This is a genomic window from uncultured Phocaeicola sp. (assembly GCF_948499155.1).
Classification (GTDB): domain Bacteria; phylum Bacteroidota; class Bacteroidia; order Bacteroidales; family Bacteroidaceae; genus Phocaeicola; species Phocaeicola faecalis.
Window position 1 is genome coordinate 25,725 of the sequence record NZ_CAOOSE010000011.1, and the last position, 104,806, is coordinate 130,530.

The 104,806-nt window shown below is 41.4% G+C and carries 95 protein-coding genes and 1 pseudogene; 58 read left to right on the plus strand and 38 right to left on the minus strand.

Annotated elements, in window-relative coordinates; translation table 11 throughout:
* Positions 1 to 316: 316 nt before the first annotated feature.
* Positions 317 to 2,812, minus strand: coding sequence for a DUF3987 domain-containing protein (locus tag QYT14_RS09830; protein ID WP_288325316.1), 2,496 nt, complete (start codon positions 2,810 to 2,812; stop codon positions 317 to 319).
* A gap of 721 nt (positions 2,813 to 3,533) precedes the next feature.
* Positions 3,534 to 3,713: a hypothetical protein gene (locus QYT14_RS09835; protein WP_288325317.1), complete on the minus strand. Its 180-nt coding sequence runs from the start codon at positions 3,711 to 3,713 to the stop codon at positions 3,534 to 3,536.
* Between the two features lie 237 nt (positions 3,714 to 3,950).
* Here QYT14_RS09835 and QYT14_RS09840 point away from each other — a divergent pair, with 237 nt between their 5' ends.
* The 25 genes from QYT14_RS09840 to QYT14_RS09945 all read left to right on the plus strand — a co-directional run bounded on the left by QYT14_RS09840 (position 3,951) and on the right by QYT14_RS09945 (position 29,050).
* The gene (locus QYT14_RS09840) at positions 3,951 to 4,451 is read left to right on the plus strand and encodes a UpxY family transcription antiterminator (RefSeq protein WP_288325318.1); all 501 of its coding nucleotides are present in this window, start codon (positions 3,951 to 3,953) and stop codon (positions 4,449 to 4,451) included.
* Between the two features lie 74 nt (positions 4,452 to 4,525).
* Positions 4,526 to 4,819, plus strand: a complete 294-nt coding sequence (locus QYT14_RS09845; RefSeq protein ID WP_288325319.1) for a nucleotidyltransferase domain-containing protein — start codon at positions 4,526 to 4,528, stop codon at positions 4,817 to 4,819.
* Positions 4,803 to 5,204 carry a HepT-like ribonuclease domain-containing protein gene (locus QYT14_RS09850; protein WP_288325320.1) on the plus strand — a complete coding sequence of 134 codons (402 nt, stop codon included), beginning with the start codon at positions 4,803 to 4,805 and terminating at the stop codon, positions 5,202 to 5,204. Before QYT14_RS09845 ends, QYT14_RS09850 begins: the two co-directional genes overlap by 17 nt.
* Before the next feature lie 49 nt (positions 5,205 to 5,253).
* A complete protein-coding gene (locus tag QYT14_RS09855; RefSeq protein WP_288325321.1) occupies positions 5,254 to 6,897 on the plus strand; it encodes an AAA family ATPase in 1,644 nt (547 codons plus the stop codon).
* A complete protein-coding gene (locus tag QYT14_RS09860) occupies positions 6,894 to 7,376 on the plus strand; it encodes a hypothetical protein (protein ID WP_288325322.1) in 483 nt (160 codons plus the stop codon). The genes QYT14_RS09855 and QYT14_RS09860 overlap by 4 nt, the downstream gene beginning before the upstream one ends.
* Positions 7,377 to 9,008: 1,632 nt before the next feature.
* Positions 9,009 to 9,749: a GDSL-type esterase/lipase family protein gene (locus QYT14_RS09865; protein ID WP_288325323.1), complete on the plus strand. Its 741-nt coding sequence runs from the start codon at positions 9,009 to 9,011 to the stop codon at positions 9,747 to 9,749.
* Positions 9,750 to 9,751: 2 nt separating this feature from the next.
* Entirely contained in the window at positions 9,752 to 11,095 is a 1,344-nt protein-coding gene (locus QYT14_RS09870) for an oligosaccharide flippase family protein (RefSeq protein WP_288325324.1), read from the plus strand.
* A 6-nt stretch (positions 11,096 to 11,101) separates the two neighbouring features.
* Positions 11,102 to 11,941, plus strand: coding sequence for a CatB-related O-acetyltransferase (locus QYT14_RS09875; RefSeq protein WP_288325325.1), 840 nt, complete (start codon positions 11,102 to 11,104; stop codon positions 11,939 to 11,941).
* A 2-nt stretch (positions 11,942 to 11,943) separates the two neighbouring features.
* Positions 11,944 to 12,618, plus strand: a complete 675-nt coding sequence (locus tag QYT14_RS09880; RefSeq protein ID WP_288325326.1) for a hypothetical protein — start codon at positions 11,944 to 11,946, stop codon at positions 12,616 to 12,618.
* Positions 12,619 to 12,949: 331 nt separating this feature from the next.
* Positions 12,950 to 13,252, plus strand: coding sequence for a DapH/DapD/GlmU-related protein (locus QYT14_RS18860; RefSeq protein ID WP_289307798.1), 303 nt, complete (start codon positions 12,950 to 12,952; stop codon positions 13,250 to 13,252).
* A gap of 14 nt (positions 13,253 to 13,266) precedes the next feature.
* On the plus strand, positions 13,267 to 14,610 hold the full coding sequence (locus QYT14_RS09885) for a hypothetical protein (RefSeq protein WP_288325327.1): 1,344 nt from the start codon (positions 13,267 to 13,269) through the stop codon (positions 14,608 to 14,610).
* Positions 14,576 to 15,622 carry an alpha-1,2-fucosyltransferase gene (locus QYT14_RS09890; protein WP_288325328.1) on the plus strand — a complete coding sequence of 349 codons (1,047 nt, stop codon included), beginning with the start codon at positions 14,576 to 14,578 and terminating at the stop codon, positions 15,620 to 15,622. Before QYT14_RS09885 ends, QYT14_RS09890 begins: the two co-directional genes overlap by 35 nt.
* A gap of 872 nt (positions 15,623 to 16,494) precedes the next feature.
* The gene (locus QYT14_RS18865) at positions 16,495 to 16,785 is read left to right on the plus strand and encodes a DapH/DapD/GlmU-related protein (RefSeq protein WP_353886555.1); all 291 of its coding nucleotides are present in this window, start codon (positions 16,495 to 16,497) and stop codon (positions 16,783 to 16,785) included.
* 264 nt (positions 16,786 to 17,049) lie between these two features.
* Positions 17,050 to 17,727, plus strand: a complete 678-nt coding sequence (locus tag QYT14_RS18870) for an acyltransferase family protein (protein WP_353886554.1) — start codon at positions 17,050 to 17,052, stop codon at positions 17,725 to 17,727.
* A gap of 217 nt (positions 17,728 to 17,944) precedes the next feature.
* Positions 17,945 to 18,862, plus strand: coding sequence for a hypothetical protein (locus QYT14_RS09895; protein WP_288325329.1), 918 nt, complete (start codon positions 17,945 to 17,947; stop codon positions 18,860 to 18,862).
* Positions 18,862 to 19,470: an acyltransferase family protein gene (locus QYT14_RS09900; protein WP_288325330.1), complete on the plus strand. Its 609-nt coding sequence runs from the start codon at positions 18,862 to 18,864 to the stop codon at positions 19,468 to 19,470. Before QYT14_RS09895 ends, QYT14_RS09900 begins: the two co-directional genes overlap by 1 nt.
* Before the next feature lie 310 nt (positions 19,471 to 19,780).
* Positions 19,781 to 20,788 (plus strand): glycosyltransferase family A protein, encoded by a 1,008-nt coding sequence (locus QYT14_RS09905; RefSeq protein ID WP_288325331.1) that lies wholly within the window; start codon positions 19,781 to 19,783, stop codon positions 20,786 to 20,788.
* Positions 20,782 to 21,504, plus strand: a complete 723-nt coding sequence (locus tag QYT14_RS09910) for a glycosyltransferase (protein ID WP_288325332.1) — start codon at positions 20,782 to 20,784, stop codon at positions 21,502 to 21,504. The genes QYT14_RS09905 and QYT14_RS09910 overlap by 7 nt, the downstream gene beginning before the upstream one ends.
* Positions 21,505 to 21,788: 284 nt before the next feature.
* Entirely contained in the window at positions 21,789 to 22,934 is a 1,146-nt protein-coding gene (locus tag QYT14_RS09915) for a glycosyltransferase family 4 protein (protein ID WP_288325333.1), read from the plus strand.
* Positions 22,935 to 23,092: 158 nt separating this feature from the next.
* Positions 23,093 to 24,292, plus strand: coding sequence for a Coenzyme F420 hydrogenase/dehydrogenase, beta subunit C-terminal domain (locus QYT14_RS09920; RefSeq protein WP_288325334.1), 1,200 nt, complete (start codon positions 23,093 to 23,095; stop codon positions 24,290 to 24,292).
* Positions 24,293 to 24,304: 12 nt separating this feature from the next.
* Entirely contained in the window at positions 24,305 to 25,414 is a 1,110-nt protein-coding gene (locus QYT14_RS09925; protein ID WP_288325335.1) for a polysaccharide pyruvyl transferase family protein, read from the plus strand.
* A 115-nt stretch (positions 25,415 to 25,529) separates the two neighbouring features.
* Positions 25,530 to 26,744 (plus strand): transposase, encoded by a 1,215-nt coding sequence (locus QYT14_RS09930; protein ID WP_288325336.1) that lies wholly within the window; start codon positions 25,530 to 25,532, stop codon positions 26,742 to 26,744.
* Positions 26,745 to 26,774: 30 nt separating this feature from the next.
* Entirely contained in the window at positions 26,775 to 27,500 is a 726-nt protein-coding gene (locus QYT14_RS09935; protein ID WP_288325380.1) for an AAA family ATPase, read from the plus strand.
* 193 nt (positions 27,501 to 27,693) lie between these two features.
* Entirely contained in the window at positions 27,694 to 28,722 is a 1,029-nt protein-coding gene (locus QYT14_RS09940) for a glycosyltransferase (protein ID WP_288325337.1), read from the plus strand.
* 13 nt (positions 28,723 to 28,735) lie between these two features.
* Positions 28,736 to 29,050 carry an acyltransferase family protein gene (locus tag QYT14_RS09945; RefSeq protein ID WP_288325338.1) on the plus strand — a complete coding sequence of 105 codons (315 nt, stop codon included), beginning with the start codon at positions 28,736 to 28,738 and terminating at the stop codon, positions 29,048 to 29,050.
* A 228-nt stretch (positions 29,051 to 29,278) separates the two neighbouring features.
* Here the strand turns inward: QYT14_RS09945 and QYT14_RS09950 are convergent, their stop codons facing one another.
* Positions 29,279 to 29,734, minus strand: a complete 456-nt coding sequence (locus QYT14_RS09950; protein WP_288325339.1) for a transposase — start codon at positions 29,732 to 29,734, stop codon at positions 29,279 to 29,281.
* Between the two features lie 139 nt (positions 29,735 to 29,873).
* Positions 29,874 to 30,266 (minus strand): helix-turn-helix domain-containing protein, encoded by a 393-nt coding sequence (locus QYT14_RS09955; RefSeq protein WP_288325340.1) that lies wholly within the window; start codon positions 30,264 to 30,266, stop codon positions 29,874 to 29,876.
* A gap of 132 nt (positions 30,267 to 30,398) precedes the next feature.
* On the opposite strand from QYT14_RS09955, the gene QYT14_RS09960 reads away from it, so the two are divergent.
* The 13 genes from QYT14_RS09960 (at position 30,399) to QYT14_RS10020 (ending at position 40,680) form a co-directional block, all read left to right on the plus strand.
* Positions 30,399 to 30,788, plus strand: a complete 390-nt coding sequence (locus tag QYT14_RS09960; RefSeq protein WP_288325341.1) for a hypothetical protein — start codon at positions 30,399 to 30,401, stop codon at positions 30,786 to 30,788.
* Positions 30,789 to 30,804: 16 nt separating this feature from the next.
* Complete coding sequence (locus QYT14_RS09965; protein WP_288325342.1) at positions 30,805 to 31,989, plus strand: glycosyltransferase; 1,185 nt, start codon at positions 30,805 to 30,807, stop codon at positions 31,987 to 31,989.
* Between the two features lie 13 nt (positions 31,990 to 32,002).
* The gene (locus QYT14_RS09970) at positions 32,003 to 33,193 is read left to right on the plus strand and encodes a radical SAM protein (RefSeq protein WP_288325343.1); all 1,191 of its coding nucleotides are present in this window, start codon (positions 32,003 to 32,005) and stop codon (positions 33,191 to 33,193) included.
* Positions 33,194 to 33,372: 179 nt separating this feature from the next.
* Positions 33,373 to 34,344: an acyltransferase family protein gene (locus QYT14_RS09975; RefSeq protein ID WP_288325344.1), complete on the plus strand. Its 972-nt coding sequence runs from the start codon at positions 33,373 to 33,375 to the stop codon at positions 34,342 to 34,344.
* 13 nt (positions 34,345 to 34,357) lie between these two features.
* A complete protein-coding gene (locus tag QYT14_RS09980) occupies positions 34,358 to 35,446 on the plus strand; it encodes a glycosyltransferase family 4 protein (protein WP_288325345.1) in 1,089 nt (362 codons plus the stop codon).
* A gap of 220 nt (positions 35,447 to 35,666) precedes the next feature.
* Entirely contained in the window at positions 35,667 to 36,365 is a 699-nt protein-coding gene (locus QYT14_RS09985) for an Rpn family recombination-promoting nuclease/putative transposase (RefSeq protein ID WP_288325346.1), read from the plus strand.
* A 32-nt stretch (positions 36,366 to 36,397) separates the two neighbouring features.
* Complete coding sequence (locus QYT14_RS09990; RefSeq protein WP_288325347.1) at positions 36,398 to 36,529, plus strand: hypothetical protein; 132 nt, start codon at positions 36,398 to 36,400, stop codon at positions 36,527 to 36,529.
* 17 nt (positions 36,530 to 36,546) lie between these two features.
* Positions 36,547 to 36,762 (plus strand): hypothetical protein, encoded by a 216-nt coding sequence (locus QYT14_RS09995; RefSeq protein WP_288325348.1) that lies wholly within the window; start codon positions 36,547 to 36,549, stop codon positions 36,760 to 36,762.
* A 30-nt stretch (positions 36,763 to 36,792) separates the two neighbouring features.
* Positions 36,793 to 38,295: a capsule assembly Wzi family protein gene (locus tag QYT14_RS10000; RefSeq protein WP_289826333.1), complete on the plus strand. Its 1,503-nt coding sequence runs from the start codon at positions 36,793 to 36,795 to the stop codon at positions 38,293 to 38,295.
* Positions 38,292 to 38,750, plus strand: a complete 459-nt coding sequence (locus QYT14_RS10005; RefSeq protein WP_289307602.1) for a lipocalin-like domain-containing protein — start codon at positions 38,292 to 38,294, stop codon at positions 38,748 to 38,750. The genes QYT14_RS10000 and QYT14_RS10005 overlap by 4 nt, the downstream gene beginning before the upstream one ends.
* A 92-nt stretch (positions 38,751 to 38,842) precedes the next feature.
* The gene (locus QYT14_RS10010; protein ID WP_288325351.1) at positions 38,843 to 39,607 is read left to right on the plus strand and encodes a TIGR04255 family protein; all 765 of its coding nucleotides are present in this window, start codon (positions 38,843 to 38,845) and stop codon (positions 39,605 to 39,607) included.
* A gap of 2 nt (positions 39,608 to 39,609) precedes the next feature.
* Positions 39,610 to 40,206, plus strand: coding sequence for a hypothetical protein (locus QYT14_RS10015; protein WP_288325352.1), 597 nt, complete (start codon positions 39,610 to 39,612; stop codon positions 40,204 to 40,206).
* A 6-nt stretch (positions 40,207 to 40,212) separates the two neighbouring features.
* Complete coding sequence (locus tag QYT14_RS10020; RefSeq protein WP_288325353.1) at positions 40,213 to 40,680, plus strand: hypothetical protein; 468 nt, start codon at positions 40,213 to 40,215, stop codon at positions 40,678 to 40,680.
* Between the two features lie 71 nt (positions 40,681 to 40,751).
* Here the strand turns inward: QYT14_RS10020 and QYT14_RS10025 are convergent, their stop codons facing one another.
* The 9 genes from QYT14_RS10025 to trxA form a co-directional block, all read right to left on the minus strand.
* On the minus strand, positions 40,752 to 43,088 hold the full coding sequence (locus QYT14_RS10025) for a TonB-dependent receptor (RefSeq protein ID WP_288325354.1): 2,337 nt from the start codon (positions 43,086 to 43,088) through the stop codon (positions 40,752 to 40,754).
* Positions 43,089 to 43,313: 225 nt separating this feature from the next.
* On the minus strand, positions 43,314 to 43,673 hold the full coding sequence (locus tag QYT14_RS10030) for a GntR family transcriptional regulator (protein WP_237040524.1): 360 nt from the start codon (positions 43,671 to 43,673) through the stop codon (positions 43,314 to 43,316).
* 4 nt (positions 43,674 to 43,677) lie between these two features.
* Positions 43,678 to 44,436: a hypothetical protein gene (locus QYT14_RS10035; protein ID WP_288325355.1), complete on the minus strand. Its 759-nt coding sequence runs from the start codon at positions 44,434 to 44,436 to the stop codon at positions 43,678 to 43,680.
* On the minus strand, positions 44,429 to 45,289 hold the full coding sequence (locus tag QYT14_RS10040) for an ABC transporter ATP-binding protein (protein WP_288325356.1): 861 nt from the start codon (positions 45,287 to 45,289) through the stop codon (positions 44,429 to 44,431). The genes QYT14_RS10035 and QYT14_RS10040 overlap by 8 nt, the downstream gene beginning before the upstream one ends.
* 106 nt (positions 45,290 to 45,395) lie before the next feature.
* A complete protein-coding gene (locus QYT14_RS10045; RefSeq protein WP_237040521.1) occupies positions 45,396 to 46,751 on the minus strand; it encodes an FAD-dependent oxidoreductase in 1,356 nt (451 codons plus the stop codon).
* Positions 46,752 to 46,777: 26 nt separating this feature from the next.
* Complete coding sequence (locus QYT14_RS10050) at positions 46,778 to 47,371, minus strand: DUF417 family protein (protein WP_237040520.1); 594 nt, start codon at positions 47,369 to 47,371, stop codon at positions 46,778 to 46,780.
* A gap of 80 nt (positions 47,372 to 47,451) precedes the next feature.
* Entirely contained in the window at positions 47,452 to 48,300 is an 849-nt protein-coding gene (locus tag QYT14_RS10055; RefSeq protein ID WP_237040519.1) for a helix-turn-helix domain-containing protein, read from the minus strand.
* Positions 48,301 to 48,337: 37 nt separating this feature from the next.
* Positions 48,338 to 48,550: a hypothetical protein gene (locus QYT14_RS10060; RefSeq protein WP_288325357.1), complete on the minus strand. Its 213-nt coding sequence runs from the start codon at positions 48,548 to 48,550 to the stop codon at positions 48,338 to 48,340.
* Between the two features lie 209 nt (positions 48,551 to 48,759).
* A complete protein-coding gene (gene trxA, locus QYT14_RS10065; RefSeq protein WP_288325358.1) occupies positions 48,760 to 49,230 on the minus strand; it encodes a thioredoxin in 471 nt (156 codons plus the stop codon).
* Positions 49,231 to 49,488: 258 nt separating this feature from the next.
* Between trxA and QYT14_RS10070 the strand changes: the two genes are divergently transcribed.
* The gene (locus tag QYT14_RS10070) at positions 49,489 to 52,620 is read left to right on the plus strand and encodes an ATP-binding protein (protein WP_288325359.1); all 3,132 of its coding nucleotides are present in this window, start codon (positions 49,489 to 49,491) and stop codon (positions 52,618 to 52,620) included.
* Between the two features lie 295 nt (positions 52,621 to 52,915).
* Here the strand turns inward: QYT14_RS10070 and QYT14_RS10075 are convergent, their stop codons facing one another.
* The 4 genes from QYT14_RS10075 to QYT14_RS10090 form a co-directional block, all read right to left on the minus strand.
* Positions 52,916 to 55,255 carry a TonB-dependent receptor gene (locus QYT14_RS10075; RefSeq protein ID WP_288325360.1) on the minus strand — a complete coding sequence of 780 codons (2,340 nt, stop codon included), beginning with the start codon at positions 55,253 to 55,255 and terminating at the stop codon, positions 52,916 to 52,918.
* 147 nt (positions 55,256 to 55,402) lie between these two features.
* A complete protein-coding gene (locus QYT14_RS10080) occupies positions 55,403 to 55,669 on the minus strand; it encodes a hypothetical protein (protein WP_237040514.1) in 267 nt (88 codons plus the stop codon).
* A gap of 130 nt (positions 55,670 to 55,799) precedes the next feature.
* Positions 55,800 to 57,539, minus strand: a complete 1,740-nt coding sequence (locus QYT14_RS10085; protein ID WP_288325362.1) for a bifunctional metallophosphatase/5'-nucleotidase — start codon at positions 57,537 to 57,539, stop codon at positions 55,800 to 55,802.
* A gap of 10 nt (positions 57,540 to 57,549) precedes the next feature.
* Positions 57,550 to 59,475: an ATP-binding protein gene (locus QYT14_RS10090; protein ID WP_288325363.1), complete on the minus strand. Its 1,926-nt coding sequence runs from the start codon at positions 59,473 to 59,475 to the stop codon at positions 57,550 to 57,552.
* 118 nt (positions 59,476 to 59,593) lie between these two features.
* On the opposite strand from QYT14_RS10090, the gene QYT14_RS10095 reads away from it, so the two are divergent.
* From QYT14_RS10095 to QYT14_RS10140, 10 genes are all read left to right on the plus strand, one after another.
* Positions 59,594 to 60,559 carry a DnaJ C-terminal domain-containing protein gene (locus QYT14_RS10095; protein ID WP_288325364.1) on the plus strand — a complete coding sequence of 322 codons (966 nt, stop codon included), beginning with the start codon at positions 59,594 to 59,596 and terminating at the stop codon, positions 60,557 to 60,559.
* 14 nt (positions 60,560 to 60,573) lie between these two features.
* Complete coding sequence (locus QYT14_RS10100; RefSeq protein ID WP_237040509.1) at positions 60,574 to 60,861, plus strand: chaperone modulator CbpM; 288 nt, start codon at positions 60,574 to 60,576, stop codon at positions 60,859 to 60,861.
* A 376-nt stretch (positions 60,862 to 61,237) separates the two neighbouring features.
* The gene (locus QYT14_RS10105) at positions 61,238 to 61,969 is read left to right on the plus strand and encodes an NUDIX domain-containing protein (RefSeq protein WP_288325365.1); all 732 of its coding nucleotides are present in this window, start codon (positions 61,238 to 61,240) and stop codon (positions 61,967 to 61,969) included.
* Positions 61,970 to 61,992: 23 nt separating this feature from the next.
* On the plus strand, positions 61,993 to 63,480 hold the full coding sequence (locus QYT14_RS10110) for an FGGY family carbohydrate kinase (protein ID WP_288325366.1): 1,488 nt from the start codon (positions 61,993 to 61,995) through the stop codon (positions 63,478 to 63,480).
* Positions 63,481 to 63,511: 31 nt separating this feature from the next.
* Positions 63,512 to 64,828: a xylose isomerase gene (gene xylA, locus QYT14_RS10115; RefSeq protein ID WP_288325367.1), complete on the plus strand. Its 1,317-nt coding sequence runs from the start codon at positions 63,512 to 63,514 to the stop codon at positions 64,826 to 64,828.
* Positions 64,829 to 64,858: 30 nt separating this feature from the next.
* Positions 64,859 to 66,349: a D-xylose transporter XylE gene (gene xylE / locus QYT14_RS10120; protein ID WP_288325368.1), complete on the plus strand. Its 1,491-nt coding sequence runs from the start codon at positions 64,859 to 64,861 to the stop codon at positions 66,347 to 66,349.
* Positions 66,350 to 66,510: 161 nt separating this feature from the next.
* Positions 66,511 to 68,634, plus strand: coding sequence for a Tex family protein (locus QYT14_RS10125; RefSeq protein WP_237040508.1), 2,124 nt, complete (start codon positions 66,511 to 66,513; stop codon positions 68,632 to 68,634).
* Positions 68,635 to 68,649: 15 nt separating this feature from the next.
* On the plus strand, positions 68,650 to 69,450 hold the full coding sequence (gene nudC, locus QYT14_RS10130; RefSeq protein WP_237040507.1) for an NAD(+) diphosphatase: 801 nt from the start codon (positions 68,650 to 68,652) through the stop codon (positions 69,448 to 69,450).
* Positions 69,451 to 69,479: 29 nt separating this feature from the next.
* A complete protein-coding gene (locus QYT14_RS10135) occupies positions 69,480 to 71,141 on the plus strand; it encodes a putative transporter (protein WP_237040506.1) in 1,662 nt (553 codons plus the stop codon).
* A 9-nt stretch (positions 71,142 to 71,150) separates the two neighbouring features.
* Complete coding sequence (locus QYT14_RS10140; protein WP_237040505.1) at positions 71,151 to 73,148, plus strand: fructose-1,6-bisphosphatase; 1,998 nt, start codon at positions 71,151 to 71,153, stop codon at positions 73,146 to 73,148.
* A 97-nt stretch (positions 73,149 to 73,245) separates the two neighbouring features.
* Here QYT14_RS10140 and panD read toward each other — a convergent pair whose 3' ends face one another.
* Both panD and panC read right to left on the minus strand, forming a co-directional pair.
* Positions 73,246 to 73,599, minus strand: a complete 354-nt coding sequence (gene panD, locus QYT14_RS10145) for an aspartate 1-decarboxylase (RefSeq protein ID WP_237040504.1) — start codon at positions 73,597 to 73,599, stop codon at positions 73,246 to 73,248.
* Positions 73,596 to 74,447, minus strand: a complete 852-nt coding sequence (gene panC / locus QYT14_RS10150; protein WP_237040503.1) for a pantoate--beta-alanine ligase — start codon at positions 74,445 to 74,447, stop codon at positions 73,596 to 73,598. Before panC ends, panD begins: the two co-directional genes overlap by 4 nt.
* A gap of 272 nt (positions 74,448 to 74,719) precedes the next feature.
* On the opposite strand from panC, the gene QYT14_RS10155 reads away from it, so the two are divergent.
* Together QYT14_RS10155 and QYT14_RS10160 are read left to right on the plus strand one after the other, a co-directional pair.
* Complete coding sequence (locus QYT14_RS10155; RefSeq protein ID WP_237040502.1) at positions 74,720 to 75,544, plus strand: glycogen/starch synthase; 825 nt, start codon at positions 74,720 to 74,722, stop codon at positions 75,542 to 75,544.
* Between the two features lie 19 nt (positions 75,545 to 75,563).
* The gene (locus QYT14_RS10160; RefSeq protein WP_288325369.1) at positions 75,564 to 76,949 is read left to right on the plus strand and encodes a DUF4270 domain-containing protein; all 1,386 of its coding nucleotides are present in this window, start codon (positions 75,564 to 75,566) and stop codon (positions 76,947 to 76,949) included.
* 300 nt (positions 76,950 to 77,249) lie between these two features.
* On the opposite strand, the gene QYT14_RS10165 is transcribed toward QYT14_RS10160, so the two are convergent.
* The 3 genes from QYT14_RS10165 to QYT14_RS10175 all read right to left on the minus strand — a co-directional run bounded on the left by QYT14_RS10165 (position 77,250) and on the right by QYT14_RS10175 (position 82,544).
* Positions 77,250 to 78,995, minus strand: coding sequence for a phospho-sugar mutase (locus tag QYT14_RS10165; protein WP_237040500.1), 1,746 nt, complete (start codon positions 78,993 to 78,995; stop codon positions 77,250 to 77,252).
* 194 nt (positions 78,996 to 79,189) lie between these two features.
* Positions 79,190 to 80,836, minus strand: a complete 1,647-nt coding sequence (locus tag QYT14_RS10170) for a C69 family dipeptidase (RefSeq protein ID WP_288325370.1) — start codon at positions 80,834 to 80,836, stop codon at positions 79,190 to 79,192.
* Positions 80,837 to 80,876: 40 nt separating this feature from the next.
* Positions 80,877 to 82,544, minus strand: coding sequence for a M23 family metallopeptidase (locus QYT14_RS10175; protein ID WP_288325371.1), 1,668 nt, complete (start codon positions 82,542 to 82,544; stop codon positions 80,877 to 80,879).
* A 196-nt stretch (positions 82,545 to 82,740) separates the two neighbouring features.
* On the opposite strand from QYT14_RS10175, the gene ald reads away from it, so the two are divergent.
* Positions 82,741 to 83,832 (plus strand): alanine dehydrogenase, encoded by a 1,092-nt coding sequence (gene ald / locus QYT14_RS10180; RefSeq protein ID WP_288325372.1) that lies wholly within the window; start codon positions 82,741 to 82,743, stop codon positions 83,830 to 83,832.
* 80 nt (positions 83,833 to 83,912) lie between these two features.
* On the opposite strand, the gene tatC is transcribed toward ald, so the two are convergent.
* A complete protein-coding gene (tatC, locus tag QYT14_RS10185) occupies positions 83,913 to 84,722 on the minus strand; it encodes a twin-arginine translocase subunit TatC (protein WP_237040528.1) in 810 nt (269 codons plus the stop codon).
* 35 nt (positions 84,723 to 84,757) lie between these two features.
* Entirely contained in the window at positions 84,758 to 84,967 is a 210-nt protein-coding gene (tatA, locus tag QYT14_RS10190) for a twin-arginine translocase TatA/TatE family subunit (protein ID WP_237040496.1), read from the minus strand.
* A gap of 130 nt (positions 84,968 to 85,097) precedes the next feature.
* Between tatA and QYT14_RS10195 the strand changes: the two genes are divergently transcribed.
* Positions 85,098 to 85,583, plus strand: coding sequence for a hypothetical protein (locus tag QYT14_RS10195; protein WP_288325373.1), 486 nt, complete (start codon positions 85,098 to 85,100; stop codon positions 85,581 to 85,583).
* 252 nt (positions 85,584 to 85,835) lie between these two features.
* On the opposite strand, the gene QYT14_RS10200 is transcribed toward QYT14_RS10195, so the two are convergent.
* From QYT14_RS10200 to QYT14_RS10210, 3 genes are all read right to left on the minus strand, one after another.
* Positions 85,836 to 86,822: a putative sulfate exporter family transporter gene (locus QYT14_RS10200; protein ID WP_288325374.1), complete on the minus strand. Its 987-nt coding sequence runs from the start codon at positions 86,820 to 86,822 to the stop codon at positions 85,836 to 85,838.
* 90 nt (positions 86,823 to 86,912) lie between these two features.
* Positions 86,913 to 87,809 (minus strand): LysR substrate-binding domain-containing protein, encoded by an 897-nt coding sequence (locus tag QYT14_RS10205; RefSeq protein WP_288325381.1) that lies wholly within the window; start codon positions 87,807 to 87,809, stop codon positions 86,913 to 86,915.
* 16 nt (positions 87,810 to 87,825) lie between these two features.
* The gene (locus QYT14_RS10210) at positions 87,826 to 88,407 is read right to left on the minus strand and encodes a DUF6621 family protein (protein WP_288325375.1); all 582 of its coding nucleotides are present in this window, start codon (positions 88,405 to 88,407) and stop codon (positions 87,826 to 87,828) included.
* A gap of 298 nt (positions 88,408 to 88,705) precedes the next feature.
* On the opposite strand from QYT14_RS10210, the gene clpB reads away from it, so the two are divergent.
* Entirely contained in the window at positions 88,706 to 91,294 is a 2,589-nt protein-coding gene (gene clpB / locus QYT14_RS10215; protein WP_237040492.1) for an ATP-dependent chaperone ClpB, read from the plus strand.
* Positions 91,295 to 91,497: 203 nt separating this feature from the next.
* Here the strand turns inward: clpB and QYT14_RS10220 are convergent, their stop codons facing one another.
* The 5 genes from QYT14_RS10220 to nusB all read right to left on the minus strand — a co-directional run bounded on the left by QYT14_RS10220 (position 91,498) and on the right by nusB (position 94,918).
* The gene (locus tag QYT14_RS10220; protein ID WP_288325376.1) at positions 91,498 to 91,938 is read right to left on the minus strand and encodes a DUF5606 domain-containing protein; all 441 of its coding nucleotides are present in this window, start codon (positions 91,936 to 91,938) and stop codon (positions 91,498 to 91,500) included.
* Positions 91,939 to 92,006: 68 nt separating this feature from the next.
* The gene (gene coaE, locus QYT14_RS10225; RefSeq protein WP_288325377.1) at positions 92,007 to 92,603 is read right to left on the minus strand and encodes a dephospho-CoA kinase; all 597 of its coding nucleotides are present in this window, start codon (positions 92,601 to 92,603) and stop codon (positions 92,007 to 92,009) included.
* The gene (locus QYT14_RS10230; RefSeq protein ID WP_237040489.1) at positions 92,596 to 93,609 is read right to left on the minus strand and encodes a YbbR-like domain-containing protein; all 1,014 of its coding nucleotides are present in this window, start codon (positions 93,607 to 93,609) and stop codon (positions 92,596 to 92,598) included. The genes coaE and QYT14_RS10230 overlap by 8 nt, the downstream gene beginning before the upstream one ends.
* Before the next feature lie 14 nt (positions 93,610 to 93,623).
* On the minus strand, positions 93,624 to 93,935 hold the full coding sequence (gene yajC, locus QYT14_RS10235) for a preprotein translocase subunit YajC (RefSeq protein ID WP_237040488.1): 312 nt from the start codon (positions 93,933 to 93,935) through the stop codon (positions 93,624 to 93,626).
* A 56-nt stretch (positions 93,936 to 93,991) separates the two neighbouring features.
* A complete protein-coding gene (gene nusB, locus QYT14_RS10240; protein WP_237040487.1) occupies positions 93,992 to 94,918 on the minus strand; it encodes a transcription antitermination factor NusB in 927 nt (308 codons plus the stop codon).
* A 193-nt stretch (positions 94,919 to 95,111) separates the two neighbouring features.
* Between nusB and QYT14_RS10245 the strand changes: the two genes are divergently transcribed.
* From QYT14_RS10245 to QYT14_RS10260, 4 genes are all read left to right on the plus strand, one after another.
* Positions 95,112 to 95,492: a PUR family DNA/RNA-binding protein gene (locus QYT14_RS10245; RefSeq protein WP_237040486.1), complete on the plus strand. Its 381-nt coding sequence runs from the start codon at positions 95,112 to 95,114 to the stop codon at positions 95,490 to 95,492.
* 178 nt (positions 95,493 to 95,670) lie between these two features.
* Complete coding sequence (locus QYT14_RS10250) at positions 95,671 to 96,267, plus strand: 50S ribosomal protein L25/general stress protein Ctc (RefSeq protein WP_237040485.1); 597 nt, start codon at positions 95,671 to 95,673, stop codon at positions 96,265 to 96,267.
* Between the two features lie 24 nt (positions 96,268 to 96,291).
* Entirely contained in the window at positions 96,292 to 96,855 is a 564-nt protein-coding gene (gene pth / locus QYT14_RS10255) for an aminoacyl-tRNA hydrolase (RefSeq protein ID WP_237040484.1), read from the plus strand.
* Positions 96,855 to 97,283: an RNA-binding S4 domain-containing protein gene (locus QYT14_RS10260; protein ID WP_237040483.1), complete on the plus strand. Its 429-nt coding sequence runs from the start codon at positions 96,855 to 96,857 to the stop codon at positions 97,281 to 97,283. Before pth ends, QYT14_RS10260 begins: the two co-directional genes overlap by 1 nt.
* Positions 97,284 to 97,375: 92 nt before the next feature.
* Here the strand turns inward: QYT14_RS10260 and QYT14_RS10265 are convergent, their stop codons facing one another.
* The 6 genes and pseudogenes from QYT14_RS10265 to QYT14_RS10290 form a co-directional block, all read right to left on the minus strand.
* On the minus strand, positions 97,376 to 99,643 hold the full coding sequence (locus QYT14_RS10265; RefSeq protein WP_237040482.1) for a cation:proton antiporter: 2,268 nt from the start codon (positions 99,641 to 99,643) through the stop codon (positions 97,376 to 97,378).
* A gap of 174 nt (positions 99,644 to 99,817) precedes the next feature.
* A complete protein-coding gene (gene gcvT, locus QYT14_RS10270) occupies positions 99,818 to 100,903 on the minus strand; it encodes a glycine cleavage system aminomethyltransferase GcvT (RefSeq protein ID WP_237040481.1) in 1,086 nt (361 codons plus the stop codon).
* 39 nt (positions 100,904 to 100,942) lie between these two features.
* Positions 100,943 to 102,163, minus strand: a complete 1,221-nt coding sequence (gene pepT, locus QYT14_RS10275; RefSeq protein WP_237040480.1) for a peptidase T — start codon at positions 102,161 to 102,163, stop codon at positions 100,943 to 100,945.
* A gap of 106 nt (positions 102,164 to 102,269) precedes the next feature.
* The gene (locus QYT14_RS10280; protein WP_237040479.1) at positions 102,270 to 103,676 is read right to left on the minus strand and encodes an amidophosphoribosyltransferase; all 1,407 of its coding nucleotides are present in this window, start codon (positions 103,674 to 103,676) and stop codon (positions 102,270 to 102,272) included.
* 159 nt (positions 103,677 to 103,835) lie between these two features.
* Complete coding sequence (locus tag QYT14_RS10285) at positions 103,836 to 104,141, minus strand: hypothetical protein (RefSeq protein WP_288325378.1); 306 nt, start codon at positions 104,139 to 104,141, stop codon at positions 103,836 to 103,838.
* Positions 104,142 to 104,180: 39 nt separating this feature from the next.
* A pseudogene (locus QYT14_RS10290) lies at positions 104,181 to 104,806 on the minus strand (hypothetical protein); the annotation flags it as partial.

The following is a 104,806-nucleotide window of genomic DNA, read 5'->3' on the forward strand; positions in this document are numbered from 1 at the left end:
ATGCTATCGGGACAAATGATGCTATCGGGACAAATGATGCTATCGGGACAAATGATGCTATCGGGCGGACACATGGGTCCGCCCCTACAAGTATCCACACCCGTCGTAGGGGCAGACCCATGTGTCTGCCCTGAATCCCACACACATACACCATAGAAATCCACCCACTCAAACCAACAAAAGAACGGTGCAGCGGAGGCTTTCACAGCTACCCTTCAGGTGGTTGCGGCGTGTTCTAATATGGTCCCATAACCAATATACTGATTATCAACACAATGACTTCTAATTTTGGGACCACTAGGACCAGGGCTCACCTTTATGAGTTTCCGGGCCAAGATTTACAGAGTTTATGATACATTCGACCCTCTTTTTCAATGATTCGCATCTCTATCAAACGAACAAGGTATCTTTTAAGCGAACTAACAGGTATTCCATGTTCCTTGGCGACCTCACTCAACTGCGTATAAGTGAAGTATTCGGGAAGTTGTGCCAATACCGAACGTATGCGATAAAACTTCTTCATCGGCTTGACTTCCTTGCCCGACTCCACGGCAGACACGGTGGTAGACAACAGTAAGCTATGCTCCAACAGTACTTTCACAATATCCATTGCCACATGAAAATCCTCATCCGTACACCGGCACTGCTGCACATTCCACATCGGCTCACACTTGCGCAACGCTGTCAGCACCATGGCTATGCGGGTCGCTATCAGTCCGTGACGAAGCACAATCGCTCCATGCGAATCATCATCTTCACTCACCACTTCCTGAAGAACGTTGCTGAAACGCTGCGTATGCTCCTCCCACTGTTCGGGAGTGAAACACACCTCGGTGGGCGAATCAGACAGGAAGATAAACATACGAAGCACCTCTTCACTCAATTTCCTGAACAGCTTCACATGGTCGGTGCCACCCTCCATGGGAGCTGCCGAAATCCATTCCCACTGCCCCTCACCGATATAAAAAGCCATGCGACTGTACATACCGTTCTCCAACGACGAAATGAAACGGTGAAGCTGAGAAGGAGTCCCCGTAAGACACAGTGCCAGATGAGGAGCATGCGCCACCACCATGCGCTTATCCGTTTTATAATAAGACGACGTCTCCTCGTGGTGAAAAGCAGCACGAAGCACATCATCATGCTTTCCACAGTCCTGCTTCATGGCATTGGTGAGCATATCCAGCTCCGACGCATTAATCACCACCCCTTGCGTACCGGCCTCCTCGAGAGCCATAATCAACTGACTCTTCGATATATTGGGCGAAATCTTGAGCATGCGCTTCACCGGAGGCTCGGGACGCTTGTCGATGTCGGGCACACGCTTCTCCTGAATGGCCAAACGTTCTTCCAGCGCCCACGCCAACTGCTTCTTGTCATACTCCGACTGCAGCGTCTTGTTCTTGTCTTCCAGATAACGCTGGACAGCATCGGGCAGAATAGAGCCGAGCGTCACAATCCCCTTGCCGCGTCCCGCACCGGCAAGGCTCATCGCATAAAAATGAGGAGTGTAGCACATGTCGGCATAATTCATCCACACACCGGGAAGACAACCGCTCAGATTGGCAAGCATCCCCAGCAGCAGACGGTCTTTTTCACGGCTGTTTCGAGCTGCTTTCAAGCCACTGACAAGAAGGTCGGGAAGAGCGTCGTACACCGACTTCGGAAAGCAGGGAGCGTCCCTGTGGAGCTTGTCCGCTTCAAGCCTCTCCTCCTCAGCCTTTTCATCCTCTCCCATGGGACCAGAAAAGCATAAAGATGAGCCCTGGTCCTTGTGGCCCCAATTATTTGTATTATCACACTGATAATCAGATAATTTCATTTGGTCCACATAGCGATATCCGGCATCCATTTTCGGGATGATATCTTCGGGTGGACATCCGGCATCGCTCAGGCGCTCCACAGCCAACTCTTCCAGTTGTCGCAACTCACTCTCGGACACTCCTTTATATCGGGCTATACGGCCCAATTTGAGCAAGAAATCATTCTTTGCCCCAGGGATGAAAGCGTTGTGGGCCAGGAAGTCGTTGAAAAAAGTGCGCAGAATGCCTGACGGGGGTTCTGAGGCAGGTTGCGATGCGGTTTCCGGTGCGATTCCTGGTGCGGTTTCCGGTGCGATTCCTGTTGCGGGTTCCAAAGCGGTTCCTGTTGCGGGTTCCAAAGCGGTTCCTGTTGCGGGTCCCGGTGCGACAGGTCTCACCTTCAGTTCCTCCATAATCTGCGCCACTTTATCAGGATGCTCCTTCAAGAATTCCCGCCAGGGGAACAGTTCGAAACGGGGCTTGCAGAAGGCTTCTTCGTCATACGACGCATAGCACGGACGAGTGGGATTCTTGCAACTCATATCGCAAGGAAAATCAATCACGCGACCGATATGCCACGCCACCACCGCATATGCCTGCACATACTCTTCGGCCGTAACAGCCTCGATGCGCACCACCACTTTCAGGCCATCGTACGATACACTTCGCCAACCTGCCCCAATCCACGGCACCGCCTTCAGCTTCTGCAGGAATTCCAGTGTACGTCCCTGCGTATGGTCGACATCAAACATGGCATTTCCACTCCACGTGCGGCGGTTCTTCAATGCATGGCTTCCCTCGCAATACCCCGCCACCACCAGGCCGGGTAATTTGTTCTTCAACTCTTTGGCTTTACTCTTATCGCCCTCAGCCATTAGGCGCTGATACATCTCGACCGACGATTTCCACCGTCCGCTGCAGATGTGATGTACAAACTCTTCCAGTGACATTTTAACGCAACGCTGTTCGCGCACATTAAAGTAGAAAGAGCATAAATCATTAAAATCCATTTTTAATGGGGTTTTAATTTAAGATAGGGAAAAAACGTTGCCCTTCGCCTGCAATCCGAGATTGCAATATGCGAAAGTACGACATATAAAACTGACGAAATATTACACTTTACGCCAAATCAACCACCGTTTACCGACTGTTTATCAGCATTCTAACAAACAGCCGGCAGAACTAAAGTGTACAATTAGCATTCTTCTTTTTATTTATTCTTTTTAACAGTAAGGACAATACTCCCCAGAGAACCCTTCCAAATTGTTCCCAATCTGTATTCTTTTAAACCCATAGTGCTTCGTTTTTTATACCCTAACGGTATAAGAAGCCCCAGAAGGACAGCCATACAGACTCACGGAGACGCTTACATACATCCTCCGTTATCACTTCTCCCCTTCCTTCTTTTAGGTCAATCTGAAAGCCCTGTGAGTGATAAGCATGAATTCTGAGTTACAATGCTGACGTCCAATCAGGTATTCGTCTGATGTACTTGATTTATAATACTTTGGAAGGACGTATGTTTTTAGCATTGCAAACTTTAAATGTTTCTCAAATATTATACCCACATACTTTTTGACTTGACCCCTTCTTTTCTTGTCGGTCAATCTCCCCCTTTCTTTTTCTTTTGCCGGTTAATCTTCCCCTGGCTCTTTTTCTTTGCCAGTCAATCTTCCCCTTTCTTCTTTTCCTTTGTCAGTTAATCTCCCCCTACCTCTTTTCCTTTGCCGGTTAATCTTCCCCTTGCTTCTTCTTTTCTTGTTGATTGGAGAATATTTTATAGCCCCTCCTACACATCCGCTTCAGTTCCGCCAGTTGCCGGTACGACAAACTCTCAATGTCTCGCTCCAGCTTTTCCAACTCTTTTTCTACACTTCTCACCCTATTCCATCTGTCACAATTTGTTTCCAAATCTTCTTTTTATTCATATTCTTAAAATATTTAAAAAATAAAAAGGCGCAAAAATATAAAAATCTGCACTTACAATGTTAAATATTTGAGTTTTTATGAACAAAATATTGTAGTTCGTAAATTTATGTCTAATTTTGCAGAGAGTTATGAGGAGGGTTCGGCAGTGAATATTACACTGACGACCGCGTAGCGTACCTTACCTCCTCCTTTCCCCCTCTCCCCCTTGGTTAATATAGAATGAAAAAATGGTATGTAGCCTACGTGCTTTCACGTCACGAGAAAAAGACTGCTGAGCGCCTCACGAAAATGGGAATCGAGAACTTCCTGCCCGTGCAGGAGGAGATTCGCCAATGGACGCACCGCCGTCAGAAGGTGACACGCGTAGTGATTCCGATGATGATTTTCGTACACGCCACACCGCAGGAACGTGCGGAGGTGCTGACACTCTCGTCGGTGAGCCGCTACATGGTGCTGAGGGGCGAGCACACCCCTGCCGTGATTCCCGACCTGCAGATGGAGCGTTTCAAGTTCATGCTGGACTATAGCGAAGAGGCAGTGGAAATGTGCAGCACACCACTGGCTCCCGGCGAAATGGTGAAGGTGATTAAAGGCCCCCTGGCAGGAATGGAAGGCGAGCTGGTGAACGTGGACGGACGCAGCAAGGTGGTGGTACGACTGGAGATGCTGGGATGCGCCGGGGTGGATATGCCGGTGGGATTTGTGGAAGCGATGAAATAAACAGGGGTTTTGTTTGGAAAATAAAGGCTATTTTCCTTTCTTTGCAAAAGAGGAACCAACTGATTCGTAAGAAGATGAAGAGTACAGCAGAAATCATCTCTATCCTAAAGAAATTCAAACAAGAGTCCGCTCACAAGTATGGCATCAAATCTTTAGGCATTTTCGGCTCATTTGCCCGCAACCAACAAGACGAGGCAAGTGATTTGGACATCTTCGTCACTCTTCAAGAGTCTGATTTCTTCACATTGGAAAAAATAAAGGAAGAGTTGGAACAACTTGTTCATTTCAAAATTGATATCGTCAATTTCAGAGATTCCCTTCGGAATTCCTTCAAACAAAACATTTTGAAAGATGCGATTTACATCTAAAGATATAGTAATAGAATATCTGGAACTGATGGTTGAGAAATCACAGTTGGTGATAGAACGTAATATTTCCATCATCAACGTACACGACTTTCTATCCTCTCCCGAAAAAATGGAAAAATTTGATGCAGCCTGTATGCTGATACAAGTCATAGGAGAAACTGCAAAAAAAATAGATGATTGGACTTCAGCAAAACTATTTCCCAATTATCCGCAAGTTTATTGGAGAGGTGTATTTGGATGCAGAAACATCATCTCTCATGAATATGGAAATGTTGACCCTCAACAAATTTTCAGTATCATCAAGAAATATTTGCCCGAATTAATTGTTTGCGTGACGAAGATTATTGAAGATTTAAAGGATGGTAAACACGATGCATTGTTCTAAATAGAATTAATGTAAAGCTTAATATCTTTAAGGATATTATGACTATACCATGAAAACGATATCATTTTCAAATTACAAAGCTTTCAACAAAGGAGAAATTGAGATTAAACCTTTGACTATTATACTTGGAGCAAACAGTTCCGGGAAAAGTAGTCTTCTCCAATTGTTCCTGATGCTTGAACAGACCATAAACAATCAAGGCGATTCACATCAATTGAAACTAAATGGTCGTTATGTGAATTTGGGAGAAGACGAAAATATATTCAAGGACAAGGATTCCAACAAAGTCTTCAGCCTTGAATTTACAATTGATTCTATTCCGTTTTTTCAAGAAATAAAAGGAGTACAAAACCGTTTACAATATGAGCTGACCGATTTTGTATTATCTGCTTACCCATATCTCAATAAAGACATTGACTTAAAAAGGCATCTAAAGGAAATTTTTCCTAATAAATCCAAGTACCAAAAGATTCTAGAATTCACAAGTCACAAAGACGAATTTATTATAAATTCATCTTCGCAGTTATCAAAGAAGAAAATAGAATTCTACAATCAAATCATACAAGAACAATTAAGAGCACGCTTTTGGGGTGACTCCCAGAAAGATAATTTACAGAAAGACTTAAATGTTCTGCTATCACAATATATCACATCAACCAAATTATACAAAGAGCTTTATCAAATAAAAGCTGCAGCAAAGCCTTTAAAAGTCAGCTATCAATTCATGCTTGACAAAACAAGCCGAAAGCTTACTTTGGTCAATCATTCCATCTTTGTTGACGACAAGATATTGGTCAGTTATGCTCCTCAAAAGAACCCCAGTATAGGCAGTGAAATATTCAATGTCTCTACTTTAAAAGGATTATTGGCCACTATAAAAACCAATTATTCATATCACGGCATTACCATTTGTCCCTCTCACGAAACAGAACGAAATAGCAAAATTGATATCATATATAATTTGCTTTCGACGGGTTGCACACAAATTGAAAATTTCTTTATGAGCCCTCGCATTAATTACGTTGGCCCATTGAGAGCATATCCGCAAAGATATTATTTCCTTGACGGTTCTGACGAATATAGTATAAAATCAGGTGAGGGACTGGCAAACATATTAAAGAATTATGAAAATGTTCGGACAGAAGTAAATAAATGGCTCAATAAATTTGGGTTATCCGTTAAAGTCAACGAATTCAAAGATATTATTCATAATATCAAAGTTCATCAAAACAATCTTTTGCTTGACCTGACAGATGTTGGATTTGGTATATCTCAAGTATTACCCATTTTGGTGCAGGGATTTTTATCACAACCAAATTCAACAACGATCATTGAGCAACCCGAAATTCATTTACACCCTAAGATGCAGGCTGAACTAGCCGATTTGTTTATTGACATTGTCAATGCATCAAAAGACGAAAAGAAACGGATAAAAAAAAGGCTTATTATTGAGACGCATAGTGAATATTTCCTTAAAAGGCTTCGGAGACGTATAGCTGAAGGTGATATCAGTAGTAAAGAAGTAGCAATCTACTTTATAGAACCACGAACATCAGACAGCGATCACGCTGAAATAAAGAAAGTGAAAGTGGATGCAGACGGTACCATTGATTGGCCAACTGATTTCTACATAACAGAATTGGAAGACGATATGGCTTTCTTTAAGAGTAAGATAAAGAATAAAAAAAAATGAACCGATTTACTGTCAGTAATGATTTCTTAACCACTTATGGTAACGACTGCGACGTTCTAGTAAATATCCTCATGACTTTTATTCAAGATAACCCATATAAAATCTGTGTGGATGATAAAGGAAAAGCTCTTGATTGTTACCAAAAATTAGCCATGCAAAATGAATATATCAGGACTTGGATTAATTTTATGGGGAAATTAGGATTTAAATGTGCAGAACGTATCTGCATCAGCAACAATAATATTGCAAACGAGAAAGATTTATTTCTTGCAATTGCATCTGAAGTTTATCCAAACAAAAGGCTATTAGTCGGTTCTAAACAGGCCTACTATCGTGAAAGAGAACAGATTATTTCGACTAATGGTATTCATTTATTAGATGCAAGTGAAACCAAAGCATTGTTGTCCTCACCGAATATTACCCAAATTTCATACGGCAACGGTTCGCCGAATATTTATGGGAACAATAATAATTTATAATATATGATTAATCAAACTTCGTCAGGGAATGGGTCGCCTAATATCATTGGCGACCGTAATAAGGTAAACAGTAAAATTAACCTCACTCAAAAAATAGTTTATGGTGGAGGCGGATTCATTATGGGAGTTATTACTTCCCTTGTTGGCTCTTGGCTTTATAAATTACTTGTAGAGTGATAAAGCGGTAGCCGTAACTTCTAGAGATTAATATTTATAAGTTATTCGCTTACTAAAATGACGGTTTTTACTCAATCGATAATTCCATTGTCGAACGTTGTTATTCGCCTCTGACCAGTGAGCGGAAAAATTCGTTATTCTTCGAAAGTGATAAGATAGCCTGCGTCTCAACAATATATCTACCATCATCTCAACATGCAGGATGCAGGGGGCTGTGCTAGATTATTTCAAGAGATTTTTCAGCGAAATTGTTAAAGGACGTAGGGATTATGAGCATTTATTGTTCTTAACTATCGAATTGAATTCTAACAACAAATCTTAAAAATCTGTATCCTTTTTGACACTATTTATTAGGAAACCGACTTGTGGAGGATTTCCTTGAGGTATACGTCAAAATTGGACACTAACCAAAATTCGGCTTAGGGCACTGAAAAGTGCCCCTTACAAAGGAGAATGCCCTAAATTGAGTATTTACATTATTTATAATGGATAAGCATAAAAAGACAATGAACTCTCCTTTAATAATAAATAGAAATTGGATAAGCAACAATAGAACCCACCTTATGGGGATAGGAATCTTACTTGTTGTTTTGTTCCATACTTATTGTACATTCGGGCGTGTATTTATGCCATTCTGCTATGGATATACAGGTGTGGATATTTTTATGCTGGTTTCAGGATTTGGCTTATGTCGTTCTTATGAATCTAATAAACTTCATACATTTTATTCTCATCGAATAAAGCGTGTTATGCCTTTATTCATCGTATATGCTCTATTGAGAAGTCTACTTTATGTTTTAGACGGTACTGAAGTAACTTTTGTGACTTAATTTTAAACTTGTCAACGTTGAGCTATTATGGAATAGGAGGACAATTTATGGATTGGTACTTATGTAGTAGTCTACTTTTATATTTGTTATTTCCGCTTTTTTATAAGATAATAAGACGAGTTGGTATGTTTGCAGTATTCTGTTCCATAGTTGCATGTTGTTTGATGTATTATTTATATCCAGATATTTAGTGGCAATTTAGATGTCTAATTAGTCGAATCCCTGTCTTTTTATTGGGCATAGCTATATACCTCCCCCATTTTGAAATCGAATGGCAAAAAGGGAGATATGACTTATGCATTTACATTTTCTTATTAATATGCGCAATATATTTACATCAAAATAATTTTTTAATCGGAGCATTACTGATTTACCCTATATTATTGATAGCATCAATATATGATAAACAGTTATGCCTTTTTAAAACTAAGTCCTATGCACAATCCGTAATCATATATATGGGAAAGCATAGCCTTCAGATTTATATAGCCAATTGCTTAATGATGTATTCGATAACAATCGACTATTATAGTAAATTTTGGAATCTTATTATTTATAGCATTGAGCATTTCATATTGATATTAATTCTAAACGCCATTACTAATAAACTCCAAAAGCATTGTTAATGAAAAAATCCCCCCATAAACATATATTGTTTATAATTGTCCTTTTAGTCACTATTGGCTTTATATCAAGTGCTTTTAGTTTTTGGGCATGGCACCAAGAAGGCATTGCCTTTAATTTTAAGAAATTGATAGGTATAATTAAAAAAGACTCAATACCACTAGAGGCTGACTATTGGGCAGTAGAAGGATGGAATCGTACAATGAGAAAATGTGATTATCATCCTGATATTATATTCTTTGGGAATAGCATAACCTACTACGGACATTGGGAAGACGAGTTCGGTTCAGATTCATGTCAGGTTATCACATTAGGATACCCAGGTGATAACTTAAAAGGAATGATGAAGCGTGTGGATTGCTTGAAAAATTTGCAGCCTAAGAAATTGTTTTTAATGGCTGGTATAAATGGATTAAAATCTATGACATTAAGTGAGTTTACTAGAGCGTATGCAAATCTTGTAGACTCAATTGGTAAAGCAACACCTTCAACTATTATCTATTTGGAGAGTATTCTACCTGTTTGTAACTCTAATAGATATGCAGACAATAATAAAATAATTGAAGCAAATAGAATAATAAAGGACTATGCTACAAACAAAGAATATATTTATTTAGATATACACAACTTATATTATACGAATGGAGGCTTGGACAAATCTTTATCTGAAGATGGAATACATCTAAAAAGAGAAGCTTATAAGCCGTGGTATCAATATTTAAAACGATTTATTAATAAATAGGTATGATAAGTTCTTTTTTTAAGGGAAATGAACGTAGTGTTACAGTAAAAAAAAATATTCTAGGTTCTTTGGCAGTAAAAGGATTCAGTATTTTAATATCCTTAATGCTTGTGCCAATGACTTTAGGGTATGTAAATTCAGAACTATATGGCATTTGGTTAATGCTTTCTTCGATTATGGTTTGGCTTAGTTTTTTTGACATTGGCTTTACTCTTGGGTTAAAAAACAAATTGGCTGAATCGATAGCTTTAGGTGATTGGAATAGAGGAAAGTCATTAGTCAGTACAACATATTTCATAATGGTTTTGATTTTCGTTCCATTATGTATTATCATTGAATTAGTTGTCCCATTTATAAATTGGAGTACTTTTCTAAACATTAATATTCAGTATAATGATGAAGTTACAAGGACTGTTCATGTTTTAGTCTTATTTTTCTGTTTGCAGATGATTGTTAACGTACTTACTTCTGTAATATCTGCGTTCCAAAAAGTTGCATTAGCTGCAATCTTTCCAGTAATTGGTAACTTTGTATCTCTTCTTGTGATTTGGCTCTTGACCAAGTTTTGTGCTCCATCATTGATAGCTTTGGCTTTTGCTATATCAGCAATGCCTATAATTGTCCTTATATTTGCTACATTTATACTTTTTAATAGTACTTTTTCACAGGTTCGTCCTAGTTTTAAACATATCAAAAAATGCTATATTAATGATGTCTTCTCTTTAGGAGCACGTTTTTTTCTGATACAAATTCAAGTGTTGATTTTGTATCAGAGTACTAATATTTTAATTAGCAATGTTAGTGGTCCAGAAGATGTTACGGCATATAATATAGCATACAAATATATGAGTGTAGCTATGATGATTTTTACAATCATATTATCTCCCTTATGGCCTGCTTTTACAGATGCTTATACAAAAAAAGATTTTTACTGGATGAGGTCAGTGTATAAAAAAATATCCCAAATATTTTTCATATCTTGTATAGGACTAGCGATAATGGTATGTATTTCTCCTTTTGCATATTCAATTTGGATTGGTGATAAGGCAAATATACCAATAGCTATGACAATTGCAGTCTGTATATATATGGTGATTTATAATTGGGATAGTTTGCAAGTCAATTTAATAAATGGAGTTGGATCTATTAAGTTACAAACCTATGTTACATTAATAGGAATTGTACTACATATTCCTTTGTCTCTATTTTTAGGTGTTGTATGTAGATTGGGCACAATAGGTGTTATTATCTCCATGATTGTTATTAACACTATCTATGCTTCTTTCTTCACTATACAAATTAATAAAATAATAAATAAGAATGCCTTTGGTATTTGGATTAAATAGAATGTAATGCAGAACAAAAATAAACCTATTGATAGTGCTTCAAGTGAGAAAAAGACAAAAATAATATCCAGCGTTAACCGAGAGGATTCAGATTCTTTTGACTACGCAACGACAATATTAAATCAACTTCAGGATAGATTTAATTGGGGAAAGAAATTTTTTATTGGTTTATTATTACTGATAAAAACCTTAAAGCAATTTATTGTAAATTCTAACTTAATTCGTTATATCCAGTCGAAATATAGATTTGGAAGAAAGGTACAATTTAAATTTAGTTCTAAAATATCGGACAAATCTGTATTTGAAGGAGCTAATAAGATAGGTAGTCATACAATATTTGATGGGAAAATGGGATTCGGAAGTTATATTGGTTGGAATTCTGAGATTTCGGCTAACATAGGTAGATACACCAGTATTGCACCATGGGTAAGAGTTAATAATGGCGTTCATCCTTTTACTTATCCGTACATTGCAACTAGTCCTATGTTTTATTCTACTCAAAAACAGAATGGCTACTCTTTTACAAAGAAAAATTTGTTTAAAGAATTTGTAGATAAAGTAATAATAGGAAATGACGTCTGGATAAATGAGAATGTATTTTTAGTTGGCGGAATAAATATTGGTGATGGAGCAATAGTATTGGCTGGAGCTGTAGTAACAAAAGATGTGCCACCTTATGCTATAGTAGGTGGTGTTCCAGCCAAAATATTGAGGTATCGGTATTCCGAAGAAGATATTAAATTTCTTCTTAATTTAAAATGGTGGAATAAGGACGCGAATTGGTTGTGTAATAATTATGAACTGCTACTTAATATAGACAAGTTGAAAGATATATTTCAAAAATAATCATGCTAAATTTTATAGAAAAATTTCTATCCTTACCCAAAAGTTTATATGTTAGTTTTCGTTTGTTTCCATTTAACGAAGCAATCAAGTGTCCTTGTCTTGTTAGATATAATACAAAACTTATTAGTCTTGACGGAACAATAAAAGTAAAATGGGGGGGGGTAAAACCATTCATGTTTTATGTTGGATTTGGACAAGTTGGTATATTTGATAAAACTTACGAACGTACAGTTCTTCAAATAAATGGAGTTGTAGAGTTGGATGGTAAGGTATATTTAGGACAGGGCTGTAGGCTTTCTGTTGCTAATAATGCAGTTGTGCACTTCGGAAAAAGTTTTGTTAACACGGCTGCAATGACATTAGTCTGTTCTAATTCAGTGTTTTTTGGTGAAGATTGTACGGTTGCTTGGAACACATTGATTATGGATACAGATTGGCATCAAACAATTGATGTTGTAAACAACAAAGTTAAGCCATGTAGCAAGCCAATTCATGTCGGTTGTAGGACATGGATTGGTACACGAGCAATAGTGCTTAAAGGTGCGCATATACCTGATGGATGTATTATAGGAGCAGGTGCTATCATCACCCAAAAGTTCGATAAAGAGAATGCTTGCATAGTAGGAAATCCAGCTCGAATAGCAAAAGAAAATATTACAATGCAAAGAAAGAATTAAAATATAGTTATGAATATGAATTTCTTTATAATTATCTATAAATCAATATTCAGGGGGGGGGGGGCAAAATTAGACAGTGGTTCTTTCAAAAATATGCTCAAGCATATTTTAAGAGTAGAGGCGCAATTCTTGAGTCTCCGTCACATTTTTATGGAAAGACATTGCTCAATTTTGATAAAACAAGTAATGTTAATATAGGTACAAATTTTATATGTCGTTCTGGTAAAACAAATCAAATAGACAATAGCTCTACTTCTAAATTAGTATGCGGACCTGACGTCAAACTTTCGATAGGGGATATTCTGGTACTTCTAATACCAATATTTATGCAATGGAGAGTGTATCAATTAGTCATCATGTTAATATAGGTGCATCCACATTAATATTTGACACCAATTTTCATAGCACTAATTGGCAAGACAGATTATCAAGGTCGACAGATTGTGTTAATGCTAAAACATCTCCAGTGCTAATTGGCAATTATGTGTTTATAGGAGCACGGTGTATTATAACGAAGGGGTGCTGTATAGGAGACAGATCAATGATTGCAGCTGGAAGTGTGGTTGTATCAGCCATTCCTGCTGATGAATTATGGGGCGGAAATTCTGCAAAGTTCATTAAAAAGTTAATATAAACATCAAACATTCTATGATAGGTATTTTATTACTTATAGTGGCCTTATTCTATTACTTTAAGCCACAGAAACGATGGATAAGTTATTTTCTTTATGCCAGTTTTATGCTAAATGGTTTTTGTTTACTGACAGATAGTGTTATTGGCTTTAAAAATGCTGATATGGCTGTAATATATACGTTTATCATATCCATAAATCTTATATTAAAAGGGAAATATAAAATATCAAATATCTCATTTATAAAGCAATATAAATGGCTGATTATTTTTTTCTTTTGTTCTTTCTTATTTTCTGTCGTATATTATAAATTTACTTTATTTGATGTATTACAAGGTTCTCGAGCTTACTTATTATTGTTTTCATTACCTATAGTGTGTAATATGTCTGAATATAATTTTAAAAAATTAATGAAGGCTGTTTTCATTATTACATCAATAACCTGCTTCTTATATATAATGCAAACTGCTGTTGGACGCCCCTTAATGCCTTATGGAGATGGAACGGCAGATTCTTATACAATAGATTTTACAACAGGGCTTGCAAGATTCTATAATATGCCCCCATTCACAACTTTTTTTCTTGCTTTATCTTTTGTAAATCCACAAATATTTGGAAAGAGAGTAATCATATTTAGAATTTTATTCTTTTTGGCGTTGGTTTGTTCGTTGGGACGAACAGCTATTGCTGCTGGCATTTTAGTTACATTTTTAGCCGTCTTTTTTAGTGGAAAAGCATCTAGATTGATAAAGGTTGGATTGGCTATGTCTATACTATTTATTCCCTTAGCCGATGTAATACAAGATAGATTTAGAAAGGGGGAAACAGATAAAGATTTAAGCATTTTGTTGAAAGGCGGTGCGATTGATTATGAAAACACAAATGATGGAGGTACCATGACGTATAGAATTGCATGGGTTCTTGAACGATATAACTATATAATTGAACGTCCTATTGTGGAGCAAATATTTGGGCTCGGCTTTATTTCGGATGCCAACCCTAAGACTGTAAAGAAATACAACTTTCGTCTTGGTTTATATAATCCATATACAAAAACAGCAACGCAGCTCACGACGCCTGATATAGCTTATGGAAACCTTTTAACTCAATGGGGATTTGTAGGAGGTTCATTATATTTGATTTTTGTAATAAGCATGATTTATTTTTTTTATAAGCGCAGGAAATTTAATGCATATACAGCTGTTGTAGCTGCATATTTAATTGCATTATTACTACTATCTTTTAGTGGTAACGAAATGTCTCAACCAAAGAATTTCATATTATATTTCATAGTATTATCAACCTTTATCAATAAGCAGAAACAAGATGAAATTAATTCACATAGAGTCAGGATTGGGTAATCAGATGTTGAGCTATTGCGAATTTCTGTCTATGCGAAAGGCAAATCCAAATGATGATATTTACGTAGAAACTATCATTTTTGATATCCCGGAGTGTAACGAAGTAACATGCCAGTGGAATGGGTATGAACTAGAAAAGGTATTTGGAATAAATTCTCCTAATATCAGCACAATTGTATCAGATAGTAATTGGGAGAATTTGATGAATGAGATACGTGATAGTCATTTTTGGGAAAAAAATATGAATTATCCAGTCTATTTCACTAAGGCTTTTAAGAACATCGGCATTGATTTAGTTAATACATGGGGCGATTTTGAGCAACCGCAATTCATGCAGGAACATAATGAAAAAAAGAGCAAGGGAAGCCTAAAGTATAGAATCCATCATTCTGTTCCTTATATGCATTTGAGAATGTGGAAAATGCGTAAACCAAAAACAATCGTAGATTGCAGCAATGAACTATTTCCCTCTTCTTCTGACAATCTATTTGCAGGTCAAAAACTTAAATTCAAGAATAAGGGAAGCGGTATAGAACTTATTGAAAATGAAATACGTCAGTCTTTTACTTTTCCTGCTCTCAAAGGCCAAAAGAATATCGATGCGATGGATTATATCCGAGCTTGTAATTCAGTAGCTATTCATGCACGCCGAGGCGATATGTTAGGTTCTAACTATGCTTGTTATGCTACCGGATATTTTAAACGTGCTGTAAAGTATATACGTAGGCATTCTCACAATCCTAAATTCTTTATTTTCTGTGATCCAGGAAGTATACAATGGGCAAAAGAGAATGAAAATGTCCTTGGACTTGACTTTTCAAAGGATGAGATTCATTTCGTAGATTGGAATAAATCAACTGATAGTTATATAGATATGCAATTGATGGCAGAATGCAAACATCAAATCATAACAAATAGCTCTTTTGGTTGGTGGGGGGCTTGGTTGAATACTAATCCAGATAAAATAACAATATCACCTGATTATAGAATAAATACTACTCACACATTATAATTTCCCATTATGGCTAGAGATTCAAGTATAGATATAGCAAAAGGAATAGGTATTACACTTGTCGTATTTTTCCACTTTGTTCATTTAAACAAGCTTCCTTATTTTTATGAATGGGGGGGGTAAACTCACTTTATCAACAATGCACAGACAAATCAATAGCAGTTTGGGGCGTAGAAGATTATCCATATCAAAAAGGGTGTAAGCAACGATGTGATATCTATCAGAATCTCCTTATTTGAATTCTGGTGTAATGATTATGAATCTTACACACTGGAGAGAAGTTTCTAAAAAAATCAATTTTATCAAATTGTTGAAAAAGGAAAGATAAACAAAAAAGCATCAATGATCAAGATGTTATTAATATTGTTTTTGAAGGGAATATAAAATCTCTCAGCCAAAATACAATTGCACAAATATGTTCTTTGGAATTAGAACTCCGATGCTTCCTAAATATTCCCAAGCATGGATTGAAGCAAGAAAAGATCCTATTATAGTCCATTTTACGAATGCTCGCAAACCATGGGCTGAATCCGTGTGGCACCCATATAAGAAAACTTGGATTGATTGTTTAAATCAAACTCCGTATACCGGGAAAGTAAGTATAACTAATTATAGAACCATAATTGATAGTCTTTTTATATTTCTCACATCTTTATGTGATAGCATAAGATTTGTCATTTATAAAATTAAAACAAAACGATGTCTCTTATAAGTAATTTGATTAAGCGATATAATCTTTTAAAGGAAGAGAAGATGAAAAAAAATTAGGCCATTGCGGTATTGATTGTAATATTCTGCCACCATGGTCTATAGGTGTGCCACAAAACATCTACCTCGAAGATTATACTTTGGTTCAACCGCATAGTAATTTCGTGATTGCAGGAGGAAGAGTCTTTATCAAGAAATGGACTAGTCTTTCTTTTAACTGCACTATAGTTACAGGAAACCACAAACCTACAGTAGGCCTCAATCAGCGAATAATAGAACGACTCCATATAAACGATATTGAAAAGGATGTTGTTATTGGAGAGGACTGTTGGGTAGGTGCTAATGTGACTATCCTTTCTGGGACGATGCTTGGACGTGGCAGTGTTGTTGGGGCTTGTAGTTTATTGAATAAATCTTCCCCCCCCCTATGCTGTTTTAGTAGGAACGCCAGCTAAAATTGTTGGAGTAAAATTTTCGTTAGAGCAAATACTTAAACACGAAAGCAATCTTTATCCAGAGCATGAACGTATGAGCCGCGATGAGCTTGAAGTTCTTTTTGAGAAATACTATAAAGGACTGAAATCTATGGGCACAGACTATTTGTCTCCTGAAGAGAAGATGAAATCTATGCAATATGCTAATATGCAATATAAAATATGATAGATAATAAAATTGACCTTAGATAAGTTAATTTCCCAATACAGAGGATATCTAATGGGATGGGTAATCATACTTGTCTTAGTATTTCATTTCCCCTTTGCCGACCCAAGTTGGCCCCTCTTGTGAGTTATACCAAAGGTAAATTGTGCTGCAATGTGGATATTTTCCTTTTCCTCAGTGCATTTGGGCTTTCATATAGTTACAAAGAGAATAGTCTTTCTCATTTTTATAAGAACCGTTTGATACGTATTTTCCCTTTGTTTGTAATAGCTCAGATTGTCTGTACACTATTAGTCCAGTATCAGACGAGGCAGTCAGCATCTTTAATAGATTGGATATCGAATTTATCATCTTTTTCCTATTACGGAATTGGAGGAACGACATTTAATTGGTATATTTCTTTTATACTACTGCTCTACATACTTTTTCCATTACTACATCTATTGATAAAGAAGTTAGGCATTTATGCATTGTTATTAGCATCCATTCTTATATTTGTCATTTTTCACAATAATCAATTGGAATGGCAATATGATTGTGCATTAAGTCGTCTATCAATGTTTTTGTATGGAATATATTTTGTCATGAATAAAAATTCGCGGACAAATATAATACTGGGTGGAGTGATTGTCTCTATGCTATCTTTTTTTTCAGACGCTAGTTATATTCGTATGGAATCTATTGGATTATTTGTAATGATAATCCTATTATGTAGTATTTTAATACCCCCCATTTGATTGGAGACAGGCTTATAAGGCTAATGATCGCCATAGGACGTTACACGCTGGAGATATATTTGGCCAATGGAATTGTAATGTTAAATATGGTATGTCTGCCTATTCAGTATAAGATGAAAATATATTGGATGATACTCCTTTACATAATGCTTAATGTCATTTATTCATGTGTGTTTATAGGTGTCAACAACTTACTAAAGAAAATTATTAAATAAATATGATACAAGTAATCGTTTTTTCATTTAATCGAGCTTTGCAGCTTGATACATTGCTCTGTACTATGCTGGAGCATTGGAAGCAGCCTTCATTTGAACTAGATGTAGTTTATAACACCTCATCTTTAGATTTTCAAAACGGTTATGACATGCTGATAGAAAAGATGTCTAAGAATCCTTTTATTCATTTTCATAAAGAAGAACAACCTGCTGATAAAGTCGGTATTCGTGATATATTGAATATTCATAATATAAAGCGATTTTATGAAAGGAAATGCCTCCGTCATCCGAGGACAAACTTTCGCTCACTAACTATTAATTTAATGGAACAGTCATCGGCTAAACATATCATGTTTATGACTGATGATGCCATGTTTATAGATGACGTCAATCTCAATGAGGATATTTTGACTTGGATACTTAGCGAGCCTGAACAAAATCAGTATGCTTTGAGGGTAGGTTTTGGCATGGATGACAAAAATGCGCACTATAATGAGTGTGCAGACTATCTGGCTTGGGAGTTCGATAAGCAAGATTCATCTACAAATTGGGGCTATTGTTTTTCTGTTGATGCTCATATCTACGCAAAATCTACTATCCTTGAGTTGTTTAAGCGTAATCTATTTGTAAATCCGAATACGCTTGAGGGTCCGATATATGGAGATGCCTTCCGTCATGGCCTTCTAAATCAAGGGCGGGGACCTAAATACACTAAAATACTCAGTTTCCCCATCAATATGGTACAGACAGTAGATAAAAATGAGACCTTGGGTGTATCGACTGAAAAGATGAACCAATATTATCTTGATGGATATACTATGAGATACCCATTACCAGAGAAGCCTAATCACTTCCAGCAATATCCAGAATCCTTACTTTTCTACAAAGATGGTGAAAAAAAAGCTATAAAAATGGTATAATGGAAGCACTGCGTTTTAACAATATTGATATAGCCAGAGGCTTGGCGATGTTGGTAATCATCGAGTGGCACACTTTAGGGTTTCACTGCTCATATACAGATGGCTGGGCTATGCCTATCTTCTTTTTTATTATGGGAATCTTTTACAAGCAACCTGTTTGTCTTAGAGATGTTGTTTTGAAGAAAGCAAAAGGGCTACTGATTCCTTTGCTGGCGTTTAGTTTTCCAGCTTTGATTATAGCATTGGTGAGTAAATCTCTTACTAGTGTAGTTAAACAGATACTGAATCCATATGTTAACCTACATGGGGTAGCATGGTTTTTACTTTGTACGTTTTGGTGTTATATCATAAGTTATTTAGTCCACAAGTATATAAAGTCTGAACTGCTTGTACTTATTACTTTTATTTTGATTTCAGTTATAGGATACTATACAGGCCAAATGCATATCCTTAGTCATCGCGTTGTTCTTCCTTTCTATTTTTCTACAGCTATGACAGCAATAGGCTTTTTAGGGATAGGTGAGATATGTAAAAAGTATATTTTATCTATTCAAGATTATAAATTTAAATATTTAAGTGCAAGTTTGCTTGCTTATTGGGGGGGGTAATTATGTTCTCGCCACAAGAAACTAGTTATATTTGGAATACTTATGGCAATTCATACATTTCGTTATTATATAACGGTGTAGCTGGAAGCGTTTTTATTATATCATTGAGCAACTACTTATCTTCAAAATTGTCGGCATTGGGTAAATACTCTCTGCTACTTCTCCTTATTCATCCTTATATGATTATGATTTTTTCTTCATTTCTTTCGGGATGGATTCTATATTCGGCAATTTTGGTATCTTCAATAATACTTTCGTTACTCTGCGGTAGATATTTACCGACTTTGAGTGGTTTAAAGAAATAATTAATATGAATACGAAATCTCCTACAGTTACAGTTCTTTCGATGTGTTATAACAAAGCTGATACAATTATGCGTTGTTATGACTCATTGCGCAATCAGACTTGCTATGATTTTGAATGGATCATTGTCAATGACGGAAGTACTGACAATATACTGGAATTACTACCTCTTTTCAAGAACGATTTATTTCCCATTCATTTTATTGATAAAAAAAATGAAGGAATATCACCTACATGGAATCGAGGCGTTCAACATACTAAAGGTAAAGTGATATTCCGTGTAGATCCTGATGATTGGACTTATCCTCAAGCGATAGAAAAGATTGTTCAATACTATCCACTTTTGGAAGATGATAATAAACTTTGCGGGGTGGTGTTTCAGAGTACATTCGAAGATGGAGAGTGCGTAGGTTACCATCCATTCTCAAACAAGATTACCCGTTGCGATTTTTCTACATTTCGTGTAGTGCACCATGCCGTCGGAGATCGGGCAGAGGTCTGTTTGACATCCGTATTTAAAGAGTTTCCATGGCCTAATTATAGTAATGAAAAGTTCTACCCTGAAAGCGTTATGTGGAATAACATTGCTAATAAATATGATGCACTGTATGTAAATGAACCTATTTATATCCGTGAATATGGAGATAACTGTATTTCGGCTAATAATAGTGCCGTCATGCGACAGAATCCTAAAGGCTATATGGATGGAGCTATCAGTCAAATACAAACTATTATGAAGTACCCCCCCCATTCTTTTAAGAGAGCATTGAGATGCAGCAAGATTGCATGCAATTATTTCCGATATGGAATGTATTCTAAAGATATATCATGCATAGGAATGATAAAGAGACTTCCTGCGTATTATCAAAGATTCACATTCCCTGTAGGTGCGTGTATGCATATTCTTGACCGGTATTTCCCCTCACTGATTCATTGGATAGTAACAAAATTATCAGGGAGAAAGAGCATATTAAAGAAAGATAGACAAAAACTGACGAACGAATTAAGATGTTAGATATAAAGTACTCAATAATAACACCTGTATATAATAGAGAGGATTGTATAGCACGATGTGTAGAGAGCGTAATCCAACAAAGTAAAAATATTCATTATGAACATATAATAGTAAATGATGGAAGCTCTGATCACACACTGGATATTATTCAAGACTATTCTCATCGTTATGATCCATATATCCGAGTAATAAACTTCTCTAAAAACCGAGGTGTTAATGCTGCTCGCAATGCAGCCATTCAATCCATGCAGAGAGAATATGGTATCATATTAGATAGTAATGATTATTTTGTAGATACTGCTTTAGCCGATATAAATGAATATCATATAAAATATCCGCAGTATAAGCATTATATGTTCTCGCCCGATGATTGCGTAGATTATTATGGTACCAATAAGCTGCTTGGCAATACTAAGAATGGTCAAATCAAAGAGTTACAATATACCGATTTTCTCTTAAACAAAATATCAGGAGAGTTTATTCATGTAGTACATAAACAAATCCTTCAGATGTATCCGTTCAATGAGTCTTTGCGTATCTATGAAGGCTTATTCTTTTTGAGGTTTTATCGTGAAGAGAAAGTAATGCTCTTCTGCAATAGGGTAGTCACAATTCGTGAACGTAGCAGAGCTGACTCCGTATCGAGAGATTTTCTTAAAACTTCACTTGCTGTAGTTCAACGAAGTCGATTATGTAAGGAATTAAAATTAGAATAATTCGCAGAAAACTTAAAGAAATATGATCCTTCAATGCTTTACAGTTTGTATTTTGAATTACTAGATGACTTATTGAGGTTGTCTGATTATCAATCATATAAAAGTATATGTAAAGAAATAAAAAGAAATGGCTTCAGCTGTCCACGGATTTTTAATGCTATATATTTCTTTCGCATGGGGTATTTGGATTACCTTTCACGAAAGGCATTCTTAGTTATCAAATATAGATTATTAGGAACATCAATAGGATAGTAAAACTTTTGTTTTAGAAATTAGAATTGAGTATGGAAGATAATAAAAAACTAAAAGTAATACATATTTTTTGGGGATTGGCTTTTGGTGGCATTGAGACTATGTTGGTAAATATAGCAAACGAACAATGCGTTGCCGGAGCTGAAGTATATGTTATGATTATTAATAATTGCTATGAACAGTCTCTTATCTCCGCATTAAATCCTAAAATACATCTAATATTGATAAATAGGAAACTGAAATCAACATCACCTTGGTTTGTATTTAAAATCAATAAAGAAATAAGTTTTATTAAACCTGATGTAATACATTTGCATAGAAGTGAAATTAATCGCCTAATTTGGAATAAACGATTAAGTCGTGAAGCGTTTATAACGCTTCACGCCTTACCGACAGGGTCGGTAAGGCGCTGTGGCTTACTACGTCAATTATTGCATAAAATAATGAGGCAACCACAAGTGTATAGCAATGTTATCGATATGGATAATATCAAGCATGTCTATGCCATTAGTAACTTGGTAAAACAAGAATTACAAGAGAAATATGGAATAGAGAGTAAAGTAATATGCAATGGTATCCTAACAAAACGATTTAAGCAACGTACAGCTCAAAAGATGTGTAAACCCTTACGTATCGTAATGGTCAGTCGTTTAGAACATGACAAGAAAGGACAAGACCTTTTGATACAAGCAGCTTCTGAGTTGCGAGGACAAGTTATGGTCGATTTTATTGGTGTAGGCTCTAGCATGGAACTTCTTCAAAAAATGTCACGTGAACTGCAAATGGAGAACTATATTCATTTCTTGGGGAAGCAAACGCAAGATTATGTAGCTGAACATTTAGCTGATTATGATCTTTTTGTTCAACCATCTCGATGGGAAGGATTTGGACTTACTATAGCTGAAGCAATGGCTGCTAATGTACCTGTTTTGGTAAGCGAAGGTCAAGGACCTGCAGAAGTAACATGTGGTAATATGTATGGATGGTTGTTTAAGAATGGAGATGCTTCAGATTTAGCAACCCAAATAAGTTATATTACTACCCACTATGATGAAGCAGTGAAAAAAGCTAGATCAGCACAAGTGTTTGTCAGGGAAACATTCGATGTTAGTGTAACAGCACGAAAGTATCTGACGGAATATAAAAATGTAATTGATAAGCAGAATAATGAAAGTTGATGAATTAATTAACCAGTTGATTTTTGGAAAAATAACTATATCTCAAGCTCTGCAGCTGTCTAGGATAGAATATGTAAAAAAAATAACAGAATAATCTCTTAATTGGATTAATTAATAAAGGTATAGAGGCAAAACATCAACAATAGGATTTTACCATTATGAGCAATAATATTTCCTCTATCCACAACTGTTACGGCTGTGGCGTATGTGCCGCAGCCTGTGCAAAGAAAATCATTGAGATCAAACTCAATGACAAAGGCTTCTATGAACCAAGAATAATAAACACAAACAAGTGTACCAATTGCGGTCTTTGTATGGATGTCTGTGCCTTCAATCATCAGGAACTGGCCAACGACGAGCAGCGCCCTCTCAAGAGTTATGCTGCCTGGAGTAAAGAATATGCGGTGCAGCGCAAGTGCTCTTCGGGCGGCGTGGGCTATGAGCTCGGTCGTACCTTGCTCACTCAAGGCTATCAGGTATGTGGTGTCCGCTACAATCCGGAGGGCAATCGGGCTGAGCACTACATCGCCTCTACCCCCGAAGAACTGATACCTGCTATCGGTAGTAAGTATATCCAAAGCTATACCGTGGACGGATTCCGTGCCATCGATCGCAAGAAGAAGTATTTGGTTACCGGTACGCCTTGCCAGATGGATTCGTTCCGCCGCTACATCCGCAAGTTCAAAGTGGAGGATAATTTCGTGCTGATGGACTTCTTCTGCCACAGCGTTCCCTCCATGCTTGCTTGGAAACAATACCTTCACATTGTAGAGCAGACCGTGGGTAAAGTGAACTATGTGTCGTGGCGCAACAAACGTACAGGATGGCACGATTCATGGGCGATGAGCATAGATGGCGAGAAGACTGCTGACAAGGTGAACTGGCACGATTCTTACAATTTGTTAATAAGGGAAAAAAAAAACTATCTATATTCCAGACTGTCGCAAGGCGACATTTTCTACAACTTGTTCCTTGGCGATTTTTGCTGCAATCGGGCTTGCCAGAAGGAGTGTAAGTACAAATACAACCAATCTAGTGCAGACATCCGTATTGGCGATCTTTGGGGGAAAACATATTCAAAGAATGAAGATGGCGTGAGTGCACTGGTGGCTTTCACCCAGAAAGGTTGTGAGATAGTTCAACAACTCAATTGCCAACTCACGGAACATCCTTTTGAAATAGTGGCTGAAGGTCAGATGAAGCAGAACTGCCATACGGCTCACTTGGCTGCTATTGCTTGGAAATGGTTGCTTAGTGGGAAGTACAAGGATGCAAAAGATTGGAAGCGTTTGATTCTGGCAGAGAAGGTGCTTCAGTTGCCGAAGCGAGTAATAAGAAAAATTAAGTCATATTTATAAGACTGTTTGAAAATGAAAATAGGAATAATAACTTATCATAAAGTATATAACTGTGGCTCTTCGCTTCAAGCTTATGCCACTTTGCAAACATTCAAAAAACTTGGCGTAGATGCAGAGTTGATAAATTTTGTGCCAGATAGATTTAAAAACTATGGTAGTTTTAAACAGACTTATGCTGATAAACGATACTTCGGAAATCCATTGAAAGCTTTCGTTGCTACATTGTTTTCTCTTTATTCCCGGAAGTATCAAAAAACATCGTTTGATAAGTTCAATAAGTATTTAGAGCTGGGTAAAGAACTCTATACAGATGATTTGCCTAAACAGAAGTCTTATGATGCGTATTTTACAGGAAGTGATCAAGTGTGGAACAACCACTTTGGAGGATTTGAAAAAGCATATTTCCTTGATTTCGTTCCAAAGGGCAAACCCTGTTTTGCTTATTCTGCTAGTTTTGGAAAGTCTGAGTTTACTAGTCAAGAAAATGAAGAGCTCAAAAAGCTGTTAACCAAATACAAATATCTATCTATCCGTGAAGATAGTGGCTGCAAACTTGTAAAGCAATTAGGATTTGAAGCCGAGCAATTGCTGGATCCCATTTATACACTGACAAAAGAAGAATGGCAAGCGATTGTACATCAATCTGTTAAAGGTAAATACATCTTGATCTATCAAATTTCCTATAAAAGTAATTGCATAGGATATGCGAAAGAGTTATCACGCCTGAAAGGTGGACTTCCAATTTACTTCATCGAATACGAACGCAAACCTCATCATTCAGGTGTTAACTATGTTTTTACTCCTGAAGTAAATGATTTCTTGGAATTAATTAACGGAGCTGAATATGTAGTAACCGATTCATTTCATGGCACTTCGTTCTCTTTGAAGTTTAATACCAAGTTCTTTGCAATTCTTCCACCAGCTTTCCCCAGCCGCTTAACAAGCATCCTAAATCTACTTAATTTAACAAACAGAGTCATCTCAAATAAAGAAGACTTGGTTAAAGTTTGCGATGCCCCTATTGATTGGAATTATGTGAATGAAAAATTAGGCAAAGAGGCTGAGAAGAATATTCAGTTCTTATCAAAATGTTTGGCATCACTTAAATTAATACTTCGTTAAGTTTGTGCTTAATCCATTAATATTCAGCGAGTCAATTAGCATAGTTTAGAATAAAAAGAATGGTCAAGTGGTTGGTTCTCGGCATTTTTGATGAATAATCACAAACATTAAAGATATGCAGGAAACAGCATTTGACCTATATGAGGAAACCGTAACCGATGCTTTGAAAGAATGTTCAACTAAGTTACGCAAAAAATTCAAAACAGCTTTCATTCAAACGATGATTTTGTTTATGGTAATACCAAGAAAGATAAACTTCACCCAAATGGGACGCTACAGCGATAGTTGCGAGCAACGATTCCGAGCCCTTTTCGGAAAGGGGTTCGATTGGGTGGAGTTCAACACTTCTTTGATGAAACGTGCTTACGGTGAAGGTGGCAGGAAAGCCATAGCCATTGATGCCAGCTATATCTCAAAGGCTGGAAAAAAGACTCCTTATATCGGAAAGTTTTGGTCGGGCTGCGCTTCTGCAATAAAGCGCGGACTGGAAATTCCCGGCATCGGCATTGTGGACGTTGAAGCCCGTGACTGCATCATGCTACGGGCGGAACAGACACCGGACAAGGCCTCACTGGAAAAAATAAGTGAGGGCTACGGATTTGTCGAGTGGTATCTTGACGTGCTACGCAAATGCAAGGATAATTTGAGCAAGATAACCCGATACGTTGTTGCAGATACCTGGCTCTCAAAGGCAACCTTTGTTAATCCACTTGTGGAAATGAACTTCCATTTAATAAGCAGACTTCGAGATGATGCTGCGCTTTGGTATTCCCATGACGGTGTACGCACCGGCAAGAGAGGTCGTCCGAGAGTGAAAGGGGAAAGAATAGACTTTTCCAATCTTGACTATTCTCGGTGCGAAACTCTCGACATAGAGGCAGGCGAAGCTTATGTCATCAAGGCATACTCAAAGGCGATGAAACGCAATATAAAAATCGTAGTGCATTATCCCGATTCGGGAGATCACAAGATTTATTTCTCTACCGATCTTAGTATGTCGGGGAAAGACATTATCGAGTACTACAGAACCAGATTCCAAATTGGATTCTGCTTTCAGGATTTCAAGCAATTTGCAGGGCTATACCATTGCCAGGCACGTGACCTCGCTAAACTTGACTTTGCCTTTAATGCATCACTCGCATCGGTCAACATTGGCAAAATCATGCGAAAGGAATTTTATCCATCGCTATCCATAGGTTTGCTAAAGTCTTATTTGAGCAACATTTACATGTTTAACAGATTTTTAGCAAAGTCAGGTCTGAGACCGAACAAAACTTTAAATGCTAAACTTGTCAAAGAACTCTTTGGTCTTGTGACTAATGCCGCTTAGACCATATCTGATTTTTTAACGGACTATTGAATTAACAAACTACTTGCTTATGCTTTTTATAGCAAAGAGCATATGAAGTTAATACCAGATAATGGATGTTATAAACTCCAAGTTAATGGTCAAGATATAAAGTTTCAAAAAGTGTCTACAGGCGAAAGAGGAATCCTTGGTCTCTGCTATTTCTTCGCTAATATATCAGAAGGATGTGAGGTTGGTCACGAATATGAGTATGAATGCCTTGTTTGCATTGATGATTCTATTTCAAGTTTTGATAAAGAAAATGTTGTTGGTGTGATGTCTCTTTTACGAAAAGAATCTGCTGAGATTTTAAAAAAGAACCCTAAAAGCAAGATTTTGATACTTACGCATGATTTGCAGACTGTATTCAACTTACATAAAATACAAGCAGAATTACTTCAGCATCCTAAACCAATTGTCCAATTAAAGAATTATCAATTAGTAGAAGAATCTATTCAAAACAAAAAAAGCAGAAGTGAATATAAAAGACTTTTAAATCAGATTTATGATTTTATCAATACAGGTGTAGAGTCTACTGATTTATCTATAGGTAATATAATGCGTAAAGTGCTAGAAGCATATGCGACATTTGTTTATTCGAATAGTTTTGAAAGTGCATTTCGAGATGAAGAAGTATTAAACTTGTTGCCTGAGAATAAAAGAGGATTCTACAAAAACTTTATGTATAGATTAATTCTGAATGGAGAAAGTCATTCAGAAGAGCGTATTTATAATTAGATGACTTCATGGAGTTTTATACGATTGAAGAAAAGGGAAGGACAGCCAAAGCTCTTTTAGTTCTACTTTATCATATTAACTACAAACACTTAAAGTCTTACTTAAATTCTGATAAAATGGATACCATAAGAAATTGGTCTGAAGATGCATTTGATATACTATAGTATTTAAACAATAAATCGATAAAAAAATTATGAAACAAAATATCATTCTTGCCGACTGCTGTCCAGAAGAAGTGTCAACCTTCACCAAGGGCTGCATGGAGCAATCAGGCAAACAGTTTGAGACGTTATCATCCATTAGCAATGGTAGCCATAGCACGGCTTGGCGGAACTTAGCTCGCTATGCAGCCTATTTTGTCTATCCATTCAAGGTGTTTCTACATCGCAAGCAATATGGTATCATTTTGGGATGGCAGCAATTCTATGCCATCAACTATGCGCTCTACTGCCGTCTCTTTCATGTGAAGAAAACAAATACCTTGGTTGCAGTGAACTTCACCTATAAGCGGAAAGCTGGACTCATTGGAAAGCTGTATCATAACTACATGAAGTATGCCTGTAACAATCAATATTTGGACTATCTTCATATACCATCTTTAAACTATGTTAATATTTGCACAAAAGATTTAGGTGTTGCTGCAGAGAAGTTTATCGTTACGGGGTTTGGTGTGCCTGACACTTTCAACGAGATGAAAGACCACAAAGCTCCTATACAGGATTTCTCATTGTCGATAGGTCGGTCCAATAGAGACTTTGATTTCTTGGTAAAAGTATGGAACCAGCCTTGCCTAAAGAATAGTCGATTGGTGATAGCTAGTGATACATGGAAGCCGGCAGGTGCTTTGCCTAGTAATGTCATTCACAGAGATGATATCAAATATGATGATTCGTTTGCTTGGTTCAATTCTTGCAATCTGTGCATTACTCCCATTGAGGATAGCAATATCTGTTCTGGAGACACCGTATTGCTGACGGGCATGATGTTCAGCAAACCTTCGATAGTGACTGCTCCCAGCACATTGGCTGAAATGTATGTCCGTAATCAGGAGAATGGCCTCTGCATACCTAAAAATGTAGAGAAAGCTGCGCTGATGATTGCTGAACTATTAGCAAATAAAGAACAAATGGCTGAACTTGGAGCGAAAGCACGAAAGAGCTATTTGGATAGTTTCTCGCGCAAAAGTATGGGAAAAGCTTTAATAAAGGCAATGAAAATATAATAAGTCTCATTCAATGAATTTTAAGATTATGCAAACACTTTATACTTTTGACAAGTCGAAAACAACATTGATGAAGGCAGTGTTGCCATTCATTATTATTATCCACCACTTATCCAATCATTTCTTGGATACAGCTTGGATTCACCCATTTTATTACGCAGGAATATCTGTAGTAATTCTTTTTTTCTTTATATCAGGTTATGGTATCATTGCCTCTTATTTGAAGAATCCGCATTATTTTGACGGCTTTTTCAAGAAGCGTTTCTTGAAAGTATTGCTTCCTTATCTGTTCATATTAGCCCTTTGGGTAGCATTCAATCCGCTATAGTTAGGACAGTCGGCTATATCCGTATTCACAAATAACGACATAGGTCATTTCCTGCCCCATAGTTGGTTCGTAATCGTGTTGCTCTCGATATATATACATATAATAATTAAAATACGGGCTTCTATCGCAGCAAGAGCGAGTCAGGTTTTACTGGGTATTCTAGTATGGTATTCCGTCGGGCTAAGTCTTGAACTGGGTAGATAAGTAATTTGTAAAAATTAAATCATACTAAGCCGCATGGACAAAATTGATAACGAGTTCATCTCCAACTGCCGCCAGTGCTCTGTTTGTAGCATGGAACAGAGAGTCTGCGGATACATAGTCCGCAGGTCTGAGCCATTTGCCTTTGAGTATACGCCACAACGTTTCGGCGATGTTGAGATGTGGGCTGTATGGCGGCAGGAAGAAAAGGAACAGTCCGCGTTTCTCCCATATAGGCCTGAGTTCAGCGATGAGTTTTCCACGGTGAACACAGGCATTGTCAAGGACAACAAAAGTGTCTTTCTTAATACGGAAGGAAAGTCTGTCGAGAAAGTCCGCAACCTTGTCCGCGGTAATGCTCTCTTGAGTGGAAAACCCTTCATAGCGGTTGTTCTGGTCAATCATTCCGAAGATATTGAGCCGATGCGCCCTTTGGGAAGGGATGAAGACATCTTCATCGCGGAATTGCCAGCCGTAAGGCATGTATCCTTCGGTACAGACATGGCTTTCGTCAGCAAAGTAAAGGTCTATGAGTCCTTCTTCTGCCTTTGTTTCGAGTTCTTGCAGTTCTCGGTCTTGTACACATAGAGCTGCGGCGAGGGTTTGCCCTTAGGACGCTTCCTTATACGTCTATATCTCGCGCCAATGCGGATAAAAAAGCCCTGAATGTACTCTCGCTCGCTTCCTTGCCAGAGACCTGCTGCCAGGCTTCCTTGGCTTTCTTCACGCTCTGCCTGTCTTGTTCGATAGCCTTGCGAACCGCTTCTTCGTCCGAGCAGTCCATTATAGGCTTACGACCACGTCCGGAACGTGTACCTAAACCTGTGATGCCTTCTGCCTCGAAGCGTTTCACCCAAGCATTCACCGATATATGTGTCATTTCCGTTTGCGCCCCAACATCTTTTGATTTCACACCTTGTGATTTTAGAAGAATTGCGCGGAAACGCATACGGTACGCATGGCTGTGGCCGGTACGGAAACCTTTCTCTAATTGCAGACGTTGCTCGTCTGTCAATTGGATAACTTTGATCTTTGCGATAACTATATGTATTTATGAGTTTATATAAAGCTATGCAAAATTTTCGATATAAACTAATTTTCAACATCTACTTATTGGTATGCATCATCGCCTGCTTTTGCATTGGGCATGCTTTACCGCATCCAAGAACAGCCTATCATGAAGTTCTTCGAGTCAAAGATAAACTGGAGTGTGATGCTGCCTTTAGCTGTAGGTGGATATGGGACACTCAATGCAATGTTGTTCAAGGACATCAATTCACTACTCATCACTTCTATTTCTGTGGCGGTGATGATGCGGTTGCGACCTATCCCATCAAATAAGATAGTCAACTTTTTCAGCAACATATCTTTTGAGATGTATTTGGCTCAAGGTATTCCTTTGGCTTTCTTCAAGCCTTGGATGGGTGAATGGAGGGCTACTTGTTCATTAATGGCAGTGCTGGCGATGGATATTGTGATTGCATTTGTGAGTCATATAGTAATTAAACGAATATTCTCATTCAAATTATTGAAATAAAAGTTTTTCCAGTATAATGAAGATAGTTTTAGCCAACAAGTTTTACTACCGACGGGGTGGCGACTGCATCTATATGCTCAATCTAGAGCAGTTGTTGAAGGAGCAGAGGCACGAGGTGGCAGTGTTTGCCATGGACTTTCCGGAAAATCTGGACACGCCCTGGAAAAAGTATTTCCCCAAGGAGGTGAAGTTCAAGCCGGGGCCGGGGATGATTGAGGCGTTCATGCGCCCCTTCGGCACAGCGGAAGTGAAGAAGAAGTTTACCGCGCTGCTCGATGACTTTCAGCCGGATGTGGTACACCTCAACAACATCCACTCACAGCTGTCACCCGTGATAGCTGAAATAGCTCACACACGCGGTATCCGTGTAGTGTGGACGCTGCACGATTATAAACTTCTATGTCCTCGCTATGATTGCTTGCGCAATGGGGATGAGGTGTGTGAGGCATGCTTTACGGACAAGCACAAGGTGCTGGAGTATAAGTGTATGAAAAACTCAAAGCTGGCGAGCTTTCTTTCTTATCGAGAAGCGAAGAAATGGACTCGTGAGCGACTGGAGGCCTGCACGGATGTGTTTATCGGCCCCAGCCGGTTTATGTACAACAAGATGGTTCAAGGGGGATTCAGTCCTGTCAAGCAACGTTCACTGTGCAACTTTATCGATGCTGCAAAATGTAAGCGTTCTGACTATACCGAACGTGAGGATTACTACTGCTTTATCGGTCGTCTTTCGCCTGAGAAGGGTGCTAAAACGCTTATCGAGGCTGCCAATCGGTTGCCTAACCACCGATTGGTGGTGATTGGCGGTGGTCCGCTAGAAGATGAACTGAAGGCGATGGCAGGCAAGCACATCGAGTTTGTGGGCTTCAAGCAGTGGGACGAGATTAAGGAATTGGCAGGAAAGGCTCGCTTTTCGGTCATTCCCTCGGAGTGGTATGAGAACAATCCTCTGTCAGTCATCGAAGCAGAATGCTTCGGCACACCCATACTCGGTGCTCGCATCGGTGGTATCACTGAACTTATCAATGAAGCTACAGGCATGACCTTCGAAAGCCGCAACGCAGCTGATCTACAAAATAAGATTGAGGCGATGTTCAATCATGAATTTGATTATAATATTATTGCTGCTGCTGCGCAGAAACGCTACGATGCTTCAAAATACTACAATGAAATCATGAAAATTTATCAATCAAAGATATGAAAAAAAATAAGATATGGATACTAATAACATTCCTTGTCCGACAGACGCAAGTATTATCTTGACTTACCGCTGTCCTATGCGCTGCGTGATGTGTAACATCTGGAAGAATCCTACCGACAAGAAGGAGGAGATTAAAGCCGCTGATTTGAAAAGTCTTCCCAAGTTGAAGTTTATCAACCTCACCGGAGGAGAACCCTTCATCCGTGAAGATTTGGCCGAGATTGTGGAGGAGTGCTACAAGCACACCGACCGTATCGTAATCTCTACCTCGGGCTGGTTCCAAGACCGCGTGATAGCACTGGCGAAGAAATTTCCCAACATCGGTATCCGCATCTCCATCGAGGGACTGGCCGAGAAGAATGACGAGTTGCGTGGCCGTCAGGGTACCTTCGACAAGGCTATCCACACGCTGAAGACACTACAGGAAATGGGCTTGAAGGATATCGGTTTCGGTTGCACCGTGAGCAACTACAACTCGGGCGATATGCTGAAGCTTTATCAGCTCTCACTGTCAATGGGCTTGGAGTTTGCTACGGCGGCTTTCCACAACTCTTATTATTTCCACAAGGGTGATAACGTTATTACCAATCATGACGAGGTGTGCGGCAACTTTAAGCAGCTCATTGAGTGGCAGCTGAAGGAGAAGAGCCCCAAGAGCTGGTTCCGCGCCTGGTTTAACATGGGTTTGATTAACTATATCGAGGGCCGCAAGCGTATGTTGCCTTGTGAAGCCGGATTGGCCAACTTCTTTATCGACCCATGGGGCGAGGTGATGCCTTGCAACGGTCTTGAGACTCGCATGGATGGCAAGAAGGAGAAGCTGGATGGTGATGATGAGACGGTGGCGGAGTACAATGAGAAGTTGGCTGCCGATCCTGCTAATGTATCGAACGACAAACTGAAGCCTGCGGGTAGTGATACGCCGAAGACTTGGAGTATGGGTAACATCCATGAGGCTGACTTCATGACTATTTGGAACAGCGATCAGGCTGTTATGGTGCGTGAGAAAGTCCGCAAGTGCCCGAAGAATTGCTGGATGGTGGGTACAGCGAGTCCTGTGATGCACAAGTACATCAAGTATCCGCTCATGTGGGCTGCGAAGAATAAGCTCCGCTCTGTCATGGGCAAGGAGGCTTGTCTGGACTTCAAGTATTGTTCTGTAGGTCAGGATCCGGAGCAGGGCGATTTGAATTTTGATAGATAATCATCGGATTACACCGATTTAATTCAGGGGCATGGATTAATAGGATTAGAAGGATTATTTTTCAGGAGATGCTTTCAATGAAGTTGAATCCTGTGAATCCATGACTATAAGAAACATAGTATGACAACATTTACCCCCCCCAACAGCTAAATGCTGTTAAGAATCAGAGAATTGTATCCTTGGATATTGCAAAGGCTATTTGCATCATACTCGTAGTGATAGGACATTATGTACCGGATAATTCTCCGGATTGGTATGTGAGGGTTCATGATGTGATTTATTCGTTTCATATGCCGCTGTTTATGTTTGCCAGCGGATATGTGTATATCGCTACCAAGAAGGAGGTGCCTTATGGAGAGTTTCTCTTGAAGAAAGTGAAGCGACTGATGGTTCCTTACTTCGCTACTTCCGCTTTAGTGATCAGTATCAAACTAGCTACGCAAGGCGGGATGAGTGTGGACAATCCGGTAACAGTTCTATCTTTTGTGAAGATGTTCTATCAACCCGAGGCGGGATATTTTCTTTGGTTTATATGGGCATTGTGGTGGATGTTTGTATTAGTCCCTTTTTTTAAGACGAAGCAAAGTAGAATCTTGTTGTTTGCTATGGGCGTACTGCTTCACTTTCTTCCGTCAGGATTAACGAAGATGTTCTGTATGCATGAGTTTTCAGTGATGCTCGTTTGGTTTATGCTGGGCGTAATGGCGTTTGAGACAGAATGGTTACATCGGTTTTTGCAGCCGTTTAGTTACACAAAATTGGGGATAGCCAGTCTTTGCTTTGTGGCAGGTGAATGTATGTATATGATGAAATGCACAGCTATCCCATACTTTAGTCTCATCCTTTCAGCCATTGGTATCTGGTTTGTCATCGAGATGTCTAAATGCATTTGCAAAGGATGGACAGAAGTAAAGAAAGGCCATTGGCTGATGGCGGTATCGGCATCGAGTTATATCATCTATTTGTTTCACACTACGTTTGAAGGATTTATCAAGGCGATTGTTCGCAAATTGCCGATGGATACGGATGTGTGGTACATATTTGCGCCTTCGGTAATTGTTGTGGTTGCAGCAGGTGTTGTTGTACCCATCGTATTGCATCGGTACGTTTTAAATCGATTTAAATTGACCCGAATGCTGTTCGGGCTGTAATTCATCATAATTTATGAAACTTGTAGTTACCGGCACCCGTGGTATTCCGAATATCATGGGGGGCGTAGAGACGCATTGCGAGGAGCTGTTTCCTCGCATTGCCGCTAAAGGGGTGGACACAACCGTCATCCGCCGAAAGAGTTATGTGCACGATACGCTCACGGAATGGAAGGGCGTGAAACTCGTGGACATTGATACGCCAAAGAAGAAGTCGTTTGAGGCGATCATACATACTTTTCGTGCAATCAACAAGGCGAAGAAGTTTGGGGCGGATGTGCTGCATGTGCATGCCATCGGTCCTGCGCTGCTTGTGCCTTATGCGAAGATGCTAGGCATGAAGGTAGTGTTCACACATCATGGTCCTGACTATGACCGCAACAAGTGGGGCTTCGCAGCCAAAACCGTATTGAAGTTGGGTGAGCGCATGGGATGCATGTTTGCGGATGACGTGATTGTAATCTCGCATGTAATCAAGGACTTGATAGCGAGGAAGTATAACCGTACGAAGCGGGTGCATCTGATTTATAATGGAGTGCCGCAGCCTGACATCTGCGAGTACCATGAATATTTTAAGGACTTAGGCATTGAGAAGGGAAAGTATATCTTGGGTATGTGTAGATTTGTGCCTGAGAAGAACTTGCATCATCTAGTGGAGGCTTTCACGAAGATCAATCATGGAGATGTGAAGTTGGTATTGGCTGGCGACACGGACTTTGAGGATAGTTATTCACTTGACTTGAAGAAGGTGGCTCGTGAGGCTGGTGTGGTGCTGACTGGATTTGTAAAAGGTCAGAAGCTCCATTCGCTGCTCACAAATGCCCGATGTTATTGCTTGCCATCATCACATGAGGGGTTACCCATATCATTGCTAGAGGCAATGAGTTATGACCTACCTGTTGTGGTGAGTGATATTCCTGCCAATCTCGAAGTAAGACTAGACAAGGAGTGTTATTTCCCTTGCGGTGATGTAGATGCACTAGCTGCGCGCATACAGAAGCTTGTAGATGCAGAGTATCATCATGAGAAGTATGACATGAGCCAGTATGACTGGGATATAATTGCGAATCAAGTGATAACGATATATCAAGAATTTGTTCATTAAATAGTTAATCGAACCGTTAAACATAAAACCGAACCAACTTTATTCTAATGTAAGCAAACACTTGGTAGCAGAGGTCAATTCTCAATGCAAGTTTATACTCTGCTGGGCGAATGTACATTATAACGGTGGCCGCGCCATTCATTATTCCGCCATATTGTTTGTATATCCATCCGGAATTTCTACCTTTGTTGTTGTAATGTTTGCTTAAAAGCAGAATGTCATGAGCAGATACATCAACCCCTTTACCGATTTCGGTTTCAAAAAACTGTTCGGCACAGAGATAAACAAAGACCTTTTGATTGATTTCCTGAATACGATATTGCCCGAAGAGTCCCGTATCACGACGCTGACTTTTCTCACCACCGAGCAGTTGGGGGAAGGAGCGTTCGACCGCAAGGCCGTCTTCGATGTGTATTGCGAGAACGAGCGCGGCGAGAAGTTCATCGTGGAGATGCAGAAAGCCGAACAGGATTATTTCAAGGACAGGAGCATATTCTATTCCACCTTTCCGATACGCGAGCAGGCCAAACGCGGAAACGACTGGGATTTTGAATTGAAGGCCATCTATACGATAGGCTTGCTCGACTTCGTATTCGACAAGTCCCCTTTGAACGATGACTTGCTGCATCACGAGGTGGTGCTGTATGACAAGAACACGCAAAGCGTTTTTTACCATAAGCTGACCTATATCTATCTGGAGCTGCTTAAGTTCCATAAAACGGAGGCCGAACTGGAGACGAACTTCGACAAATGGCTGTTCCTGCTTTGTCACATGGAGGTGTTGGATGGTTGCCCTACCAAGCTTCAGAGCAAGATTTTCGAGAAAGCTTTTGCCACGGCTGAGATAGCCCATTATTCCGAAGCGGAGCAGCGCTATGAAGAAAGCCTTAAAGTGTACCGCGACTTAATAAATGGGTGAGAACGGCCGAGCGCAAAGGCATGGAGAGGGGCATGAAGAAAGGAATATTGGACGCAGCGGAGAATCTTCTCCGTTTGGGCGTGTCTCCCGATATTGTGTCGGAGGCGACCGGATTGTCAATGGATGCCTTGAACGAGATAAAATTACAGTTGGAGAAATCGTAAGGATTCAGATTTTAAAGATGACTACAAGAGAAGAAAAATGGCAGGCGAATTACGAGAATCTTAAAGTGTACATCAGTAAACAACATCACCTGCCCAATAAGAAGAAAGTGGAGCACAGAGGACTGCTTAACTGGTGGAAATACAACATGGAACTGATTAAGCAAGGAAAGCTAAGTCCCGAAAAAGAAAGAGTAGTGAAAAAACTGAGCGATATAAGAGAAGAACACCGATAACGAAAAAAGAATAAATAAATATTTAATGGTATGGCACGAAGTATAGATAAAGAATGGAAATCACTTTTCACAACAGCATTCACTTTCTGCACCACCCTCTGCCTGTCGGCACAGGAACAGGAAGCGTCCACTCCGTTTTCTTACCGTGTAGAGACCTCCGTCTCGGTTGCCGATGGAACGTATGCTCCGCTGTGGTTCACCGCCAATCGTTATGGGCTGTCTTCGCAAGAGCCGAAAAGTGCTTATCTGCGTGCCGGTATGCAATGGCGGAAGGAATGGCGTCATGGATGGAAGATACAGGCCGGCGCAGACTTGGCAGGAGGAAAGAATCTGACTGCGGACTTCTTTGTGCAACAGGCTTACATGGATGTTGCATGGAAAGCGATAAGGATGAGCATCGGGAGTAAGGAGAGAAACGGATTCCCGCTGGAAAAGGATGTGAGGCTGAGCAGCGGCATGATGGTGGAGGGGGCAAACGCAAGACCCATTCCGCAAGTGAGGGTGGGATTGCCCGAATATCTGACGGTACCCTTTACCGGCAACTGGCTGGCACTGAAAGGGCATATCGCTTACGGCGTGTGCACGGACGGCAATTGGCAGGAAGAGTTTGCCGGAGCGGACAAACCGTTTCTGAAGGATGTGCTGTATCACAGCAAATCACTGATGCTGCAGTTCGGCAACAGGGAGAAGCTGCCTCTGGAACTGGAAATAGGGTTGTTGGACATCGCACAGTTCGGGGGAAAAAGGTATGTGAAGAATGCGGACGGAAGTATAAAGCTGCTCCAGAAGTATCCGACCGGTCTGAAGAGTTTCTTCAAGGCGCTGGTGCCTACTCAGGAGAGTACGCTGCAGAATGTGGAGGGAAACCATAGCGGAAGCTGGAATGCGGCGCTTTCCTATTATGCCGGTGACTGGAAGATAAGGGCCTATATGGAGCATTTCTTCGAGGATCATTCGCAGATGTTCATGGAGTATGGTGTGTGGAAGGACGGACAGTTGGGACTGGAAGTGACATTGCCCCGGAACCGGTGGGTGAGCCGGGTGCTGTGGGAAGGTCTCAGCACGAAGGACCAGACGGGGCCGATTCTGTATGACGGAATAGCCGGCTCGTTTTCCGAATTCCAGATAAGCGGTGGTGACAACTATTTCAATAACGGCCAATACCTGGCATGGCAGCACTGGGGAATGGGTATGGGCAACGGACTGATTCCGGGACCTGTATATAATGACGACGGAACGGTGCTGTTTAAGAGTACCCGCGTAAAAGCCCACCACATAGGCTTCTGCGGAGAGCCGGACCGTGAATGGAACTACCGTGTGCTGGCATCGTATGTGCGGCATTGGGGGACTTATCCGATTCCGCTGGACAAGGTGAGGAAGCAATTCAGCGGCATGGTGGAAGTGAGTTACTGCCCACGGAAATGGACAGGTTGGAGTGCCACGGTTGCCCTTGCCACGGACAGGGGGAATTATCTGGGTAACAGCATGGGAGCCATGCTGACGGTAAGAAAGACAGGAGGATTCGGAATATGAGAAATAGATGCGGATTAAAGTTTTTGTCGGGAGTGGTGGCGGCTGTCCTGCTGTGCCTCGTCATGGGAGGATGCCAGAAGGAGGCTATCGACAGTGATATGGAAGGGCACTGGGAGTTGGTGGAATATACAACGGTAGCTGACGGTAAGGTGCATGTGTGTGATCGGATTTATTACAGTATCCAGTTGTGGGTGGTGGAAATAGCAGCCAAGCAGAGCGGCACACCGCACAGGCCGGTCATCGGACGGTTTGAGCATGAGGAGAATGGAAATGTGCGGATGAGGGACTTCAAAGGAAGAAAAGCCACAAGCGATGATAAAAAGGATGTCACGGTGGAGGAGCTTCTCCCCTATGGCATCAATGCTTTGGATACAGAGTTTGAAGTGGTGAAAGCCAACGGAAAGGAGTTGGTTTTGAAATCCGATTATGCTACACTGATGCTGAAAAGGTTTTAGCATAAACGAATAAATTCAAAGGAAATGGCATTTCTCAATTAAAATATGTACATTTGCAATATCAGATAAAGAAACAGTTAAAAGAATGTCACATGGATTACCCTTTTAAAGAAATAGAGCATCGTATTTACAAGAATACGTTCTTACAAAATACATTTGTAGAAATACAATATGAAAGCATTAAAGACAGACTTTCAATAAAGGATGTATTCAGTGACCTCCAACATTTCGCATTAGAATCTTTCAATATCAACATTGAAAAAGAAGAAGCCATAACAGAGAATGGAGTGGTGATTTCTTCTCAAGAGATGGCTATAGATTTCTATATCACAAACAAACGACTCATAATAAAAATAGGAAGGAAAAATTATAAAACATTCAAAGAATCGGTTATTCCCTATATCAAAATAGCAAAAACTTTCATAGAATCGGTTGCCAAATTAGATAAAATCCAATCTTGCGAAATCAGAAAGATTAATATATGGCCATATAGCAATATAGCAAGCAAAAGGACATTAACTGAAACACTTATGGGAAAGATTTTCTCAAAAGAGTTACTAGAAAATGGAAACTTTAAATCACAAATACCGGAAAATCAGAATGTAACGCAGTGGATGAATGAAAAAGTATTTAAGGGAGAATATTCTTCTCTTAAACTAAAATATGGATTTATTGCCAAAGATGAAAACCACGATAAGGAAAGAATCATTTTAGATTCAAGTATTGAGATGTTGCAACCTACTGACTTGTCGGATATAGAAGATGTTTTTAATCAATTGAACACAATATTGTTTAATGCATATCATTGGAGTATAACCGAACAGATTATTCAAATTATGAGCAGAGAGGTGGAATGAGCATGGCAAACTTTCAATTGGTAAAAAAAGATATAGAAAAAGATATAGTACAGGATTTATACTCTCCTAAAGGAGCTATGGAATCTATGGTGTATAAATCAGGGAAAGTAGTATTAATACTCTATTTTTCCAGTATTATGCTCACTACACCCACATCACCAACCGATATAAAAGACTTTAAAATTTATACAAAGGAAGCTGTTCAAACGGAATATACAGTTCCCACTGTATGGGAGAAGAGACTATCATCAATTGTAAAGAACAAAGATATATTAGCCACCATTATCAATGATTTACCGGCAAGCATTGAGTGGAATAAATATGATATGCAGAAACCGTCGGAAACAATCATTCAAAACGCGTTGAACTTTATTGATATTTGTCCCGATGATAATTTGTTGGAATCCGTTCATGTATTCTCCAGAGTAAACGGTACAATATTGCTTAAATGGAACGATAGTTCCAGACTGGCAACAGTCAACATTGGAACCAAAGAATTCTCTTATGCTATTCTACCTAAAAATGGAAAAGAAATGATAAACAATGATTTTAATTTAGATAATGCTGATGCTGTAAAAGGCTTCTACAACAAATTATAGAATGAGATGGACAGTACAGAAATAGACAAACGCTATACTATTACTGACGATGAAACATTATTCAGACTGATTTCCTATCCCGGATGTATTAATGAGAATAAAGAACTCTCTCCTGAAATTTTTTCTTTATACCACAAGGATGAAGATTATGTATCACTGGACAGAGAATACTTTTCCACACTGGAAGAGGTTATCAAACACGGATATAAGATAAAGCGATGGCCGCTAAAAAAAGATTCTTTTTGGGGTGTTATAAAATTAAATGCGAAAAATATAAGGTCTGTCTCACAACGTATATCTCTGGATTCATACTATGAAGAAAGTTACAAAGCACATGCCGGCATTTCTTTTACCTTGGATGACAAATCAAAATTAAGGCATACCGGACAAGAAATTATCCCATCATGGTTGTTAGGAATTCAATTGATGCTTTGTAATATTGTGGATGAGGTCATAAGTGTACCTCTGCAATAAATTATATCCATCCATGATATTTTAAAGCGATAACGTCTGCTCTTACATAAACAGACGTTATCGCTTTTATTTTATCGGTCCGTATTGATAATACCGCTTTCTTTATCTACATTATTCAGCTTCTTATTTCCCGCTTTATGTTTGCGTCCGAACTCGATGCCGTAAGACAGACGAAGCATTACCATTTGTCCGGCTTCTTTCACGTATTGCCAAGAATGATAGGGAGCTATCCGGCTGATGCGCTCTTCGCCCGTCCGGTAATTGTTGGTGAAGGGGAACATGATGCCGGCTCCCACCTGAAAGTTCTGGCGTGCATAGGCAAGCATGAATACGGTCTGGTTCTCCCCTTTGCGGATGGTCTCGCCGTAAAGAGCATTCTGGAACTTACGATACTGCCCCATCAGCATAAAATGACGATATTGCAATGAGAAGAAGGCATTGCAATAGAAATTGTCATAACGGTGACTATAGTTCTTTCCGCGTGACCATGTATCGGTGTATCCGGCAGAAAGGCCCAGTGACATAAAATCTTTCAGACTGCCGATGCTCAGGGAGTTGACGTTTACACCAAGCTCGAAGTTCAAGTCTTGGAAATATCGTTGGTTCTCGTCCATCATCACCAACTTTCCATCTTCTACATAAAGACTCTCCATGATGGGTTTGTCATAATAATTATAACGGGCACTGAAGTTTATTCCTACTTTCTTGAAAGAAAGATTATAATTCAATGAATTGGAGTATTTCCGGAATGTCTTCAACAGAGGATTTCCGCGAACAATCTGGATGGTGTCCAATGCCTGTTCCACATCGGTGAGCGAGCTGAGCGAAGGGATGGAGGGGCTGACATTGAAACGGTAACGGAGGAAACCGGCTTTGTGTAAGTTCAACCCTAAACGTATGGTAGGGGTGAAAGTGAAATACTGATGGTCTTCCCCACTCTCTTTAAACCAAGCACGTGTCATCCCCACACTCCCGGCGTAAGTGAAGTCTTTCACTTTTCCCTGCAGTTCAAAGAATGCGGAGGTCTGGGCTTGATTCATCTCGGACAGAATCGGATTGGTACCCGTATATGTGTTTTCCGCACGCATCTGATAGTGACGCGCACCGGCACTTAGCTTTATATTCTTAAAGGATTTGTCGTAAACCACTTCACCGATAACCGAACGTTTCTTTCCGTCCACATAGGTCTGAATGCCTGCCAAATCTTCGTCAGCACGAGTATATTCGTTGTAATCCCGATTGCTGGTGGTATTAATCAGCGTTCCTGTCAGGTTGACTTCCAAACTCTGGTCGTGGGGCATGACGAGCTGATAGTAGAGGTCTAACGATGGTGAATAACTGGAAGTGTGTGTCTTGGACTGCGAGAAGATATAGTCTGTGCTGCCCGGGGTGGACATACGATTGAGCTGGTTATTGTAAGGTACGTTTTCTATGCTATTGCGGAAAACAGCATTGAAAATATACTTGTCGGGCTTGGTCAGGTTATAGCTCAAATTGATGTCATTGTGCAGGGTAAGGCGTTCGGAAGCATCGTCCACTCCTTCCTGTACACGGTCTATCACTTTGTCACCCAACTCGTAATGTTCGGTCAGTTCTTTGCGGTAGTGATTTTTTGAGTTCTTGTTGAAGTAGTCAATGCCCCACTCCGAATTCTTATAGTTGAACTTGCCCGATACAAAGTTCTCTCCCCACAGTACATGAGGAGAATCGGTGGCCTGAAGATTGATACGTCCACCTGTCTCGCGTTGCTTTAAGATGATATTGACCACAGCTCCCAAATTTTCATCGCCGTAACGCTTACCGGGGTCTTCGATATATTCGATACGACGGACGTCTTTGGCACGAACAGCTGCCAACTCACGCGAGGTCACTTTCACACCATTGATACGAACCTGCACGCTCCCTCCGCCACTGACACTCATGGTATTCATCAACGGGTCTACCTGCAAGCGGGAAATCATCATATTGTTCAACAGGTCATAGGCGCCAAAGGAGCGCTTCAACTGGCTCTCGGTAGGCAGGATAATCTGACGGTCGATTTTCTGAGTGATATTGCTGGCAGACACCGTTACCTCGGCTAAGGCTACGGAGTTTTCCTGCAAAACCACCTCTCCTATCTCTATGTTTTTCACCAGATTCTTCAGTTCTATCCCGACCGGCATATAGCCGACGTAGGAAATGGAAAGGAGGTAATCGCCTTTCTTTAATCCCGTCACGACAAAGTCTCCTTTAGTGTCGGAAGTAGTTCCGGTGACCAAAGCGGAATCCGGGGTCAACACAGAAACGGTAGCAAACGGAACAGGCTCGGAAGTAGTCTCCAACACTCGGCCTTTAATACTGATGTTCTGTGACCAGGATGTTGTGGCAATCAAGGTCATTAACAGTAAAATAAATTTCGTTTTCATCATGGTTTGCGTATTTAACAGTTTATAAATTTAAAATACAAAGGGCTTCCCCTCTCTATCAAAGAAGGTATATCCATCTTATTATCTGATATTTAGCTAATAATACAGAAAAGGACTAAAGGGCAACATTCAATCCGTGAACTAATGCATACATCTTTACACAAGTGCCAAGTATAAAGAGCCCTATCATCGCCCACATCGCTTTTGCCGCATATTTCTTCATAGGCTTTATTCTTTTTGCTTTTTATATCGTTCTACTATTTCCTCTATGCTGATACCTAATAAGTCCATCACTCTAAACGTATCTTCCAACTGGGTTTCAAAGAAATCTTTCTTCTGCAGTTTCATCACTTTCTTTCCTGCATCTTTTGCCAGATAGAACCCCATACCCCGTTTGGGATATATAATTTCTTCGCTTTGCAGGAATTCATAAGCTTTCAGCACCGTATGGGGATTGACTGCCAGAAGAGCAGCCAACTCGCGGACGGAGACAACACGTTCCTCGGGCTTCCACTCCTTTGTCAACACCTTGCTGAAACAGAAGTCTACAATTTGTTGATAGATAGGTTTATTGGTTTTAAAATCCATTGTGTCATACCTCCTTTTCACGTAAAATAAAATAAGCCGCTACCCACGAGGATATGATATAAAGAATGGGGAAAAGGATATTCCCGGCATCAATCAACATCGTATCCGCAAAAGACAGAGGATAATTACACTCTGCATAGGAGGCTATATTCCACATTGCATAGCCTTTGGTATCTTCGGGTATCATAAGACCAAAGAGTTTGACTATCAGTACAAACAAAAGCATAAGGACTCCCAAAACGCCAAAAGACTTCAGCAGATTCTTACTCTTGAAGCAGACACACCCCACAAAGAAAATCGGTTGAACAAGGCATAACATTCCAATATGGTCCACACGAACGGAGGTGACAAAGGAAGTATCCGATGCCAAATGCTGTAGGTAGGGAACACCACTCAAACCGAACAGTCCGTTGAGCACCTGCATCACCAGCCAGACAAAGACAGGGATGACAACAAGGTATTTCAACCAGATATGAAGAAACTTTTCCAATGTGGTAGAGGGTAAAAGAATGTCAAATATAGAGTTACGCTTATTAATGGAAGGCTCAAGAAAGCAGGGAGCCATTATCAATAACATCAAAACAAATATGACAGCATGATGTCCGTACGTCTGCTGGACGGCCATATCACTGTTATTGTTAAAATCTACCAATATGCAAATAAAATAGATAATGGCAGTCAGAGCAGCCATCACACCCAAATGGATACGAGTCTCCCGCCATTTATTCTTCTCTAACAGGATAAATCTAGACAGGCTAAACATAGGTAGTCCTCCTTTCTTTAGAAAATAGTTCACGAATGCGGTCTGGATTTTGCAGAACAGCTTTATAAAGTAATTCCAACTCAAGAGTAGTTTCTTCTCCTATCTCATTTTCTACCACTGATGCATATCCCCGAACTGTCTGATGGGAATACAAAGCCTGTGCTGGCAGGGCATCTGTGCGGGCGAATAGCAGACGGGAAGTGATTTCTTCTACCGAACTGTCAAGCAATACCCTATTCTCACCCAAGATGACAAGATGGTCGAACAGATTCTCAAAATCACTCACCTGATGAGTGGAGATGATAAGGCATTTGTCATCGGAAGCTGTACGTGCCAACATACGCTTTAATGCCAAACGCGAAGAGATGTCCAATCCGTTGGTGGGTTCATCCAACAATGTAATCGGGGTATTGAGGGATAATAAATAGGCAAGCATCGCTTTCCGCTGCTGTCCGTAAGAAAGTCGGGAGAGCTTTTGGGAAGGTTCCAACCCGAACTCTTTCAAATTCAATTCCAACACTTCTTCACTGAAATCGGGATAATAAGGAGAGTGATAACGGGCAAACGATGCAATGCTTGTCGAAGGCATTCTGAAATCGGTAGGCAGAAAGGCCAGCAGACGCATTGCTTCCGGCATACGATAACAAGGTTCGTAAATGTTTTTACCGGCCTGCAAGAATATTTGCCCGGACTTTGGAAAAAGCAAACCGGCTATCAGATGAAGCAAAGTGGTTTTACCAACTCCGTTTTCACCTAACAGCCCATAGATGCCTGTATGTATATTCAAAGAAATATGGTCTAATACCTGCTCCTTTGATTTATAATAAAAATCTAATTCTCTGATACTTATCATTAATAATAGGTGTTTTACTTATATAACACACTAAAACTACATATTTTCTTCTATACAAATGATAAGTCTTCTTCTATTTTATCTTTATTTAACAGAGAATATTCTGCTAAAAGTTCATCAAATCATTCAGAGCCTCACTCATACTGGGATGTGTAAAGATGAAATCGCGAAGGAATGTATAAGGCTGATTGGTCTTCATTGCCATGGCCACACTGTTGATTACCTCGCCGGATTCAGGGCCGAACAGAGTACATCCCAAAATCTGATTGGTATCTGCATCTGCCACTACCTTAAACAGGCCGGCCGTATCTCCCAAAGTACGTGCACGAGGAATAGCCGCTACAGGAAGTTTGTTGACTTTAATATTCAGCCCTTTCTGCCTGGCCTCCTCTTCACTCAATCCGATACGCGACAAAGGAGGGTCAATAAAGACAGAATAGCTCACCGGTTCACGGTCGTTCAGATTCCGTCTGCCATTGCCGAATAAATCTTCACGGATAATACGGTAATCGTCCAATGAGATATAGGTGAACTGCAAACCACCCTTCACATCCCCTATCGCACGGATATTGGGATTGGTTGTCCTTAAATGCCCGTCTACAATGATAGCGCCACGCTCGTTTACCTTCACTCCAGCCGCCTGTAAATTCAATCCGGCTGTATTCGGTTTTCTCCCTGTCGCCAACAATACGGCGTCAGCCTCCAATGAATGCAGTTCACTGTTCACCGCATCCCGGTAGACTACTTTCCCTTCATGGATTGATTGCACTTTGGCATTCAGACAGAATACAATGCCTTTCTTTTCCAAAGTTTCCTTCACAACGGATGCGATATCCCTGTCTTCTCTGGAGATTAACTCGGAATTGCCTTCCAGCACCACTACCTGCGAACCGAACGAAGCAAACATACTCGCAAACTCCAGACCGATGTAACCGCCACCTACAATAATCAGTTTTTCGGGCAAATCCTTCCGTTCCATAATGGAAGTGCTGGTATATACCAACGGATTATCCTTCACTCCATCGATAGGCGGAATAATAGTCTCCGCACCTGTATTGATATAAATCCGGGGAGCCTGCAACTGCAAGGTCTCATCATGCGTCACCACTTCCACCACATCCGTACTCACAAAAGAACCAATACCTGTATAGACCGTAACATGGGGATTGTCTGCCAGATTATGATAATTCTTCTGACGCAAGAAAGAGGTTACCTCTTCTTTTTGAGCGATAGCCTGAGCATAATAGGCTTTCTTTTCTTCCCACGACGCCTTTGCCGGAGCCAGCTTTGCCTGATGAACCAATGTCTTTGTAGGGATGCATCCAATATTAATGCAGGTACCTCCATACATCTTATCGGAACGCTCAATAACAGCCACCTTTTCATTTCTTTTGGCCAACTCAGCAGCCAATGTTTTACCGCCTTTGCCAAAGCCTATTATTATTGCATCATATTGCTTCATAATCTTACTTGTTTTTAGTGGGAGGATTATTCTTTATTTTGTTGTTTTAATATCGCCCGGGCCGAATCCGACAGCACGACAAGCGCACCTGCCAGGATAGCCGTATCTTTAATAACCAAACGGCCGGCACCTGTCAGCAAAGGAAAACCATGTTCACCGCTACCTAAGTCGGGAACCCATACTTCGGGAGTCGTCACAAGAAAAGACAGCGTTCCCAATGTCATGATAATAGCCAAGCCTGCACCTATCAAACCGATTTTCGGAGAGAAAATGCCCAAGAAGGTAAGAATGCCAATGGTCATAATCAAAATGCCCAATCCATGAGAAAAGCCATAGGTGTTATTCTCTTCATGCCATTGATGTTTGGTCTCATTAAACTCGCCTTCTTTCAATTTATACTCCTTATATTCGGGAGCACTCTTAGTATAAAAGAAGCTCATAAAAGGACTGTTGGCCACAAAAGGCACAATGCCTTCGGCCTCATAATTCCAGAATTTCAAACCGCCAATCCACACGAATATCACCAGAATTGCCACACGAATCAGGTTAATACCTAACTTTTGAGTTGAAGCTGCAATCGTCAGAAATGCAGTAAACAGAGAATTTAATTTTGCCATCATTTGCTTTATTTTTTTAGGATTTAACTTACACTGCAAAGGTCGGCAGATTTTCCCATCAGTGAAATGGCAATTCTGCCGTTTCAGTTTGCAATTATTCCCTCTTTCTCTTTTTTCCGGTATTCGGAGATACTTTCCTTCGCCATTTTTCTAAAGAAACGGCTGAAAGCGGCCAAGTCTTCAAAGCCTAATATCTCACCTATTTCTTTTGCGCTCTTACTGGTGTAAAGCAACAAGCGCTTGGCTTCGGCTTCTATCCTCTCATGAATAATGCGCAACGGAGAAGGCAAACCATAGGCAGCAAACAGATTGGATAAGGTTTTTGGAGAGCGATAAAGCATTTCGGCATAGTCCTGCACCTGCTTCTTTTCCTTATAATGATTGTCCACCAACACATAATACTGGCGGATAATGTCAAAGCTCTTTTCCTTATCCTGCCCCACATCCAACTTCTCACGGGCTATGCGGGTGCAAGTGATAATGAAACGCTTCAGAATGATGCGGAGCATCTCTTCCTGCAGATTGTCTTTAATACCGAATTCACCAGTGAATATATCAATGATGCTTTTCAATTGTTCCGACTGAGCCGAAGAGAGCTGCAAGCGCATGATGTGGGACGAACCATGAAACAGGAAACCATTACATGATACCTCATTGTCATGCCCGTAAATGCAATAAAAATTGCTATTGAACAAGAAGGTGAGATATTCACCCTCCACCTTTTTCACCTCTACATGATGCAAAGGAGTAAGCGAAATTATTTCATCTTTTTCAAGGTGCATCACCACGTGGTCTACTTCTATATCCAGTGTGCCACTTTGTACCCATACAAATTTATACAAGCTTTTATCACGCTGGAGAGCAGTATCCTCATGATAACGGTAAGTCATCGCTATATTACCATTGAGCGGTGTGTTAAAACGGTATTCCATAATTCATAGTTTATTGTCGGTATAAATATACGCATACTTACTTTAATAAAGAAGAAGACAGGACAAAAGATTCATATCCTATCTTCTCCACTTGCATACGAGAACATTTATTTAACGTGAGTTCGGCATAAGAATTTATAGAAAGAAGTCCGGTTGCCAGATAATACTCTATCATCCTTACCTTTGAAAAGCAATTAGACTCCATACATAAAGCCAATCGGCTCTTGATATATTCGTTAGTTTCTGCCATCGATTAATAAATCAGTGCCAGAAACTAACAAATCAGTGACACTGTTTACCAAGTCGACGGCAATGATTAATGAATACAACGGTGCGCTGCAAAGAATGTATCAGCTCGCCGAAGGAAATATCTATCGTTCCGTTTGGTTTATTAAACTGAAATCTTGTGTGTTACTGTGGAGACTCCCTCCCCCAAAAAACACTTATCCCGGACTCACGTTATTTAGAGTTTAATAAAGTGTCGTCAATCATCTTTTTCAGTTCAGGTTTCGGCAACGCCCCCTGTGTTACAGTCGGTTTTCCACTCTGAGGAATCCATAACAAAGTCGGTATGCTTCGTATGCCGAATGCGCCGGCCAATTCTTCTTCCTTATCTACATCTACTTTATAAATATAAATCTTTCCAGCATATTCTTTCGCCAACTCTTCCAATACAGGAGCCAATGCCTTGCAAGGGCCGCACCATGTAGCATAGAAATCGACGATAGCCGGTTTGTCGCCTTCATACTTCCAATCATTAGGATTGGCTTCATAGTTATATACTTTCTTCAGAAACTCTGCTTTGGTTAAATGAACAATTTCCATATTTTCTCCTTTCATGTTTTGATTTTTACTTTCCTTATTGCCTGCACAGGCTGTTACTGTGAATAACAAACTAAGGGCGGTAATGGTTGATTTTATTAATTTCATATTTATCTGTTTTTATCATTTTTCTGATATTGCAAAATTAGTCACTTTCCATGGCTCCAAAAATGGCAATTTCGCCATATAAGTTAGCAAAACTTCCCTTTTACAGAAAATACTGATAAACAGGAACTAAAATAGAGCTTAGCCAACAGAGCCAATATTTGTTAATTATGATAGTTTTCTAACTAACTCTCTGATATTGTCTTACTTTTGTAGGAAAAGTCTAACAGAGCGTATAATATAAAGAGTTAATTTTCTGCAATGAATGAAAAACACATAGCCGCGTCAAGGCAATTCTTACAAATACTGGCCGTATGTATTTGTTTATTTTTTACCTGTACTTATTCCGGTAAAGCCACCAATAAAGACAGTAACCAATATGGTTATGTACTTATATTGAACAGTTACAACGAGTCTTCCCCATGGAGCAACAGTCTCACAGCCCCTATTATGCATAAAATGGCTGAAATCAAAGAAATAGATGCCTATATTGAGCACCTGAACCTCCTGATGGTCAATGACTCAATCATGGCCAGCAAGTTTCCTCAGTTATTGCTGAAAAAATATGGAAAAGTCCCTCCTAGATTATTGATTATGCTGGGAAGTATGAGCATGGTCTTCAGAGAAGAGGTGAAAGAAATATGGGGAGATGTACCTATTTTGGTATGCGGATCAGACCCTTATGTCTATGCGGAAGAGTATTACAGGAAACAGGATACGGCAACTCCCAAAGAAAAAATCTATGTAGACAGCCTAAGGGATGACTACAATATTACTTTTATGCATACTCCCGCCTATCTGGAAGAAAGCGTAAAGTTGATGCTGCACATGATTCCCAATATGAAAAGGCTCATCTTCTTGGGAGATGGCATTTATCCCAATCCTGAATACAATAAGCAGTTACAGGATATAGTGAATCAAAAATTTCCTTTTCTCCAGTACCAGTTCATATCCTCTTATAATTATACTTTGCCCGAACTATATGATGCTTTAAGAAATGCCGATAAAGAAACTGGCATTCTGACCTCTACCTGGTTTACAGAGACTTTAACATCGAAAAAGATGTTGATTAATGCCTATCGAAGCCTTTCCAGCATTGCTGCTCCCCTCTTCTCTATCCGATATGCAGGAATGGACGATGGCGGAATGGTAGGAGGATATATGTATAATGAGAAATTGTTTATCAATGAGCTTTTTAAGAAAATACAGCAAATACTGAACGGAAAGCCGGCCAGGGCCATTCCTTTCTTCTCGCCCACAAACGCGCACCCGACATTCAATTACATGACATTAACCCAGAAAGGCCTTCATCCTAAACTGTGTCCACCCGATACCATATTCTATGACAAACCGGAAAACTTCTTCAAGAAATACAGATGGGCGATTATTGGTGTATTCATAACCTTCTTACTCATAGCTATGATTCAGCAAAAGCGCATACGAATATTGAAAGAGCTCAAAAGAGTACAAAAACAAGAATTCGAAAATCAAGTGAGATACACAAACCTCATCGACAATATGCCTATCCTCTACATGAAAGAGAAAGTGATTAGAAATGAAAATGGAAATATTGTCGAAACAATTTTTTGTGATGTCAACCGTTTCTTTGAGACTTCTTTCCAGAAAAAGAAAAACATAATCGGGAAAAAAGGCTCCGAACTGTTTCCTGAATCCATGGGGGAATTTACTCGTTTCATGGAAACAGCCTTGAGGGAAAAACGTTCCATCACATTCCCTTATTACTTTAAAGATGTGGATACGTTTTATGATATCGTGCTCAGTCCGTCTATGGAAGAGGATACGGTGGACATTTTCTGTCTCGACAGTACAGAGCTGCATAACGCACAACAGATGTTGAGTTCTACCAACCATAAGTTATCCATGGCCTTGGAAATAGCCAATATCATCCCTTGGAAATGGAATCTGAAGGAACACTCCATTCTATGTGATATCAACCGGCCGGTTCTTATGGCAGCCATGCCGGGAGACATCAAAGAAGAGCAGTTAAGTGTGTCGGAAGAACAGTATTTCTCTAAGATACTTAAAGAAGACCGCCCAAGAGTCATACAAGCCTTCCATGATTTAATAGAAGGAAAAATAAGTAAGGTGAAAGAAGAATACCGCGTACTGAACAAAGGAAAGGCCGGAAGAAAAATCGACTGGGTAGAAGCACAGGCTGCCGTCGAGAGCAGAGACGAACAAAACAGACCGCTCACATTGGTCGGTTCCTCATTGGTCATTACAGATAGAAAGATGATGCAGAAAGAACTGTTGTCGGCCAAAGACCGTGCGGAAGAATCCAACCGCCTCAAATCTGCTTTCCTCGCCAATATGAGCCATGAAATTCGTACTCCTCTGAATGCCATCATCGGATTCTCAAATATTTTGGCCTCAACAGAAGAGGAAGTGGAAAAACAGGAGTACATCAATATTATCGAAAGTAATAATACACTGCTGTTGCAACTTATCAGTGATATATTAGACTTGTCAAAAATTGAGGCCGGCACTCTGGAGTTCAGTTATTCGAATGTAGACCTGAACGAAATCATAAAGGAAATAGAAAACATCACCCAATGCCGTATGGAAGGAAGTGAAGTACAACTCATTACAGAAACTCCTCTCTCCTCCTGCTTCATTCGTACAGAAAAGAACCGGCTTATGCAGGTTATCAATAACTTCCTCACAAATGCCATAAAGTTTACCAAAAAGGGAAGCATCACGTTCGGATACGAGATACGCGATAAGATGCTATACTTCCATGTCACAGACACTGGATGCGGCATCCCTGCCAATAAAAAAAATTCGATATTCGGACGGTTTGTCAAACTGAACTCTTTTGCACAAGGCACAGGACTGGGGCTCTCTATCTGTCAGACAATCATAGAGCACATGAATGGAACGATAGGGGTGGAATCAGAGGAAGGAAAGGGTTCTACATTCTGGTTTACCATCCCCTATCAACCGGCTCAATTGAGCGAAAAGAAAACAGAAGAATTTCAGCCGATTACTGTTCAAAAAGACAAGCTGACCATTTTGATAGCCGAAGACAACGAAAGCAACTACCGCTTGTTCCAGTCTATCCTGCGGAAAGATTATTCCCTTATTCATGCCTGGGATGGTCAGGAAGCAGTAGAAAAATTTAAGGAACACCAACCTCAAATCATCTTAATGGACATAAATATGCCGAGAATGGACGGTTATGAAGCTACCAAAGAAATAAGAAAGCTATCTGCTGATGTGCCTATCATTGCCATAACCGCTTTTGCTTATGCATCTGACGAACAAAGAGCAATGGAAAACGGATTTGACGGATATATGTCCAAGCCCATTAATGCACCGCTGCTGAAACAACAAATAGCATCCATCCTGCAAAAGAGAATCATATTCTTATGATACCTCCAAGAAAAAACGCGAGTCATGAAGATGTGTCAAAACTTCCCTTTTATCGAAATCGGGGTTGTGTCAAAACGTGGATAATGCTGTCGTTTCGTTCGTAGGGGCGAGGTTCGCTCGCCCGAAAACAGTTTACTTTGTGTCTTCGGGCAGGCAAACCCTGCCCCTACAGCTGACGATGGGATAGGCCGGTTTAGTTTCGACACACCCTCGACTTTTAGTTTATGAGCGTTTCGACACACCCTCATGACCCACGACATTTTCGGCCATGTGCCGACCGGAACAGACCGATAGATTAATTCGTAATCTTTACTCCTATGAAATAAGTCCGTGGCTGTGTGGGGCCATAGAAATAACCGGAATCACGGAAACCTCCCTTATCCAAATCTTTTTGGAAAGCATTGAAGATATTCTGAACGCCGCCGTTCAACTGTAACTTGATGTGGTCGTTCAGCACAAAGGTATAGTTCAATTTCAGATTCAAATCAAAAAAATCGGGAGTATGTACCAATTCGTCCTGCTGAATATAACTGTATTCATAATTCTCGGGTATCACACTAAAGTCAGGTGCCAGATGGGGAACGTGCATACGTCCTGTATATACGCCCGACACCGACATATCAAAGTTCTTAAAAGGAGCACTGGTCAAAGTGAAATAACCATAATAGTCGGGAGTACGGGGCATAAACTTGGTCGGCTCCACATGCTCGTCCTCGCTCCAGCTTTCGTATTTGGTATAACGGCTGCGCTGAACCGTAAAGCCCACCTGTAAAGCCAAATCCCGTCCGTGAGCAAGTTTTCCGTCAATATTGACACCATATACGCGAGCTCCATTACCATTACGACGCTCTTTAACAGTGTTTCCCTGTTCATCCTGCCCTATCTTTTCCAACACAAACACATCATCGAGTCCTGTATAGAAAGCTTCCAGCAAAAGGTTAGTCTGCCAATGTCCTATATTGGCAGTCCAATCCACAGAACCGCTGAAGCTATTGGAATGTTCGGGCTTTAACCCATCCGCCAACTTTATCAACACACCTTCGCCTCCCACAGCAGTCACATGCAAATCTTCATCGTACGCCTGCGGAGCACGAAAACCGGTAGACCAAGTTAATCGGGCCTGAAGCTTCTCAGTCGGTTTATATAAAAGATTCACACGCGGACTGAAGATAGGATTATCAATCAGATTATGACTGTCTACTCTGAAACCTGCCAACAATGTGAAATAGTTCATTTTCCATTCGTTCTGTACAAACCCGCTGGCAATGCGCACATCCTGTTTCATATCCCGATGATAACCCAACATGATGTCGTGCAAAGAGTTGTTCTGATATTCCAGACCGGCAGTAAAGGTAGCCGGTGAGAAGAGCACTTTTTCAAAATTGCCGACATACATACCTCCGGCAACCCAAGTCAAATCTTTTGTCTTGCCGTATGCATCGGGATTTTGCTGGGCACCATAATAACTGTTACGATCAGTGTGCTGAACAGACGAGTAGAAGGACAGTTTATGCTTGTACTCCTTCCAGAAGATGTCGTAACTCAGCCCTCCGCTGTTAATCACATGTTTGGTCTGTTCTGTGATATCCGTTTCAAAAGGTTCCAAATCAAATTTGTTTCCACCCCGGCGGAATTCATTCGTCGTGTGATATTCCAAACTGATTCTGCTGAACTGAGTGGGACGGTAATAGGTGCGCAAACCGAAGGTATTCATATTCAGTTTACCCAATTCGGAGAACCCATCTCCGTCTGCATCATAAGGATTACGGTTGCGATATGACTGATAGAGGGCAATGCCGTAGGTGTTATCTTTAGAGACTAACGAAGCATTGGCACCCATATATTGTTCCCACACTTTACCATTCATGTTCGACAGGGTGGACGATACCTGAAATGAGTTGCTTACCGGATCTTTTGTTATGATATTGATGGTTCCGCCCACCGCATTCGCACCAAACAAGGCAGAACCTCCCCCGCGCACCACCTCTACACGGTCAATCATATTCACCGGAATCTGCTCCAGCCCATACACGCCCGACAATGCACTCACCACCGGACGGCTGTTAATCAGAATCTGGGAATAAGGCCCTTCCAGTCCGTTGATACGCACTTGGGGGAAGCCACAGTTCTGACAGTTATTTTCTACCCGAAGTCCCGACTGATAATTCAAAGACTTAGCCAAGTCCGTAGAGTTTACAGTTTCGAATAGCTTTGAATTCATCACATTCACCACCACAGGCGCCACACGGCGGCTCACCTCATTCCGATTAGCTGAGACCACCACTTCGTCGGTCAAAATACTGTCATCATTCATCAGGAAGTGTACGTCCACCGTAAAGTCATTGCTCACAGTTATTTTCTTTTCCTGAGTCTCGTAGCCCAACAATTGCACACGCAATGTATATTTTCCTGCCGGAATCTTCTTAAAAACAAACTCCCCATTCTCATCCGACACAGTTCCCTGCCCCGTCTCTACAATCAAGATAGTGGCATAAGGCAAGCTTGCTTCCGTTCCCTTCTCTATTACGTGACCGGAAATTACATTACCAACTTTCACAGGATTTACATCTTCGGCGTACACAGTCATGCCCGCACCCATCACCATGAGCACGAGCAATAAAATATATTGTCTCATTATTAAGTTGTCTTACTGTTAAATTATAAATAAAAGGATTCTATAAGGTCTCTATATCGCGTTTCAGAAAACTTCAAGAAGTTTTAAAAAAAGACTTCGACCTTTTTTAAAAAGACAATTGTCTTTTTCGTACCAAGTTTTAATATTTCAACAGTAAGCAGGAGGAGCGCGCAGGTGAACGCAATGCGTGTGAGGCGCAATAGGGCGGAAAGTATTCGCATTCAGTCTCAGAACATACAGCACCGGACATTCCACAGTCACATAGCTTGCCCCTACCTCCGGTTCAATCGTTTGATAGGAGCCAATGTGGGCGATGGTTATCACCTGCCCCGCAGTATGTGTATGATGGTCGCCCGATGAAGGATGAGAGTGTACAATCATCACACCGTTAATGATATGTACGTGAGTAAACATAGTGATGCTTACCTGGTACGTCAGAAACAGTGCCAGCAGAAATAACGGAGCTAATATGTACCTTCTCTTACTCAAATCTTCCCAGACAAAAAAATCTTGTTCTCAATATCTTATATATACACTATATAAATCACTCTTTGTCCTCTCCAAAAAGCAACTTATAATCTCTTTTCGCAGCCGGCACAGTCCATTCTTCGGGAATGAATTTCCATTGGTGCATAGCATGCGGATACAAGCTCTTTTGTTGTTCGATGTATTGCATCAGATAGTAACGCAAATCTTTATCCGTTGCAGAGACAATACGCTTGGACAAGTCCTCTTTTGCTATTCCGGCTCCTACAGTGAGCAAATCGCCACCGCCATTGCCACGATAAGAGTTCAACGCCACTTTATACATTTTATTCATATCGAACGGAGTGCCGTCCGCCATACTCAGGATATTTATTTTCTCGCCCTGAGACTTTGTTACATCTACCGTATAATTAATGCCGGCAGCAGAATCAAAGTTGAAACTGTAATACTCAAAGTTAGCACGCTTGCCCTCTTCTATCGGTTGCTTGAATAACAACAAATGGTCATTGGCGTCTTTCATCCGGTTGGTCCACATGGCGTATGACATTTCCAGAAAACCTTTAATCTCTTTACCGCTCAGCTCCATCACATAAAGCATATTCTCATACTTATACAGATTGAACATATCGCTCACCAGTATTTCGCCTTCAGGAATTTCGGCCTTGAAAGACAATGGAGCACATAAAGAAATATCCGCTCCCGATATATCCAACTGCAATTTATGAATCAAATCTATAAACGGCGAAGAGCCGAAGTAAGCGTCTTTGGTGGAAATCGTTCTCGAAATCTTTCCTATTTTCTGCGATACAAAATCATTGACCGCTTTATATTGTGGAGCAAAATGTGCCATAAACTCTTTACTTACCGGATATTTGTTCATATCCTCCAGCTTTCCATTCACCGATTTAGACACTACTTTTCCGTTCTTCAACTTGACCTTCAGCGTCACATCGGATACCACATTCGCATTACTTGCCGGATCAATCACCAGCACACTGTCTCCTTTGACATTGGCAACTTTCACACAAGCGCGTGTATGATCATGTCCAATCAATACCATATCAAAGCCCGGCACCTTCTTGGCAATGTCCATAGAAGGGTCTTCCACCACACTGCCCAGTACATTACCTGATTTTCCGGCGTGGAACAAACCAATCAGCACGTCAGGTTTTTCTTTCTTCCTGATGATATCCACCCAACGGACGACACATGCCTGCATATCTTCAAAACGAAGTCCGCTCCACAGCTTCTCGGGCAACCAAGAAGGAATGGCAGGAGTAATCATGCCCAGAATGGCAATCTTCACGCCATCGCGATTGATTATTTCGTAAGGTTTCAGATAAGGCTTGCCTGTGGCATTATCCACAATGTTGGCTCCCAATACGGGGAACTTGCATTGCTTTATCCAGCGGTCATACACAGCATGTCCGGTTTCTACATCATGATTTCCCATATTGCCCACCGCATACCCCATGAAGTTCTGCATCTCGGCTACCACATGAGTAGAAACCGTGTCGATGAAATTGTAGTAATACGCGGTAGGCTGTCCCTGAAGGATATCACCGTTATCAACCAAAATACAATTGTCTCCATATAACTTGCGCTGCTCCTTGACATAAGAATAAACACGCGCCAAACTTCCGTTCCACTCTTTTCTCTCTATAAAGTTATAAGGAAAGAAATTACCGTGTACGTCACTCGTTTCTATTATCTTTATCTCTACCTCTTTCACATTATCAGCTGCCGTCAGCTTTATTCCGGCCCATAGCAAAGCCGCCAAACATATTAAATATTTCATACTACACCTATTATTTTTTATTCAACGGATGAGTGAACACAAATCGTGCCCCTTCTCTATAGTTCTTATCCACCCAGATTTTACCGCCCAGATTCTCCACAATCAGCTTGCAGATAGAGAGCCCCAAACCTGTACCCTGGGAATATTCATTCAATTTCTCAAACCGCTCAAAAACCCTTTCGCTCTTATTGACAGGGATACCACATCCGGTATCTGTCACCGAGAACTCCAAACAGTTATTCTCCTTATTTATCTTGATTGCCAAACGGATAGAACCGGAAGGCGTAAATTTGGCGGCATTGGAAAGAAGATTAATCAGCACCTGCTTCAGGCGTTGTGCATCTGTCTTCAATATCAACGAAGCCACCGGAGTTTCAAACTGAAACATTGCCTGAGTACGGCGGGCATACTCTGCCGTAGTCAATGCCGTTTGGCACAGTTCCACCACATCACACTCCTCTTCCACAAACTTAATACGCCCCGACTCCATGCGGGAAATATCAAGAATATCGTTAATGAGGTGAAGCAATAAATCAGAATTCTTTTGAATGATATCACAATACTGTGCCTTTTCTTCACTCGTGGCGTCATCACCGACCAACACACTGGAAAAGCCGACAATGGCATTCAGCGGTGTGCGTATCTCATGACTCATATTAGCCAGGAAAGCCGTTTTCAATCTGTTTGCCTCTTCCGCTTTCTCCTTGGCAACCAACAGTTCTTCACCGGATTTCTCCAAATTATCCTTCAAATGATTGATGCGGACAATGTAATATACGGCTATCAGGAAGCAGGCTATCAGGAACATAAATGCCGCTACGACTCCGATTACCCAAGATTTGTATTGCTCATAAAATCCGGGAGTCCTATTCACCAGCTCGGCACCTTTGGGCAGATGGATGGAATCCAGTCCAAATTGATGCATCCGCTTTACATCAAACACATAATGGCCGGGGACAGGCACAACACCAATTTCCTTGTCGGCCTTGCCGTCTAAAAGGCTATATGCAGCATCGGCAATTTCTTTTCCCACCTTATGATAAACCGGAGTATAACCTCCTAAAGCCCAATGTCCCAAACCGACAGATGCAATGGTAAAGACCGGCAATGTAGGATTGGCGTCACGCAACATATACGTCGTGTTGCCCATCACATAGTTTTCCGTACAGTCTATGCGCCACGTACCCACCAGTACGCAGACATCGCCCGATAAATGGCGTATTCTCTCGCTGACCTCCAGAAAACTACTGGTCCGACCGTCAAGCAACATCAGTTCCAATTCGGGATATTTTTTCATCTCCTTCTTTACAAAAGCCTGCATGGAAAGACCACCATACGTGTTATCCGAGATAAACGCGACTTTCTTCAGATTCGGATAAAAACGACGCATCAGCTCAATATTCTTGTCCACATTATACTGATAGACATAACCGGAAACAATATTATAATCGGGAAAATCTTTAAAGATATCCTTACTATCAGGAGACCATTTTATCAAATCCACACTGTCTTCGGGCAAGACAACGGTATTTGCACTCACCATTCCGCAAATGGCAGGGGTTTTCTTGGCTATCTCTGAATCCTGAGAGATGAAAGCCGCCCACGCTTCCTGTCCCAACAATATAATCAGTGAAGGTGCCGAAGTGCGTTCATATTTTTCAAGAATAGAAGCCATGCGTTCTTTCCACTGGTGAGCCTCGGACAAGTTCTTGCAGTTCATGCTTTCTATCGTAATGAGACGCTTGCCTCCCCGCAGTTTATACTCGTCCATAAAAGCAGACAAGTTGTCAGAGATACTACGTGTTTCGGGATTATAAGAAGTGATAATCAGAATCATACCGTCTGTGGTCACTTCAGCCTTTAACGGACGTAAAAATCCAACCGTAAGCAGCATGACTAACAGTAGAAATCGGTATATTATTATCACTTTTTTCATTCTCTTTCAGAATAAATCTAAAAAATACAGGTGCAAAGATAATAAAATAAATTATAGCACAACTAATTGGCATGTATTTTGTTTCCCTCATAACAGACGAAATTTAACTAAAAACAATATGGCTTACATCGATTATTACAAAGTATTGGGAGTGGACAAAAACGCCACCCAAGATGATATCAAAAAGGCTTTCCGAAAGTTAGCCCGCAAATATCATCCTGACCTAAATCCTAACGACCCTTCGGCCAAAGATAAATTTCAGGAGATAAATGAAGCTAACGAGGTTTTGGGTGATCCGGAAAAGCGAAAGAAATACGACGAATACGGCGAACACTGGAAACATGCCGATGAATTTGAGAAACAAAAGCAACAATACGGAACCGGAGGCTTTGGAGGCAGGGCCGGAGGATTCGGTTCTGACGGAAACGGCTCGTACTGGTATTCTTCCAATGGCGAAGAAGGTTTCGGAGGAGGCGGAGGATTCGGCGGTAATGCCGGCGGCTTCTCTGATTTCTTCGAAGAGTTGTTCGGACATCGGGGAGCGGGAGCCGGCAGCGGACGAGGTGCCGGATTCCGAGGACAAGATTATAACGCCGAGTTACAACTGTCACTGCGCGAGGCTGCCGTGACACATAAGCAGGTACTCAACGTGAACGGTAAGAATATCCGCATCACAGTTCCTGCCGGCATTGCCAACGGACAAACCATCAAATTGCGTGGGCATGGCGCACCGGGAGTAAACGGAGGGCCTGACGGCGACCTCTATATCACCTTCGTCATACCAGACGACCCTGTGTTCAAACGTTTAGGCAATGACCTCTATGTCACTGCCCCACTCAATCTTTATACTGCCGTGCTGGGCGGTGAAGAAACCGTAGACACCCTGAACGGAAAAGTTAAGCTGAAAGTGAAACCCGAAATCCAAAACGGCACCAAAGTCCGTTTGAAAGGAAAAGGATTCCCTGTCTATAAAGAAGAAGGAAAGTTTGGCGACCTGATTGTGACTTATAACATCACCATCCCCACCAACCTGACTGAACATCAGAAAGAGTTGTTCCGCCAACTAAAAAATAGTAACAACTAAAAAAGAGAAGGATTATGCAGACCGATTTAATAATTATCAATGATTATTGTGACCGTTGCCACGTAGACCCGTCGTTTATTGTGGAACTGGAAGAAGACGGGTTAATCAACGTCCAAGTGATTGACGAGGAACGCTATATCCCGGTGTCACAGCTAGCGGAACTAGAGCGTTATACACATTTATACTATGACCTGTCCATCAACATAGCAGGCATAGATGCCATCCATCACATGCTGGAACGGATAGAATCCTTACAACATCAAGTTCGTTCACTAAAAAGCGAACTGCAATTCTACCGCTAGCAGGAACCATGACATATAAACGCGGAAGGAGACAAATGCATCAAACCGTTATTTTGAGCATTTGCCTTCTTCTTTATTTCTTCTACATGAAACCAAAAATACAATAACCCTCTGTCTGTCCCTTTTCCCCGCCATCCCCCAAGTCATTCTATATGAACCGCTTCACACTTATCTTCTTTTATACAATTACCCAACCCGACACAGTGTCCGAATACATATTGTATCACCTACAATAACGCCAACACCTTATATCATAAAAAGTATGATATGTATTTCATTGAAAAATAATGCTTTATAACACAATTAAATTTATTATCCCCAATTATTGAATATCAAAAAAACATCTATATATTTGCATTGTCCAAACAAGTTAACCATGCAAAACAAAGAATGTAAAACACCGCTGGCCAACAATCATATTTCTGTTGATTGTGTCGTAATCGGATTTGATGGGGAGCAATTAAAAGTGCTACTCATCAAACGTGTCGGCGAGGAACAGGGCGAGATATTCCACGATATGAAACTCCCCGGAAGCCTCATCTATATGGATGAAGACTTGGATGAAGCGGCCCAAAGAGTATTGAACGAACTGACCGGACTTAAGAATGTCAATCTGGTTCAATTCAAAGCATTCGGATCCAAGAACCGGACTCAAGACCCCAAAGACGTTCATTGGCTGGAACGAGCTATACAGTCCAAAGTAGAGCGTATTGTCACCATTGCCTATCTTTCCATGGTAAAAATAGACCGCACACTAAGCCGCAATCTAAGTGACTATCAGGCGTGTTGGGTAGCGCTGAAAGATATTAAGGCGCTCGCTTTTGACCACAATCTGATTATCAAGGAAGCGATGATATACATCCGCCAATACATTGAAATAAATCCCTCTTCTTTATTCAATTTATTGCCACGCAAATTCACTGCTTCCCAATTACGCATCTTATATGAACTGATTTACGGAAAACAGATTGATGTACGCAATTTCCACAAAAAAATAGCCATGATGGAATATGTGGTTCCTCTGGATGAAAAGCAACAGGGAGTGGCACATCGCGCAGCACGCTACTATCACTTTGACAAGAAGATATATAATAAAGCGAGAAGATAACAAACAACGAAAACAACAGGAATATGTATTTATTAGGTTATGACATCGGCAGTTCGTCTGTTAAAGCCAGTCTGGTAAATGCCGACAACGGCAAATGTGTATCATCTGCCTTTTTCCCAAAGACAGAAGCAAAAATCATTGCCATCAAACCGGGATGGGCCGAACAAAATCCCGACGATTGGTGGACAAACTTAAAATTTGCCACACAAGCTGTTTTGGCTGAGTCCGGCATCAGTTCCGAAGACATTAAGGCCATTGGCATTTCTTATCAAATGCACGGATTGGTATGTGTGGACAAGAATCAGCAAGTATTGCGTCCTGCCATTATATGGTGCGACTCCAGAGCTGTTCCTTACGGACAAAAGGCACTCCGTGAACTGGGAGAGGACATCTGCCTTTCTCATCTGCTGAATTCTCCGGGCAACTTTACGGCATCCAAACTGGCATGGATAAAAGAGAATGAACCTGATGTATATGCGAAGATTCACAAGGTAATGTTGCCGGGGGATTATATCGCCATGAAGCTCAGCGGCACAATCTGCACCACAGTTTCAGGATTGTCCGAAGGTATGTTCTGGGACTTTAAAGAAAACCAATTGGCCGAGTTCTTGATAAACTATTACGGCTTTGACTCCTCTTTGATAGCCGATATAAGACCTACCTTTTCAGAGCAAGGTCGCGTCTGTGCATCCGCAGCCAAAGAACTGGGTCTCAAAGAAGGAACACCGATAACTTATCGGGCAGGCGACCAGCCCAACAACGCATTGTCACTAAACGTATTCAATCCCGGAGAAATAGCTTCCACCGCAGGAACTTCGGGGGTGGTATATGGCGTCAATGGAGAAATAAACTATGATTCTCTGTCACGTGTCAATACCTTTGCCCATGTTAACCACACTGCCGAACACCCTCGTTTGGGAGTTCTGCTGTGTATCAATGGCACAGGCATTCTCAATTCATGGGTAAAACGCATGATTGCCCCCGAAGGTATCTCTTACAACGATATGAATACATTGGCGGCACAGGCTCCTATCGGCAGTGCAGGAATCAGTATTTTGCCCTTTGGCAACGGTGCGGAACGTATGTTGGAGAACCAGGAAATAGAGTGTTCCATTCATGGCCTTAACTTCAACCAGCACAGCAAAGCACACCTTATCCGTGCTGCCCAAGAAGGGATTGTATTCTCTTTCAAATATGGTATAGACATTATGGAAGCGATGGGAATCCCTGTACAGAAAATCCATGCAGGAAAAGCCAATATGTTCCTCAGTCCGCTGTTTCGCCAGACATTGGCCGGAGTGACCAATGCCGTCATCGAACTGTATGACACAGACGGTTCTGTAGGGGCTGCCAAGGGCGCAGGCATCGGCGCAGGTATTTATAAAGATAACAAAGAGGCATTTTCCACCCTCGAAAAGTTGGAAGTGATTGAACCCCGACAGAGCGACCACTCAGTCTACGCAGCCGCTTATGCACGTTGGAAGCACTGTCTGGAAATGGCAATGAAATAAAATATTAACCCTTAAAATAGATTTAATTAATATGGCAACAAAAGAGTATTTTCCCGGAATAGAGAAGATTAAATTTGAAGGTAAAGATAGTAAGAATCCCATGGCGTTCCGCTATTATGATGCAGAAAAAGTAGTCATGGGCAAAAAAATGAAAGACTGGCTGAAATTTTCCATGGCATGGTGGCACACGCTTTGTGCTGAAGGGGGTGACCAATTTGGCGGTGGAACCAAACAGTTCCCATGGAACGGAGAAAACGACAAACTACAAGCTGCCAAGAATAAGATGGATGCCGGCTTCGAATTCATGCAAAAAATCGGTATCGAATATTACTGCTTTCATGATGTAGACCTCTGTGCTGAAGCCGATACCATAGAAGAATACGAAGCCAACCTAAAAGCTATCGTAGCATACGCCAAACAAAAACAGGAAGAAACCGGTATCAAGCTGTTATGGGGTACAGCAAACGTATTCGGTCATGCACGCTATATGAATGGAGCTGCTACCAATCCTGACTTTGATGTAGTGGCACGCGCTGCCGTCCAAATAAAGAACGCCATTGATGCCACTATCGAACTGGGTGGGGCCAACTATGTATTTTGGGGCGGACGCGAAGGTTATATGTCTTTATTGAATACCGACCAGAAACGAGAAAAGGAGCATCTTGCTCAAATGTTGACCATCGCCCGCGACTATGGCCGTGCCCACGGTTTTAAAGGTACATTCCTTATCGAGCCAAAACCGATGGAACCGACCAAGCATCAATATGATGCAGATACCGAAACAGTTATAGGATTCTTGAAAGCACATAATCTGGACAAGGACTTCAAAGTCAACATCGAAGTCAACCATGCAACTTTGGCAGGCCATACATTTGAACACGAACTGGCTGTGGCTGTGGACAACGGTATGTTAGGCTCTATCGATGCCAACCGTGGCGATGCTCAAAACGGCTGGGACACCGACCAGTTCCCTATTGACAATTTCGAACTGACTCAGGCCATGATGCAAATTATCCGTAACGGTGGATTCGGCAACGGCGGTACAAATTTCGATGCAAAAACCCGCCGCAACTCCACTGACCTGGAGGATATCTTCATCGCTCATATTGCAGGCATGGATGTCATGGCGCGTGCCCTTGAGAGTGCAGCCACTCTACTGGAAGAATCTCCGTACAGACAAATGCTGGCCGACCGCTATGCCTCTTTCGATCAGGGAAAAGGTAAAGAATTTGAAGAGGGCAAGTTGACTTTGGAAGACGTTGTCGCCTATGCAAAGGCGAATGGCGAGCCTAAACAGATTAGTGGCAAACAAGAACTGTATGAAGCAATTGTCAATATGTATTGCTGATTCATAACCTTCCTTTAATCTACTATTATTATGAATTATACAGAAAAAGGTAGCAAGCTCTACCTCTTTTCCATCGTACTTGTAGCCGTCATCGGCGGCTTACTCTTCGGTTATGACACTGCTGTCATCTCCGGTGCTGAGAAAGGATTGCAGGCATTCTTTATGGGTGCCTCCGATTTTGAATATACCGATACCATTCATGGCATTACTTCTTCCAGTGCATTAATCGGGTGCATTATCGGAAGTGCCGTTTCGGGACTGTTGGCTTCTCGGTTAGGCCGTAAAAAATCCCTATTCATTGCCGGTGTACTATTTTCTTTATCAGCATTAGGCTCCTATGCTCCCGAGTTCCTCCTGTTCGAATATGGCGCTCCTTCCTATTCACTGCTGGTCGTATTCAATTTCTACCGAGTTTTGGGCGGTATCGGTGTCGGTCTGGCGTCAGCCATTTGTCCGATGTATATTGCCGAAATTGCACCAAGCAATATCCGGGGCACATTAGTGTCATGGAATCAATTTGCCATCATTTTCGGGCAATTAGTCGTGTACTTTGTAAACTTCCTGATTCTAGGTGAACACGCCAATCCGGTTATCAAAGCCGTAGAAGGAATAAATCACATTCTGAACCCGGAAGCAGCAAGCTGGACTATCGAAACCGGATGGCGACTGATGTTTGTCAGCGAAGCAGTTCCCGCAGGTATCTTCGCACTACTCGTCTTGTTTATTCCTGAGTCTCCACGTTACCTGGCAATGAACGGCAAAGACGGCAAAGCCCTTCATGTGCTCAGCCGCATCAACGGTTTATCCAGCGCCAAGTCCATACTTGCCCAAATAAAGGCTACTTCCGAAGAGAAGACTGAGAAACTATTTACTTATGGATGGATGGTTATCTTTATCGGGATCATGTTAAGTGTATTCCAACAAGCTGTTGGCATCAATGCCGTTTTGTATTTTGCTCCGCGCATTTTCGAAACCATGAACATGGGCAATCCGATGGTTCAGACAGTCATTATGGGTATCATCAATATCATGTTTACACTACTGGCTGTCTTTTCCGTTGAGAAATGGGGACGTAAACCGTTATTGATTTCCGGTTCCATAGGCATGGCGGCTGGTGCTTTGGGAGTGGCTCTCTGCAATGTTGTAACAGGGCTTCCACCAGTACTACCCGTTGTCTGCATTATGGTTTACAGTGCCTCATTCATGTTCAGTTGGGGGCCTATATGTTGGGTACTAATTGCAGAAATCTTCCCAAACACAATACGCAGTACGGCTGTAGCCATTGCCGTGGCATTTCAATGGATATTCAATTTTATCGTTTCGTCTACTTTCGTGCCGATGTACAATATGAGTTTAGGAGATATGGGTGATAAGTTCGGTCATATGTTTGCTTACGGATTATACGGCATTATCTGTATAATAGCCGCTCTCTTCGTTTGGAAACTTGTTCCCGAAACTAAAGGTAAGACATTGGAAGACATGACCAAGCTATGGAAAAACAGACAGAACAAAAAGAAATAGCCATTACAGCCCCGAACGCTTCGTTCTACTGACAGCCCCGAATGAAGGTGTGTGCAAAGCAAAATAACCGTCTTTGCGAACACACCTTCATTTTGTTTTGCGGAAGTAGGGATTTCTGATTAGTAAATATTACCTTTGCACTCCGATAGAAAACGATAAACATGGAATTATTCAGCAAAATGATAGCCACGGCACTGGGCGTTGCCGTGCACCAAGTAAATAACACATTGTCATTGTTGGCCGGAGGCGCCACCATCCCATTTATCAGCCGATACCGCAAAGAAGCAACAGGAGGGCTGGACGAAGTGCAAATTGGCGAGATAAAAGACCGCAACGATAAACTTTGCGAATTGTCCAAACGCAAAGAGACCATTTTATCTACTATTAATGAACAAGGTAAACTGACCGGTGAGTTGCGCACCCGCATAGAATCCTGCTGGGATTCTACCGAACTGGAGGACATATATCTCCCCTATAAGCCCAAACGGAAGACCCGCGCCGAAGCAGCCAGACAAAAAGGCCTGGAACCGCTTGCCACCCTCTTAATGCTGCAACGTGAAAATCATCTGGAAACCCGTATCGGCTCTTTCGTGAAAGGGGAAGTAAAAGACGAAGAAGATGCACTGAAAGGCGCCCGTGACATCATAGCCGAACAAATAAATGAGGATGAGCGCGCCCGCAACCAACTGCGCAATCAATTTTCGCGTCAGGCGGTCATTTCCTCCAAAGTGGTAAAAGGCAAGGAAGAGGAAGCCCTCAAATACCGTGATTACTTCGACTTCAGCGAACCTCTGAAACGATGCACTTCGCATCGGTTGCTCGCCATCCGCCGGGGAGAATCGGAAGGCCTGCTGAAAGTGACTATCAGTCCTGACGACGAGGAATGTAGCGACCGCCTCGAACGAATGTATGTACGTAGCAATAACGAATGTGGACATCAGGTTGCTGAAGCTGTTCGTGATGCCTACAAACGTCTGTTAAAACCATCCATAGAAACAGAGTTCGCCACCCTCAGCAAAGAGAAAGCCGATGCAGAAGCCATCCGCGTCTTTGCCGAAAACCTGCGGCAATTGTTACTCGCCCCTCCCTTGGGACAAAAACGAGTAATGGGGATAGACCCCGGATATCGTACCGGCTGTAAGGTGGTGTGTCTGGATGCACAAGGCACCCTGCTCCACAACGAAACGATTTATCCGCATCCCCCCAGAAGCGAGTATCAGCTCGCCGGACGGAAAATCATCAAATTGGTAGAACAATATGCTATAGAAGCTATCGCTATCGGCAATGGAACTGCAAGTCGGGAAACCGAACAGTTTATCACGTCACAAAGTTACGACCGGGAATTGCAGGTCTTTGTAGTGAGTGAAGACGGTGCGTCTATCTATTCAGCATCCAAAACAGCCCGTGACGAGTTCCCCGATTATGACGTGACTGTACGTGGCGCCGTATCCATCGGACGCCGTTTAATGGATCCATTGGCCGAATTGGTCAAGATTGAAGCCAAATCTATCGGAGTAGGCCAGTATCAGCATGATGTAGACCAAACTCTTTTAAAGAAGTCACTGGACCAAACGGTAGAAAGTTGTGTGAATCTGGTCGGTGTCAATCTAAATACCGCCAGTCGGCATTTACTGACCTACGTTTCAGGTCTTGGCCCCACACTTGCCCAGAATATCGTAGATTACCGTACGGCAAACGGCCCTTTTCATTCCCGAAAGGAGTTGATGAAAGTTCCCCGCATGGGAGCTAAGGCATTCGAGCAATGCGCCGGTTTCCTTCGCATCCCACAGTCAAAGAATCCGTTGGACAATTCGGCTGTCCATCCCGAAAGTTATCCGGTGGTGGAGCATATTGCGAAAGACCTTAATTGTACGGTGGACGACTTAATAAAGAATAAAGAGTTGCGTACCAAAATTGATATTAAGAAGTATGTTTCCGACACAGTCGGGCTTCCCACGCTGACGGATATCATGCAGGAGCTCGACAAGCCGGGGCGTGACCCCCGCCAACAAATCCAAGTGTTTGAATTTGACAAGAACGTGCGCACCATCGATGATTTGAAAGAAGGCATGATACTGCCGGGCATCATAAACAATATCACCAACTTCGGTTGCTTTGTCGACATAGGCATCAAGGAAAACGGCTTAGTACATGTATCCCAGCTCTGCAGGGAATTTGTGAGTGACCCGAGCACCGTAGTCAGGATACATCAGCATGTTCAAGTCAAAGTGATGACTGTCGACAAGGAAAGAAAGAGAATACAATTAACGATGATTTTAGACTGACAATAAAATAAGACAATGGAACAAGAAATTTGCAATTGGTTTGTTTTTTATAAAGACCAGATTCTAATCGTACAGACAGAAAACGGATATCATGTGCCTCGCTGTGCAGAACCTCCCGTGACAATCCCTATCGGCAGCACTATCCACACGATAGGAGAAATGGACGGACTTTCCTGTAAGACTTACTCTCTGTACACTCCCATTCCGGGCTCCGAAAGCCCGACAAGACAAATGGTGGGGCTCCGGGCTTCTTTTGATTTTCTGCCATTGCAAGAATACCAAATGGGAGGCAAGGCTTTCCAAATACTAAACTGGGATCAAAACAGCCGTTACTGTCCGTCATGCGGCGTTCCGACCCATCAAATCTCTCCCATTGCAAAAAAATGTCCGCAATGCCGACAAGAGTTTTATCCGCGTATTTCTCCGGCAATCATCGTGCGCATACGAAAAGAAGACAGTATCCTGTTGGTGCATGCCCGTAACTTTCGCGGTACATTCAATGGGCTTGTCGCCGGTTTTCTGGAACCCGGAGAGACACTGGAAGAGTGTGTACACCGCGAAGTAGCGGAAGAAACCGGACTGCACATCAAGAACCTGAAATATTTCGGCAGCCAGCCGTGGCCTTATCCCAGCGGTATCATGATAGGATTTACTGCTGATTATGAAAGCGGTGAAATTAAACTACAGACGGAAGAATTAAATGCCGGAGCTTTCTATTCTAAAGACAACCTGCCTGAAATACCGGGAAAACTCAGTCTGGCAAGAAAATTGATAGATGACTGGTTGGGTGAAAATAGTCAAACGGATTTAGGATAATTACAATTAGTATTTGCTATCTTTGCATTATGGAATGGTTAAATAGTCTATTTTTCGAGCATACTCCCTTACAGGCGGTAGTCATCCTGTCGATAATTATTGCCGTAGGTCTCGGCTTGGGTAAGATTCATGTATTCGGAATCTCCCTGGGAGTTACCTTTGTTTTTTTTGCCGGCATTCTGGCAGGACATTTGGGATTCTCCATCGACTCCAACATGCTGAATTATGCCGAAAGTTTCGGCTTGGTGCTCTTTGTTTATGAATTAGGATTGCAAGTAGGTCCGGGTTTTTTCAGTTCTTTCCGAAAGGGAGGGGTCCAACTTAATATGCTTGGAATGGGAGTGGTGCTGATTGGTACAGTGATGACTGTGGCATTAAGTAAACTCACTACTATCCCGATGAGCGACATGGTAGGTATCCTCTGTGGAGCTACGACCAACACTCCCGCGTTGGGAGCCGCCCAACAGACTTTAAAACAACTCGGCGAACCAGCCAATGGAGCAGCTTTGAGTTGTGCAGTGACTTATCCGCTGGGAGTGGTCGGTGTCATCCTTGCCATGCTGGTGGTTCGCAAGCTTTTTGTACGCCCCTCGGATATCGAGACAAACGATCACGAAGATACCAACCAGACTTTCATCGCCACCTTTAAAATACACAACCCCGCTATTTTTAATAAAAGCATCAAAGAAGTAGCCGAATTGAGTTATCCCAAATTTGTCATCTCCCGCTTGTGGAGAGACGGAACTGTGAGTATTCCCACTTCCGAAAAGGTATTGAAAGAAGACGACCGCTTGCTGGTCATCGCTACCGAAAAGGACGCCCCTACCCTTACCATTCTTTTCGGCGAACAGGAAGCTCAGGACTGGAATAAAAAAGACATTGACTGGAATGCTATCGACAGCCAGTTGATTTCCAAGCACATTGTTGTCAGCCGTCCTGAAATCAATGGAAAAAAACTTGGTTCGCTACGTCTGCGCAACAGCTATGGAATCAATATCAGCCGTGTGATGCGCAGTGGGGTGCAACTGCTTGCAACACCGGGATTAATCCTCCAATTAGGTGACCGGCTCACAGTGGTAGGCGAAGCGAAAGCCATAGAAAACGTAGAAAAAGTATTGGGAAATACGACTCGTACATTGAAAGACCCCAATCTTGCCGCCATCTTTATCGGCATAGTACTCGGATTGATTCTCGGTTCAATTCCCATCGCTATTCCCGGAGTCAGCACTCCTGTCAAACTCGGACTTGCCGGAGGCCCTATCGTAGTAGGTATCCTTATCGGTTGTTTCGGACCACGTTTCCATCTGATTACATATACGACCCGAAGCGCCAACCTGATGTTGAGAGGAATAGGATTATCACTCTATCTGGCATGTCTGGGTCTGGATGCCGGAGCCCACTTCTTTGAAACTGTAATGCGCCCCGAAGGAGCAATCTGGATTGGCTTGGGATTTGCCATCACTTTTCTTCCGGTCGTAATCATGGCGCTTATTGCTTTGCGAATGAGCCATCTGGACTTTGGCAGCACTTGCGGAATGCTGTGCGGAAGCATGGCCAATCCCATGGCGCTTAATTATGCCAACGACACTTTACCCGGTGACAACCCCGCAGTGAGCTATGCCACCGTATATCCGCTGTCCATGTTCAGCCGTGTCATTATTGCACAACTAATACTCATGTTCTTTTTATAAAATATAACCATGAACGCTTATAATCAAATTACCCCCGAAACCATACAGGAAGATATGCGATACCTGCAACTGTTATCGCGCAGCTTCCCGACCATAGCCGATGCCAGTACAGAAATCATCAACCTGGAAGCTATTCTCAACCTTCCCAAAGGAACAGAACACTTTTTGGCGGATTTACATGGAGAATATGAGGCTTTTCAGCACGTATTACGTAATGCTTCGGGAGCTATCAAACGAAAAGTAAACGAAATATTCGGCAATACTTTACGTGAAAATGAGAAGAAAGAACTTTGCACCCTGATTTATTATCCCGAACAAAAGCTGGATCTTATCAAGGGGGTGGAAACAGATATAGACGACTGGTATGTCATTACGCTCAACCAATTGGTTCGTGTCTGCCAAAATGTTTCTTCCAAATATACGCGTTCCAAAGTACGGAAAGCACTTCCCAAAGAATTCTCGTACATCATTCAGGAATTGCTGCACGAAAGTTCAATGGTACCCAACAAGCAGGCCTATATCAATGTTATTATAAGTACGATTATCAGCACCCGCCGTGCAGATGATTTCATTATTGCACTTTGTCAACTCATCCAGCGTCTCACTATCGACACACTGCACGTATTAGGAGACATTTTTGACCGCGGCCCCGCTCCCCACCGCATCATGGACATTCTTTGCAACTATCATAATTTTGATGTACAGTGGGGAAATCATGATATTTTATGGATGGGAGCAGCAGCCGGAAACGAATGTTGCATGGCCAATGTACTCAGATTGGCAATGCGTTATGGAAACCTGTCCGTACTTGAAGACGGATATGGTATCAATCTTCTGCCGTTGGCAACCTTTGCCATGGAAACTTATGCCGAAGATCCGTGCAGCCTGTTCGGACCGAAGGTAGAAGGTCAGGAATGTCCTTACAATGAAAAGACCCTGCGCATGATTGCTCAAATGCATAAAGCCATCAGTATCATACAGTTCAAGTTGGAGGCGGAAATAATCAAGCGCCGCCCCGATTTCGAAATGGATGACCGTATGCTGCTTCACCGCATTGACTTTGAACGGAATATTCTGACCTTGGACGGAAAAGAATATGAGCTGAAAGACTGTTTCCTGCCAACAGTAGATTCTGCCGATCCCTACAAGTTGACTCCCGAAGAAAGAGAAATAATGAACAAGCTCCATCATTCATTTGTCAGCAGCGAAAAGCTGAAAAAGCACATGCGTTGTTTGTTCCGCTATGGATGCATGTATACCGTAAGTAACTCCAACCTGCTGTTCCATGCTTCTGTTCCTCTAAATGAAGATGGCAGCTTAAAAGAAGTTATGATATCCGGAAAGGCCTATAAAGGTAAAAAACTGCTCGAAAAGGTCGGACACCTGATACGCACAGCCTATTTTGCAGAAGAAGATAATGAAGAGAAGCAATTTGCCATAGACTATGTTTGGTACCTATGGAGTGGCAAGGATTCGCCCGCTTTTGACAAAAACAAGATGGCTACCTTTGAACGCTACTTTCTGAAAGAAAAGGAACTGCACAAAGAAATAAAAGGACACTACTACACTCTTCGCAACGAAGAAAAAGTATGTGACATGCTTTTAGATGAGTTCGGAGTAGTAGGAAAACACCGTCATATCATAAACGGCCATGTTCCGGTTAAGACCATTCAAGGTGAAAACCCGATTAAAGCCAATGGCAAAATGATGGTGATAGACGGAGGATTCTCCAGAGCTTATCATTCAGAAACCGGCATTGCCGGATATACATTAGTCTATCACTCACGCGGCTTCCAGCTAGTCCAGCATGAACCTTTTACATCCATGCAAAAAGCAATAGAAGAAGGACAGGATATTAAATCGAGTACACAAATCGTAGAACTCAGTTCACAAAGGATGATGGTGAAGGACACAGACAAAGGTCGGGAGTTAGTCACCCAAATCAACGATTTGAAAAAACTACTCGTGGCCTACCGCATGGGACTCATTAAAGAAAAAGCCCTGTAAGGACATAAAAAAAGAGGTCGGCAGCTTCACAGTTGCCTTCCTCAACAAACTTTAATGTAATACATCTAAAAAATAAAAATGATATATTTTAAAAGAATCATCTTAACACTTGATTCGTCATCGAATCAGGAAAAACCACTGTTGGTTTGAACGACTTGGCCTCTTCAAAGTCCATCATTGCATAAGACATAATGATTACGATATCTCCCACCTGCACTTTGCGTGCGGCCGCACCATTCAGACAAATACATCCCGAACCGCGCTCTCCTTTGATGATATACGTTTCAAAACGTTCTCCATTATTATTATCTACAATGTGTACTTTCTCACCGGCAATCATATTGGCGGCATCCATCAAATCTTCGTCAATCGTGATACTACCCATATAGTTCAGATTGGCTTCTGTCACGCGGACACAATGAAGTTTAGACTTCAACACTTCAATCATCATAGCTTTTCCTTATATTTTATATTGTCAATCAAGCGTACCTCACCACAAAATACGGTAATGCAACCTACTGCATATTCCGTATCTTCCCAACTGGCAATCTTCTGCAGGTTATTTCCATCCACTATCTCAAAGTATTCCAAACGCAAACCTTTGGAAGCGGCAATAGCATCCTCTACAAACTTCTGAGTTTCTGCCACTGTATGCGATGCAGCAAAAGTACGGCTCTTAAATAAAGTTTGCGATATATTCAATGCATATTCTCTTTCTTCAGGCAAAAGACGTGCGTTACGGCTACTCAAAGCCATGCCGTCTTCTTCGCGAACGATAGGACAACCCACAATCTGCAGTTTGAATTCCATCTGTTTCACCATTTCACGAATAATAGCCAACTGCTGGAAATCTTTCTCGCCGAAATAAGCACGGTCAGGCTCTACAATCATAAATAGTTTGCTTACAATCTGACACACCCCATTAAAATGCCCCGGACGGAATTTTCCTTCCATCACTGTATCCAATGGAGCGTAACTGAATTGGCGTGTATCCGGCTCCGGATAAATTTCTTCCACCGACGGAGCAAAAACAAAAGACGCCCCTACCTTCTCCAATAATTCACAATCAGCATCCAACGTACGCGGATATTTAATCAAGTCGTTCCGGTCGTTAAACTGGGTAGGATTCACAAAATCACTCACCACCACCACATCATTCTCGGCAACAGCACGTTTCACTAATGAAGCATGACCTGCATGCAACGCTCCCATCGTAGGGACCAAACCGATTGTTTTTCCTATACTACGCAGGGCATTAAGCTCTGACTGAAGCTCTTTAATCGTATGAACTAACTTCATTTTATCTTACTTCTTTTTAAGTGGTTTCCATTAAAACGGCTGCAAAGTAAACCATTATTTTGGAGATAACGAAAAAAAAAACGTTTTATTAGTAACCAAAGATATGCCAATAACGACAACTTCAGCTCGTTATCGGACACAAATATAATACTTTTTCCCCTTATTATCAGACCCTTAACAAATCATAAGGAATTATTAAGTGTGTATTTTTGTCTCTCTCAGCTATTTTTTTTATATCTTTGCAAAATGTTTATGAGCAACAAAAAGTTAAGATGAAGGCAAATAAAGTTTTATTTATTACACAAGAGATTACCCCTTACGTTCCCGAATCCGAAATGGCAAACATGGGAAGATATCTTCCTCAGGCTATTCAGGAAAAAGGCAGAGAAATCAGAACTTTTATGCCGAAGTGGGGCAATGTTAATGAACGCAGAAATCAATTACACGAAGTCATTCGCCTGTCGGGTATGAACCTGATTATCGACGATACAGACCATCCGTTGATTATCAAGGTTGCGTCAATCCAAGCCGCCCGCATGCAGGTATATTTCATTGATAATGATGATTATTTCCAGCACCGTCAAATGGTAGCTGATGAAAACGGAGTAGAATACACAGACAATGACGAACGTGCTATCTTCTATGCACGCGGTGTATTGGAAACAGTAAAGAAACTGCGTTGGTGTCCTGACGTTATCCATTGTCAGGGCTGGATGAGTGCATTTGTACCTCTCTACATTAAAAAAGCATATCAGGACGAACCGTCTTTCAGAGATTCTAAAGTTGTATTCTCTGTATTCGGAGATGATTTTAAGTCGGAATTTCAAGGCGATTTAGTCGAGAAGTTGATGCTGAAAGGCATTGAAAGAAGTGATGTAGACAACATTATCAAGACTCCGGCTAATTATGAAGAGCTTTGTAAACTGGCTATCGCCTATTCAGACGGTGTCATCCAAAATAGTGAGAAAGTAAATGAGAATGTAATGAAGTTCGCACGCGAATCAGGTATTCCTGTTCTTGATTACCAATCACCCGAAACCTATGTAGACGCTTTTAATAACTTCTACGATGAAGTTTGGGAGTTTGAAAAGAAATAAATCAATATAGATTACGAAAATGAAAATCAAATATTTATGCGCATTGTTGTTAGCCGCACTTATATACAGTTGCGACGATACGACACCGGGCGTCGGTGATACTACAATTCCGGACGGAGACCACATTCAGGCCGGAGGTAAAATTTATGATGTCACGACCCGTTCTATTTTAGCGGATTCCGTATATGCACGTACCAGTACCGCCTATTTGGGACGTTATACCGACCCTCAGTTCGGTGAATTCACGTCCGACTTTATGGCGCAATTCAACTGTACGGATGATTTCGAGTTCCCCGAAGCTGTGCAAGAGATTACAGGACTGACACTCTTTATCCAGTATACGACATTTTTCGGAGATTCCCTAAACTCCATGCGCATGAGAATTGATACCTTGGACAAGGTAATACCGGAGGGAGACTTGAACACATTTTATACAAATGTAAATCCCGACAATTATTACAACGAAAGTGCCAAACCTATCGCCGTAAAAGCTTACTCGGCAGCCGGAGCTGATGCTCACCTCACTGATACACTTGGCAGCAGATATTATACTCAAACCATAAAATTGCCCACTAATCTTGGGAAATTTATGTATGAGAAATATAAGGAAGATAAAAACAACTATAAGAATGCCGATGCTTTTATCAAGAATGTCTTAAAGGGCATCTATGTACGTTGCACACATGGCGACGGTACTATTCTGTATATCGACAACCTTGACTTGCGTATGCATTTCAGCAGATTGATTAAGAGTTCTTCCAACAAGCTCGACTCTTTGGTAAATACGTTCGCTGATTTTGCCGCAACAAAAGAGGTAATTCAGGCCAATCGTTTCCAGAATTCCGAAAGACTGAAAGAACTGGTGGACAAAGATAATTGTACTTACATAAAGACTCCTGCCGGAATCTATACAGAAGCGACACTGCCTGTTGACGAAATATATGATATGCATCAGAATGATACATTGAATGCTGCGACCCTTTCTTTTACCCGCTTTAACGAAAAGAACAACGGTAGCTTTACAATGGGTATTCCTCAGTATCTATTAATGGTAAGGAAGAAGGAGATGTACTCGTTCTTTGAAGAGAATAAGATTACTGACAATATATCCTCTTTCATCACAAGCTTTACCAGCAGCAGTAATAAATATACTTTCTCCAATATTGCCCAACTGATTACTTACTGCATTGAAGAGAAGAAGAAAGGATTGGCTGATGACCCTGCGTGGGTTGAAAAGAATCCTGATTGGAATAAAGTTGTGCTGATACCTGTAAAGGTGGACTTTGATACAAACAATTCGATTATCGGGGTAAGCAACAACTTGGGTATGGAGAGTGCTGAGTTGAAAGGCGGCACCAAAGCAGGAAATGAATTAAAGATGCAAGTCTTATATACCAAATTCTAACGGCACGGATTACACACGTTAGTACGCATAGGAGTGTGTCAAAACTATCCCATCGTCAGCTGTAGGGGCAGGGTTTGCCTGTCTGAAGACACAAAGCAAACTGTTTTCGGGCGAGCGAACCTTGCCCCTACGAACTAAACGACAGCATTATCCACGTTTTGACACACACATGCGTATATATGTTAAGGTCACACGTATATACGTGTGAAGCTATGCTTGCGTAGGCATAAAAAAGAGGAGGCAAAAGTCCAAAACGATTTGACTTTTGCCCCCTTTATCTTATCTTAGAATATAATCGGGTTAAATACCCAATGACTTTCTTACGGCCTCTACTTTTTCTTCGGCAGCAGCATTAGCGGCATCATAACACTTAGGACATCCCATCTCGCCTTTTACTTCCACATAGAACTTAATCTTTGGTTCGGTACCTGAAGGACGAACAGAAATCTTAGTACCGTCTTCTGTGAAATATTGCAATACATTAGATGTTTCAGGCATATTGATATCCGTCACATTACCCTCGCCGTCTGTAGCTTTCAGAGTCTTGTAATCTTTTGCCAATACCACTTTAGAACCACCGATTTCTTTCGGAGGATTAGCACGGAAGTTCTCCATCATTGCTTTGATTTCATCTGCACCACTCTTACCGGGCTTCACCACATTGACAGTCGTTTCTTTAGAAAAACCATATTCCACATAGATATCCATCAAAACATCAAACAAGGTCTTGCCCTGGTCTTTGGCCCAAGCACAGATTTCAGCCAACAGTGTACAAGCAGAGACAGCATCTTTATCACGAACGAAGTCTTCAGCCAAGAAACCATAACTTTCTTCACCGCCACCGATATACTGCTGTTTGCCTTCACTCAAACGGATTTCGCGTGCAATCCATTTAAAACCGGTATAACAGTCGCGCATCTCAATCTTATTCTTGTCGGCCACAGCCTTGATAAGTTCAGTAGTAACAATGGTCTTGACGATAAAATCATTATCCTTCATCTTACCCATTGCAATACGGTTCTTGATAATGTAATATAAGAAAAGCAAGCAAGTCTGATTACCGTTAATCAATACCCATTCGCCTTTGTCATTCTTACAAGCCATACCTACACGGTCGGCATCCGGGTCACTGGCCATCACAATATCAGCATCAATCTTCTTAGCCAAATTTATAGCCATAGACAAAGCCTCTGCATTTTCGGGATTCGGTGAAATAACAGTTGGGAAATCACCGCTCTTCACCATCTGTTCGGGCACACAGTGTACGTTTTCAAAGCCCCACTGCTTCAAGGCACGCGGAATCAGCATCATACCGGTTCCATGAATCGGAGTATACACAATGCTCAAATCCTTCTGACGCTTAATTACTTCAGGATCAATGGAAATAGTATGAACCTTATCCAAATAAATACTATCTATGTCCTCGCCAATTACCTGAATCAGTTCTTTGTTTCCTTCAAACTTAATATCGGCAGCCGAAGCAATCTTATTCACCTCGTCAATAATACCTTTATCGTGAGGAGCCAACACTTGCGCACCATCGTCCCAATATGCCTTATAGCCGTTATATTCTTTCGGATTATGAGAAGCTGTCAGGATAATACCGCTTTGACATCCCAAATGACGAATGGCAAAAGACATTTCAGGAGTCGGACGCATATCTTCAAACAGATATACCTTAATGCCGTTAGCCGAGAATATATTCGCTGAAATTTCAGCAAACAAACGGCTGTTATTACGACAATCGTGACCTACCACAACAGATATTTGTTCAAGGTCTTTAAAATTCTTATTAAGATAGTTTGACAAACCCTGAGTAGCTGCACCGACAGTATATATATTCATGCGATTGCTGCCTACTCCCATGATACCTCGCAAACCGCCTGTACCAAATTCCAAATCCTTATAAAATGCTTCTATCAAGTCGGTTTTATCTTCATTTTCCAACATACGTTTCACTTCTGCCTGAGTTTCGGCATCGTACGCAGGAGTTAACCACTTCTTTGCTTTTTCAGTCACTTGCTGAATCAATTCTTCATTTTCCATGTGATTTATTTTATTAGGGTTAATATTTTAATAATACGCAAATGTAAAATAATAAGTTCACAATTCCTATCTTTTGAAGAAATAAATTATAATGGAATCCACACCGATATCCATAAAAAAAACGAATCCGCATTACACCTTCGCAAAGATGTAATGCGGACAGCTTTCCATTGTCGAATGAATTAGGAACAGGCTTACTGTTCTGTCACCTTATAACGGTCTCCTGTGGCTTTCACCAATTCTTCCAAAAACTCTTTGGGGTAGCCCGGACGTACAAGCGGGGCACAGTTTCCTGTTTCCGGACGTAAGATAGAACCGTTCTGTGCCATCTTCTTCACTGCACCATCATTATATTTCACGATAAGGAATTCACCCAATTTCTTCCAACTGTCGACCGCCGATTGTGCTGTCATACAAGAATAGTTAGTCAAGAACTCTTTCGCTTTAACCGGATCTTTCTCATAAAGGCTCAAGGCAGCATTTTCAATACCACTCTGTGCACTGTCATAAGTATCCTCCAAATTGTTTTGAACCGCACGCATGTCATCAATCATCAAACTGTATCGAGGACGAATCATATCGGCCACCCAGTTGTAAATCCAAAACGCAGAATTCCATGAGAAGGTTACACAGTCTGCTTCTTTACCGCTATAACAATCAGGAACTCTGTCTGTACAGCAATAGACTGGAGCAAAAACTGTCATGTTGGCATCATCCGCACCAAACCACAATACACCACCTATCGCATCGGGAAGTTCAGCACGCATCTGTGCCACAAATGTAAATGCAGTCTGCTGAGTAGAAATCGGACGTTCGTTAAAGTACTCCTTGTCGCCTACCTTATAAGTCAACGGCGACAAACGATAAGGCGTTTTAAAGGGACCTGCTCCCGGATCATTAGTTATATCCAGCGGAGTGCCTTCATAATGATCGCGCATGGCTCTTTGCACATCGCGTACAGACAGTTTACGGTCGGGCTTGATATAAAGAGGCATAGGCTCCTTGCTGTCTCCCTTTATATAAGGCAAATAGGTGTCTCCTACCGCTTTATTAAACATATTATAGTAGCTCCATACACGTGCTTCGCAGAAACGGAGCCCACCGAAGTCCAGAGGATTATAGGCATCCGAAAAACTAAAATCCTTGTTCATACCGTCAAAATAACCTTTCTCACGAGCAAACGAAATCACATCAGGAGAGTAAAGACAGTTATCCTTATCGTTCATATTGAATTTATGGATGCGGCTTTGATTAGCATGTGCTGCAATACAATCGTCCGGTATTCGGACAGCTACCCAGACTGCGCCTTTCACACCCGGTCCTTTGCCTATCATTTCCAGAATCCAGACCTCATTGGGGTCTGCAATAGAGAATGACTCGCCACTGCTGTAATAACCGTATTCCTTGACTAAGTCAGTCATCACTTCAATAGCTTCCTTCGCTGTACGCGAACGTTGGAGAGCAACATAAATGAGGCTGCCGTAATCCATAATGCCGGTAGTATCCACCAACTCCTCACGTCCGCCAAAGGTCGTTTCTCCAATCGTCACCTGATATTCATTCATATTGCCTACCACATTGTAAGTCTGGGGAGCTTCCTTTATCTGCCCCAAATACTTACCTGTATCCCATTCATGAATATCACGCATGGTACCTTTGGGGTGCACACCTGCCGGATAATGATATAACTCACCGAACATTCCGTATGAATCGGCTGAATAAGATACAATAACCGAACCGTCTGTCGATGCCTTTTTGCCAACAATAAAGTTGGTACAGGCCAGTGTTTCGGTCACGGCTGCCATCAACAAGGCAGCTCCTAAAATTAGCTTGTTCTTCATTTATATAACTTTTTAATTGTGTTATTCTGTTTTCTACTGCTTAATATTTATATTCTTCCCGCGTCTCGTTGCCACAATAATCGGTCACAATAATCTCTAACTTATGGGGCACTCCCCTCTTCAAACGCTCCGGATGCTTCATTGACAGCCGGGCTGTTTTCGAGCTGAAGCCGAAAAGTGCAAACCGGCCATCAATCATCACCTTATAACCTTTAACACCTGTTTCGGCATCACCAATCCTGAATTGTATATTTCCACTTTTCCATTGGGGCTTGTTCAGAGGAGTGACCCTCGGAGGAACCGTATCGACAGCCACAGTGTATGTCCCCAACTCACGAATGGTTGTTTTCATCCAGCCGTTATCAAACTCCCCTCCTGCCGAACCCTTCTTATTCCCCCATTTACGGGCTATATAATATTTCGACGTGTCCGACACCGGAAGATGGCGTATACCAATCATCAGCGTACATCCCGCCTGCAAAGGTACAGCTTCGTCGTGCAACTGATATTCATAAGAGATAGCGGCAGTATCCTTTATCACTTTACTGTTCAATGCAATGTCTTCATACAACATTCCCCGCGGAATCACCAATTCCATCCCGGGTTCTTGCACCACATTACCCTTATTCCATTCCAAATAATGTTTCACCTGCGGATGATATTCTTCTATCGGCATCCGGCATCCGCGCACAACAAACCGATATGTATTTTTATTGCCATACAAATCTTCCAATTCATAACGGAAGTGATAATCCCGTTCCTCATCAATTGTCACGACTCCCCCTTTTTCATTGGCCTGCAACATACGCAAAGGATTTCCCGGAAGTACCTGCGAACGCATCACCCAACTATTATTCTTCACATGCTCCTCATAATCCGTCCAAGCGTTAATCATGCGGTTTTCTTCCGGCAAAACGCCATCCACCGTACTTCGGAACACTTCAACCGTATCTACATAAAGCACTACAGAACGCACCCCATAATTATTATGTGTGCCATCCATATAGTCATAAGCCTTTATACCTGCTGCTATTTCTCCCCAAGCCTCAACCGGAGTTCCCAGTGCGGAGACCGGAATCGCTTTCTTCTTTGCAGCCCCATTCACCACTCCCTTCCCGGGCTGAGGGTAAAGCATCACCAAAGTGGCACGAGGGGGAGTCGTATCTTTCACCTTATCTGTATAGAACTGCAAAGGGTCTATCAACTCGCCGGTATCTGTATGACGAATCTCCATGTGCAAATGAGGGCCAAACGAATACCCCTCATTCCCACTCAAAGCAATAATCTCACCGGCCTTAAAAACCAGTTGGTCAGGTTCAAACTTTAAGTCTACCGCAAAAGTTTCATTCTCATACTGATATTCTTCCACCAACTTCGCCACAGCCGGAGCAAATTTCGAGATATGTCCGTACACGGAAGTATAGCCATTAGGGTGAGTGACATACAAAGCCTGTCCATAACCTCCGGGGGTAACCGATACACGGCTCACATAACCGTCGGCTATGCAATGAATGGGCTTGCCAATCTCCCCCTGCGTTTTAAAATCCACCCCTCCGTGAAAATGATTGGCACGCAACTCTCCAAAATTACCGCTTAAAGTCAACGGAAAATCAAAAGGAGAAATAAAAGGTTTATCAGGATGTTCCTGTGCCTGAGACGCCAGACAGCCTCCCAGTGCAAGGGCCAATATATAAGTGCGTATCGTCATTTTTTCCTATCTGTTTTTCTATTCTTTTCTGCCCCTGCATACGGGCAGGTGCAAACTTACAAAATAAATTCAAAAGTTCCTCTTAATTTGTGTTGCTAAACATACTCCTGAAAGAAAAAAAACAAAGCTGCAGGAAACCTACTTTTCTGACATTTTGTTACCTTTGATATATTCAAACCCCTTAAATGTGACGATTATGATAGTAGGAATTCCTAAAGAAATCAAAAACAACGAGAATCGTGTATCGTTAACTCCCGCGGGAGCACGAGAGTTGGTGCAAAGAGGTCACACGGTGTATGTCCAGCACACCGCCGGTACTAACAGTGGATTTGCCGATGAGGACTATGAAAAGGCCGGAGCGCATATACTCCCCACCATCGAAGATGTGTATGGAACTGCCGAAATGATTATCAAAGTCAAAGAACCTATCAAAAGCGAATACAGCCTGGTGCGCGAGGGGCAATTAGTATTCACCTATTTCCATTTTGCCTGCGACCTGCAATTGACGGAAGCTATGATAAAAAGCAAATCGGTATGTCTGGCTTACGAAACCGTAGTGGACAAACAAGGCACGCTGCCCTTATTGATTCCGATGAGTGAAGTGGCCGGACGTATGTCTGTGCAGGAGGGTGCACGTTTTCTAGAGAAACCACAAGGTGGAAAAGGAATCTTGCTGGGTGGAGTTCCAGGGGTAAAACCGGCAAAGGTATTAGTTTTGGGCGGCGGAGTTGTGGGAACCAATGCCGCTTTAATGGCTGCCGGACTGGGAGCAGATGTCACCATTTGCGATATATCTCTTCCTCGCCTAAGACAACTCAATGAATTTATGCCCAAAAATGTGAAAACATTATTCTCATCCACCCACAATATAGAGCAAGAGCTCGCTACCACCGATTTGGTAGTAGGGGCAGTTTTGATTCCCGGAGCAAAAGCTCCTCACCTCATTACCCGCCCTATGCTCAAACTGATGAAAAAAGGAAGTGTATTGGTAGATGTAGCCATTGACCAAGGAGGTTGTTTCGAGACATCACACCCCACCACACATGCCGAACCGACGTATGAAGTCGATGGAATCATCCATTACTGTGTAGCCAATATCCCCGGAGCGGTGCCATGCACTTCCACTCTGGCACTGACCAATGCAACATTGCCTTATGCCGTCAAGCTGGCTGACATGGGCTGGAAAAAAGCCTGTGAAACAGATTCCGGACTCAAGAAAGGATTGAATATCGTGGATGGTAAAGTAGTATTCCCGGCTGTTGCAGAAGCCTTCGGATGGAACATATAATCTCCCTTTAAAGAAGCGAATGTATTAAAAGCCATAGCATTATCACAACGATAATTCTTACTGGTTTTTAATACATTTCTTTATTTTGAACCATCAAGCTTTTCCTCCGTACGGCTCACCACCCATATACTGCCTTCGTAAAGTATATACATCGGGACAGATACCATCAACAACGTAAACACATCAGAGGTGGGAGTGATAACGGCACCGACAATCAAAATAATGACAATGGCATGACGACGATACCGCCGCATAAATCCGGCTGTAAGAAAACCCAATTTGGCAAACAACCAGCAAAGAACAGGTATTTCAAACACAATCCCCATCATGAGATTCATCATCATTAAAGTGTCTATGTAAGAAGACAGCGTGATGGTATTTTCTATGGCATCACTCACCTGATACGTGGCCAGAAATCGGAATGTAAGAGGGAAAATAAGAAAATAGTTCAACAAGACACCCGACATAAAAAGAATATACCCCCACCCTACAACCCGCGTGGAATATTTTTTCTCGCTTTCGTATAATGCCGGTGACACAAAGCGAAATAATTGATAAATGATATAAGGGGAAGCCAACAAGATACCGGCATACATCGATACACTCATGTGAGTGACAAACTGTGCCGCCAATTGTGTATTTATCAGCTTTACACTAAAAGTCTCCGGGCATAATGATGGCATAGAAATCCAATTTGCCATCTCGCAGAAAAGCCGGTATATAATAAAATCAGACTCTTTAGGCGCAAGGACAATGGCAAATAATTCATCTTTAAAGAAAAATGCAATCAGCATAAGGGTAATCACCGCCACCATCATGCGAAACAGAACACGGCGCAATTCATCTAAATGCCCCCAGAAGGTAAGTGCCTCATGCTGTCCATTTCTCATCTTATCCATAACTGCTGCCCACCAAACAATCCACCTCACTTATCTTTCTGTTGTGTGTCTTTGTCCTCTTTATCCTTCGGTTCGTCTTCAATTCCATTCATTCCGTCCTTAAAACTTTTCACCCCTTTGCCTAAGCCCTTCATCAGCTCAGGAATCTTCTTTCCTCCGAAAAACAAAAGTATGATGAGAGCAAGAAACAGCACTTCCTGCATACCCAATCCTAAAAATAACAATGTGGCTATCATTTTCCTTATCCTTATTTATTTCTGCAAATATAATCATTTCAGCCACCAAGCCCCATCATTTTTTTCTCTTTTCTTATTAATATTATCAAATATTCTCCTACCTTCGCAAGAAATTGATAAAATACACGCTATGAAATGTTACAAATTCATTAGTTTATTGGTTGTGTTCTTTGCGATAACAACATTGACACACGCCCAAAGTACAGGACCATGCACGGGTAGTGAGTATACCACTAACACCGAGTATTTCCGTGCGTATGCATCTGCACTGAGCAGTGATGCGACAGCTTCCAAGAAGAAAGCCATGACCAGTGCCCGAACAGCTCTTGAAAACCAAATTAAAACAAAAGCAGAAGCCGCCGCCAAATCACAGACTAAAATATCCGGCGCTGACATAGCCCAACTCAACAGTTTGATTCAGGGAGCAATACAACAAGAAGTGGTTAAAATGAAAGTCATCTGCGAGAACAGTGAACAAACCGGCGGACGATATAAAACACATATCGTGGTAGAAGTCACCAAAGCGAATGTATTGACGAATATTGTCAACAGTGCCAAAAACGATGAACAACTGAAAGCGAACTTCGAAGAAAGTAAATTCAAACAGGCTTTTTAAGTGTTCCCCAAAACTCTTTGGTCTTTTTCAAAAACTCTTTAGTCTTTTCTAAAAACTCTTTGGTCTTTTCTGAAAACTCCTTAGTCTTTTTAAAAGCCTCTCGAACCTTTTCCAAAAGAACAAGGGAATGTATCAAAACTTCCCTTTTATCGAAATCACCCTCGCTACAGCTGCCTGTGGCGAGGGTGATTTTTAGTTTAGGAGCATTTCGACACACTCTATTTAAATATATCGAAGTTCTGATATCTAATCTTAGAACAATAATATATAAGCCAATGTGCTCAAGCTGATTACCACCCACAGAATCACTCCCTGAATAAGCGGTTTCATTCCTACTTGCTTTAATACATCCACCGACAATGACGCACCGATAAAGAACATTGTTATAATCAACCCTTTACGTGCCAAACCCGAAATAGCCTCTCCTAATTGAGGAATACCGTCCAACACATAGGTATTGAGAATGATGGCACCTATAAAGTAAAAGATAAACCAAGGAACACTGATTTTCTTGCCGCTTCCTTTAAAGATAAATGAAGTAGCCAATGCCAATGGGATAATCCACAAAGCACGAGTCAATTTAATGGTAGTAGCCACTTTCAATGCCTCCTCACCATAAGCCGCTCCCGCACCTACTACCGAACTAGTATCATGAATGGCAATAGCTGCCCAGGTTCCGAACTGCTGCTGGTCTAATCCCAGCCAGTGTCCCAAAACGGGAAAAATAAATAAGGCTACTGCATTCAACACAAAAATAGTAGCCAACGCTACAGACATTTCACTGTCTTTTGCCTTCAGGACAGGACCCACAGCTGCAATGGCACTACCGCCGCAAATAGCTGTTCCCGAGCTAATCAGATAAGAAGTATCACGATCCACCTTCAATATTTTACGACCGATAAACATACCGATAAGCATTGTTCCGACCACTGAAATGATGGTAAACTCCATACCTTCCTTACCGGATGCCAGAGAAGCTTGAAGATTCATGCCAAAGCCTAAGCCTACCACCGAATACTGCAATAAATATTTTGAAGTCTTTTTATTAAACTTGGGATGAGCCTGACCACACACCAGTGCGAATATCAAACCTAAAAATAAAGCTACCGGCGGAGTGACCCAATGTGAAAAAGGGGCCAATGCCGGGACATAATCCATTAACAAAAAAACAGTCAATGTGGAAAGTATACCTACATAAATTACTTTGTTGTTCTGTTGTAAAGCTGATACTGAAATCATATTTCTACCTTTCTTTAAATGTTATTTTCTGTTTCGGAGTGCAAAGGTAGTATATGTTTCGATAGATAACCAATCGTTTTTATTTATAGGTTATAACTTTTCTTTATAATGCTCGGCAAACTGCATAAATAAAGCCGGTAATCCGGTTTCCTGACCTTGCAGTTGCACAAAATCAAACTCCCGGAACATGGGTAAATCTTTTATCTCCAACACTTTCAGTTTACCCGCATACAATTCTTTATTGACAGAACGTATAGAAAGAATCCCCAAGCAATCGCAGTTCTCCAAAAAAAGTTTAATGCTTTCCGTACTTCCCAAATGCATTTTTACGTTCAAATCTGATAACTTTATATTGTGTTTTTGAAGTGCTGCCAACAAAATATCCAATGTTCCCGACCCCCTTTCACGCAACACTAAAGGAATCTTTTTAAACTCCTCTAATGTGATTTCGTCATATTCCATCCATTTGCTGTGAATATGGACAACAGGAACCAACTCGTCCTGCAGAAACGAAGTATACTTCAAATTAGGTTGCCGAATGTTACCTTCCACCAAGGCAAGGTCTATGCGATGTTCCTGGAGGGCTTTCTCCACTTCCGAGGAATTTCCATTAAACAAAGACAGAGAAACTTGTGGGAATTTCTCTATAAAACGCGCCAACAATGGGGGAAGCACATACTGGGCAATCGTGGTACTGGCTCCCAAACGCAATTCTCCGGTATGTTCATTGCGCAACAGATTCATTTCATATTCCAGCCGCCCATATTCTTCCAATATCTTCTCACAATGCTCCAGCAACAACTTTCCGGCATCAGTCAGCGATATTTTATTCCCCATCCGTTCAAAGAGGCGCGTCTGATACATCGTCTCCAATTCCTGGATATGCTTTGTTATGGCAGGCTGACTGATGAAAAGCTCTTGAGATGCCTTAGTAAAACTAAGATTCTTTGCCACACAACTGAATACTCTCAACCGGAAATCAGACATAAACTCCCCTTTTTTGTTACAGTTCATCAGCTTTTATACCTAAAGCTTGCAGTACAGCGAATCCTAACATCTCCCACTGATAAGCCGCTGCTTCGGCCGGCGGATTCATGCCAAAGACAGTCATACTCTCCTTTCCGTCCACCTTATTTAATATAGCAGGAAGCTCATTACCATATTCTTCTTCTGCAGGAACTGCTATCAGGCGTTTCACATCTTTCGCATCCGCAACCACCTTCAGTGATTCAAGAAACAATTCATCCCGCCCTGCCATATCCGAAGGTTCAAAAGAATAAAAAGCAAACTCACCCAAGTGACTCTTAAAAGCTACATTATTCAATTCTTCACGCAAATCACCCGGTTGGCAAGTGCTCATCTTCTCACTTTCCTTATCATAAACAAGCAATATCTGAACATTATTCTCTCCGAATTGCAGTCCGGCATCCAAAGCCAGACACTCCATCAGCACCGGTAAATCCGCCTTTGGCAATTCACGCCCCAGCACTGCTGTGAAATGCTTTTTCAAGTCACCACACACTCTGTCCAAATATGCTACATCTATCAGCATTACAGTTTCTGCAAAATTCATCTCATTCGCCATATTCTTACTTTTGTCATTTTCTTATTCTACATTATCGGTCTAAAGATAGAAATAATCTTTTCTCCTTCCGAAAGTTTTCTGCCTTTTTGTATCCAATTCGGACTTTTTTTCATTTAACAACTCCTTCGCCCTGCCATTTTGTCTGATTCTTTTACCCCTATCACTTCTTTTCCTCCACTATCAGCTTCTGGCAAAGTATTTGAGCATTCTTTGCCGAAATCGCCCCAAACATTGAACAAAGACGTAGCGATTCCGTTTTCAATAGGTATTTTGAAATAAAACAGAAAGGAGATACAATATGAATTTTAACAACTTCACAATTAAATCACAAGAAGCAGTGCAGGAGGCTGTGAACCTTACGCAAGCCCGCGGACAGCAGGCTATCGAACCGGTTCATTTGCTGGCCGGTGTACTGAAAGTCGGTGAAAACGTGACAAACTTTATCTTCCAGAAACTGGGGATGAATGCGCAGCAGGTTACGCTGGTCATCGACAAACAGATAGACTCACTGCCGAAGGTTAGCGGCGGAGAACCTTATCTGAGCCGCGAAAGCAACGAGGTATTACAAAGGGCCACCCAGTATTCCAAAGAAATGGGGGATGAATATGTGTCACTGGAAGCTATCATTCTGGCATTACTGAATGTCAAGAGCACCGTTTCCACCATCCTGAAGGATGCGGGTATGACCGACAAAGATTTACGTGCTGCCATCACTGAACTACGGAAAGGAGAAAAAGTAACTTCCCAATCCAGCGAAGATACTTATCAGTCCTTAAGCAAATATGCCATCAACTTAAATGAAGCTGCCCGCAGTGGAAAACTTGATCCGGTTATCGGCCGTGATGAGGAAATCCGACGAGTGTTACAGATACTAAGCCGACGCACCAAGAACAATCCGATTTTAATCGGTGAACCGGGCACAGGCAAAACAGCCATCGTCGAAGGTTTGGCACACCGTATCATTCGTGGTGATGTGCCCGAAAATCTGAAAAACAAACAGATTTATTCATTGGACATGGGTGCACTGGTAGCCGGTGCTAAATATAAAGGTGAATTTGAGGAACGTTTGAAATCGGTTATCAATGAGGTGACAAAGTCGGAAGGCAGCATTATCTTGTTCATTGACGAAATCCATACTTTGGTAGGAGCCGGAAAAGGCGAAGGTGCAATGGATGCTGCCAACATCCTGAAACCTGCATTGGCACGTGGTGAACTCCGCAGTATCGGTGCGACAACCCTTGACGAGTATCAGAAATATTTTGAAAAGGACAAAGCTTTGGAACGCCGTTTCCAAACCGTAATGGTTGCCGAACCGGACACCCTGAGTACCATCTCCATCCTGCGCGGATTAAAGGAGCGATATGAAAACCATCATAAGGTTCGTATCAAAGACGAAGCCATCATTGCTGCCGTAGAACTGAGTAACCGTTACATCACCGAACGTTTCCTGCCCGACAAGGCTATCGACCTGATGGATGAAGCGGCTGCCAAACTACGCATGGAGCGCGACTCTGTTCCTGAGGAACTGGATGAAATCTCACGCCACCTGAAACAATTGGAGATTGAGCGTGAAGCTATCAAGCGCGAAAAAGACGAACCTAAGTTGCAGCAACTGAATAAGGAAATTGCCGAATTGAAGGAGCAGGAAACTTCCTATAAAGCAAAATGGCAAAGTGAAAAAGAACTGGTAAACAAGATTCAGCAAAACAAACAGGAGATAGAGCAACTGAAATTCGAAGCCGATAAAGCGGAGCGTGAAGGCGATTATGGTAAAGTAGCCGAAATCCGTTACGGAAAATTGCAGGCTTTGGAGAATGAAATCAAAGATATCCAGGAAGACTTAAAGCATAAACAAGGCGACAATGCCATGATTAAAGAGGAAGTCACTGCCGAAGATATCGCTGATGTGGTGTCACGCTGGACAGGAATTCCGGTCAATAAGATGTTGCAAAGTGAACGCGATAAATTACTGAATCTGGAACAGGAGTTGCACCTGCGTGTTGTAGGACAAGAAGAGGCTATTGCCGCCGTTTCTGATGCAGTTCGCCGTAGCCGTGCGGGACTGCAAGACCCGAAACGTCCGATTGGTTCATTCATTTTCCTGGGTACTACCGGTGTAGGCAAGACAGAGTTGGCCAAGGCATTGGCTGATTATCTGTTCGATGATGAAAGTCTGATGACTCGTATCGATATGAGTGAGTATCAGGAGAAGCACTCTGTATCCCGACTGATTGGAGCGCCTCCCGGATATGTAGGTTATGATGAAGGCGGCCAGTTGACGGAAGCCGTAAGACGTAAACCTTATTCTGTGATACTGTTTGACGAGATAGAAAAAGCTCATCCCGATGTATTTAATATCTTGCTTCAAGTATTGGACGACGGTCGGCTTACAGACAATAAGGGACGGACAGTAAATTTCAAGAACACCATTATCATCATGACTTCCAATTTGGGCAGCTCTTATATTCAGAGTCAGTTCGAAAAGATTAATGATGAAAATCGTGAAGTGATAGTCGAGGAAACGAAAAAAGAGGTAATGTCGATGTTGAAAAAGACAATCCGACCGGAATTTCTGAACCGTATTGACGAAACAATCATGTTCTTGCCTTTGAACAAAGAAGAGATTGAACAGATTGTCATGCTACAAATCGGAGGTATCAAGAATATGCTGGCCGACAACGGAATCACTCTCCAAATGACAGATGAAGCAATCCGTTTCATTGCCAGCACAGGGTATGATCCCGAGTTTGGAGCCCGTCCGGTGAAACGTGCCATCCAACGTTACTTGTTGAATGACTTGTCAAAGAAATTATTGTCCCAAGAAGTAGATCGCTCTAAACCGATTATAGTGGAAACTGCAGGAGACGGTTTGATATTCCGTAACTAATTCTATATAATCATGCTATAAAAAAGGGGTTGTGTCAAAACGTGGATAATGCTGTCGTTTAGTTCGTAGGGGCGAGGTTCGCTCGCCCGAAAACAGTTTACTTTGTGCCTTCGGGCAGGCAAACCCTGCCCCTACAACTGACGATTGGATAGGCCGGTTTAGTTTTGACACACTCCCTTTTATAAATAATAGGGGGAAAAGTATTATTTTTCTTCTTCTGCTGCCGGTTCTTCTGTGGGCACAACATTTCCTTCTACAAATTCTGTAATACCGTTGTTTACCAAGATATTGTACCATGATAACAGTTTCTTGATATCACTAGTGTGCACACGGTCACGGTCATAGTTTGGCAGAATTTCTGCAAAATAAGCATGCAGCTCATTAGCAGATGCTTTCTTATAGTCAATAGAAGCCACAGCTCCGTTTTCTTTGTTCTTCACAGATTCCAGCACTTCGCTCAAGGGCACTTCTTCTGCATCTGTATACATTGCTATATCAGCCAATGAGATTACCTTGTCCTGTCCGTAAGCCGGAATTCTTTTCTTAGCAACGTCAACTGTTTCTACAATCAACATATTCTTTCCTGAAGAAATCAATTTATATAATCCGGGCTTGCCCGCGATTGATAAAATGGTCTTTAACATACTATTTCTATTTTATTTATGGTTTGAGGCAGCAAAAGTACAATTCACGATTGAAACTCCCAAATTTATTATATGAATTTTCCTGATTTTAATTCTTCTATTACCTGCACCAACTGTGGAAGCAGCGGAACAGCGCCGTCATTCAAGACCGTAAAATCTGCCCTACTGCGTTTTTCCTCATCATCAAGCTGTGCCGAGATACGTGCACGCACCTGTTGTTCTGTCGCATTATCGCGCTGCATGGCCCGCTCCACTCTTAGCTCTAATGGCGCATAGACCATCACCACAGCATCTACCGTATTTTCAAAACCGGCCTCATACAGAATTGCTGATTCCATACCCGCTATCTCACACCCTTCCAGTTCTCCGGTCCAACGAATAAAATCTTCCCTCACCCTAGGATGAATAATAGCATTGATTTGCTTCACATGCTCAGGAGCTGAAAAAAGATAAGAAGCGAGCAGGGGTTTATTCAAAGTCCCTTCTTTATCGTATACTTCTTCTCCCAATAAAGCAATAAGCTCCCGACGAATCCCCTCATCGGACACCGTCAAGCGTTTAGCTTCATTATCAGCATTATAGACCGGTACATTCAGGGTCTCCAGCAAGTGAGAAATATATGATTTCCCACTACCGATACCTCCGGTAATAGCTATCTTAATCATTGAATACTACTTGTTGTTCAATCAAATAATCCACCTCCTGCGGATTGAGGCGTACATGGTTCACATAGCGGGGAACAGACTTAAGTTTCACCGGACACTTTTCTCCTTTATTATTCAGTAATTCCTCGTAAGTCACTCCTATAAAGAAATCTTCAGCCGTAATCGCCTTGAAATGACTCAGTCCAACCTGAAAAGTGACCTGCACCTTGGATGGAAAAGTACGCAATACTTTATCAGGAGGAAAATTCACACCACGCACAGGTACTTCCACACTCTTCTCTGCATATACATCCAGCATAAGTGTTACATCATTAAAGTCAGGAATAAACCGGGCTCCTTTTACTTTGGCCAGACTGACGCGACGATGAGTGGTATCAGACATATTCTCTAATAGCACCGACTCTGTGTAGGCGGTAGTAATGGTATCCAATATTTCCTGAGGAGCATATACCATTACCGAATCAGGAGAATAAATAACGTTAGAAATATAATACTGACGGTCTAAATCAATTTTTCCCTGCAACTTGACAGGAACTTTTTTGGCTTTTCCCCTAGTATAAATAAACTCCAATGTGTCAGGTCGAACAGTCAGTAAGCGAGTTGACTGACTCAGTTGACCTGAAATTTTCTTCAACAGAGTAGAAATTGGAATACGCACTTGTGTGCCCTTGCTTTCATAATCTTTAAAATCGATTGTAACCGGATAAAACGTCTGTCCCAACATATAATTGGCCAATACAGTTCCCCTATCTTTCACTCCTATCTTCAGTTCGCTGGGCAACTCAGAAGTCAACACTACATTATTAGGGACATTCTTCATGCGGAGAGGAATCGAAAATTCTGTTTCATAGTCATCATTCAATATCTGAAGTAACCAGAAACAGAAAGAAACGAATACAAAAAATAAGAAAATCAGGAACTCCCTGCTATTACGACTAAGCAGGAAACTTCTGATTTTCTCCAATGTCCTCAAATAGTAAATACGTATGTTCCTTTTGTCGAACATAGCTTATATAAGTTTTACTTTGTTTGTTGGTTTGCAGCAGCGTTAGCATAGATAGAATTTCTATCAATCTTAATCTTTACGCCTGATGCAATTTCCAATACCACGGTGTTATCTTCTATTTCTTTAATTTTTCCATAAATACCACCGGCAGTTATCACTTCCTGACCTACTTCCAGATTCTTACGGAAATTTGCAATTTCTTTCTGTTTTTTATTCTGCGGACGAATCATGAAGAAATACATAATAGCGAAAACAGCTACCATCATAATCAGGAATGAGTAATCGCCTCCACCTGCAGCCTGCAGAAATACAAATGATAAATTCATACTTTCAAGTTTTTTAGTTTATAATGTTGTTATACTAACGATAACAAACAAAGATATTAATTTTTCGTCAGCTTGTTCTCTTTTTTTAATTGATTAACGATTCCATCCAATGTACCGTTAATAAACCCACCACTTTTAGGAGTACTATACAACTTAGCGATTTCCACATATTCATTCAGTGACACGCTAATGGGAATATTAGGAAAACTAAGAACTTCCGCCAAAGCAATCTGCATGATAATCACATCCATAAATGCCACACGGTCAAGGTCCCAATTTTTGGTGTTCTCACTGATAAGATGACGATAATAATCAGAATTCAAAATAGCGCGACGGAACAAGCGGCGTGCAAAATCCTGGTCTTCATCATCTTTAAACTCAGGTAACAGCTCTTGTTTAGCACCATTCTTTTCATCAAAACGCTTGATTGTTTTAAGAACAAAGGTGTCTACAATTTCCTTGTCATCGTTCCAATACAGACTTTGATCTTCCAGTACTTGGTCAAGCTCTGCATTATTGAAGATTATCTTCTTATATATTTTGCGCCATACTTCGCGGTCTTCTTCATAAGAAGAAGTTTCACTTGCCATATACTCCTTATATATATCACTTTCCATAATCTGCTCACACAGATTCTTCACGAAATCAGCCTCATTTTCCCAGGTTTTCTTCTGATTATCGGCAAACTCCAACAACTGTTTATTCACCTCCAATTGGGCTATAAAACGATTCTCCACAAATTTAGTGTTGGGAAACAATTCTTCCTTGGTAGGGATAAGTTTGTTTTTCGCAGCATTCAGCTTCTTGTTTGCCTGTTTAGTTACCTCAACCATTAAAAGCAGTAGATAGTTATACAGATCGTATGCTTTAGAGAGACTAAAGAACAACTCCTTCTCGGCAGTATCCAAGTTTTTCCCTCCGTTCTGATAATAAGCATAGATTATCTGAACTATCTTAAGACGAATAAGAACTCTATTTATCATAATTCACATAAAATTATTAAGGAGTTGCAAAAGTAGGAAAATTCATTGATTTCACATAACATAATTACATTTTTTAATGCAAAATTTGTATAGAAAGGGGGAAAACGCTTTTTTCCTCGAAGTTTATAAGCAAATTCTTTGCCCATTAAAAAAAAATATCCAATTTTGAAGCCGATTTATAAAGATTCAAGTTATGGAAGAGAAAAAGAAAAGTGTAGTGGATGGTGATAAAGAAATAGTTTTCTCAAAAGCTATAAAAGCGGGAAAACGTATTTATTATTTAGATGTGAAGAAAAACCGGAAAGATGAAATGTTCTTGGCTATCACAGAAAGTAAGAAAATTGTGTCGGGTGAAGGTGACGATTCACTAGTGAGTTTTGAAAAGCATAAAATCTTCCTATATAAAGAAGATTTTGAGAAGTTTACGAACGGACTTCAACAGGCTATTCAGTTCATTACCGACGAACAAGGCCCGATAGAGCCTCATCATAGCGAAGAGATGCCGGAAACAAAAGAAAACGAAAATGAAGCGGCTCTAAGCCCCGGCGAAATAAAGATAGATATTGACTTTTAATGATATAAGGAAGAACCCGGATTAAAAAATTCGGGTTCTTTTTTTGGTCAAATCAAAAATAAGCACTACTTTTGCACCGCTTTTTTAAGCTCCATCGTGTGATATACCACATCGTGTGATGGCGAATTAAGCAACAAAAATCAACTTAATTTAGAGTAACACAAAAAATTAAAGAACAATGAAATCAATTGAAATTAAAGGTTCTGTAAGAACAGACCTCGGAAAGAAAGCAACTCGTGAATTACGTAAGAACAATGGTGTTCCTTGTGTAGTATACGGAGTACAGAAAGATGAAAACGGAAATCCCGTAGCAACTCATTTTTCAGTAACTGCTGACAGCCTGCGTAATTTGGTATATACACCGCACATCTACATTGTAGATTTGAACATCGATGGCAAAACAGTAAACGCTATCATGAAAGATATCCAGTTCCACCCTGTTAAGGATTCTATCCTTCACGTTGACTTCTATCAGATTGACGAAGCTAAACCTATTGTAATGGAAGTTCCCGTTCAGTTGGAAGGTTTGGCAGAAGGTGTACGTGCCGGTGGTAAATTGGCATTGCAGATGCGTAAACTGAAAGTCAAAGCTTTATACAATATAATTCCTGAACGTCTGACTATCGACGTTACTGCTTTAGGTTTGGGTAAAACTATCAAAGTTGGCGAATTGCACTATGAAGGATTGGAATTGATTAACGCTAAGGAAGCTGTTGTTTGTGCTGTTAAATTAACTCGTGCCGCACGTGGTGCTGCTGCAACTGCAGGTAAGTAATTACTAACCCCTTAATCCTTTTCAATGAAATATTTGATTGTAGGACTGGGTAATATAGGTGAAGAATACCGAAATACCCGTCACAACATAGGATTCAATGTATTGGACGCCCTTGCAAAGGCGTCCAATCTTGTTTTTACTGATGGCCGTTACGGTGCTACTGCCGCTATGTCACTCAAAGGACGTCAACTTATTCTGTTGAAGCCTTCTACGTATATGAACCTGAGTGGCAATGCAGTGCGCTACTGGATGCAGAAGGAAAACATTCCATTGGAGAATGTGTTGATAATAGTAGATGACTTAGCCCTTCCTTTCGGAGCTTTACGTCTCAAGAGCAAGGGCAGTGATGCCGGTCATAATGGATTGAAGCATATAGCTGCCACATTAGGAACTCAGGAATATGCCCGCCTACGCTTTGGCATTGGCAATGACTTTCCACGCGGAGGACAAATAGACTTTGTATTGGGACACTTTACAGAGGAAGATATGAAAACCATGGACGAACGTGTGGAATTGGCATGCGAAATAATCAAAAGTTTCTGCTTGGCCGGTATCAATATAACCATGAACCAATACAATAAAAAGTAATGGCTGAAGCAAGAATAGATAAATGGATGTGGGCGTCACGCATCTTTAAAACGCGCACAATAGCTGCAGAGGCTTGTAAAAAAGGCCGTGTAAGCATAAACGGTTCACAAGTAAAACCGGCACGCATGGTAAAGCCGGGAGATGTGATAGAGGTACGCAAACCGCCTGTCACTTATTCCTTCAAAGTTTTACAAGCGATAGAAAAACGTGTCGGTGCAAAACTTGTTCCCGATATTCTGGAGAATGTTACTTCACCGGAACAATATGAATTATTGGAAATGAGTAAAATCAGCGGTTTTGTCGACCGTGCCCGTGGCACCGGACGTCCTACCAAGAAAGACCGACGCAGCATGGATGAGTTTATCACACCGGAATATTTACCGGACGGTGACGACTTCGATTTCGATTTTGACTTTGAAGAGGAATAGAGATATTAGTACGTAGAGCCTATACGCCGGTGCGCGTAAGGCCTACATGCTAATCACAAGGCTACACATATAATAGCTTCACGACTTATATATTAATATTGTGTTTCTTTCTTCTTGCTCAACAAATGATAGACATCATCTCTTTCACCCACTACCCATACCACATCGCCTTCATTAAAAATCATATTAACATCCGGTCGCATCAAGTTACCATCACCTCGTTCCACACCCACCACCAGACATCTATAATCATCACGAATACCACTCTCCTTAATACTCTTACCCAAGAAAAGAGAATTGCCGTCTACCATGAACTGCTTCAAATTCATCTCACGCTTTTCAATATCCTCTTCTTCAGCGGCAGAAGAGATTCGCTCCACCTGACGGGCAAATTCCCCCAACTGCTCATCCGTACCGATTACCTGAATCGTGTCACCGGGAAATAAACGGACATTCGCACCCGGGATGTTGATACGATGCATTCCGCGGATAACAGAAGCAACATGCACTCCATATTTATGCCCCAAATTCAATTCTTTCAGTGTATGTCCCGCCCAAAGAGAATCCGCCGGAACCTCGAAATCCGACAGGTGAATATCACGTGACAATAAATGTCCCTCATATTCCGGTCGTTTCTGTCCCGTAAACTCGGCATGAATATCACGAAAACGCAAATTCTGTATAAAAGTACGTTCCATAAAGATGGACTGTTTCTTCAACCAGCGCGAAAGCATCATCATACAAACCAAAACAATAGCGACACCAACCATTAAAGCCGTAGATGCCTTGAAAATATTCTCAATAATAAATAAGACAAAAACCACAGCTATCACCATGCGCAATAAAATAGTGGACAACAACGGAGCACGGTTATAACGATTATCCTGCCACAACGCCTGGAACTCAACAGAATGATTCTTCTTCATAATAATAGCACGCAGAAACGGCGATATACACACAATCGTAAATACAGCACCTGCCAAATTTGCCCAAAACAAAGGTAGGCTTGCCCGGAACAGAGGAATGATGAAATGGAAAGAAAGAACAATTACTGCAATGCAAAGCACTGAATAGACGGCTACAATGCGAATAATAGCGGTCAACAGCTTTTTCCAGTTATTCTCATGGTTCACCGTCTGCGAGCCCGAAGAGTAACGATCTAAAATCTTTCTCCATTTGTTTGGCAAAACACTTTCTACCCGACGATAAGCAGGAACGGCCAGGCGAATCATATAAGGAGTCAAGAATGTGGTAATAACCGAAACCGCTACCACAATGGGATACAGAAAATCACTGGTTACATGGAGACTTACCCCCAATGAGGCGATAATGAAGGCAAACTCTCCAATCTGTGTCAGACTGAAACCGCACTGCATCGCCACCTTAAGCGGCTGACCTGCCAGAATCACACCCCCGGTTCCGAATACAACCTGTCCCAAAAGAATAGATAAAGTGATGGCGACAATTGGCCATGCATACTCCACAATCATGGCAGGATCCACCATCATACCGACCGAAACAAAGAATATTGCACCAAACAAATCCTTGACCGGAGCCACCAGTTTCTCTATACTCTCCGCCTCCACCGTCTCCGCCAAAATAGAGCCCATGATGAAAGCGCCGAAAGCCGGAGAAAAACCGACTTTTGCCGCCAGTACCACCATTCCGAAACACATGGCCAAAGAAACGATGAGCAATGTTTCACTCCCCATCCACTTACGCGAACGCTTCAGGAAAATAGGTATGAGATATATCCCCACTACAAACCAAAGAATCAGAAAGAACACCAACTTGCCAATACTGTATATCATCTCCGTACCCTCAAAGTTCTTACTTACAGCCATCGTACTCAACATCACCATCAGCACAATGGCAAGAATGTCTTCCAATATCAGGATACTGAGCACCAACCCGGCAAACCGTTGCTGCCGTAACCCCAAATCATCGAATGCCTTATAAATAATGGTCGTTGAAGACATTGCCAGCATACCGCCCAAATAGAGGCAGTCCATGTGTTTCCATCCAAAAGACCAGCCGACCACCATCCCGACCAATATCATACAAAATATGATGGTACATGCCGCTATAATAGCGGTTCCTCCCACTTTCACCAACTTCTTGAAGCTAAACTCCAGCCCCAAAGCAAACAGCAGGAAAATAACACCGATATCAGACCAAGTATGGATGTTTGCCGTATCTATTACTGATGGCGTATAGGGCATGTGCGGGCTTGCCAAAAACCCGGCTACAATATAACCTAAGACCAAAGGCTGCCTTAACCGTTTAAATATCAGCGTCATAATGCCGGCGCAAATAAGAATCAAGGCAAGGTCACTTATAAGGGGAGCCAATTCTGACATAATACTATATTTTTGCCTGCAAAATTATAAATTATCTACCAACTATAGAGCCTTTCCTCTGCCTATTTTATGATAAGCACCTCTTTTTTACCCCATTGTCGGCATACAAAAAAAATCTCCTCCACCCATACCAAAGGCAGGATGAAGGAGATTTAAAAAAAATGAATAATGATATTACTTTCTGAACGGTGGTTTAACAACCAACGCCTTTAATTTACGTCCACGCACATCAATGAAAATCTCTGTACCCGGTGTAGCATAAGCAGTCTGAATATATCCCATGCCGATACCAATCTTGCGAATCGGAGACATCGTTCCACTGGTTACTTCACCAATCTTTTCTCCTTCTGCATTTACCAACTCATAACCATGGCGAGGAATACCGCGATCAACCATTTCAAAGCCTACCAATTTACGCTTCAACCCCTCTGCTTTCTGCTTTTCAAGAATAGCACGCGCTGTGAAGTCCTTTCCTTCAGCAAACTTGGTAATCCAGCCTAAGCCGGCCTCCAATGGAGAAGTGGTATCACTCAGGTCATTACCATAAAGGCAGAATCCCATTTCCAAACGCAAAGTATCACGTGCGCCCAATCCTATAGGTTTGATACCTTCAGGAGCACCGGCTTCAAAGATAGCATTCCATATAGCTTCACCTACTTCAGGATAGAAATAAAGTTCAAAGCCTCCGGCTCCGGTATATCCGGTATTAGAAATAATCACATTTTCCTGTCCGGCAAATTCTCCGGTAGTAAACGCATAATAAGGAATCTCAGATAAATTAACCGAAGTAAGTTTCTGCAACACTTCCATTGCTTTCGGACCCTGAATAGCCAACTGTGCCATGTGATCGGAAGCATTCTCCAACTCGGCACCTGCCTTATTATGGCTGACACACCAGTTCCAGTCTTTTTCTATATTAGCGGCATTCACCACCAACAAATATTTTTCCGGTTCGTAATGATATACCAACAAATCGTCTACAATACCCCCTTCTTCGTTGGGGAAACAAGTATACTGAGCCTTACCAACAGGCAGAACAGCTACATTATTAGAAGTCACTTGCTGCAAGAAAGCCAATGCATTCGGACCTTTTACCCAAAATTCTCCCATGTGGGAAACATCAAACACTCCCACAGCATTGCATACGGTGAGATGTTCGTCGATAATTCCCGAATATTCAATAGGCATATTATAGCCTGCAAATTCATGCATTTTTGCTCCCAGAGCAATGTGTTTCTCAGTAAACGGAGTCGTTTTCATGTTATTATTCAATTATTTTTTAAGGTTATTATATTCATCTTATCTTGCCACCAACTCTGAAATCTTCACCACTACCATCATGGCTTTTTCCAATGACTGGATAGGAGCAAACTCATATCTGCCGTGGAAATTCAGGCCACCGGCAAAAATGTTCGGACAAGGCAACCCTTTGAACGAAAGTTGTGCACCGTCCGTTCCGCCACGAATCGCTTTCACCTTCGGAGTCACGCCGGCTTCCTCCATTGCCTTGAAAGCTATATCAATAATATGCATGACCGGTTCAATCTTTTCGCGCATATTATAATACTGATCTTTCAATTCCACTGCCACTGTTCCTTCACCATATTCTTTATTTATCTCAGCCGCCCACTTCAGCATATTCTCTTTACGTGCTTCAAACTTGGCACGGTCGTGGTCACGAATGATATAAGACAGAGTGGTTTGCTCCACCTCACCGGTCATACCTACCAGATGATAGAATCCTTCATAGCCATCTGTATGTTGGGGCGTCTCTCCACCCGGCAATAAATTCATAAACTGATTGGCTACGCACATAGAATTAATCATCTTATTCTTGGCATATCCCGGATGCACGTTACGGCCTTTTACAACTACTTTGGCAGAGGCTGCATTGAAGTTTTCAAATTCCAACTCACCTATTTCTCCTCCATCCATTGTATAAGCCCATTCACAACCAAACTTTTCCACATCAAACTTATGAGCGCCCAATCCTATTTCTTCGTCAGGATTGAAACCGACCCTAATCTTTCCATGTTTAATTTCGGGATGTTCCTTTAAATAAACCATCGCAGTAATAATTTCTGCAATACCGGCCTTATCGTCAGCTCCCAACAGGGTCTTCCCATTGGTTACAATCAAATCTTCTCCTTTATGATCCAGCAATTCAGGGAACTGGTTTGGAGAAAGAACAACATTCTCTTCCTCACACAAGATTATATCCGAACCGTCATAACCATAAACAATACGCGGAGTCACACCTGCACCGGTCATATCAGGACTGGTATCCATGTGAGCAATAAATCCTATCGTCGGTACCGGTTTGTCGGTATTTGCCGGCAGAGTGGCAAAAAGATATCCATTTTCGTCCAATGAAATATCTTCAAACCCCAGTTGTTCCAATTCAGCTTTCAAGTATTGTGCAAATACCATTTGTTTGGGTGTACTGGGAGTCACGCCACTATTATCGTCTGATTGAGTATCGAAACTTACATACTTTAAAAATCGTTCTATCAGTGTCATTTTATCTTTTTATTTTTGATTATTCAATGCTGTAAAAATAGGAAAAGAGCCGTGAACTGCCAAACAATTCACGGCTCTTTTTTCATTCTATCTTATTATTTTGATATCAGAAGCAACTGGAACCATCAAAGCAATGCGTACAAACCTTACACTTTGGCAAACCAATCGCTTCAATTAAGGTTTCCAATGTGTTGAACTTCAACGAAGTCAACCCGAAACGGTCAGCAATCATTTGCACCATCTTTTGATATTGAGGTGAATCTGTTGTAGCATATTTTTCAAGGTCTTTATTCTCATCCCCCTCTATTTCCTTAATGATGCGGCGTGTCATCAACTCCAAGTCACCTTTTGATGCAGTAAAGCCAATAAAAGGACAACTGTAAATCAACGGCGGACAAGCAATACGCATATGTACCTCTTTTGCTCCATAATCATATAAAATCTTCACATTATCGCGAAGTTGGGTTCCGCGCACAATAGAATCGTCACAAAACAAAACACGCTTCCCTTCCAGCATGGCACGGTTGGGAATCAGTTTCATTTTTGCTACCAATGAGCGCATTTCCTGATTGGCCGGAGTAAAACTGCGGGGCCATGTGGGAGTATATTTGGTGATAGCGCGATGATAAGGAATACCTTTTCCTTCAGCATACCCCAATGCCATACCTACACCGGAATCAGGAATACCACAAGCACAATCCACTTCCGAATTGTCTTTCTGTCCCATTTTATAACCGCTCATAAAACGCACTTCCTCTACATTCTTGCCCTCATAGCAAGAAACCGGAAAGCCGTAATATACCCACAAAAAAGAACAAATCTGCATTCCTTCGTTCGGCTTGCGCATTTGTTCCATTCCATCGGCACGCAAGCGGATAATTTCGCCGGGGCCCACATATTTTTCAATTTCATAATCCAGATTCGGCAGACTGCTCGACTCGCTGGTCGCAGCATAAGCGCCCTCTTTCTTACCAATCACAATGGGAGTACGTCCCCATTTATCACGCGCCACAATAATACCGTCTTCGGTCAGCAGCAACATGGAGCACGACCCTTTTATCTTATTAAATACATTCTCGATACCATCTACAAAGTCCTTACCCTGAACAATAAGCAATGCTATCAATTCCGTTTGGTTTGTTTTCCCCAGACTCATTTCGGAAAAGTGCATATTCGCAGCCAGCAAATCACGTTCCAGTTCCGGGATATTCTGAATCTTAGCTACTGTAACAATGGCAAATTTACCCAAATGTGAATTGATTACTATCGGCTGAGGGTCTGTATCACTAATAATACCTATACCCGAGTTGCCTTTAAACTTCGGAAGTTCCGATTCAAACTTTGTGCGGAAATAAGAGCTCTCCAAATTATGGATAGACCGCATAAATCCTTCTCCCTTGGCATAAGTAGCCAAGCCGCCTCTTTTTGTACCTAAATGTGAATTATAGTCCGTTCCGTAAAATAAATCGGTAACGCACTCAGCCTTTGAGACTGTTCCAAAAAAACCACCCATCCTTTTTGCTGTTTTTTGTTTAGGGTGCAAAATTACTAAAATCTCTGGAATAAACGAACAAAAAAAGTAAAATGGTACTGAATAGCTTATGAATAAAGCGTTTGCTGTGACAAATGAAGCCAACGAAACGGCTCATGCACCAAACTCCGTGATGTTCCATCAGACAATGCTGTCAAAAGGAAGCGTGTAATATTGGTCGTCAGGAATATTATCAGGATTAAATTTCATGGTTCGCTTTTGAATATGACATCCCCTTCTATCAATGAATCTGCCAATTCGATTATCCGCATCAATAATATCTGCATAAATAAAGAACTTCCATTTCGACTTGCCAAAATCAAAAGGAATCGTATCCTTTCCGGCTTTTGTAAATACAATATTTTCAGGAAAGGAAATTTGCTTGTTTTCCCATTGTCCTTCATTCGATTTGCAGGAAGCGAAGAAAGCCAAAGGCAATATCCACAAGAGCCAATCTATTTTTTAATTTTGTCATCCTATCATTTTTTATGGTTTTAGTACCCTAAACTCGCACTGAGACGTGCCTAAGTTTCCTAAGCCATCCGTTCCTTCCATCACGCCCACAAAGCTTGTATTGATGTCCGAACAGAAGAACTCCACTTCGGCTTCTCCTTTCTCATCGGTGACAATGTCCGGTTTCCACAGCAAGACGTTCCGCGCATCCGGCATCGGGCTTTGCATGTCCAGCTCATCGGGTTGGTAGAACTCGCGCGTGCCGTAATAGCCTTTTACACGCCATAGGTTGTTCATGCGAAGAAGTTCTTCTTCAGTATAGACAGGGCCTTCATAGATGATAGTTTGCCTATCTTCTACTATAAAAGTTTTACCTCCATTAAAATATTTAAACTTAGCAATTTCGTATTTTTCTCCTCTAACTGGCTGCTTTCGTCCTTTTGCAGGACATATACCTAAAGGATTATGATGTGCAGCATAATCAAATCTATAACCTATTAGGTAATGACATGATGTACAAACATAAACACCGTTCTGATTCATCTGTGCCAAGCTATCCAACCTTCCCATCATCTTATCCCGAAACACTCTTCCTTTCTTACCGGTAACTGTTATCTCAGACAAAAGAATACTGCTATCCTGACTGATAATGGGATAAT

Excerpts from the sequence above, each read along its gene's own strand:
- trxA (WP_288325358.1), bottom strand. The coding sequence starts at position 49,230 with ATGAAATTAATAAAATCAACCATTACCGCCCTTAGTTTGTTATTCACA.
- QYT14_RS10250 (WP_237040485.1), top strand. The coding sequence starts at position 95,671 with ATGAAATCAATTGAAATTAAAGGTTCTGTAAGAACAGACCTCGGAAAG.
- nudC (WP_237040507.1), top strand. The coding sequence starts at position 68,650 with ATGGAACAAGAAATTTGCAATTGGTTTGTTTTTTATAAAGACCAGATT.
- QYT14_RS10175 (WP_288325371.1), bottom strand. The coding sequence starts at position 82,544 with ATGACGATACGCACTTATATATTGGCCCTTGCACTGGGAGGCTGTCTG.
- QYT14_RS09855 (WP_288325321.1), top strand. The coding sequence starts at position 5,254 with ATGAAAACGATATCATTTTCAAATTACAAAGCTTTCAACAAAGGAGAA.
- QYT14_RS10030 (WP_237040524.1), bottom strand. The coding sequence starts at position 43,673 with ATGGATTTTAAAACCAATAAACCTATCTATCAACAAATTGTAGACTTC.
- QYT14_RS09950 (WP_288325339.1), bottom strand. The coding sequence starts at position 29,734 with ATGCCTTACGGCTGGCAATTCCGCGATGAAGATGTCTTCATCCCTTCC.
- QYT14_RS10170 (WP_288325370.1), bottom strand. The coding sequence starts at position 80,836 with ATGAAGAACAAGCTAATTTTAGGAGCTGCCTTGTTGATGGCAGCCGTG.
- QYT14_RS10100 (WP_237040509.1), top strand. The coding sequence starts at position 60,574 with ATGCAGACCGATTTAATAATTATCAATGATTATTGTGACCGTTGCCAC.
- QYT14_RS09945 (WP_288325338.1), top strand. The coding sequence starts at position 28,736 with ATGAATTTTAAGATTATGCAAACACTTTATACTTTTGACAAGTCGAAA.
- QYT14_RS10125 (WP_237040508.1), top strand. The coding sequence starts at position 66,511 with ATGGAATTATTCAGCAAAATGATAGCCACGGCACTGGGCGTTGCCGTG.
- QYT14_RS10040 (WP_288325356.1), bottom strand. The coding sequence starts at position 45,289 with ATGATAAGTATCAGAGAATTAGATTTTTATTATAAATCAAAGGAGCAG.
- QYT14_RS09905 (WP_288325331.1), top strand. The coding sequence starts at position 19,781 with ATGAATACGAAATCTCCTACAGTTACAGTTCTTTCGATGTGTTATAAC.
- QYT14_RS10105 (WP_288325365.1), top strand. The coding sequence starts at position 61,238 with ATGCAAAACAAAGAATGTAAAACACCGCTGGCCAACAATCATATTTCT.
- QYT14_RS10160 (WP_288325369.1), top strand. The coding sequence starts at position 75,564 with ATGAAAATCAAATATTTATGCGCATTGTTGTTAGCCGCACTTATATAC.
- QYT14_RS09970 (WP_288325343.1), top strand. The coding sequence starts at position 32,003 with ATGGATACTAATAACATTCCTTGTCCGACAGACGCAAGTATTATCTTG.
- QYT14_RS10000 (WP_289826333.1), top strand. The coding sequence starts at position 36,793 with ATGGCACGAAGTATAGATAAAGAATGGAAATCACTTTTCACAACAGCA.
- QYT14_RS10075 (WP_288325360.1), bottom strand. The coding sequence starts at position 55,255 with ATGAGACAATATATTTTATTGCTCGTGCTCATGGTGATGGGTGCGGGC.
- panC (WP_237040503.1), bottom strand. The coding sequence starts at position 74,447 with ATGAAGTTAGTTCATACGATTAAAGAGCTTCAGTCAGAGCTTAATGCC.
- QYT14_RS10230 (WP_237040489.1), bottom strand. The coding sequence starts at position 93,609 with ATGTTCGACAAAAGGAACATACGTATTTACTATTTGAGGACATTGGAG.
- gcvT (WP_237040481.1), bottom strand. The coding sequence starts at position 100,903 with ATGAAAACGACTCCGTTTACTGAGAAACACATTGCTCTGGGAGCAAAA.
- QYT14_RS10095 (WP_288325364.1), top strand. The coding sequence starts at position 59,594 with ATGGCTTACATCGATTATTACAAAGTATTGGGAGTGGACAAAAACGCC.
- QYT14_RS09915 (WP_288325333.1), top strand. The coding sequence starts at position 21,789 with ATGGAAGATAATAAAAAACTAAAAGTAATACATATTTTTTGGGGATTG.
- QYT14_RS10070 (WP_288325359.1), top strand. The coding sequence starts at position 49,489 with ATGAATGAAAAACACATAGCCGCGTCAAGGCAATTCTTACAAATACTG.
- QYT14_RS10005 (WP_289307602.1), top strand. The coding sequence starts at position 38,292 with ATGAGAAATAGATGCGGATTAAAGTTTTTGTCGGGAGTGGTGGCGGCT.
- QYT14_RS09965 (WP_288325342.1), top strand. The coding sequence starts at position 30,805 with ATGAAGATAGTTTTAGCCAACAAGTTTTACTACCGACGGGGTGGCGAC.
- QYT14_RS09845 (WP_288325319.1), top strand. The coding sequence starts at position 4,526 with ATGAAGAGTACAGCAGAAATCATCTCTATCCTAAAGAAATTCAAACAA.
- QYT14_RS18860 (WP_289307798.1), top strand. The coding sequence starts at position 12,950 with ATGGAGAGTGTATCAATTAGTCATCATGTTAATATAGGTGCATCCACA.
- QYT14_RS09895 (WP_288325329.1), top strand. The coding sequence starts at position 17,945 with ATGATACAAGTAATCGTTTTTTCATTTAATCGAGCTTTGCAGCTTGAT.
- QYT14_RS10210 (WP_288325375.1), bottom strand. The coding sequence starts at position 88,407 with ATGGCGAATGAGATGAATTTTGCAGAAACTGTAATGCTGATAGATGTA.
- QYT14_RS09960 (WP_288325341.1), top strand. The coding sequence starts at position 30,399 with ATGCTTTACCGCATCCAAGAACAGCCTATCATGAAGTTCTTCGAGTCA.
- QYT14_RS10265 (WP_237040482.1), bottom strand. The coding sequence starts at position 99,643 with ATGTCAGAATTGGCTCCCCTTATAAGTGACCTTGCCTTGATTCTTATT.
- QYT14_RS09985 (WP_288325346.1), top strand. The coding sequence starts at position 35,667 with ATGAGCAGATACATCAACCCCTTTACCGATTTCGGTTTCAAAAAACTG.
- coaE (WP_288325377.1), bottom strand. The coding sequence starts at position 92,603 with ATGATTAAGATAGCTATTACCGGAGGTATCGGTAGTGGGAAATCATAT.
- QYT14_RS09860 (WP_288325322.1), top strand. The coding sequence starts at position 6,894 with ATGAACCGATTTACTGTCAGTAATGATTTCTTAACCACTTATGGTAAC.
- QYT14_RS10015 (WP_288325352.1), top strand. The coding sequence starts at position 39,610 with ATGGCAAACTTTCAATTGGTAAAAAAAGATATAGAAAAAGATATAGTA.
- QYT14_RS10055 (WP_237040519.1), bottom strand. The coding sequence starts at position 48,300 with ATGGAATACCGTTTTAACACACCGCTCAATGGTAATATAGCGATGACT.
- QYT14_RS10010 (WP_288325351.1), top strand. The coding sequence starts at position 38,843 with ATGGATTACCCTTTTAAAGAAATAGAGCATCGTATTTACAAGAATACG.
- tatA (WP_237040496.1), bottom strand. The coding sequence starts at position 84,967 with ATGATAGCCACATTGTTATTTTTAGGATTGGGTATGCAGGAAGTGCTG.
- QYT14_RS10165 (WP_237040500.1), bottom strand. The coding sequence starts at position 78,995 with ATGGAAAATGAAGAATTGATTCAGCAAGTGACTGAAAAAGCAAAGAAG.
- QYT14_RS09830 (WP_288325316.1), bottom strand. The coding sequence starts at position 2,812 with ATGGATTTTAATGATTTATGCTCTTTCTACTTTAATGTGCGCGAACAG.
- QYT14_RS10155 (WP_237040502.1), top strand. The coding sequence starts at position 74,720 with ATGAAGGCAAATAAAGTTTTATTTATTACACAAGAGATTACCCCTTAC.
- QYT14_RS09885 (WP_288325327.1), top strand. The coding sequence starts at position 13,267 with ATGATAGGTATTTTATTACTTATAGTGGCCTTATTCTATTACTTTAAG.
- QYT14_RS10140 (WP_237040505.1), top strand. The coding sequence starts at position 71,151 with ATGAACGCTTATAATCAAATTACCCCCGAAACCATACAGGAAGATATG.
- QYT14_RS09990 (WP_288325347.1), top strand. The coding sequence starts at position 36,398 with ATGAAGAAAGGAATATTGGACGCAGCGGAGAATCTTCTCCGTTTGGGC.
- QYT14_RS09995 (WP_288325348.1), top strand. The coding sequence starts at position 36,547 with ATGACTACAAGAGAAGAAAAATGGCAGGCGAATTACGAGAATCTTAAA.
- QYT14_RS09925 (WP_288325335.1), top strand. The coding sequence starts at position 24,305 with ATGAAAATAGGAATAATAACTTATCATAAAGTATATAACTGTGGCTCT.
- QYT14_RS10045 (WP_237040521.1), bottom strand. The coding sequence starts at position 46,751 with ATGAAGCAATATGATGCAATAATAATAGGCTTTGGCAAAGGCGGTAAA.
- QYT14_RS10280 (WP_237040479.1), bottom strand. The coding sequence starts at position 103,676 with ATGGGTGGTTTTTTTGGAACAGTCTCAAAGGCTGAGTGCGTTACCGAT.
- QYT14_RS10090 (WP_288325363.1), bottom strand. The coding sequence starts at position 59,475 with ATGAAAAAAGTGATAATAATATACCGATTTCTACTGTTAGTCATGCTG.
- QYT14_RS10060 (WP_288325357.1), bottom strand. The coding sequence starts at position 48,550 with ATGGCAGAAACTAACGAATATATCAAGAGCCGATTGGCTTTATGTATG.
- QYT14_RS10135 (WP_237040506.1), top strand. The coding sequence starts at position 69,480 with ATGGAATGGTTAAATAGTCTATTTTTCGAGCATACTCCCTTACAGGCG.
- tatC (WP_237040528.1), bottom strand. The coding sequence starts at position 84,722 with ATGAGAAATGGACAGCATGAGGCACTTACCTTCTGGGGGCATTTAGAT.
- xylA (WP_288325367.1), top strand. The coding sequence starts at position 63,512 with ATGGCAACAAAAGAGTATTTTCCCGGAATAGAGAAGATTAAATTTGAA.
- QYT14_RS09930 (WP_288325336.1), top strand. The coding sequence starts at position 25,530 with ATGCAGGAAACAGCATTTGACCTATATGAGGAAACCGTAACCGATGCT.
- QYT14_RS09840 (WP_288325318.1), top strand. The coding sequence starts at position 3,951 with ATGAAAAAATGGTATGTAGCCTACGTGCTTTCACGTCACGAGAAAAAG.
- QYT14_RS10220 (WP_288325376.1), bottom strand. The coding sequence starts at position 91,938 with ATGTTAAAGACCATTTTATCAATCGCGGGCAAGCCCGGATTATATAAA.
- QYT14_RS10110 (WP_288325366.1), top strand. The coding sequence starts at position 61,993 with ATGTATTTATTAGGTTATGACATCGGCAGTTCGTCTGTTAAAGCCAGT.
- panD (WP_237040504.1), bottom strand. The coding sequence starts at position 73,599 with ATGATGATTGAAGTGTTGAAGTCTAAACTTCATTGTGTCCGCGTGACA.
- QYT14_RS09910 (WP_288325332.1), top strand. The coding sequence starts at position 20,782 with ATGTTAGATATAAAGTACTCAATAATAACACCTGTATATAATAGAGAG.
- QYT14_RS10245 (WP_237040486.1), top strand. The coding sequence starts at position 95,112 with ATGGAAGAGAAAAAGAAAAGTGTAGTGGATGGTGATAAAGAAATAGTT.
- nusB (WP_237040487.1), bottom strand. The coding sequence starts at position 94,918 with ATGATAAATAGAGTTCTTATTCGTCTTAAGATAGTTCAGATAATCTAT.
- QYT14_RS09980 (WP_288325345.1), top strand. The coding sequence starts at position 34,358 with ATGAAACTTGTAGTTACCGGCACCCGTGGTATTCCGAATATCATGGGG.
- QYT14_RS09875 (WP_288325325.1), top strand. The coding sequence starts at position 11,102 with ATGCAGAACAAAAATAAACCTATTGATAGTGCTTCAAGTGAGAAAAAG.
- QYT14_RS10020 (WP_288325353.1), top strand. The coding sequence starts at position 40,213 with ATGGACAGTACAGAAATAGACAAACGCTATACTATTACTGACGATGAA.
- QYT14_RS10035 (WP_288325355.1), bottom strand. The coding sequence starts at position 44,436 with ATGTTTAGCCTGTCTAGATTTATCCTGTTAGAGAAGAATAAATGGCGG.
- clpB (WP_237040492.1), top strand. The coding sequence starts at position 88,706 with ATGAATTTTAACAACTTCACAATTAAATCACAAGAAGCAGTGCAGGAG.
- ald (WP_288325372.1), top strand. The coding sequence starts at position 82,741 with ATGATAGTAGGAATTCCTAAAGAAATCAAAAACAACGAGAATCGTGTA.
- pth (WP_237040484.1), top strand. The coding sequence starts at position 96,292 with ATGAAATATTTGATTGTAGGACTGGGTAATATAGGTGAAGAATACCGA.
- pepT (WP_237040480.1), bottom strand. The coding sequence starts at position 102,163 with ATGACACTGATAGAACGATTTTTAAAGTATGTAAGTTTCGATACTCAA.
- QYT14_RS10195 (WP_288325373.1), top strand. The coding sequence starts at position 85,098 with ATGAAATGTTACAAATTCATTAGTTTATTGGTTGTGTTCTTTGCGATA.
- QYT14_RS09880 (WP_288325326.1), top strand. The coding sequence starts at position 11,944 with ATGCTAAATTTTATAGAAAAATTTCTATCCTTACCCAAAAGTTTATAT.
- QYT14_RS09870 (WP_288325324.1), top strand. The coding sequence starts at position 9,752 with ATGATAAGTTCTTTTTTTAAGGGAAATGAACGTAGTGTTACAGTAAAA.
- QYT14_RS10205 (WP_288325381.1), bottom strand. The coding sequence starts at position 87,809 with ATGTCTGATTTCCGGTTGAGAGTATTCAGTTGTGTGGCAAAGAATCTT.
- QYT14_RS09900 (WP_288325330.1), top strand. The coding sequence starts at position 18,862 with ATGGAAGCACTGCGTTTTAACAATATTGATATAGCCAGAGGCTTGGCG.
- QYT14_RS09865 (WP_288325323.1), top strand. The coding sequence starts at position 9,009 with ATGAAAAAATCCCCCCATAAACATATATTGTTTATAATTGTCCTTTTA.
- QYT14_RS10200 (WP_288325374.1), bottom strand. The coding sequence starts at position 86,822 with ATGATTTCAGTATCAGCTTTACAACAGAACAACAAAGTAATTTATGTA.
- QYT14_RS09940 (WP_288325337.1), top strand. The coding sequence starts at position 27,694 with ATGAAACAAAATATCATTCTTGCCGACTGCTGTCCAGAAGAAGTGTCA.
- xylE (WP_288325368.1), top strand. The coding sequence starts at position 64,859 with ATGAATTATACAGAAAAAGGTAGCAAGCTCTACCTCTTTTCCATCGTA.
- QYT14_RS10050 (WP_237040520.1), bottom strand. The coding sequence starts at position 47,371 with ATGATGGCAAAATTAAATTCTCTGTTTACTGCATTTCTGACGATTGCA.
- QYT14_RS09890 (WP_288325328.1), top strand. The coding sequence starts at position 14,576 with ATGAAATTAATTCACATAGAGTCAGGATTGGGTAATCAGATGTTGAGC.
- QYT14_RS09850 (WP_288325320.1), top strand. The coding sequence starts at position 4,803 with ATGCGATTTACATCTAAAGATATAGTAATAGAATATCTGGAACTGATG.
- QYT14_RS18870 (WP_353886554.1), top strand. The coding sequence starts at position 17,050 with ATGGGTAATCATACTTGTCTTAGTATTTCATTTCCCCTTTGCCGACCC.
- QYT14_RS10085 (WP_288325362.1), bottom strand. The coding sequence starts at position 57,539 with ATGAAATATTTAATATGTTTGGCGGCTTTGCTATGGGCCGGAATAAAG.
- QYT14_RS10080 (WP_237040514.1), bottom strand. The coding sequence starts at position 55,669 with ATGTTTACTCACGTACATATCATTAACGGTGTGATGATTGTACACTCT.
- QYT14_RS10025 (WP_288325354.1), bottom strand. The coding sequence starts at position 43,088 with ATGATGAAAACGAAATTTATTTTACTGTTAATGACCTTGATTGCCACA.
- QYT14_RS09920 (WP_288325334.1), top strand. The coding sequence starts at position 23,093 with ATGAGCAATAATATTTCCTCTATCCACAACTGTTACGGCTGTGGCGTA.
- yajC (WP_237040488.1), bottom strand. The coding sequence starts at position 93,935 with ATGAATTTATCATTTGTATTTCTGCAGGCTGCAGGTGGAGGCGATTAC.
- QYT14_RS10260 (WP_237040483.1), top strand. The coding sequence starts at position 96,855 with ATGGCTGAAGCAAGAATAGATAAATGGATGTGGGCGTCACGCATCTTT.